Annotated in this window: 88 protein-coding genes, 5 tRNA genes and 2 pseudogenes (1 of these 95 cut by a window edge); 48 read left to right on the top strand and 47 right to left on the bottom strand. The window is 73.7% G+C overall.

The features are described 5' to 3' along the window. Window positions 1–378: 378 nt before the first annotated feature. On the top strand, window positions 379–2598 hold the full coding sequence (locus ACZ6S5_RS02600; RefSeq protein ID WP_465996990.1) for a HelD family protein: 2220 nt from the start codon (window positions 379–381) through the stop codon (window positions 2596–2598). A 73-nt stretch (window positions 2599–2671) separates the two neighbouring features. Here ACZ6S5_RS02600 and ACZ6S5_RS02595 read toward each other — a convergent pair whose 3' ends face one another. Further along, a complete protein-coding gene (locus ACZ6S5_RS02595; protein WP_465996965.1) occupies window positions 2672–3094 on the bottom strand; it encodes a hypothetical protein in 423 nt (140 codons plus the stop codon). 291 nt (window positions 3095–3385) lie between these two features. Here ACZ6S5_RS02595 and ACZ6S5_RS02590 point away from each other — a divergent pair, with 291 nt between their 5' ends. Next, window positions 3386–3763 (top strand): hypothetical protein, encoded by a 378-nt coding sequence (locus ACZ6S5_RS02590; protein ID WP_465996963.1) that lies wholly within the window; start codon window positions 3386–3388, stop codon window positions 3761–3763. 69 nt (window positions 3764–3832) lie between these two features. On the opposite strand, the gene ACZ6S5_RS02585 is transcribed toward ACZ6S5_RS02590, so the two are convergent. The 3 genes from ACZ6S5_RS02585 to ACZ6S5_RS02575 all read right to left on the bottom strand — a co-directional run bounded on the left by ACZ6S5_RS02585 (window position 3833) and on the right by ACZ6S5_RS02575 (window position 7656). After that, the gene (locus tag ACZ6S5_RS02585; RefSeq protein ID WP_465996961.1) at window positions 3833–4786 is read right to left on the bottom strand and encodes a sporulation protein; all 954 of its coding nucleotides are present in this window, start codon (window positions 4784–4786) and stop codon (window positions 3833–3835) included. A gap of 99 nt (window positions 4787–4885) precedes the next feature. Then, window positions 4886–5662 carry a DeoR/GlpR family DNA-binding transcription regulator gene (locus ACZ6S5_RS02580; RefSeq protein ID WP_465996959.1) on the bottom strand — a complete coding sequence of 259 codons (777 nt, stop codon included), beginning with the start codon at window positions 5660–5662 and terminating at the stop codon, window positions 4886–4888. Further along, complete coding sequence (locus ACZ6S5_RS02575; protein WP_465996957.1) at window positions 5662–7656, bottom strand: beta-galactosidase; 1995 nt, start codon at window positions 7654–7656, stop codon at window positions 5662–5664. The genes ACZ6S5_RS02580 and ACZ6S5_RS02575 overlap by 1 nt, the downstream gene beginning before the upstream one ends. A 280-nt stretch (window positions 7657–7936) precedes the next feature. On the opposite strand from ACZ6S5_RS02575, the gene ACZ6S5_RS02570 reads away from it, so the two are divergent. From ACZ6S5_RS02570 to ACZ6S5_RS02555, 4 genes are read left to right on the top strand one after another with little or no spacing between them, the layout of a single operon-like run. After that, on the top strand, window positions 7937–9265 hold the full coding sequence (locus ACZ6S5_RS02570; RefSeq protein ID WP_465996955.1) for an ABC transporter substrate-binding protein: 1329 nt from the start codon (window positions 7937–7939) through the stop codon (window positions 9263–9265). Between the two features lie 22 nt (window positions 9266–9287). Then, a complete protein-coding gene (locus tag ACZ6S5_RS02565; RefSeq protein ID WP_465996953.1) occupies window positions 9288–10244 on the top strand; it encodes a carbohydrate ABC transporter permease in 957 nt (318 codons plus the stop codon). After that, window positions 10241–11152, top strand: coding sequence for a carbohydrate ABC transporter permease (locus tag ACZ6S5_RS02560; protein WP_465996951.1), 912 nt, complete (start codon window positions 10241–10243; stop codon window positions 11150–11152). The genes ACZ6S5_RS02565 and ACZ6S5_RS02560 overlap by 4 nt, the downstream gene beginning before the upstream one ends. Next, the gene (locus tag ACZ6S5_RS02555; RefSeq protein ID WP_465996949.1) at window positions 11149–13344 is read left to right on the top strand and encodes an alpha-galactosidase; all 2196 of its coding nucleotides are present in this window, start codon (window positions 11149–11151) and stop codon (window positions 13342–13344) included. Before ACZ6S5_RS02560 ends, ACZ6S5_RS02555 begins: the two co-directional genes overlap by 4 nt. Before the next feature lie 77 nt (window positions 13345–13421). Here the strand turns inward: ACZ6S5_RS02555 and ACZ6S5_RS02550 are convergent, their stop codons facing one another. Further along, window positions 13422–14354 (bottom strand): CU044_5270 family protein, encoded by a 933-nt coding sequence (locus tag ACZ6S5_RS02550; RefSeq protein WP_465996947.1) that lies wholly within the window; start codon window positions 14352–14354, stop codon window positions 13422–13424. Continuing rightward, on the bottom strand, window positions 14351–14992 hold the full coding sequence (locus ACZ6S5_RS02545) for an RNA polymerase sigma factor (protein ID WP_465996945.1): 642 nt from the start codon (window positions 14990–14992) through the stop codon (window positions 14351–14353). The genes ACZ6S5_RS02550 and ACZ6S5_RS02545 overlap by 4 nt, the downstream gene beginning before the upstream one ends. 178 nt (window positions 14993–15170) lie before the next feature. Here ACZ6S5_RS02545 and ACZ6S5_RS02540 point away from each other — a divergent pair, with 178 nt between their 5' ends. Then, window positions 15171–15563 carry a YciI family protein gene (locus ACZ6S5_RS02540; protein WP_465996988.1) on the top strand — a complete coding sequence of 131 codons (393 nt, stop codon included), beginning with the start codon at window positions 15171–15173 and terminating at the stop codon, window positions 15561–15563. 3 nt (window positions 15564–15566) lie between these two features. Further along, window positions 15567–16823: an RNA polymerase sigma factor gene (locus tag ACZ6S5_RS02535; RefSeq protein ID WP_465996986.1), complete on the top strand. Its 1257-nt coding sequence runs from the start codon at window positions 15567–15569 to the stop codon at window positions 16821–16823. Window positions 16824–16903: 80 nt separating this feature from the next. Here ACZ6S5_RS02535 and ACZ6S5_RS02530 read toward each other — a convergent pair whose 3' ends face one another. Next, complete coding sequence (locus ACZ6S5_RS02530; protein WP_465996943.1) at window positions 16904–18310, bottom strand: cellulase family glycosylhydrolase; 1407 nt, start codon at window positions 18308–18310, stop codon at window positions 16904–16906. A 379-nt stretch (window positions 18311–18689) separates the two neighbouring features. Between ACZ6S5_RS02530 and ACZ6S5_RS02525 the strand changes: the two genes are divergently transcribed. Together ACZ6S5_RS02525 and ACZ6S5_RS02520 are read left to right on the top strand one after the other, a co-directional pair. Next, a complete protein-coding gene (locus tag ACZ6S5_RS02525) occupies window positions 18690–19652 on the top strand; it encodes a TIGR03557 family F420-dependent LLM class oxidoreductase (RefSeq protein WP_465996941.1) in 963 nt (320 codons plus the stop codon). Window positions 19653–19935: 283 nt separating this feature from the next. Next, entirely contained in the window at window positions 19936–20523 is a 588-nt protein-coding gene (locus tag ACZ6S5_RS02520) for an alpha/beta fold hydrolase (RefSeq protein WP_465996939.1), read from the top strand. 378 nt (window positions 20524–20901) lie between these two features. Here the strand turns inward: ACZ6S5_RS02520 and ACZ6S5_RS02515 are convergent, their stop codons facing one another. The 7 genes and pseudogenes from ACZ6S5_RS02515 to ACZ6S5_RS02485 all read right to left on the bottom strand — a co-directional run bounded on the left by ACZ6S5_RS02515 (window position 20902) and on the right by ACZ6S5_RS02485 (window position 26212). Beyond that, complete coding sequence (locus ACZ6S5_RS02515) at window positions 20902–21705, bottom strand: endonuclease/exonuclease/phosphatase family protein (protein WP_465996937.1); 804 nt, start codon at window positions 21703–21705, stop codon at window positions 20902–20904. A gap of 9 nt (window positions 21706–21714) precedes the next feature. Further along, entirely contained in the window at window positions 21715–23205 is a 1491-nt protein-coding gene (locus ACZ6S5_RS02510; protein ID WP_465996936.1) for a phosphatase PAP2 family protein, read from the bottom strand. A 76-nt stretch (window positions 23206–23281) separates the two neighbouring features. Beyond that, a complete protein-coding gene (locus tag ACZ6S5_RS02505; protein ID WP_465996934.1) occupies window positions 23282–24283 on the bottom strand; it encodes a YihY/virulence factor BrkB family protein in 1002 nt (333 codons plus the stop codon). Next, window positions 24276–25277 (bottom strand): diacylglycerol/lipid kinase family protein, encoded by a 1002-nt coding sequence (locus tag ACZ6S5_RS02500; protein WP_465996932.1) that lies wholly within the window; start codon window positions 25275–25277, stop codon window positions 24276–24278. The genes ACZ6S5_RS02505 and ACZ6S5_RS02500 overlap by 8 nt, the downstream gene beginning before the upstream one ends. 144 nt (window positions 25278–25421) lie before the next feature. Continuing rightward, window positions 25422–25598 (bottom strand): annotated as a pseudogene (locus tag ACZ6S5_RS02495) (Clp protease N-terminal domain-containing protein); the annotation flags it as partial. A 186-nt stretch (window positions 25599–25784) separates the two neighbouring features. Then, a pseudogene (locus ACZ6S5_RS02490) lies at window positions 25785–25976 on the bottom strand (Clp protease N-terminal domain-containing protein); the annotation flags it as partial. Continuing rightward, complete coding sequence (locus ACZ6S5_RS02485) at window positions 25976–26212, bottom strand: HTH domain-containing protein (RefSeq protein WP_089010418.1); 237 nt, start codon at window positions 26210–26212, stop codon at window positions 25976–25978. The gene ACZ6S5_RS02485 and the pseudogene ACZ6S5_RS02490, both read right to left, overlap by 1 nt. 102 nt (window positions 26213–26314) lie before the next feature. On the opposite strand from ACZ6S5_RS02485, the gene ACZ6S5_RS02480 reads away from it, so the two are divergent. From ACZ6S5_RS02480 to ACZ6S5_RS02455, 6 genes are all read left to right on the top strand, one after another. Next, complete coding sequence (locus ACZ6S5_RS02480) at window positions 26315–27115, top strand: PP2C family protein-serine/threonine phosphatase (RefSeq protein ID WP_465996930.1); 801 nt, start codon at window positions 26315–26317, stop codon at window positions 27113–27115. An 81-nt stretch (window positions 27116–27196) separates the two neighbouring features. Then, window positions 27197–27760 carry a TetR/AcrR family transcriptional regulator gene (locus ACZ6S5_RS02475; protein ID WP_465996928.1) on the top strand — a complete coding sequence of 188 codons (564 nt, stop codon included), beginning with the start codon at window positions 27197–27199 and terminating at the stop codon, window positions 27758–27760. Further along, window positions 27757–28581, top strand: a complete 825-nt coding sequence (locus ACZ6S5_RS02470; protein ID WP_465996926.1) for an oxidoreductase — start codon at window positions 27757–27759, stop codon at window positions 28579–28581. Before ACZ6S5_RS02475 ends, ACZ6S5_RS02470 begins: the two co-directional genes overlap by 4 nt. A 68-nt stretch (window positions 28582–28649) precedes the next feature. Then, on the top strand, window positions 28650–29477 hold the full coding sequence (locus ACZ6S5_RS02465; RefSeq protein ID WP_465996924.1) for a universal stress protein: 828 nt from the start codon (window positions 28650–28652) through the stop codon (window positions 29475–29477). Between the two features lie 127 nt (window positions 29478–29604). Continuing rightward, window positions 29605–32007: a phosphoketolase family protein gene (locus tag ACZ6S5_RS02460; RefSeq protein ID WP_465996922.1), complete on the top strand. Its 2403-nt coding sequence runs from the start codon at window positions 29605–29607 to the stop codon at window positions 32005–32007. After that, complete coding sequence (locus ACZ6S5_RS02455) at window positions 32004–32870, top strand: universal stress protein (RefSeq protein ID WP_465996920.1); 867 nt, start codon at window positions 32004–32006, stop codon at window positions 32868–32870. Before ACZ6S5_RS02460 ends, ACZ6S5_RS02455 begins: the two co-directional genes overlap by 4 nt. A gap of 85 nt (window positions 32871–32955) precedes the next feature. Here the strand turns inward: ACZ6S5_RS02455 and ACZ6S5_RS02450 are convergent, their stop codons facing one another. Next, entirely contained in the window at window positions 32956–35304 is a 2349-nt protein-coding gene (locus ACZ6S5_RS02450) for a heavy metal translocating P-type ATPase (RefSeq protein WP_465996918.1), read from the bottom strand. 192 nt (window positions 35305–35496) lie between these two features. Between ACZ6S5_RS02450 and ACZ6S5_RS02445 the strand changes: the two genes are divergently transcribed. Both ACZ6S5_RS02445 and ACZ6S5_RS02440 read left to right on the top strand, forming a co-directional pair. Further along, window positions 35497–36507 (top strand): Acg family FMN-binding oxidoreductase, encoded by a 1011-nt coding sequence (locus ACZ6S5_RS02445; protein WP_465996916.1) that lies wholly within the window; start codon window positions 35497–35499, stop codon window positions 36505–36507. A gap of 93 nt (window positions 36508–36600) precedes the next feature. Then, window positions 36601–38271: a GAF domain-containing sensor histidine kinase gene (locus ACZ6S5_RS02440; protein ID WP_465996984.1), complete on the top strand. Its 1671-nt coding sequence runs from the start codon at window positions 36601–36603 to the stop codon at window positions 38269–38271. 27 nt (window positions 38272–38298) lie between these two features. Here the strand turns inward: ACZ6S5_RS02440 and ACZ6S5_RS02435 are convergent, their stop codons facing one another. Continuing rightward, window positions 38299–38937: a response regulator gene (locus tag ACZ6S5_RS02435; protein WP_046565573.1), complete on the bottom strand. Its 639-nt coding sequence runs from the start codon at window positions 38935–38937 to the stop codon at window positions 38299–38301. A 186-nt stretch (window positions 38938–39123) separates the two neighbouring features. Between ACZ6S5_RS02435 and ACZ6S5_RS02430 the strand changes: the two genes are divergently transcribed. After that, the gene (locus tag ACZ6S5_RS02430) at window positions 39124–40098 is read left to right on the top strand and encodes an Acg family FMN-binding oxidoreductase (protein WP_465996914.1); all 975 of its coding nucleotides are present in this window, start codon (window positions 39124–39126) and stop codon (window positions 40096–40098) included. A gap of 76 nt (window positions 40099–40174) precedes the next feature. Here ACZ6S5_RS02430 and ACZ6S5_RS02425 read toward each other — a convergent pair whose 3' ends face one another. Next, the gene (locus ACZ6S5_RS02425; protein ID WP_465996912.1) at window positions 40175–41182 is read right to left on the bottom strand and encodes an NAD-dependent epimerase/dehydratase family protein; all 1008 of its coding nucleotides are present in this window, start codon (window positions 41180–41182) and stop codon (window positions 40175–40177) included. A gap of 453 nt (window positions 41183–41635) precedes the next feature. Between ACZ6S5_RS02425 and ACZ6S5_RS02420 the strand changes: the two genes are divergently transcribed. Continuing rightward, window positions 41636–42223, top strand: a complete 588-nt coding sequence (locus ACZ6S5_RS02420) for a hypothetical protein (RefSeq protein ID WP_465996910.1) — start codon at window positions 41636–41638, stop codon at window positions 42221–42223. A 66-nt stretch (window positions 42224–42289) separates the two neighbouring features. Here the strand turns inward: ACZ6S5_RS02420 and ACZ6S5_RS02415 are convergent. Beyond that, window positions 42290–42364 (bottom strand) — tRNA-Val (locus ACZ6S5_RS02415). A gap of 15 nt (window positions 42365–42379) precedes the next feature. Further along, window positions 42380–42452, bottom strand: a tRNA-Gly gene (locus tag ACZ6S5_RS02410). Window positions 42453–42625: 173 nt separating this feature from the next. Here ACZ6S5_RS02410 and ACZ6S5_RS02405 point away from each other — a divergent pair. Next, window positions 42626–42865: a DUF6458 family protein gene (locus ACZ6S5_RS02405; protein WP_465996908.1), complete on the top strand. Its 240-nt coding sequence runs from the start codon at window positions 42626–42628 to the stop codon at window positions 42863–42865. Between the two features lie 85 nt (window positions 42866–42950). Here the strand turns inward: ACZ6S5_RS02405 and ACZ6S5_RS02400 are convergent, their stop codons facing one another. Next, window positions 42951–43769, bottom strand: coding sequence for an isocitrate lyase/PEP mutase family protein (locus ACZ6S5_RS02400; RefSeq protein ID WP_465996906.1), 819 nt, complete (start codon window positions 43767–43769; stop codon window positions 42951–42953). Window positions 43770–43838: 69 nt separating this feature from the next. Between ACZ6S5_RS02400 and ACZ6S5_RS02395 the strand changes: the two genes are divergently transcribed. Continuing rightward, window positions 43839–44819, top strand: a complete 981-nt coding sequence (locus ACZ6S5_RS02395; protein ID WP_465996904.1) for an ArsR/SmtB family transcription factor — start codon at window positions 43839–43841, stop codon at window positions 44817–44819. A gap of 52 nt (window positions 44820–44871) precedes the next feature. Here the strand turns inward: ACZ6S5_RS02395 and ACZ6S5_RS02390 are convergent. The 3 genes from ACZ6S5_RS02390 to ACZ6S5_RS02380 form a co-directional block, all read right to left on the bottom strand. After that, a tRNA-Val gene (locus tag ACZ6S5_RS02390) sits at window positions 44872–44946 on the bottom strand. Between the two features lie 13 nt (window positions 44947–44959). Continuing rightward, window positions 44960–45030, bottom strand: a tRNA-Cys gene (locus ACZ6S5_RS02385). Between the two features lie 34 nt (window positions 45031–45064). Next, window positions 45065–45137 (bottom strand) — tRNA-Gly (locus ACZ6S5_RS02380). Between the two features lie 258 nt (window positions 45138–45395). On the opposite strand from ACZ6S5_RS02380, the gene ACZ6S5_RS02375 reads away from it, so the two are divergent. After that, complete coding sequence (locus tag ACZ6S5_RS02375) at window positions 45396–45998, top strand: TetR/AcrR family transcriptional regulator (protein WP_123243296.1); 603 nt, start codon at window positions 45396–45398, stop codon at window positions 45996–45998. On the opposite strand, the gene ACZ6S5_RS02370 is transcribed toward ACZ6S5_RS02375, so the two are convergent. Then, window positions 45919–47145, bottom strand: a complete 1227-nt coding sequence (locus tag ACZ6S5_RS02370; protein ID WP_465996902.1) for an alkane 1-monooxygenase — start codon at window positions 47143–47145, stop codon at window positions 45919–45921. The genes ACZ6S5_RS02375 and ACZ6S5_RS02370 overlap by 80 nt on opposite strands. A gap of 85 nt (window positions 47146–47230) precedes the next feature. After that, the gene (locus ACZ6S5_RS02365; RefSeq protein WP_465996900.1) at window positions 47231–48013 is read right to left on the bottom strand and encodes a hypothetical protein; all 783 of its coding nucleotides are present in this window, start codon (window positions 48011–48013) and stop codon (window positions 47231–47233) included. A 198-nt stretch (window positions 48014–48211) separates the two neighbouring features. Here ACZ6S5_RS02365 and ACZ6S5_RS02360 point away from each other — a divergent pair, with 198 nt between their 5' ends. From ACZ6S5_RS02360 to ACZ6S5_RS02345, 4 genes are all read left to right on the top strand, one after another. Further along, window positions 48212–48880, top strand: a complete 669-nt coding sequence (locus tag ACZ6S5_RS02360; RefSeq protein ID WP_465996898.1) for a class I SAM-dependent methyltransferase — start codon at window positions 48212–48214, stop codon at window positions 48878–48880. 9 nt (window positions 48881–48889) lie between these two features. Further along, window positions 48890–50053: a cytochrome P450 gene (locus tag ACZ6S5_RS02355; protein WP_465996896.1), complete on the top strand. Its 1164-nt coding sequence runs from the start codon at window positions 48890–48892 to the stop codon at window positions 50051–50053. A gap of 155 nt (window positions 50054–50208) precedes the next feature. After that, window positions 50209–51141: an ABC transporter ATP-binding protein gene (locus ACZ6S5_RS02350; RefSeq protein ID WP_465996894.1), complete on the top strand. Its 933-nt coding sequence runs from the start codon at window positions 50209–50211 to the stop codon at window positions 51139–51141. Next, window positions 51138–51938 carry an ABC transporter permease gene (locus ACZ6S5_RS02345; RefSeq protein WP_465996892.1) on the top strand — a complete coding sequence of 267 codons (801 nt, stop codon included), beginning with the start codon at window positions 51138–51140 and terminating at the stop codon, window positions 51936–51938. Before ACZ6S5_RS02350 ends, ACZ6S5_RS02345 begins: the two co-directional genes overlap by 4 nt. 16 nt (window positions 51939–51954) lie before the next feature. Here ACZ6S5_RS02345 and ACZ6S5_RS02340 read toward each other — a convergent pair whose 3' ends face one another. Genes ACZ6S5_RS02340 through ACZ6S5_RS02325 form a run of 4 tightly spaced genes read right to left on the bottom strand, consistent with a single transcriptional unit; the run spans window position 51955 to window position 56164 of the window. Further along, window positions 51955–52632, bottom strand: coding sequence for a response regulator transcription factor (locus tag ACZ6S5_RS02340; protein ID WP_465996890.1), 678 nt, complete (start codon window positions 52630–52632; stop codon window positions 51955–51957). Further along, complete coding sequence (locus ACZ6S5_RS02335; RefSeq protein ID WP_465996888.1) at window positions 52629–54242, bottom strand: sensor histidine kinase; 1614 nt, start codon at window positions 54240–54242, stop codon at window positions 52629–52631. Before ACZ6S5_RS02335 ends, ACZ6S5_RS02340 begins: the two co-directional genes overlap by 4 nt. Before the next feature lie 54 nt (window positions 54243–54296). Next, window positions 54297–55031 carry a dethiobiotin synthase gene (gene bioD, locus ACZ6S5_RS02330; RefSeq protein ID WP_465996886.1) on the bottom strand — a complete coding sequence of 245 codons (735 nt, stop codon included), beginning with the start codon at window positions 55029–55031 and terminating at the stop codon, window positions 54297–54299. Further along, window positions 55028–56164 carry an 8-amino-7-oxononanoate synthase gene (locus ACZ6S5_RS02325; RefSeq protein WP_465996884.1) on the bottom strand — a complete coding sequence of 379 codons (1137 nt, stop codon included), beginning with the start codon at window positions 56162–56164 and terminating at the stop codon, window positions 55028–55030. The genes bioD and ACZ6S5_RS02325 overlap by 4 nt, the downstream gene beginning before the upstream one ends. Before the next feature lie 189 nt (window positions 56165–56353). On the opposite strand from ACZ6S5_RS02325, the gene bioB reads away from it, so the two are divergent. The 3 genes from bioB to ACZ6S5_RS02310 are packed head-to-tail and all read left to right on the top strand — an operon-like array spanning window position 56354 to window position 58055. After that, window positions 56354–57349, top strand: a complete 996-nt coding sequence (bioB, locus tag ACZ6S5_RS02320; RefSeq protein WP_465996883.1) for a biotin synthase BioB — start codon at window positions 56354–56356, stop codon at window positions 57347–57349. A 7-nt stretch (window positions 57350–57356) separates the two neighbouring features. Next, the gene (bsaP, locus tag ACZ6S5_RS02315) at window positions 57357–57545 is read left to right on the top strand and encodes a biotin synthase auxiliary protein BsaP (protein WP_465996881.1); all 189 of its coding nucleotides are present in this window, start codon (window positions 57357–57359) and stop codon (window positions 57543–57545) included. A 3-nt stretch (window positions 57546–57548) separates the two neighbouring features. Further along, entirely contained in the window at window positions 57549–58055 is a 507-nt protein-coding gene (locus ACZ6S5_RS02310) for a GNAT family N-acetyltransferase (protein ID WP_465996879.1), read from the top strand. A gap of 1 nt (window position 58056) precedes the next feature. On the opposite strand, the gene ACZ6S5_RS02305 is transcribed toward ACZ6S5_RS02310, so the two are convergent. The 6 genes from ACZ6S5_RS02305 to ACZ6S5_RS02280 form a co-directional block, all read right to left on the bottom strand. Beyond that, window positions 58057–58584, bottom strand: coding sequence for a GNAT family N-acetyltransferase (locus tag ACZ6S5_RS02305; protein ID WP_465996877.1), 528 nt, complete (start codon window positions 58582–58584; stop codon window positions 58057–58059). Between the two features lie 50 nt (window positions 58585–58634). Next, entirely contained in the window at window positions 58635–59165 is a 531-nt protein-coding gene (locus tag ACZ6S5_RS02300) for a DUF488 domain-containing protein (protein WP_465996875.1), read from the bottom strand. A gap of 172 nt (window positions 59166–59337) precedes the next feature. Beyond that, window positions 59338–59646 carry a hypothetical protein gene (locus tag ACZ6S5_RS02295; RefSeq protein WP_465996873.1) on the bottom strand — a complete coding sequence of 103 codons (309 nt, stop codon included), beginning with the start codon at window positions 59644–59646 and terminating at the stop codon, window positions 59338–59340. A 336-nt stretch (window positions 59647–59982) separates the two neighbouring features. Continuing rightward, window positions 59983–60444 carry a barstar family protein gene (locus ACZ6S5_RS02290; protein ID WP_465996871.1) on the bottom strand — a complete coding sequence of 154 codons (462 nt, stop codon included), beginning with the start codon at window positions 60442–60444 and terminating at the stop codon, window positions 59983–59985. A gap of 1 nt (window position 60445) precedes the next feature. Then, complete coding sequence (locus tag ACZ6S5_RS02285; RefSeq protein WP_465996869.1) at window positions 60446–61123, bottom strand: hypothetical protein; 678 nt, start codon at window positions 61121–61123, stop codon at window positions 60446–60448. Between the two features lie 301 nt (window positions 61124–61424). Next, window positions 61425–61580, bottom strand: a complete 156-nt coding sequence (locus ACZ6S5_RS02280; protein WP_465996867.1) for a hypothetical protein — start codon at window positions 61578–61580, stop codon at window positions 61425–61427. Between the two features lie 418 nt (window positions 61581–61998). On the opposite strand from ACZ6S5_RS02280, the gene ACZ6S5_RS02275 reads away from it, so the two are divergent. The 4 genes from ACZ6S5_RS02275 (at window position 61999) to ACZ6S5_RS02260 (ending at window position 66207) form a co-directional block, all read left to right on the top strand. Then, window positions 61999–62751 (top strand): LPXTG cell wall anchor domain-containing protein, encoded by a 753-nt coding sequence (locus tag ACZ6S5_RS02275; RefSeq protein ID WP_465996865.1) that lies wholly within the window; start codon window positions 61999–62001, stop codon window positions 62749–62751. A gap of 196 nt (window positions 62752–62947) precedes the next feature. Then, the gene (locus ACZ6S5_RS02270; protein ID WP_465996863.1) at window positions 62948–63691 is read left to right on the top strand and encodes an LPXTG cell wall anchor domain-containing protein; all 744 of its coding nucleotides are present in this window, start codon (window positions 62948–62950) and stop codon (window positions 63689–63691) included. Between the two features lie 146 nt (window positions 63692–63837). After that, the gene (locus ACZ6S5_RS02265) at window positions 63838–64362 is read left to right on the top strand and encodes an isochorismatase family protein (protein ID WP_465996861.1); all 525 of its coding nucleotides are present in this window, start codon (window positions 63838–63840) and stop codon (window positions 64360–64362) included. A 279-nt stretch (window positions 64363–64641) separates the two neighbouring features. Then, window positions 64642–66207, top strand: a complete 1566-nt coding sequence (locus ACZ6S5_RS02260) for an aldehyde dehydrogenase family protein (protein ID WP_465996859.1) — start codon at window positions 64642–64644, stop codon at window positions 66205–66207. A gap of 198 nt (window positions 66208–66405) precedes the next feature. Here ACZ6S5_RS02260 and ACZ6S5_RS02255 read toward each other — a convergent pair whose 3' ends face one another. Together ACZ6S5_RS02255 and ACZ6S5_RS02250 are read right to left on the bottom strand one after the other, a co-directional pair. Continuing rightward, the gene (locus ACZ6S5_RS02255) at window positions 66406–67491 is read right to left on the bottom strand and encodes a GNAT family N-acetyltransferase (RefSeq protein WP_465996857.1); all 1086 of its coding nucleotides are present in this window, start codon (window positions 67489–67491) and stop codon (window positions 66406–66408) included. Between the two features lie 80 nt (window positions 67492–67571). Then, entirely contained in the window at window positions 67572–68276 is a 705-nt protein-coding gene (locus ACZ6S5_RS02250) for an ACT domain-containing protein (RefSeq protein WP_465996855.1), read from the bottom strand. Window positions 68277–68426: 150 nt separating this feature from the next. Between ACZ6S5_RS02250 and ACZ6S5_RS02245 the strand changes: the two genes are divergently transcribed. Together ACZ6S5_RS02245 and ACZ6S5_RS02240 are read left to right on the top strand one after the other, a co-directional pair. After that, complete coding sequence (locus ACZ6S5_RS02245; RefSeq protein WP_465996853.1) at window positions 68427–69500, top strand: phosphotransferase family protein; 1074 nt, start codon at window positions 68427–68429, stop codon at window positions 69498–69500. Continuing rightward, entirely contained in the window at window positions 69501–70712 is a 1212-nt protein-coding gene (locus tag ACZ6S5_RS02240) for an acyl-CoA dehydrogenase family protein (protein WP_465996851.1), read from the top strand. A 114-nt stretch (window positions 70713–70826) separates the two neighbouring features. Here the strand turns inward: ACZ6S5_RS02240 and ACZ6S5_RS02235 are convergent, their stop codons facing one another. From ACZ6S5_RS02235 to ACZ6S5_RS02210, 6 genes are all read right to left on the bottom strand, one after another. Beyond that, the gene (locus ACZ6S5_RS02235) at window positions 70827–71873 is read right to left on the bottom strand and encodes a LacI family DNA-binding transcriptional regulator (protein ID WP_465996849.1); all 1047 of its coding nucleotides are present in this window, start codon (window positions 71871–71873) and stop codon (window positions 70827–70829) included. Between the two features lie 80 nt (window positions 71874–71953). Then, window positions 71954–73387 (bottom strand): GH1 family beta-glucosidase, encoded by a 1434-nt coding sequence (locus ACZ6S5_RS02230; RefSeq protein ID WP_465996847.1) that lies wholly within the window; start codon window positions 73385–73387, stop codon window positions 71954–71956. Beyond that, the gene (locus ACZ6S5_RS02225) at window positions 73384–74247 is read right to left on the bottom strand and encodes a carbohydrate ABC transporter permease (RefSeq protein ID WP_465996982.1); all 864 of its coding nucleotides are present in this window, start codon (window positions 74245–74247) and stop codon (window positions 73384–73386) included. The genes ACZ6S5_RS02230 and ACZ6S5_RS02225 overlap by 4 nt, the downstream gene beginning before the upstream one ends. A gap of 41 nt (window positions 74248–74288) precedes the next feature. Continuing rightward, on the bottom strand, window positions 74289–75272 hold the full coding sequence (locus ACZ6S5_RS02220) for a carbohydrate ABC transporter permease (protein ID WP_465996845.1): 984 nt from the start codon (window positions 75270–75272) through the stop codon (window positions 74289–74291). 127 nt (window positions 75273–75399) lie between these two features. Next, a complete protein-coding gene (locus ACZ6S5_RS02215) occupies window positions 75400–76710 on the bottom strand; it encodes an extracellular solute-binding protein (protein ID WP_465996843.1) in 1311 nt (436 codons plus the stop codon). Window positions 76711–76957: 247 nt separating this feature from the next. Further along, window positions 76958–77503: a plasmid pRiA4b ORF-3 family protein gene (locus ACZ6S5_RS02210; protein ID WP_465996841.1), complete on the bottom strand. Its 546-nt coding sequence runs from the start codon at window positions 77501–77503 to the stop codon at window positions 76958–76960. 150 nt (window positions 77504–77653) lie between these two features. Here ACZ6S5_RS02210 and ACZ6S5_RS02205 point away from each other — a divergent pair, with 150 nt between their 5' ends. After that, entirely contained in the window at window positions 77654–78439 is a 786-nt protein-coding gene (locus tag ACZ6S5_RS02205) for a pyrimidine reductase family protein (protein WP_465996839.1), read from the top strand. On the opposite strand, the gene ACZ6S5_RS02200 is transcribed toward ACZ6S5_RS02205, so the two are convergent. Beyond that, on the bottom strand, window positions 78385–79473 hold the full coding sequence (locus tag ACZ6S5_RS02200; RefSeq protein ID WP_465996837.1) for a sigma-70 family RNA polymerase sigma factor: 1089 nt from the start codon (window positions 79471–79473) through the stop codon (window positions 78385–78387). The two genes, ACZ6S5_RS02205 and ACZ6S5_RS02200, sit on opposite strands and share 55 nt — an antisense overlap. Before the next feature lie 72 nt (window positions 79474–79545). On the opposite strand from ACZ6S5_RS02200, the gene ACZ6S5_RS02195 reads away from it, so the two are divergent. Beyond that, window positions 79546–80373, top strand: coding sequence for an alpha/beta fold hydrolase (locus ACZ6S5_RS02195; protein WP_465996835.1), 828 nt, complete (start codon window positions 79546–79548; stop codon window positions 80371–80373). Window positions 80374–80558: 185 nt separating this feature from the next. On the opposite strand, the gene ACZ6S5_RS02190 is transcribed toward ACZ6S5_RS02195, so the two are convergent. Then, entirely contained in the window at window positions 80559–82103 is a 1545-nt protein-coding gene (locus ACZ6S5_RS02190) for a M4 family metallopeptidase (RefSeq protein ID WP_465996833.1), read from the bottom strand. A 325-nt stretch (window positions 82104–82428) separates the two neighbouring features. Here ACZ6S5_RS02190 and ACZ6S5_RS02185 point away from each other — a divergent pair, with 325 nt between their 5' ends. Beyond that, window positions 82429–82839, top strand: coding sequence for a DUF7144 family membrane protein (locus tag ACZ6S5_RS02185; RefSeq protein ID WP_465996831.1), 411 nt, complete (start codon window positions 82429–82431; stop codon window positions 82837–82839). A 6-nt stretch (window positions 82840–82845) separates the two neighbouring features. Here ACZ6S5_RS02185 and ACZ6S5_RS02180 read toward each other — a convergent pair whose 3' ends face one another. Continuing rightward, window positions 82846–84483 (bottom strand): hypothetical protein, encoded by a 1638-nt coding sequence (locus ACZ6S5_RS02180; RefSeq protein ID WP_465996830.1) that lies wholly within the window; start codon window positions 84481–84483, stop codon window positions 82846–82848. 230 nt (window positions 84484–84713) lie between these two features. Here ACZ6S5_RS02180 and ACZ6S5_RS02175 point away from each other — a divergent pair, with 230 nt between their 5' ends. From ACZ6S5_RS02175 to ACZ6S5_RS02135, 9 genes are all read left to right on the top strand, one after another. After that, a complete protein-coding gene (locus tag ACZ6S5_RS02175; RefSeq protein ID WP_465996828.1) occupies window positions 84714–86462 on the top strand; it encodes an ATP-binding protein in 1749 nt (582 codons plus the stop codon). Between the two features lie 11 nt (window positions 86463–86473). Then, complete coding sequence (locus tag ACZ6S5_RS02170; RefSeq protein WP_465996980.1) at window positions 86474–87622, top strand: exonuclease SbcCD subunit D; 1149 nt, start codon at window positions 86474–86476, stop codon at window positions 87620–87622. Continuing rightward, complete coding sequence (locus ACZ6S5_RS02165; protein WP_465996826.1) at window positions 87622–90096, top strand: AAA family ATPase; 2475 nt, start codon at window positions 87622–87624, stop codon at window positions 90094–90096. The genes ACZ6S5_RS02170 and ACZ6S5_RS02165 overlap by 1 nt, the downstream gene beginning before the upstream one ends. Next, window positions 90093–91058, top strand: a complete 966-nt coding sequence (locus ACZ6S5_RS02160) for a hypothetical protein (RefSeq protein ID WP_465996824.1) — start codon at window positions 90093–90095, stop codon at window positions 91056–91058. Before ACZ6S5_RS02165 ends, ACZ6S5_RS02160 begins: the two co-directional genes overlap by 4 nt. Continuing rightward, the gene (locus ACZ6S5_RS02155; RefSeq protein ID WP_465996823.1) at window positions 91058–91915 is read left to right on the top strand and encodes a spermidine synthase; all 858 of its coding nucleotides are present in this window, start codon (window positions 91058–91060) and stop codon (window positions 91913–91915) included. Before ACZ6S5_RS02160 ends, ACZ6S5_RS02155 begins: the two co-directional genes overlap by 1 nt. Window positions 91916–91997: 82 nt before the next feature. Next, entirely contained in the window at window positions 91998–92693 is a 696-nt protein-coding gene (locus ACZ6S5_RS02150) for a sigma-70 family RNA polymerase sigma factor (RefSeq protein WP_465996821.1), read from the top strand. Then, complete coding sequence (locus ACZ6S5_RS02145) at window positions 92690–93469, top strand: anti-sigma factor family protein (protein ID WP_465996820.1); 780 nt, start codon at window positions 92690–92692, stop codon at window positions 93467–93469. Before ACZ6S5_RS02150 ends, ACZ6S5_RS02145 begins: the two co-directional genes overlap by 4 nt. A gap of 202 nt (window positions 93470–93671) precedes the next feature. Then, a complete protein-coding gene (locus tag ACZ6S5_RS02140; protein ID WP_465996819.1) occupies window positions 93672–94328 on the top strand; it encodes a hypothetical protein in 657 nt (218 codons plus the stop codon). Between the two features lie 128 nt (window positions 94329–94456). Beyond that, on the top strand, window positions 94457–95371 hold the full coding sequence (locus ACZ6S5_RS02135; protein WP_465996818.1) for a DNA-3-methyladenine glycosylase family protein: 915 nt from the start codon (window positions 94457–94459) through the stop codon (window positions 95369–95371). Here the strand turns inward: ACZ6S5_RS02135 and ACZ6S5_RS02130 are convergent. Next, on the bottom strand, window positions 95365–95772 hold the 3' portion of the coding sequence (locus ACZ6S5_RS02130; protein WP_465996816.1) for a DUF1990 family protein. The gene runs 93 nt beyond the window's last position; the window shows 408 of its 501 coding nt (coding positions 94–501); the start codon falls outside the window, past its right edge; it ends in the stop codon at window positions 95365–95367. The two genes, ACZ6S5_RS02135 and ACZ6S5_RS02130, sit on opposite strands and share 7 nt — an antisense overlap.

Below are 95772 nucleotides of genomic sequence, written 5' to 3'. Positions count from 1 at the left end.
GCGTGGGGGCCGGGAGCGCCCGGCGAGTCGGATGCTACGTGTGGGGCGGGGGGCCGTGGTGGCCGCGGGGTCCCCCCCCCCCCCCCCGGCCCCTCCCCCCCCCCCCCCCCCCCCCCCCCCCCCCCCCCCCCGTCCCCCCGATACTGTCGTGGGGCGCGCGGCGCGGCGGATGTGACGTGACGGCGGACGACCGGGCAAGCTTGGTCCAGCGGTGGGCCACGCGCTATCTTTCTCAGTTCAAACACAAAAAGGAATGGCGATAAAGGCCATTCCTGCGCTGATTTTAGCAATTGAGGAGCCGGCTTGTCAACGCACTCCGACGTATCGGGTGAGCTGCACCAGGACGACGAGATCGGTCGCGAGCAGGAGTACGTCTCGATGCTCTACGACCGGCTGGACGGCATGCGGGAGCAGGCCGCCCGCCGGCTCACCGAGGAGCTGCGCACCACCGGCGGCACGTTGCAGGCCCGCTCCCAGCGCGACTCGGCCGTCGGGATGTACGCCGAGCAGGTCGAGCGGTTCTCCGCGGTGGAGAGCGGGCTCTGCTTCGGCCGGCTCGACGGCGACGACGGCGCCCGCCGCTACATCGGCCGGATCGGCATCTTCGACACCGACGGCGACTACGACCCGCTGCTGATGGACTGGCGCGCGCCGGCCGCCCGGGCGTTCTACCTGGCCACCGCCGCCAACCCGCAGGGCGTACGCCGACGCCGGCACCTGCGTACCCGGGAGCGGAAGGTCGTCGGGCTCAACGACGAGGTGCTGGACATCGCCACCGCCTCCCCCACCGCCCACGAGGAGCTGACCGGCGAGGCGTCGCTGCTCGCCGCGCTGAACGCCGGGCGTACCGGCCGGATGCGGGACATCGTCGAGACCATCCAGGCCGAGCAGGACCGGATCATCCGGGCCGAGCTGCCGGGCGTCATGGTGGTGCAGGGCGGCCCCGGCACCGGCAAGACCGCGGTGGCGCTGCACCGGGCCGCGTACCTGCTCTACACCCACCGGGAGCAGCTCTCCACCCGGGGCGTGCTGCTGGTCGGCCCGAACGCCACCTTCCTGCGCTACATCTCCCAGGTGCTCCCGGCGCTGGCCGAGACCGGTGTGCTGCTGCGTACCCAGGCGGACCTCTTCCCCGGGGTGAGCGCCCGGCGCACCGAGCCGGCCGGGACCGCGGCGCTGAAGGGGCGCGCGGTCATGGCCGAGGTGCTGGCCAACGCCGTCCGGGACCGGCAGTGGGTGCCGGACGAGCCGCTGGAGATCGAGCTGCCGCAGCAGGAACTCCTCACCCTGGACCCGGAGGTGGTCCGGCAGGCCCGCGAGCGGGCCCGGCGCTCGCAGCGTCCGCACAACCTGGCCCGGGCGCTGTTCGACATCGAGATCGTGCACGCGCTCGCCGCCCAGGTCGCCGAGCGGATCGGCGCGGACCCGCTCGGCGGGGAGAACCTGCTCGCCGAGGCCGACGTCGCGGAGATCCGCCGGGAGCTGCGCGAGGAGCCCGAGGTCCGGGCCACGCTGGACGAGCTGTGGCCGGTGCTCACCCCGCAGCGCCTGCTCGCCGATCTGTACGCCGCGCCGGATCGGATCGCCGCCGCCGCGCCGATGCTCACCGCCGGCGAGCGGGCGTCGCTGCACCGGGAGCCGGGCGGCTGGACGCCGGCCGACGTGCCGCTGCTGGACGAGGCGGCGGAACTGCTCGGCGAGGACGAGCGGGCCGCCGTCGCCCGCCGCGAGCGGCTGCGCGCCCTGGAGCGCGAGTACGCCGAGGGCGTGCTGGAGATCTGGCGCGGTTCCCGCTCCATCGACGTGGAGGACGAGGCCGACGGCGGTGAGATCCTCGGCGTCACCGACCTGATCGACGCCGACCGGCTCTCGGAGCGGCAGGAGGACGCCGAGCGGCTGACCACCGCGCAGCGGGCCGCCGCCGACCGGAGCTGGGCGTTCGGGCACGTCATCGTCGACGAGGCGCAGGAGCTGTCGCCGATGGCGTGGCGGCTGCTGATGCGGCGCTGCCCGAGCCGGTCGATGACCATCGTCGGGGACGTGGCGCAGACCGGCGCGCTCTCCGGCACGCCGTCCTGGTCCGAGGCCCTGGAGCCGTACGTGGCGGACCGGTGGCGGCTGGAGGAGCTGACCGTCAGCTACCGCACCCCGGCCGAGATCATGGCGGTCGCCGCGGACGTGCTCACCGAGATCGACCCGGCGTTGCGCCCGCCCCGCTCGGTACGCGCCAGCGGCGTGCCGCCGTGGGACCGTACCGTCGCGGCGGACCGGCTCGACGCGGAGCTGGTCGAGACGACGGCGCGCGAGGCGGCCGGCCTGGCCGACGGGCGGCTCGGGGTGATCGTGCCCGGTGGACGGGTGGCCGAGCTGGGGGCGGCGGTCGTCACCGCGCTGCCCGAGGCCGCCGTCGGCGAGCAGCCCGAGCTGGCGAACCGGGTGGTGGTGCTCACCACCGAGCAGGCCAAGGGTCTGGAGTTCGACTCGGTGCTGGTGGTCGAGCCCGACCGGATCGTCGCGGAGTCCCCGCGCGGCCACAGCGACCTCTACGTCGCCCTCACCCGCGCCACCCAGCGCCTCGGCATCCTCCGCACCGCCTGACCCCGCCCGCAGTTGCGGTCGATCATGAGGTTGACGGCGATCTCGATCTCCACGAGTGCCGCCAACCTCATGATCAACCCGGGTTCGGCTCCTCGTCGGTGAAGTTGCCGACCTGGCTGCCGCTCGCCGAGGCGTCGCTGGTCGAGCCGCCGGCCGGGGTGCTCAGGCCGCCGGTGGTGGCGTCGCCGGTGGTGGTCGGCGCCACCTTGCCCGGGTGCCGTTCCGGCTGGCGGGCGATCCGGCGCGCGCTGGCCGGGCCGGCGGTCCCCCCGGTCGTGGTGACCGCGCCCTGACCGCGGGTCGGCCCCCCGTCGCGGAGGACGTTCGGGTCCACCCGGGTGTGCGCCGGGTCGTCCGGGTCCTCCTCCTGGATCACCCGCGTCACGTCGGTCTGCGGCACGGTGACCTCATCGAGCGCGCCCTCGCCGTACACCCCACCGGCGACCCGGTCCTCGGCCCGGCGGGCGGCGTCCTGCCGCATGTCGTCCTCACGCACGTCAACCACCTCGCAGCTGTCTCGGGATCTGCCATGCGTGCCCGACGGCCGGCGACCCAAACCGGACCCCGGCCGGCCGCCCGCCGGGCGTCCCGTCCGTGCCCGGCTGTCCGGTTCCCGCTCCCGGCCCGGCGCCGCTCCTATTCGGCCGAGGGTCGGCGTTACCTCGCCAGAGCCCCGGGGTAGACGGGGGGGTGCCCCCGCCATGAACGCGAACCGTGCCGTGGCCGAAACGCGGTAGCGGGGCGAGGGAGTGCAGGGAACGACTCATCAAATCCTGAGGAGGACCAGATGAGCACGCAGGCTGCATCCACCAGGCCGATGAACCGGCCGGCGCCCGACGTCCAGAACCGGGCGGCCATGCAGGAAGCCCCGACCCGTCCGATGCCGATGGCGTACGACGGACACCGGGAGGGCATGCCGGCGCCGGGCACCGAGACCAAGCAGGCGTTCCTCACCACCGAGTTCTGGGTGTACGCCGCCGCTGTCGTGATCGTGGCGATCGCCGCGTTCTGGCGCGGTCCGGCCGCCAACGGGCTGAACATCAACAACCCGAACATGGCGTGGTGGTACCTCACCGTCCTGACCGGCGCCTACCTGCTGAGCCGTGGCCTGTCCAAGGCCGGCACCGCCCGCCGTTCCGGAGCGGAGCGCCGGGCACGACGCTGACCCGGCCGGAGCACAAGCACGAACGGTGGCCCCGGGGTAGGTCCCGGGGCCACCGTCATCGTGCCGTGCCTACTCGAAGTCGCCGCCGAAGTCCCCGAAGTCGCCCTCGAACGCGTCCTCGATCAGCTCGCCGGCGACCAGGCCGCCGGCGACGCCCAGCGCGGCGCCGGCCACCATGCCGCCCATCCCCGAGCCGTGCCGGCCGTGATGGCCGTGCGGGGCGCCGAAGCCGTGGGCGCGCAGGTTGCCGTAGCGGGAGGTGGTCTCCCGCAGCCAGCCGTCCACCACCTGGACCCAGTCGGCGCGGTCGGCGTCGGTGTGCGGCACGGCGTAGCGGCCGAAGACGTCGTGGCCGGCGCTGAGGAAGCCGCCCCGCTTGTCGCACTCCAGGATCACGTCGACGCCCCGCTGGCTGGTCACGAAGGTCAGCTCGACCTCGTTGATGACCTGGGCGTACTGCGGCGCGGCGAAGAACTCGATCTCCTGGTAGAACGGCAGCGTCTGCTGCACCCCCTGAATGTGTCCGCGCTCCAGGTCGGCGTGCTTGAACCGGAAGCCGAGCGCCTGGAAGGCGTCGAGGATCCGCTCGTGGATCGGCAACGGGTGCACCGCCACCTGGTCCAGGTCGCTCTTGTCCACCGCCCGGGCCACCGCCAGCTCGGTGCGCAGCCCCATCGTCATGCCGTGCAGCCGCTGGCCGTACACGTCGGTCACCGGGGTCTCCCACGGCACCGGGAGCTGGAACGGGATGGACAACTGCTGCTTCGGGGCCAGCTCGAACGGCCCGCTGACCGGCATCCGGTGGAACTCCATGATGCCGGCGTACTCGGAGTCACCACCCTCGATCTCCACCCGAGTGACCAGGCCGACGGCGATGTGCTCGATGCTGGCCGGCGCGTCGCCGCCGATCAGGTTCACGTGCCCGTCGAGGGCCAGGCCGGGCCGGGTGTTGGGGTTGGTCAGGACCGTGTCGACGCTCGGGCCGCCCACGCCGAACGCGCTCAGCATCTTCTTGAAGACCATCGGCACTCCCGCTTCCACCGTCGGCACGCTCCACCGTGGAGCGCGCGGGGCCACAAAGGGGACCCTAACCTGGGCAGCTGTGAAGTGTCTGTGAGCGACTCAGTCGGTGTCGACGACGATGAGTTCGCCGACCTGTTCGCCGATCTGGCGGCGCCCCTCGGGTGGCAGGCCGCCGTCGGTGATCAGGACGTCCGCCTCCTCCAGCGGGGCGATGGTGGCGATGCCGATGGTCTCCCACTTGGTGTGGTCGGCGAGCACGACGAGCCGCCGGGCGGCGCCGATCAGCCGCTTGTTGACCGCCGCCTCCAGCAGGTTGGGGGTGGTGAAGCCGGTACGCGGGCTCATCCCGTGCACGCCGAGGAAGAGCAGGTCGACGTTGAGTGCGCCGATCGCCGCCTCGGCCACCGGCCCGGTCAGCGCATCCGACGGCGTACGGATGCCGCCGGTGAGCACGACCGTCTGGTCCGGGCGCGGGCTCTGGTAGAGCACGTCGGCCACCGGGATCGAGTTGGTGACCACGGTGAGGCCGCGGACGTCGGCCAGCCGGCCGGCGAGGGCGGCGGTGGTGGTGCCGGCGGAGAGCGCGATGGCCATGCCGGGCTCGACCAGCCCGGCGGCCCGCTCGGCGATGGCCCGCTTCTCGGCCTGCTGCCGGATCGACTTGGCGGCGAAGCCCGGCTCGTCGGCCGAGCCCGGGCCGGCCAGCGTCGCTCCCCCGTGGACCTTGTCGACCAGGCCGCGTTCGGCGAGCACCTCGAGGTCCCGTCGGATGGTCATGTCGGAGACGCCGAACCGGCTGACCAGGTGGCTGACCCGGACGCCGCCACGCTGGCGGATCAGCTCCAGGATGGCGCTCTGCCGTTGCTGGGCGAGCATCAGACCTCCTCCTCGCGGACCACCGCCACCTCGCCCGCCGGCACGACCAGCTCGCCCGCGCACCGGCCACCGCCGAGCAGTTCGGCGCCGGCGACGGCGAGGCGGGCCTCGGCGTCGGTGTGGTTGATGACGAAGAGCCAGGTGCGCCCGTCGTCGGCCCGGCGGCGGACCACCTCCACCCCGGCCGGTGCGGACACCGGCGGGCGTACGCCGGCCTCCGCGAGCAGCCGGGCGACCAGCCGGTCGGTGGCCGCGTCGTCGAGCCGGGTGCCGACGTACCAGGCGGCGCCGGCGCCGACCGGGTGCCGGGTCAGCGCGGGCACCCCGGGCAGCGGCCCGTCGGCGTACGAGGCGAGCACCTCCGCGCCCTCGGCGTGCAGCAACTCGGTCCACACGTCGGCACTCGCGCCGTCGTCGAGCCGGACCCGCTCACCCTGCCGCAGCGGGAAGAACTCCTCGGTGCGCACCCCGAGCAGCTCCCGGTACGCGCCCGGGTAGCCGCCGAGCCGGATGTGGTCGTGCTCGTCGACGATGCCGCTGAAGTACGTCACCAGCGCCGTTCCGCCGGTCGCCACGTACCGGCGCAGGGCGTCGGCATCGGCGTCGCGGGCCAGATAGAGGGTGGGCACCAGGACGAGCCGGTAACCGGACAGGTCGGTGGCCGGGTGCACCACGTCGGCGGTGACCCCGGCCCGCCAGAGCGCGCCGTGCAGGGCGGCGAGCCGGTCGAGGTAGGTGACGTCGACGCTCGGGTGGGAGTCGAGCTCCGCGCCCCACCAGGCCTCGTAGTCGAAGAGGATCGCCACCTCGGCGTCGACGCGGCTGCCGCGTACCTCGGCCAGGGCCTTGAGGTCGGCGCCGAGCCGGCAGACCTCGCGGTAGACCTTGGTCTCCGGTCCGGCGTGCGGGACCAGCGCGGAGTGGAACTTCTCCGCGCCGGCGCGGGAGGCCCGCCACTGGAAGAAGAGCACCCCGTCGGCGCCACGCGCCACGTGCGCGAGGCTGTTGCGGCGCAACTGGCCGGGGGTCTTGGCAACGTTGCGCGGCTGCCAGTTGACCGCGCTGGTGGAGTGCTCCATCAGCAGCCACGGCGCGCCGCCGGCCACGCCCCGGCTGTGGTCGGCCGCGAGGGCCAGGTTGACCTGCGGCCGCGGGTCGGCGGCGGTGAGGTAGTGGTCGTTGGCGACCAGGTCCACGTCGGCCGCCCACGAGTGGTAGTCGAGGTACTTGACGCCAGTGCCGATCATGAAGTTCGTGGTGACCGGCTGCGGGGCGAGCCGGGTCAGCAGCTCCCGCTCGGCGCGCAGTTGGGCGCGCTGCTCGTCCGAGGAGAAGCGTAGGAAGTCCAGCTGCTGGGTGGGGTTGGCGAAGGTCGGCGCGGTCCGCGGCGGGTTGATCTCGGCCCAGTCGTGGTAGCGCTGGCTCCAGAACGCGGTGCCCCAGGCGGCGTTGAGCGTGTCCAGGTCGCCGTAGCGGTCGCGCAGCCAGCGGCGGAACGCCTCGGCGCTGACGTCGCAGTAGCAGTGCACGTTGTGGCAGCCCAGTTCGTTGGAAACGTGCCACATCACCACGGCCGGGTGGTCGGCGTACCGGCCGGCGACGGCCTCGACCAGGGCCAGCGAGCGCTCCCGGAAGACGGGCGAGCTGGGGCAGTACGCCTGCCGCCCGCCGGGCCAGAGCACGGTCCCGTCGGCGCGGCGGGGCAGCGTCTCGGGGTGGCGGTGGGCCAGCCACGGTGGCGGGCTGGCGGTGGCGGTGGCCAGGTCGACGCTGATCCCGCCGTCGTGCAGCAGGTCCAGCGCCCGGTCCAGCCAGCCGAACTCGAAACGCGCGGGGGCGGGTTCCAGCAGGGCCCAGGAGAAGATCCCGACCGAGACCAGGTTGACCCCGGCCCGGCGCATCAGCGCGACGTCCTCGGCCCAGGTCTCCTCGGGCCACTGCTCCGGGTTGTAGTCGGCGCCGTACCAGATGCTCTCGCCGTGCCAGTTCCGCATGAGAGCAGAGCGTGCCCCCGAACGGCACTCAAGTCAACACTTTCCAACATCGACCGAGGTTCCAACGATTACCGCCGTCGAGCCAATGTCACAACTGGGTTATCGCTGTCCGTCCGCCCTCTTGACAGCACGGAACCAAGGGGTAGCTTCAACCGCCACCGGCTGTTTGTGTTCGGACATGTGGATTCACGGTGGATCTACCGCTGCCGGCACGAACACCGATCCCCGCCACCCATCACGGCCCTTGGGCGCAGCGCACCTCTTCCACGCAGGAGGCACAATGTCCCGTCCCCGCTCGCAAGCCGAGTACCTCGCCCGACTCGTACCCCCGTCCGTCGCCGGCCTGAACCGCCGCTCGCTGCTCGCCGGCGCGGCCGGCGCGGGCGCGCTGCTCGGCACGGGACTGCTCGCCGGCTGCGGCTCCGACTCCGGCTCCGGCGGCGACTCCAAGACCGTGTCGCTCGGCTCGAACCAGTCGGACCCGAAGCCGAAGGACGTCATCGCCAAGGTGATGGACGGCTTCAAGACGTCGTCCGGGGTCACGGTCAACATCAACACCGTCGACCACAACACGTTCCAGGAGAACATCAACAACTACCTGCAGGGCAAGCCGGACGACGTGTTCACCTGGTTCGCCGGCTACCGGATGCGGTTCTTCGCCGCCAAGGGCCTGGCCGGCGACGTCAGCGACGTCTGGGGCAAGCTCTCCGGCTACTCCGACGCGTTCAAGAAGGCGTCGACCGGCGACGACGGCAAGCAGTACTTCGTGCCGGCGTCCTACTACCCGTGGGCGGTCTTCTACCGCAAGTCGGTCTGGCAGCAGCACGGCTACCAGGTGCCGAAGACGCTCGACGACCTGAACACCCTCGGCGCGCAGATGAAGAAGGACGGCCTCACCCCGATCGCCTTCGGCGACAAGGACGGCTGGCCGGCGATGGGCACCTTCGACATCCTCAACCTGCGGATCAACGGCTACCAGTTCCACGTCGACCTGATGGCCGGCAAGGAGGCGTGGACCTCCGACAAGGTCAAGAAGGTCTTCGACACCTGGGCCGGACTGCTCCCCATCCACCAGCCCGACTCGCTCGGCCGGACCTGGCAGGAGGCCGCCCAGTCGCTCCAGCAGAAGAAGAGCGGCATGTACCTGCTCGGCCTCTTCGTCGCCCAGCAGTTCAACAACGACGAGCAGGACGACCTGGACTTCTTCACCTTCCCCGAGGTCGACTCGACGATCGGCGCGAAGGCGCTCGACGCCCCGATCGACGGCTACATGATGGCCCGCAAGCCGAAGTCCGCGGCCAACGCCAAGAAGCTGCTGGAATACCTCGGCTCCAAGGACGCCGCGAACATCACGGTCAAGAACGACCCGAGCACCCTGGTCGCCAACACCGGCGCGGACACCAGCGGCTACACGGCGCTGCAGAAGAAGGCCGCCGAGCTGGTCGGCTCGGCCACCGAGATCGCCCAGTTCCTCGACCGGGACACCCGGCCGGACTTCGCCTCCACGGTGATCATCCCGGCGCTGCAGCAGTTCATCAAGAACCCGAAGGACATCAGCGGGCTGCTGACCAGCGTCGAGAACCAGAAGAAGTCGATCTTCACCAGCTGACGGCGGAAAGGGGGAGGACATCATGTCCGACCTGCCCCTGATCCAAGCGGATCGCGCCGTACCGCCGCCGGCCTCGACCACCGTCACGGGTGGTCGTGGCCGCCGGCTGCGGCTTCTCTCCCGTACCGACCGCGTGGTGATCACGCTGATGGTGCTCGTACCCCTGCTGCTGGTGGTGGGCCTGGTCTGGCTGCCGGCGGTGGCGACCGTGCTGCTCTCCGGCACCAACTGGGACGGCATCGGCCCGCTCGGCGAGATCGACTGGGTCGGCCTCAAGAACTACGACGACGTGGTGAACATCTACCCGCCGTTCGTACCCGCGGTGCAGCACAACGTGCTCTGGCTGGCCGCGCTCTTCGTGGTGGCCACCCCGTTCGGCATGTTCCTCGCCGTGCTGCTGGACAAGGAGCTGCGCGGCAGCCGGTTCTACCAGACCGCGCTCTACCTGCCGGTGGTGCTCTCGCTCGCGCTGATCGGCTTCGTCTGGCAGCTCATCTACAGCCGCGACCAGGGCCTGCTCAACGCGCTGATCGGCGGCAACACCGACTGGTACGGCGACCCGCACGTGAACATCTGGGCGGTGCTGTTCGCCGCCGGGTGGCGACACGTCGGCTACATCATGCTGCTCTACCTGGCCGGCCTGAAGGGCGTCGACCCGTCGCTGCGCGAGGCCGCCGCGGTGGACGGCTCCTCGGAGACCAGCACCTTCTTCCGGGTCGTCTTCCCGGTGATGCGACCCATCAACATCATCGTGCTGGTGGTGACGGTGATCGAGTCGCTGCGCGCGTTCGACCTGGTCTGGGTCGTCAACAAGGGCCGCAACGGCCTGGAGCTGCTCTCCGCGCTGGTCACCCAGAACGTGGTCGGCGAGGCCAGCCGGATCGGGTTCGGCTCGGCCCTGGCGACGATCATGCTGATCGTCTCCCTGGTCTTCATCACCCTCTACCTGGCCACCGTGATGCGGGAGGACCGGCGATGACCACCGCGACCCTGACCCGCGAGCCCACGGCCGCCGCGCCGGCCGGGCGCCGCCGGCCACTGCGGCCCGCCCGGGTGGTCCTGCACCTGTTCCTGGGTACGGTGGCCGTCGGCTGGCTCTTCCCGATCCTCTGGGCGGTGCTGACCTCGCTCCGGTCGTACGAGTACACGGCCAGCCACGGCTACGTCTCGCTCGGCGGCTGGACCTTCGACAACTACGTCACCGCCTGGCAGACCGCCGAGTTCGGCAAGCACTTCCTCAACTCCGTCTACATCACGGTGCCGGCGGTGCTGCTGACGCTCTTCCTCGCCTCCTGTGTGGCGTTCGTGATCGCCCGGTTCAGCTGGAAGCTCAACATCGCCCTGCTCGGCCTCTTCACCGCGGCGAACCTGCTGCCGCAGCAGGCCCTGCTGATCCCGCTGTTCCGGATGTTCACCGAGATCCCGCTGCCCGCGTGGATGAGCGACTCGGAGCTGCTCTACGACAGCTACTGGGGGCTGATCCTGGTCAACGTCGCCTTCCAGTGCGGCTTCTGCGTCTTCGTGCTGAGCAACTACATGAAGGCCCTGCCGCACGAGCTGTACGAGGCGGCGATGGTGGACGGGGCGAGCGTCTGGCGGCAGTACTGGCAGGTCACCATGCCGCTGTGCCGGCCGGCCCTGGCCGCGCTGGCCACCCTGGAGGTGACCTGGATCTACAACGAGTTCTTCTGGGCCACCGTGCTCATGCGGACCGGCGACAAGTTCCCGGTCACCAGCTCGCTGAACAACCTGCGCGGCGAGTTCTTCACCGACAACAACCTGGTCTCGGCCGGTTCGGTGCTGGTCGCGATCCCCACCCTGGTGATCTTCTTCCTGTTGCAGAAGCAGTTCGTCCGGGGCCTGACCCTGGGGGCGTCGAAGGGATGACCATCGTCCACCTGCGCCGCGCGCGGACCAGCCTGGTGCTCGACGCGCGCGGCGCCGGCCTGCCCCGGGTCGTGCACTGGGGCGCCGACCTCGGCCCGCTCCACCCCGACGAGCTGCCCGCCCTGGTCGCCGCCACGATCCCGCCCGTGGTGCCGAGCAGCTTCGACGCGCCCACCGTGCTGTCGCTGCTGCCCGAGGCGAGCGCCGGCTGGAGCGGCCGGCCCGGCCTGGCCGGACACCGCGCCGGCCGGGACTGGTCCACCGCGTTCCGCCTCGACACCGTCGACGTCGACGACCCGCATGGCGCGGGCGGGGAGGCTGACCGCGTATCCGATGAGGAGCGGGACCACGACGGGGCCGGGGCCGCGCGGGTGACCGTGCGGGCGGCGGACCCGGGCGCCGGGTTGTCGCTCACCGTCGAGATCGCCCTCGACCCGGCCGGGTTGCTGACGTTGCGGCACCGGCTGCGCAACGACGGCGACGCCCCCTACGAGGTGCGGGAGCTGACCCCGGTGCTGCCGGTGCCGGCGGTCGCCACCGAACTGCTCGACCTGACCGGCCGCTGGTGCCGGGAACGGACGCCGCAGCGGCACCCGTGGCCGATGGGCGCCTGGGTCCGCGAGGGCCGGCACGGGCGCACCGGGCACGACGCCACGCTGCTGCTGGTCGCCGGCACGCCCGGCTTCGGCTTCGGGCACGGCGAGCTGTGGGCGGTGCACACCGCGTGGAGCGGCGACCACGTCACGGTGGCCGAGCGCCGCCCCACCGGCGAGGCCACCCTCGGCGGTGGTGAGCTGCTCACCCCGGGCGAGATCGTGCTCGGCCCCGGCGAGGAGTACGCCACTCCCCTGCTCTACGCGGTCCACTCGGACACCGGGCTGGACGGGCTCAGCGACGTGCTGCACACCCACCTGCGGGCCCGCCCGCAGCACCCGCGCGGCCCGCGACCGGTCACGCTGAACGTCTGGGAGGCGGTCTACTTCGACCACGACCTGGACCGGCTGACGGCCCTCGCCGACCGGGCCGCCGAGGTCGGGGTGGAACGCTTCGTGCTGGACGACGGCTGGTTCCGGGGCCGCCGGCACGACCGGGCCGGGCTCGGCGACTGGTGGGTCGACGACGACGTCTGGCCGGACGGGCTGCAACCGCTCATCGACCACGTCCGCAAGCAGGGAATGCAGTTCGGGCTCTGGGTCGAACCGGAGATGGTCAACCCGGACTCGGACCTGTTCCGGGCCCACCCGGACTGGGTGCTCCAGACCCCCGGCCGGCTGCCCCCCGAGTGGCGCCACCAGCAGGTGCTCGACCTGGCCCACCCCGACGCGTACGCCCACCTGCTGTCCCGGCTGGACGCGGTGCTGACCGGGCACGACGGGATCGCGTACCTGAAGTGGGACCACAACCGGGACCTCACCGAGGCCGGGCACGCCGGCCGGCCCGGAGTGCACGCACAGACCATGGCGGTCTACCGGCTCCTCGATGAGCTGCGCGCCCGGCATCCCGGCGTGGAGATCGAGAGCTGCTCCTCCGGCGGCGCCCGGGTCGACCTGGAGATCCTGCGGCGCACCGACCGGGTCTGGGCCAGCGACTGCAACGACGCGCTGGAGCGACTGTCGATCCAGCGCTGGACCGGCCTGATGCTGCCGCCCGAGCTGGTCGGCACCCACATCGGACCGGAGCGCTCGCACACCACCCACCGCGTGCACGACCTGGGCTTCCGGGCGGTCACCGCGCTCTTCGGCCACCACGGCATCGAGTGGGACATCAGCGGGATCACCGCCGCCGAGCGGGCCGAGCTCGCCGCCTGGGTGGCGCTGCACAAGCGGCTCCGCTCGCTGCTGCACGGCGGCCGGGTGGTCCGGGTGGACCACCCCGACCCGGCCGTCCAGGCGCACGGCGTGGTCGCCCACGACCGCTCCCACGCGGTGTACGCGATCTCCCGGCTGGCCACGTCGATGGCCCAGGTGCCGGGAATGGTGCGCCTGCCGGGGCTGGACCCGTCCCGGCGTTACGCCGTGCGCCCGCCCGCCGGGGTGCCGGAGCCGGCCTTGCTGGAACTGACCCCGCCGGGCTGGCTGGCGTCGGGCGACGGGGTGACACTGAGCGGGTCGGTGCTCGGCGCGGTGGGACTGCAACTGCCGGCGCTGCATCCGGAGCAGGCGCTGGTGCTGGAGGTCAGTTCGGTCGACTAGGGATCGGGTGCGTTTGTGGTCCCCGGGGCGACCACAAACGCACCCGAAGCCGAGCGCCGGACCGGCCGGCGGCTCGGTCAGGCGGGCTTCTGGTCAGTCCACTGCGCGGTGAGGGTGAACATGCGGTCCCCGGGAGCGGAGACCCGGGCGCCGTCCGCCGTGACGAAGAAGTTCGTCTTCCGGATCCGGGCGGTGGCCGGGTCGACGACCAGCCGAGCCGGCGACTCCGCACCCAGGCGGATCAGCAGGCCCTGGCCGCCCTCGGTCGCTCCGGTGCTCGTCACCCCGGGGTACGCCGCGATGGCCTGGAAGGCGGCGGCGCGGACCCTGGGCGGGGCGGGCAGCTGGGCGACCAGGGAGAACAGGCCGTCGAAGAGCATCTGCTCGCGCATGGCGGCGTCCGGCTTCCCAGCGCTCGTCCGGACGTCGCTGTTTCGCACCGAATCGGCGATCCACTCCTTCAGCGCGGCCGGCTCGGTCGGGAGCTTCTGGAGCTGGTCGAAGGTCACCTCCGGACCGCCCAGCCGGAACAGCATGGGCAGGGGAAGCTCGGTCACCTTGCCGCTGGTCTTGGCTCCGCGTACCCAGGTCCGGCTGTCGCGCCGAGTCCAGCTCTCCGACCGCCAGTCGGTGGACTCGGTCCGGAGGTACCAGTAGGAGCCGGACGCGGCGGGCGTCCGTTCCGCGGTCGTGGCGGCGGCGAGCAGGATCCGCTGGCCCGCGGGATCGGCCTGGGCCGTCGCGGAGCGGCCGCCCGCATCCCCGGGACCGCCGGCGCCGATCGCCAGCACGGCGGCGGTCGCCGCGGCGGCCGCGGTCAGCGCCGAGGCCAGGATCAGCCGCCGTGACACGCGCCGCGGCGCCTGCTCGGCCGGAGACTGGGCGGGGTGGATCTGGGTCATCACGAACTCCTGGATCAACCGGTGGCGGTCGCTCGGCAGGTCCCGCTCCGCCGGCTCCGGCAGCAGGCCGGCCAGGTCGGCACGTACGTCTCTCGGGTCGGCGGTCATCGGGCGTTCTCCTGAGCGAACCGGACCGCGATCGTGCGGTCGACTGGTACCTGTCCACGGCCGCCGGCCGGTTCCCGGCCTTCCCCGGCCGGCCGGAGTTTCCCGGCGGCGACGAGCATGTGCAGCTTGGTCCGCGCCCGGGACAGCCGCGAGCGCACCGTGCCGACCGGTACGCCGAGCGCGGCCGCCGCCTCGGCGTAGTCCAGCCCGGACCAGACGCACAGCGCCAGCACCTCGCGCTCCGGCTGACGCAGCGCGGCCAGGGCGGTACGCACCCGGGCGAGTTGCTCACGGTCCCCGAGGCGGGCAGCCACCTCCTCGGCGAAGTCCGGCACCACCTCGGGCCGGGGCAGCCGCGCCAGCGCCCCGGCGTGCCGTCGACCCGCCCGGCGCACGTTGCGGGCGACGTTGGTGGCGATGCCGAGCAGCCATGGACGCAGCGATCCGGCGTCGGTGTCGGCGTCGACCCGTTCCCGCAGCCGCCAGGCCTCCAGGAAGGTCAGCGACACCACGTCCTCCGCCACCGACCAGTCCCCGATCAGCCGGAAGCCGTGGTTGTACACCGTCCGGGCATGGTCGTCGAACAGGTCCCGGAACGCGTCGGGATCCCCGGCCCGGATCCGGGCCCGCGCAGTCATGTCCACATGCGGTACCTGTCCACTCGGTGGGGCGGGTTCCCGGCGCTTCGGGTGGGCATCAACGAGATTTTCTGAGATTCTTCCCCGGCGGATGTCGAGAGCCGGGGCGGCAGCTTCTACCGGAGGGTGGAAGCATCGAGAATCGGTGCTCGGACGTGAGGAGCCAACCGTGAAGTACATGCTGCTGATGCAGTTCAGCGCCGCCGGGGCCGACTTCCCGTCGATCGACACCTGGACGCCGGAGGAGATCCAGGCGCACATCGGTTTCATGCGGGAGGTCAACGCGAAGCTCGCCACCGACGGGGAGTGGGTCCAGGCGGAGGGCCTGGGCGGCCCGCAGCAGGCGCGGATCGTCCGGGCCGGGGAGAACGGCGCCCCGGTGGTCACCGAGGGCCCGTTCGCCGAGACCAAGGAGTTCCTTGCCGGCTGGTGGATCGTGGACTGCGAGACGCCGGAGCGGGCGGTCGAGATCGCCGCGCACATCTCCACCGCGCCCGGGCCGGGCGGGCGACCGCTGAACATGCCGATCGAGGTGCACCCGGTCATGTCGGCCCCACCGCAGGAGCTGTGACCGCTGGGCGTTCCGGACCACACCGTCGAGGACCTGCTGCGCGAGCTGGCGCCGCAGGTCCTCGGCGTGCTCGCCCGCCGGTTCGGTGACTTCGCCACCGCCGAGGACGCGGTGCAGGAGGCGCTGCTGGCCGCGGCCACCCAGTGGCCGACGCAGGGGCTGCCGGACAATCCGCGCGGTTGGCTCGTGCAGGTCGCGTACCGCCGGATGATCGAGCTGGTCCGGGCCGAGGCGGCCCGTCGCGACCGGGAGGACCGCGCCGCCCGGCGGGAGGGCGACGACCGGCGGACCGCGCCGGCCGCGGACGAGCCGCTGGCCGCGGACCGGGACGACACCCTGGTCCTGCTCTTCCTCTGCTGTCACCCGACGCTCTCCACGGGGTCGGCGATCACGCTGACCCTGCGCGCGGTGGGTGGCCTCAGCACGGCCGAGATCGCCCGCGCCTTCCTCGTTCCCGAGGCCACCATGGCGCAGCGGATCAGCCGGGCCAAGCAGCGCATCAAGAGCTCCGGGCTGCCGTTCCGGATGCCCGACGAGACGGAGCGGCAGGCCCGGCTGGGCACCGTGCTGCACGTGCTCTACCTGATCTTCACCGAGGGGCACACCGCCAGCCTCGGCGCCGACCTGCGCCGGGTGGACCTGGCCGAGGAGGCGATCCGGCTGGCCCGGGCGATGCACACGGTGCTGCCCGACGACAGCGAGGTCGCCGGCCTGCTCGCCCTGATGCTGCTCACCGAGGCGCGGGCCGCCGCCCGGACCGGCCCGTCGCGCGAGCTGATCCCCCTGGCCGACCAGGACCGCAGCCGGTGGGACGCGGCCGCGATCGCCGAGGGGACCGCCCTGGTCACCCGGGCGATGGCCCGCGGACCGGTCGGGCCCTACCAGCTCCAGGCGGCCATCGCCGCGCTGCACGACGAGGCGCCGAGCGCCGAGCGGACCGACTGGCCGCAGATCCTCGCGCTCTACCAGGTGCTGGAACGGATCTCCGGCAATCCGGTGGTCTCGCTCAACCGGGCGGTGGCCACCGCGATGGTGCGCGGCCCGGCCGCCGGGCTGGACGCCCTGGCCGGACTGGACGCCGACGCGCGGATGGTCGGGCACCACCGGCTCGACGCGGCCCGGGCGCACCTGCACGAGATGGCAGGCGACCGGGCCGTCGCGGCGGCGCACTACCGGGCCGCCGCCGCGCGGACCACCAGTCGGCCCGAGCAGGAATACCTGCTGATGCGGGCGGCCCGGCTGGCCACCACCGACCGCTGATCCACCAGGACGGCGAGGACCGGGCGCGCCAGGGGGTGGCCGGGTCCGCGCGGACCCGGCCACCGGTGGTACGACGGCGGTCAGCTCGCGGTGCAGGTCACCGTGGGCACCGCGTTGCTGCCGTTCCAGCTGGCGAGGAAGCCGAACGTGGTGCTGGCCCCGGCGCCGAGCCGGCCGTTGTAGTCCACATTCCGGGCGGTGTACGTCGAACCGCTGCTGCTGACCGTTGCGTTCCACGACTGGGTGATCGCCTGGCCGTTGCCGAACGTCCACCTCGTCGACCAGCCGTTGATCGCGGCTGCGCCGGCGGTCACCTTCACCTCGCCCTGGAAGCCGCCCTGCCAGGAGTTGACGATCGTGTAGCTCGCGGTGCAGCCCCCGGGCGGCGGGGTCGTCGGGCTCGGGCTGCTGGTCGGGCTCGGGCTGGTGGTGGGGCTGGTGGTGGGGCTGGTGGTCGGGCTCGGGCTGGTGGTGGGGCTGGTGGTCGGGCTCGGCGAGGTGCCGGCGTAGACGGACGCCTCCCTGGCGGTGGCCTTGATCCCGTTGGCGCCGTTGAAGATCCGCTGGCCCCAGCTGGTCAGCTGGTTCGGGTCGAAGTTGGTGGCCATGTCCAGGTACTCGACGCCGCCGCCGTTGCCGCTCCACGACCAGCCGAGGTAGCCGATCCCGTTGGCCTGGCTGTAGGCCATGATGGTGTCCTCGTCGGGGTTGCCGTCGGAGTGGTTGAAGCCGAACTCACCGACCACGATGGGCAGTCCGGCGGTGCGGAACCGGCCCAGGTATTCGGTGATCTCCGCGGCGGTGTCGAAGACGCCGTACATGTGGATGGAGAAGACGGTGTTCTTCTGCGGGTCGGCGTTGAAGACCGTGGCGGCGTTGTCCCGCATGGTGAAGGACCAGTCCTGACCCCAGTTCGGGCCGTCCACCATGATCGTGTGGGTGAGGCCGCCCGCGCGCAGCCGCTTGATCGCGTTGGCGGTGTCGGTGGCCCAGGTGCCGTAGCCCTGGTTGCCGTACGGCTCGTTGCCGATGTTGACGATGGCGTACTTCTCCTGGCCCTGCAGGGCGCTGGCGATGCTGAGCCAGTAGTCGACCGCGCGGTCCAGGGTGATCGCGCCGCTCTGCTCGCCATAGCCGGTGGTGTCGTGCACCTCCAGGACGCAGACCAGCTTGTTGGCCTTGCAGAGCGAGATGACGTTGGCGACGTCGGCGGTGTCGTTCCTGGCCCAGCGGTCGCCGCTGGCCAGCACCACCCGGACCGTGTTCGCGCCGAGCTTCTTGATGTTGGCGAACGAGCTGGTCTGCTGCGGGTACCAGGTATGCGCGTGGTTGACCCCACGCATGACGAACTCGGTGCCGTTGGCGTCGTAGAGCCGCCCGTTCGAGACGGAGAACCCGGTGGCGGCGTGCGCCGGCTGCCCGAAGGCGAAGACGGCGGCGAGAACCGTCAGCAGGGCGGCGCCCGCGACGGAGAGCAACTTCTTCATGGCTGTCCTCAGGGAGGAGGTCTCCCCCTGCCCAGGTGGGGGTGCGGTGGTGGTGACGAAGGCGGCTGAGCCCGACAGCCGCCGCCCGGCTCCCGGCGGACGCAGGCATCAGCGTAGGACGATGGAACGCGGAAGGCAACCGGTTAAGTTCGTCGATGCGCGGAGCAGTGTCCTGTGGCGGCCCGTGTCGCCACGGACCGCCACAGGGGCGGTCATCCCCACCACAGGATGTGGCGCCACCCCGGCCTGAACCGGTTAAGCCGGACTGTAGGCATCGTCCCCTCCGGCGTCAAGACGCGCGGCGGCCGGAAGCGGACACCAGGGTTGGCTCCCGCGGGTCGGGGTATCCGGTGACGATCCGCCCGGAGGGAGAAGCGCCATGGTCAACGTCGGCTACACCCTGATGTGCGAGCAGGCCGGCCCCAAGCAACTGGTCGACTACGCCGTCCGCGCCGAGGCCGCCGGCTTCGACCATCTGGTCATGTCCGACCACTACAACCCCTGGTTGGACACCCAGGGTCACTCCCCGTACGCCTGGTCGGTGCTCGGGGCGGTCGCGCACGCCACCACCCGGGCCGAGCTGCTCTCCTTCGTGACCTGCCCGATCCGGCGCTACCACCCGGCCGTGGTGGCGCAGAAGGCCAGCACGGTCGGGGTGCTCTCGGACGGCCGGTTCACCCTCGGCCTGGGCGCCGGGGAGAACCTCAACGAACACGTGATCGGCGGCTGGCCGCACGTGCAGCAGCGGCACGAGATGTTCGAGGAGGCGCTGCAGGTCATCCGGCCCCTGCTCAACGGCGAGACGCTGACCTTCTCCGGCAACCACTTCGACGTCCCCGACGCGTACGTCTGGGACCGGCCGGAGCGCCCGGTGCCGATGGCCGTCGCCGCCTCGGGCCGGCAGTCGGCCACCCTCGCCGCCGAGTACGGCGACGCGCTCATCGCCACCGACCCGCTGCCGCACCTGGTCGAGATGTACGAGGAGGCCGGCGGCGCGGGCCGCCCCCGCTACGGTCAGGTGGCCATCTGCTACGGCCCGGACGAGGCGGAGTGCCGCAAGATCGCCCACGACCAGTTCCGCTGGTTCGGCCTGGGCTGGAAGGTCAACGCGGACCTGCCCGACCCGGACGCCTTCGCGGCGGCCACCCAGTTCGTCGGGGAGGACGACGTGGCGCAGGGCATCTCCTGCGGGCCGGACGTGGACAAGCACGTCGAGGCGTTCAAGAAGTTCGTCGACGCCGGGTTCACCCACGTGGCGCTCGTGCAGATCGGCGGCGACAGCCAGCCGATGTTCCTGGACTGGGCGCAGGAGCAACTGCTGCCCCGGCTCCGCGAGCTGTGACGCTCCCCGCGACGCGACCGGTGGCCCCCGACCGCGGTCGCCGGCCGTCGCCACCGGGGCGCTTCGGGCTGGCGGACCTCCGCCTCGCCCTGGCCGCGCCCCGGCCGGCGGCCGGCCTGACCAGCGAGTTCCGGCTCGTCGCCGGGTTGCGCACGCACACCCGCCGCACGGCCGACCCGGGTGGGGGCGCGCCGGCCGTGGTGCTGGTGCACGGGCTCGCCGTCTCGCACCGCTACCTCAGAGCCCGCTGGCCATCGCCCTCTCCCCCACCCATCCGGTGTACGTGCCGGACCTGCCCGGCTTCGGGCTGACCGAGCGCCCCGGCACGGCGTACGACGTGCCCGGGCACGCCGCGCACCTGGCGGCCTGGCTGGACGCGTACCGGCTGCACCGGGTCTGCCTGGTCGGGCACTCGCTCGGCGCGGCGGTGGCCGCCGCCCTCGCCGCCCGCCACCCCGACCTGGTCCGTGCCCTGGTGCTGGCCGGCCCGACCACCGACCCGGCCGCCCGCTCCCGACGGAGACAGCTCGGGCGGTTGTTGGTGGACGCCCTGCGGGAGGCCAAGCTCCGGGCACCGATCCTGCTCCGCGACGTATGGGACGCCCGGCCCCGGCGGGTCCTCTCCACCCTGTCCCACTCGGTGCACAACGCGATCGAGGCGGACCTGGTCCGGGTCACCGCCCCGACGCTGGTGCTGGGCGGCGCCCGGGACACCCTCGTCCCGGCACGCTGGCGGGCGGAGGCGGCCCGGCTCGTACCCGACGGCCGGTCGGTCACCGTGCCCGCCGCCGCGCACAACGTCGCCACCACCGCGCCCGCGCAGGTCGCCGACGCGATCCGTACCCTGCTCGCGCCCGCCCTGCGAAGGTGAATTCATGCGCATCGGGAAGACCGAGATCCGGCCCGCCGGGGGCGGCCCCGGCTGCCTGCTGATGATTCTCTTCTCGATTCTGGCCTCGGTGGTGCTGACGGTCCTGCTGAACCTGATCCTCTGACAGCCCGCGGCTCAGGCGACCGCCGGCAGCCCGGCCGGCAGATCACGCGCCGGGCCTGCTGGCCGCTGCGGCTGACCGGCATCGGATCGGCCGGCCCCCGTAGTCAGCGGCGACAACACCCCGGTGATCGACTCCGGTGGCGCCTCGCCCCAAGATCCGCACAGTTTCAGGGAAAGAGTGGCCTCACGAGCAGGCAAGGCCACTCTTTCTCTGAAAATGGCCCTTCGTTGCCGCGAGGCGGGGGGCGGGGCGGGTCAGGCCGGGTCCAGTGCCAGGTCGGTGAGGACCGGGTAGTGGTCGGAGGCGACGTCGGCGTCGTCGCCGCGGACCACCTGGACGGTGCGGGTCAGGGCCGCGAGGTCCGGGGTGGCGAGCAGGTAGTCGAGCCGCATCGCGGCGAACTCCGCCCCGCCGTGCCGGGTCGGCACGGTCAACCCGTCCGGTTCGGTCCCGCCGAGGTACGGCCAGAGGTCGACCAGGCCGGCGCCGAGCAGCCGGGCCACCGCGCGGGTGTCGACGGTGCGGCCGTCGCGGCGCAGGTGCCGGCGGCGGTAGAGCTCGCCGAGGCCGGCCAGCCGGGCGGTGTGGTCGACCGCCGGTTCGAGGGTGTTCAGGTCCCCGGCGAGCAGGGCCAGCGGGCCCCCGGTACGCCGGACCGTCACCGCCAGCCAGTCGGCCTCCATCCGCCGCCGGCCACCGGAGTACGGGTCGAGATGGGTGCTGAGCACGGTCAGCGGGCCGTCCGAGGTGGACACCTCGACCCGGGCCGCGGCGTGGTGGAAGGGGCGGCGTATCCGGCCGGACCGGAGCACCCGAAGCGGCGCGCGGACCAGCACCGCCACCGGCTGCCCGAAGCAGGACCGGGCCAGGTGGGGCACCATCCCCACCCGGCCCGCCAGCTCCGTCAGCCGTCCGCCCCGGTCCAGGCCGCGCAGCTCCTGCAGGGCCAGCACGTCGGGACGCTGCCCGGCGACGACCGCGACGATCCGGTCCCACCGGTCGGTCCCGTCGCGGTCCCGCCCGCCGGTACGGATGTTCCAGGTCATCACCCGCAGCATCGCGCCCGGTCAGCCCTCCCGGCCGGCCTTGGCCAGCTCGTCGTCCAGCTCCTTCACCTCTTCGGACTCGATCGCCGGTTGGTTGCCCTTGTACACGTCGGCGTTCGGTCGGACCACCCAGTAGAGCAGCGGGATCCACAGCCCGGCGAGCAGGATCGCCCCCATGAAGTCGGTCGGGTGGTGCATGCCCCGGTACATCCGGGAGACGGCCACCCCGATCGGCATGATCACGGCCATCGCCACGAAGAGCCACCGCCACCAGCGGTCGGTACGGACGAACACGATGATCGCCATGGCGCTCCACAGGCAGATGGTGGCCGCGATGTGTCCCGACGGGAACGACGAGGTCGGCATGTGGCCGTCCAGGTTCTGCACCGGCGGGCGGGGCCGCTCGACCACCCGGGCGCTGGCCAGGAAGAGGCTGAGCTCGCCGAACATCGCCAGCACCACGAAGAGCACCGGGCGCCAGCGCTTCCAGATCGCCAGCACCAGCGGGCAGAAGACCAGCGAGACCAGCAGGATCGCGTGGGTGTCACCGAACTTGCTCCACCACCAGCTCAGCTCGGTGAGCTGGTCGGTACGCCGGGCGGCGAACCACTGCGGGACCGCGGTGTCCATGGTGTCGAGGAAGGTGCCCTTGGCGTGGTAGCTGACGTACATGCCGAAGCCGTAGAGGGCGCCGAACACGATCACCCAGCCGACCAGCAGCTCGGCGACCGACGAGCGGGGGTGGTCCAGCAGGTGCTCCTCGGCCGGCGCGGGCTTGATCTCCTCCCCCGCCTCCGGCTCCAGGCCCTCGCTGATCGGCGGCACGGGCCGGCCCCGCTCCCGCCGCCAGAGCCGGAAGGCGTACGCGCTGACGCCGAGCCAGAGGGCGCCGAGCAGCCAGCCGCCGAACACGTCGGAGACGAAGTGCACGCCCAGCGCGATCCGGGTCAGTCCGATCAGGAAGACCAGCACGGCGACGATCGCGATCGCCGGCTTGCGCCAGCGCGGCCGCATGGCCGGCAGGAAGACCAGCAGCAGCGCCCCGTACGCGACGAACGAGCCGAGCGCGTGTCCGCTCGGGAAGCTGTTTCCGGGGGCGTGGGTGATCGGCACGTCGACCACCGGGCGGAGCCGGCCGACCAGCGCCTTCAGCGACGGATCGAGGATCAGCCCGCCGACCCCGGTGATGATCAGGTACGCGGCCAGCCGGGACTGGCGACGGATCAGCAGGCTGATCACGGCGATGGAGACCAGCCAGATCAGCACCGGGCGGCCACCCAGGTCGGTGATCGCGGTGAGCACCGTGACCACGGGGTGGTGCGGGGCCACGAGCTTGTTGAACCACTCGGCCGCCTCGTGGTCGGCGTGGTAGAGCGGCCCCCAGTGGAACCGCACGAGCATCAGCAGCACGCCGAACGCGACTCCCGCGCCGGCGACGGCGAGCAGGCCCACGACGCTCCGCTCGGCGAAATGGCCGAGCGGCCGCCGGGCCGCCTCCTTGACCGCGGTCACCTCAGCACCTCCCTTTTCAGCTGCGAGGCGCGCTGTACCCGATTCCCGCCCCCGCTACACGCGGCCCGACCGATCGTCAGAGGGCGGTCATCTCGCCGGTGTCGAGAGCCTCCTCGCGCTCGGCCTCCGGCTCCCAGAGGTCGGGCTGGGCGGGCTCCTCCACGCCGATCCGCATCCCCTCCAGCTGGGCGGCGAAGGCCAGGCCACCGAAGAGCGCCATCCCGGTCAGATTGGCCCAGATCAGCAGGGCCATCATCCCGGTCAGCGCGCCGTAGGTCTGCCCGAAGCCGCCGCTGTACTTGACGTACGCGGCGAGCAGCAGGCTGGCCAGCCACCAGAGCGCCGTGGCGATCCCGGCGCCGAAGAAGAGCCAGGAGAGGCCGGGCTGCTTGCGCCGGGGCGCGTGCCGGAACAGCGCCGCCACGGCCAGCACGGTCAGGCCGAGGCTGAGCGGCCAGCGGATGACGTCCCAGGCGGCGTTGGCGAAGGTGCCCCACTCGTAGTGCCGCTGCACCGAGTCGCCCATCGCCCGACCGCCGACCAGGATGAGGAACCCGGTCAGCGCGGGCACGCCGGCGACCAGCGCGAGGACGGCGGCGCGGAGGTACTTGGCCAGGGCGGGCCGGTCCCGTTCGACGCCGTAGATCCGGTTGGCGCCCCGCTCGATCTGGGCCATCACGGTGGTGAGCGCCACCAGCCCGGTGAGCAGACCGAGGGTCAGCGCCAGCTCACCGGCCCGCTCGGTGTGGTCGGTGTCGGCGAGCAGCTCGTGCACCACGGATTCGCTCTGCCCGGGGGTGAGCGCCAGCACGGTGTCGGCGACCACCTTGCCGCCCTCGTCCGCCCCGAGATCGGTGATCAGCCCGGTGAGCGCGATCAGGAACGGCACCACGGCCAGGCAGAGCTGCAGGGCGAGCGCCCGGGAGTGGCTGAAGCCGTCGCCGTAGCGGAACCGGATGAAGGCGTCCCGGAGCAGGCACCAGCCGCCGTGCCGGCGCAGCGTGTGCCAGGCGTCGTCGGCGGAGAGTTCCTCCTTCGCCATCAGCCGGGTCTCGGGGACCAGCTTGGTGCTACTCACGGCGGCCCTCCTCGACCAACCGCTCACCGCGCTCGGCCGCCGCGTCGGCGTCCACCGACAGGTCGGGGTCCCGCTCGGGTCGCGGCACGCAGAGCCAGAGCGACTCGGGCCGGATCTGGGCCTTCAGCGACCGGCCCGGCTCGATCAGGTCGCCGTCGAGCTGCCGGGGCTGGCTCCGGTTGCTGGTGATCTCGACCTTGCGGGCCCGGAGCACCTCCATCCGGGGCACGCTGCCGCGGCGGCGGACCAGCGCCCAGCCCATCGCCAGCCAGTGCCCGAGCGTCCGCGGCGTGAGCACCGCCACGTCGAACCAGCCGTCGTCCGGCTCGGCGTCGGTGAGCAGGCGTACGCCGCCCTGGAGTCGGCCGACGTTGGCGACCAGGACCGAGCGGGCCCGGCGGCGCAGCGGCGGCCCGCCGTCGATCCGGATGGACACCCGCATCGGCCGGTCCCGCAGGTGCCGGGCGGCCCCCACGATGTACGCCGGCCAGCCGATCCGCTTCTTGGTGGTCTCGGAGGTGGAGTCGAGCATCTGGGCGTCGAAGCCCATGCCGGCCATCACCGCGAAGCAACTGTCGCCGACGACGCCGACGTCGAGCCGGCGCATGCCCCGCTCGATGGCGACCTCCAGCCCGGCGGCGAGGTCGTTGGAGAGGCCGAGGTTGGCGGCGAGCAGGTTGCCGGTGCCCTGCGGCAGCACGGCGAGCGCGACGTCGGTGCCGGCGAGGGCGGTGACGCAGGCCATCACGGTCCCGTCGCCGCCGCAGGCGAAGACCACCTCGGCGCCGGCCTTGACGGCGCCCTCGGTCTGCCCTCGGCCTGGGTCCTCGACCGTGGTCTCGTACCAGGTCGGCTCGGGCCAGCCGGCGGCGGCGAGGGCGCCGTTCACCGTCTCGCGGAAGTCGTCGAGATCGGTCACCTTGGCCGGGTTGACCACCACCGCGGAGCGGGGCGCGGGGTTGTCAGCGGTCACCGGGCGCTTGTCCTCGTCCACGGCGCAAGTGTGCAGCAGATCCGGCGGGTCAGCGAGCCGACGGGGACAGACGTTGCAAGGACCGCAAACAGGTTTGAGCGCGGCCCGGACCGGAAAGCACGACCGGTCCGCGAGGAGTCAGGCCGCCGTGCGCAGCGCAGCCTCCACCCGGCGGCGCAGGTCGTCGAGGTCGGCGCCGGCCTCGGTGAGCACCAGCGCGGCCAGGCCGTTCCCCTCCCGTAGCAGACCGAGCAGGATGTGCTCGGTGCCGATGTGGTGGTGCCGCAGCCGGAGCGCCTCGCGCAGGGACAGCTCCAGCACCTTCTTCGCCCGCGGCGAGAAGCGGCCGTCGTCGGGCCGGCGCCGGCCGCCCCACCAGCGGCGCGGGGCGGGTGGCGCCTCGCGCAGCGCGTCCGGGCCGAACGACTCCTCGATCCGCGCGACGATCGCGGCGAGGTCGATGCCGATCTCGCGCAGCGCGGCGGCGTCCGCCTCGCCGAGACCGTCGACGCCGCCGGCGGTGTGCCGGGCCACCGCGGCGCGCAGTTCCTCGGCCCGGATGCCGCCGGCCGAGAGCACCCGGACGGCCAGGTTGTCGCCGTCGGCGAGCACCCCGAGCAGCAGGTGCTCGGTGCCGACCGGGCGCCGGCCCTCGGCGCGGGCCTCGTCGACCGCGTGCCGGACCACGGCCCGGGCCCGGTCGGTGAACCGTTCGAACATCACGCCTCCCAGCTTCCTCGGACCGCCGGTCGCCCGGCGTGCTTCTTGTGGACCGCCTGCCGGCTGACCTCGAGCGCGTCGGCGATCTCCTGCCAGGACCAGCCCTGCCGTCGGGCGTTGTCCACCTGGACCACCTCGAGTCGCTCGAGCAGCCGGCGCAGGGCGAGCACGGCCCGGAGCCCGACCTTCGGGTCGGTGCTGCCGGCGGCCGCCGCGAGTTCCGTCGCCTGACTCATACTGTCAACATAGGTTGACAGCACGGGTCCTGTCAACCCTGGTTGACAAAACACGAACTCCGTGGCCCCCGGGCGCGCCCCGGCCGGTGCTACGGTCCGCTGGTGTTCCGCCGTCACCCCCCGGACCGACCCGTCGAGGCCACCCGCCGGCTGACCGTCGGGCGGCTCACCCTGGAGGTCGCCGGCGGCAGCGTGGTGGGGCACCGCTACCCGGAGAACTTCGACGTGCTGCACCTCGACCCGGAACTGCCGCTCGTGGCGCTCGCCGACGGGATGGGCGACGGCGAGGGCAGCCGGATCGCCGGCGCCACCGCGGTGAGCACCTTCGTCGCCCAGGTCCGCGGCGGCTGGCCCGCCGTCGACCCCGCCGGGCTGCGCGCCGCGACGGCCGAGACCCAACTCCGGGTACGTCGAGCCGGGGCGGCCGTCGCCGGGCTCACCGGCTGCACCCTGACGGCGCTGGTCGCCGAGCCCGAGAGCGGCCAGGGGTGGCTGGTCCAGCTCGGCGACTCACGGGCGTACCGGCTGCGGGACGGGCTGCTGGAGCTGATCACCGTCGACCACACCATGGCCTGGCTGGGAGTGGTGCACGGCTGGTGGCCGGCGGACTCCCCGGAGGCGGCCCGGGCGCGCTACCAGCTGCTGCGCTACGTGGGTCACCCGGACGAGCCGGAACCGGACCTGCTCGCCGTGCCGCTGCGCACCGGCGACACCTGGCTGCTCTGCACCGACGGGGTGAGCGACCAGCTCGGCTACCACCGGCTGCGGGACCTGCTGGCCGGCCGCCGGGACCCGGCGCGCACCGCCGAGGCCCTGCTCGCCGCCACGCTCGACGAGGGTGGCGACGACAACGCCACTGCGGTGATCGTCCGCGTGCACCCAGCGGTTCCGGCTCCCCGCTGACCGCGCGCTCCCCTACCTCGCCACGAGAGGGTGAGCGGCACCACCTGTGACGAGCTGACAATCTGTGCAATCATTGTCAGCATGTCGACCGACCGATTGGAAGCGATCCTCACCGCCGCGTACGAGTGCTTCACCCGGCACGGCGTGCGGCGGACGACGATGGACGACATCGCCGCGGCGGCCGAGATGTCCCGCCCCGCCGTCTACCAGTACGTCCGCAACAAGGACGACGCGTACCGGCGGCTGGCCGAGCGGCTCTTCGCCGACTCCCTCGCCGCCGCCGGACGGGGCGCCGCCGGCACCGGCCCGCTGGCGCAGCGGCTGCACGACGTGCTCGCCGCCAAGCTCGAACTCACCCTGCGGCTGCACCGGGAGAGCCGGCACGCCGCCGAGCTGCTCGACGCCAGCACGAAGCTCACCGGCGACCTCGTCGAGGCGTACACCCGGGAGCTGACCGACCTGGTGGCCGGCACGCTGGCCGACGCCGCGGGGCCGCGCGCCCGCGCGGTCGCCGATGTGCTGGTCGCGCTCACCCGCGGCCTGGAGGCCGACCTCACCGACCCCGACCTGCCCCGGCGGCGGCTGCGCGACGGCGTCGCGCTGATCGTCGCGGGCCTGCCACCGCACCCGGGAGACCACGCATGACCACCGTCCTGATCACCGGCACCTCCTCCGGCATCGGCCGGGCCACCGTCCGGCGGCTCGCCCGTCGCCCCGAGCTCACCGTCTACGCCACCGCCCGCAGGGTGGAGGCGATCGCCGACCTGGCCGACACCGGCGCCCGGCTGCTCCCCCTCGACGTCACCGACGAGGCGTCCATGCGCGCCGCCGTGGCCGCCGTCGAGACCGAGCACGGCCAGGTCGACGTGCTGGTCAACAACGCGGGCTACGGCGAGTACGGCCCGATCGAGGAGGCCCCGCTGGACCGGGTCCGCACCCAGTTCGAGACCAACGTCTTCGGGCTCAGCCGGCTCACCCAGCTGGTGCTGCCCGGCATGCGCCGGGCCGGGCGGGGCCGGATCGTCAACGTCAGCTCGATGGGCGGCCGGCTGGTCTTCCCCGGCGGTGGCTACTACCACGCCAGCAAGTACGCGGTGGAGGCGATCTCCGACGCGCTGCGCCAGGAGGTCCGCTCGTTCGGGGTGGACGTGTCGATCGTCGAGCCGGGGCTGATCCGGACCGGCTTCGGCGCGGTCGCCGCCTCCTCCCTCGGCGCCGGGGCCGCCCCCGACGGGCCGTACCGGAAGATGGTGACCACGGTCGACGCCGTGATGGCGCGGTCGTACCGGAACCGGCTGCTCGCCGCGACGCCGGAGACGGTGGCCCGGGTGATCGAACGGGCGGTGACCGCCCGCCGGCCACGCACCCGCTACCTGGTCACCGCCGCCGCCTGGGCGATGGTGCACAGCCGCCGGCTGCTCGGCGCCCGGTTCCTCGACGCGGTGAACCGGCTCCAGTTCCGCTGACCCGACCCGAGTCCCGCCACCGGCTGACTACCGTGGGTGAGGTGAACGCGGTCGGGAGGTGAGGCGGGATGGCCGCACCCACCCACGGCGCGGTGGTGGTCGGCGTCGGCCGGTCGGACGAGGACCTCCAGGTGGTCCGGACCGCCGTCGGCGAGGCCGCCGCCCACGGCCGTCCGCTGCACCTGCTGCACGCCTTCAACTGGGCGGCGGCCCTGGAGGCGCCCACCGTCGGCGCGCCGCGCGACGCCGCCGAGGAACTGCTGGAGCGGGCCGGGCAGGCGGCCTCCGCCGCCGAACCGGCCGTGCCGGTCAGCGGCGAGATCGTCGAAGGCTCCCCGGTCGAGGCGCTGGTCCGGGCCTCCGACTCGGCGTTCCTGGTGGCGCTCGGGGACGGCGGGATGTCCGACTGCCCGACCTGCGTGCCGGCCGACGCGCCCGCCGTGCAGCTCGCCGCCCGGGCCGGCTGCCCGGTGCTGATCGGCCGGGTCACGCCCCCACCGCAGGGGCCGCTGCTGGTCGGGTTCGACGGGTCGGAGAGCGGCCGGGCCGCGCTCGGCTACGCCTTCGACTGCGCCGAACGGCGGGCCACCCGGCTGCTCGCCATCCATGTCGTCGAGCACCAGCACCCCGAGGAAGACCACCTGCTGGACGAGGCGGTGGCCCGGTACGCACCACGGCACCCGACGGTGGCCGCCGAGTGCCACACCGTCCGCGGCGACCCGGCCACCGTCCTGGTCGAACAGTCCCGCTCGGCACAGCTGGCCCTGGTCGGGGCGCGCGGCGACGAGCCGTTGCGGGGCATGCTCGGCGAGGTCAGCCAGACCCTGCTCTACCACTCGCCCGCCCCGGTGATCGTCGTCCGTGGACTCGACCCGGATCGCGAGGAGGGGTCGTGACGCCCGCGGGTCCCGGGACCAACGGCCCTGATCGATTTCGGCCTGACCGACGAGGCTGGACCTGCCCGGGCGGAAAACCCGCCGCCCGGGTGGCAGAAGACCACGAGCCGCGAGAGGCTAATGCAGCATGGACACCGCTCTCGACCTGCACAGCCCACTGACCGAAGACGAGCTGCGCCGGCTTGACGCCTACTGGCGAGCGGCCAACTACCTCACCGTCGGGCAGATCTACCTGCTCGACAACCCGCTGCTCCGCGAGCCGCTCAAGCCCGAGCACGTCAAGCCGCGCCTGCTGGGACACTGGGGCACCAGCCCCGGCCTCAACCTCATCTACGCGCACCTCAACCGGGTCATCGTCGACCGGGACCTGTCCGCCATCTACGTCACCGGCCCGGGCCACGGCGGCCCCGCCCTGGTGGCCAACACCTGGCTGGAGGGCACCTACAGCGAGCTCTACCACCACGTCCCTCGGGACGAGACCGGCATGCAGCGGCTGTTCCGCCAGTTCTCCTTCCCCGGCGGCATTCCCAGCCACGTGGCGCCGGAGGTGCCGGGTTCGATCCACGAGGGCGGCGAGCTCGGGTACGCGCTGAGCCACGCGTACGGGGCCGCGTTCGACAACCCGGACCTGCTGGTGGCCTGCGTGATCGGCGACGGCGAGGCGGAGACCGGCCCGCTCGCGGGCAGCTGGCTGTCCAACGTCTTCCTCAACCCGGCCCGGGACGGGGCGGTGCTGCCCATCCTGCACCTCAACGGCTACAAGATCGCCAACCCGGCGGTGCTGGACCGGATCCCCAGCGAGGACCTGCTCGAGCTGATGCGCGGCTACGGCTACCAGCCGTACGTGGTCGAGGGCGACGACCCGGCGCGGGTGCACCAACTGCTGGCCGCGACCCTCGACCGGGCGGTCAAGGAGATCGCCGAGATCCAGCGCCTGGCCCGCTCCGGCGGCCAGGTCGAGCGCCCCCGCTGGCCCATGCTCATCCTGCGTACGCCGAAGGGCTGGACCGGGCCGAAGGACGTCGACGGCAAGCCGGTCGAGGGCACCTTCCGCGCCCACCAGGTGCCCATCGCCGAGGTACGCGACAACCCGGCGCACCTGGCCGAGCTGGAGCGTTGGCTGCGCAGCTACCGGCCGGAGGAACTCTTCGACGCCACCGGTGCCCCGGTCGCCGACCTTGCCTCCCTGCCGCCCCGGGGCGACCGGCGGATGAGCGCCAACCCGGTGGCCAACGGCGGCCGGCTGCTGCGCGACCTGGAGCTGCCCGACTTCCGCGACTACGCGGTGGACGTCAAGCAGCCGGGCGAGCCGATGGCCGGCGCGGCCGGCGCGCTCGGCCCCTGGGTGCGAGACGTGATCGCCCGCAACCCGCAGACCTTCCGCCTCTTCGGGCCGGACGAGGTCGCCTCCAACCGGCTCGGCGCCGCCTTCGAGGTCACCGACCGGGCCTTCGTCGGCCGCCAGGTCCCCGGCGACGACCACCTCTCCCCCGACGGTCGGGTGATGGAGGTGCTCTCGGAACACCTGTGCCAGGGCTGGCTGGAGGGCTACCTGCTGACCGGCCGACACGGCATCTTCACCAGCTACGAGGCGTTCATCCACATCGTCGACTCGATGGTCAACCAGCACGCCAAGTGGTTGAAGGTGACCCGGCGCATCCCCTGGCGGGAGCCGGTGGCGTCGCTGAACTACCTGCTCTCCAGCCACGTCTGGCGGCAGGACCACAACGGCTTCTCGCACCAGGACCCGGGCTTCATCGACCACGTGGTCAACAAGAAGGCCGAGGTGGTCCGGGTCTACCTGCCGCCGGACGGCAACACCCTGCTCTCCACCATGGACCACTGCCTGCGCAGCCGGCACTACATCAACGTGGTGGTGGCCGGGAAGCAGCCGGCGCCGAACTGGCTGACCATGGACGAAGCGGTCCAGCACGCCCGCCGCGGCCTGGGCATCTGGGACTGGGCCAGCTCCGACGAGGGCAGCGAGCCGGACGTGGTGCTCGCCTGCGCCGGCGACGTGCCGACGTTGGAGACCCTGGCCGCGGCCGACCTGCTCCGCAAGCACCTGCCGGAGCTGCGGGTGCGGGTGGTCAACGTGGTCGACCTGATGCGCCTGCAGCCGCCGTCGGAGCACCCGCACGGCCTGCCGGACAACGAGTTCGACACCATCTTCACCCGCGACAAGCCGGTCATCTTCGCCTACCACGGCTACCCGTGGCTGATCCACCGGCTCACCTACCGGCGGACCAACCACGACAACCTGCACGTGCGCGGCTACAAGGAGGAGGGCACCACCACCACGCCGTTCGACATGGTGATGCTGAACGACCTGGACCGCTTCCACCTGGTCATCGACGTCATCGACCGGGTGCCGGGGCTCGCCGCCCGCGCCGCCCACCTACGTCAGGAGATGGTCGACGCCCGTCAGGCCTGCCGCGACTACACCCGCCGGTACGGCGAGGACGATCCCCGGGTCGCCGAGTGGCGGTGGATCCGGGAGACCGAGCAGGGCCTGCGGAGCGGGCAATGAGCTCCGACGAGATCCTGGTCGGCTACGACGGCTCCACCGACGCGTCGGTCGCCCTCGACTGGGCCATGGACGAGGCGGGCCGCTCGGGCCGGCCGGTCCGGCTGGCGTACGTCTTCGAGTGGCTGACCGTGGCCGGCTGGGTCGGTCCCGGCGTGGCGCCCGGCATCTGGCCGGACGAGACCGCACGCCGGCAGGTGGAGGACCTGGTCCGCAAGGCGGCGGCGGAGGCCGCCGCCGAGCGGCCCGGCCTCACCGTGCAGGGGGAGGTCTTCGACGGCCCGCCCGCCCTGGTGCTCCAGGAGCGCTCCACCGAGGCCGGCATGCTGGTGCTCGGCAGCCGGGGGCACGGCGGGTTCGGCGGCCTGCTCGCCGGCTCCACCGCCGTCTCCGTCACCGCCCACGCGCACTGCCCGGTGGTGGTGGTCCGGGACGGCCAGGCCGCCACCTCCGGTCCGGTGGTGGTCGGCGTGGACGGCTCCGAGACCTCGCTGCGGGCGCTCGGCTTCGCCGTCGAGCGGGCCGCGCAGCGGGACGTGCCGCTGCGGGTGCTGCGGATCTGGGAGCCGGCCGGCGAGCGGTGGGTGCCGCCGGACTTCGACCCGGAGCAGGTCACCGCCACCGAACGGGCGGCCGCCGAGGCAGACCTCGCCCAGTGGCGGGAGACCTTCCCCGACGTGCCGGTCGAGATCCAGGTGACTCCGGGCAACCCGGCCGCGCTGCTGGTCGAGACGAGCCGGGAGGCCCAGCTCGTGGTGGTCGGCACCCGGGGCCGGGGCGGGTTGCGGGGCATGCTGCTCGGCTCGGTCAGCCAGCAGCTCATCCACCACGCGCACTGCCCGGTCGCGGTGGTCCGGGAACGCTGATCCCGCGGGCCGGTCGGCGCCCGCCCGGGTAGCCGGCCGGCCCGCACCACCGAGCGCCGACCGCGCAACACGCCGAGCTGACGAGTCACCGGCCGGCCGCGGCCTGCCCCTCCTCCGGGTTGAGCGAGAAGTAGTCCTCCTCCTCCTGCGCCAGGTGCAGGCGCAACACGGCGTCCAGGCCGTACAGGGCGGCGAGCAGGTCCGGGACCTCGTCGCGGCGCAGCCGACCGTCCGGATGCTGGGCCAGGTGGCCGCCGATCCGGTCCACCAGGCGGCTGATCTCCACGTGCGCCCGGCTCATCGTCGAGGTCGCCTCGTCACTGCCGAGCGGGCCGGCCAGCGCCGGGTAGAGCTGTCTCTCCTCGGCCGCCTCGTGCGGCAGCACGTCGTCGACCAGCCGCCGGTGCACCTCCCGCAGGGCCGGTACGCACTCCACCGCCTCCGGGTCCGTCGCCACCAGGTCGGCGGTGTCCCGCAGCCGGTCCAGCACGTCGCGCACCCCGCCGTGCTCGCCCGCGTACCGGTCGAGGAGGGCGCGGGTCTCCGGCGGGACGTCCCGGCGGCGCAGCCCGCCCCCGAGGGCCCGCAGCGCGTTGAGGATCACCAGCACGTCGATGCCCTCCTGGAGGAAGGCGCCGGCCACCGGGGGCAGCCCACCGGCCGCCGCCACCACCATCGCCACCACGGCGAGTCCCATCCCGACGGTGGCGCTCTGCACCGCGATGCGGCGGGCGTACCGGGCGATCTCGACGGCGTCGGCGAGCCGGTCCAGCCGGTCCACGGTGAGCACCGCGTCGGCCACGTCGGCGGAGGCGGTCGCCCCGGTCGCCCCCATCGCCACCCCGACGTGCGCCTCGGCCAGCGCCGGGGCGTCGTTGACCCCGTCGCCGACCATCACGGTGACCGCGTGGCCCGACTCCTCCTTCACCCGGTCGACCTTCTCCCGGGGCGAGCACTGCGCCCAGACGTCGTCCACACCGACCGCCTGCGCCACCTGCCGGGCGGTCCGCGGCCGGTCCCCGGTGACCATCACCAGGCGGGTCAGCCCGGCCTCGCGCAGCCGCCGTACGGTGCGCCGGGCGTCGGGGCGTACCGGGTCCTCGAGCAGGATCGCGCCGAGCGGGGCCCGGTCGTCGCTGACCCAGACGGTGGAGCGGCCGGCCAGCTCCGCGCGCTCGCGGGCCCGGTGGGCCCACTCGGGCGGCTCGCCGGGCAGCTGGCCGACCCGGACCAGGCGGCCGTCCACCCGGCCGGTCACCCCGCGCCCCGGCTCCTCCGTGACGTCGGTCGGGTCGGCCAGCGGCAGCCCCTGCTCGCGAGCCTGTCGGACCAGCGCGGCGGCCAGCACGTGCGGGGAGAGCTGCTCGACGGAGGCGGCCAGCCGCAGCACCTCGTCCCGGTCGCCGCCGGGCGCGATCACCGTCTCGGCGGCGCGCGGTCGGCCGGCGGTCAGCGTGCCGGTCTTGTCCATCAGCAGGGTGCGGGCCCGGCCCAGCAGCTCCAGCGAACCACCGTCGCGGACCAGCACGCCGCGCCGGGCCACCCGGGACAGGCCGGAGACGATGGCGATCGGGGTCGCCAGCAGCAGCGGGCAGGGGGTGGCCACCACCAGCACCGCCACCGCCCGGATGAACTGGCCGGTGAGCAGCCAGGCCGCACCGGCCAGCAGCAGGGTGAACGGCACGAAGGCGGCCGCGTACCGGTCGGCCAGCCGGACCATCGGGGCCTTGCGCGCGGTGGCCTCCTCGGCCAGCCGGACGATCCCGGCGTACGTGCTCTCCGCCGCGTTCTTGCGGGCCCGCAGCCCGAAGCCCGCGCCGGCGTTCACCACGCCGCTGGCCACCTGCTCTCCCGCGGCCCGGGTGACGAGCTGCGACTCGCCGGTGACCACCGACTCGTCCAGCGTCGCGGCCTCCTCGACGGTGCCGTCCACCGGCACGACGTCGCCGGGACCGACCACCAGCCGGTCCCCCACGGCGACCCGGTCCAGCGGCACCACCTCGATCCTCCCGTCCGGGGTCCGACGCCGGGCCTGCCGGGGCGCGCGTTCCAGCAGCGCCCGCAGGTCCCGGGTGGCCCGGCGCTGGGCGTAGTTCTCCAGCGCCTGCCCGGTGGCCACCATCACCGCGATCACCGCGCCGGCCAGGTACTCCCGGACCAGCAGCGCGCCGACCAGGGCCAGCACGGCGATCACGTCCACCCCGAACTGGCGGCGCCAGAGCTGCTTGAGGGTGGTCCAGACCGCCGGCCCCAGGGCGACCAGGGTCACCGCCGCCCACACCAGCTGGGCCACCCCGCGCAGCCCGGCGAACCACAACCCGGCGCCGACCAGCACGGCCAGGGTGAGCAGGGTCAGCGGTGCCCACTCCCGCCAGTCCACCCGGTGCCGTCGCACGGGGTGCTCCGGCAGGCACTCGCGCGGTTCCGCTTCCACGTGCGGATCGTCTCAGCGGCCGGGTGGGGCAGGTAGGGCAAACCCGGGTAATCCGAGGGGTCGAAGGGCCCGGACTCGCGGGACGGACGGGGCGTGCGGGCCGTCCGGCGATGCCCGAGGATGGAGCGGCAACCCCGCCCGGTCGGGCTCCGGCGTGGGGCACGATGGGGAGAAACAGGAAAGGTCGTGACGATGAGCCACGAGACGCCGGCTACGGACCGTCCGCTGACCACCGCCCTGGCGGAGGCAGCCGGGATGGCCGGCCACGCCCCCTCCGTGCACAACACCCAGCCGTGGCACTGGACGGTGCTGCCCGAGGGGCTGGAGCTGCGGGTGGTCCGGGAGCGTCACCTCAGCGCCATGGACCCGGAGGGACGGCTGCTGATCGTCAGCTGCGGCGCCGCGCTGCACCACGCGCGGGTGGCGCTGGCCGCCGAGGGCTGGACGCCGGTGGTGGAGCGGCTGCCCGACCCGGACCAGCCGGACCTGCTGGCCCGCCTCACCGGGCTCAAGCACACCGGCGCGAACCCGGACGCGATGCACATGGTGCAGTGCATGCAGGTCCGCCACACCGACCGCCGGCCGGTCAGCGACGAGCCGATCTCCTGCGCCGCTCTCGGCGAGATCGACCGGGCGGCCACCGGCGAGGGCGTCAACCTCCAGGTGCTGGACGCCACCCAGAAGATCCAACTGGCCAGCGCGGCCCAGCAGGCGGCCGCGGTCGAGGCCGACGAGCCGCAACTGCAGGAAGAGCTCGCCTACTGGACCAGCCGGGCCGGCACCGGCACCGGGCTGCCGCCGGAGGTGCTGCCGCAGGAGGCCCCGCAGACCACCGTCCCGGCGCGGGACTTCGGCCGGCACGGCACCCTGCCGGTGGGTCCCGGGCACGACCGGACCGCCGTCTACGGCATCCTCTGGGGCACCGAGGACGAGCCGGACAGCTGGCTGCGGGCCGGCGAGGCGCTCTCCGCCGCCTGGCTCACCGCCACCCGCCTCGGGGTGTCCCTGGTCCCGCTCAGCGGGGTGGTGGAGGTCGAGGCCACCCGGAACGCGCTCCGGCACATGCTCTCCGACCTCGGCTACCCGTACATCTCAATGCGGCTGGGCCTCGCGGACCCGACGCACGCCGGGCCCCCGCACACCCCCCGGCTGGACACCGCCCAGATCGTCGACACCTCGGCGGTGCGCGACTACCTCGCGTAACGGGACTCGTCCGGTCCGGCCACCGGGCGATAACATCGCCCGGTGGCCAGCGCACCGAATCCCCGGCACGAACACGTCACCCCGTCGCTGGGCCTGACCCCACTGTCCCGGGTCCGGCTCGACGAACTGCTGCAGGAGATGCTCGACCGGGTCGGCGAGGTGGTCACCAGCCGGGAGCGGCTGCGGGCCCTGCTCGACGCCGTGGTGGGCATCGGCTCCGACCTCGACCTGCGCAGCACCCTGCAACGGATCGTGCAGTCCGCGTGCGAGCTGGTCGGCGCCGAGTACGGCGCGCTCGGGGTGATCGGCCCCGACCGGCTGCTGCACGACTTCATCATCCACGGGATCAGCGAGGAGCTGCACGCCAAGATCGGCGAGCTGCCGCACGGTCGGGGCGTGCTCGGCCTGCTCATCGACGAGCCGAAGCCGCTGCGCATGCCGGACATCACCCAGCACCCCAGGTCGTACGGCTTCCCGAAGCACCACCCGCCGATGCACAGCTTCCTCGGCGTGCCGGTCCGCATCCGCGACCACGTCTTCGGCAACCTCTACCTGGCCGAGAAGCAGGGCGCGGCCGAGTTCACCGAGGACGACGAGGAGATCGTGGTCGCGCTGGCCGCGGCGGCCGGCGTGGCGATCGAGAACGCCCGCCTCTACGCCCTCGCCCACCGGCGGGAACGCTGGCTGGCCGCCACCGCCGAGATCACCGCCGTGCTGCTCGGCGAGGTACGCCGCACCGACGCCCTGAGCCTGGTGGCCCGGCGGGCCCGCGAGGTCGCCGAGGCGGAGCTGGCCCTGGTGCTGCTCTACGACGAGGACGAGGGCCAGTTCACCGTCGAGGTGGTCGACGGCGCCGACGAGGCCGCCCGGGACCTGGTCGGCGCCGTGCTGCCGGCCAACGAGACCACCTTCGCCGGCTCGGTCACCGAACGCCGCCACGAGCTGGTGGAGAACCTCGCCGAGGCGGCACCCTGGCCCCACCCGGTGATCGCCGGATCGGCGGTGGTGTCGCCGCTGGCCGCGGCGGACGTCCTGCACGGCGTCCTGGTGATCGCCCACGGGCCCGACCACGGGCCCGCGGCCGAGGACGACGTTGCCCTGCTGGGCAGCTTCGCCGGCCAGGCCGCGCTCGCCATGGAGCGGGCCCGCGGCCAGGAGGAGCGGGAGCTGCTGGTGGTCCTGGAGGACCGCGAGCGGATCGCCCGGGACCTGCACGACGTGGTGATCCAGCGGTTGTTCGCCACCGGCCTGCAGTTGCAGAGCGGGGCGATGAACACCCGCCCCGAGGTGGCCAAGCGGATCAACCAGGCCGTCGACGACCTCGACGCCACCATCCGGGACATCCGCCGGACCATTTTCGAGCTGCGCACCCCGATGAGCGCCGCGCTGCGTACCGAGATCCGCGAGGCGATCGAGGTGGCCGCCGAGTCGCTGGGCTACCGCCCCGGCCTGGAACTGATCGGCCCGATCGACAGCGCCGTCCCGGACACGCTCCGCCCCGAACTCACCGCCGTGCTCCGCGAGGCGCTGTCCAACGCCGTACGCCACGCGCACGCCAACCGGGTGGCGGTGACGGTGCAGGCCGACGCCGGCTGGGTCACGGTCACGGTCACCGACGACGGGGTGGGCTGCGACCCGGAGGCGGCCCGCAGCGGCCTGGTCAACCTGCGCGAGCGGGCCGAACGGCTCGGCGGCGACTTCCAGCTCAGCCGGGTGATCCCGCACGGCACCGAGGTGCGCTGGAGCGTCCCGCTGCGCGACTGAGCGGGCGGGGCGGCTCGCCCCGCCGCCTCAGTGGCTCTTGCCGAGCAACCGGGTGGCGAGCACCGCCGCCTGGGTACGCCGCTCCAGACCCAGCTTCGCCAGCACGCTGGAGACGTAGTTCTTCACGGTCTTCTCGGCCAGGAACATCTTGCCGGCGATCTCCCGGTTGGTGAGGCCCTCGGCCACGTACTCCAGGATCCGCCGCTCCTGCTCGGTGAGGCTCTTCAGCTCGCGCGGCTGCTCCACCCCGCTGCGAATGCGCTCCAGCACCCGGGTGGTGATCGCCGGGTCGAGCAGGGACTGCCCGGCCGCGACCCGCCGGACCGCGTCCACCAGGTCGGTGCCACGGATCTGCTTGAGCACGTAGCCGGCGGCGCCGGCCATGATCGCCGCGAAGAGCGCCTCGTCGTCCTCGTACGAGGTGAGGATCAGGCCCTTGATCGAGGAGTCCACGGCACGGATGTCCCGGCACACGTCGATGCCGTTTCCGTCGGGCAGCCGGGCGTCGAGGATGGCCACGTCGGGGCGGAGCGCGGGGATGCGCCGGGCCGCCTCCTGGGCGGAGCCGGACTCGCCGACCACCTCGATGTCGCCGCTGCTGGTGAGCAGGTCGGCAAGGCCACGACGGACGACCTCGTGGTCGTCGAGCAGGAACACCCGGATCATCCGTCCTTTCTACCCCCTGCCGGCCGCGCCGTGCACGGGTCGAAGGTCCCTACCGCGACGCGCCGCCCGGGGCAGACGGGCCCGCCGAGGTGGGGACCTCCGGCCCTGCTCGCAAAGCGCCTGGTTGACGCACCGTGGGGGTACACCAACCGGGGGGCGGCACGGCCCGCACGGAAGGAGCAGCACATGACCACCGGCTTCACCGTCGAGCAGCTGAAGGCCGTCGCCGTCGACGCCGTCCGAGCGCCGTCCCTGCACAACACGCAGCCGTGGCGGTTCCGGCTGCGCGACGGCGGGATCGAGCTCTCGGTCGACCCGCGGCGCCGGCTGGCGGCCACCGATCCCAGCGGCTGGGGCGCCCGGATCGCCTGCGGGGCGGCGCTGTTCAACCTGCGGCTGGCGCTCGCCGTCGCGGGCACCCCGGCCAGCGTCCGGCTCCGCCCGTACCCGGCCGACCCGGACGTGGTGGCCCGGCTGGTCCCGGACCTCCCGCGCCGTCCCACCCCGACCGAACAGAGCCTGTACGCGGCCATCGGCCGCCGGTTCAGCAACCGCGCCCCGTTCTGGCCCGACCCGGTCCCCGCCGACGCCCGCTGGCGGCTGGGCGAGGCCGCCCGGGCCGAGCAGTGCTGGCTGGAGCTGCTGATCGGAACCAGCGCGGTGAACGCCTTCGCGGAGATCGCCCGCAGCGCCCACCGAGTGCTGGAACGCGACCCCGCGTACGTGGCCGAACGGACCACCTGGATCCGCTCCGAGCCCTCGCCCGACGGGGTGCCGGCGGCGGCCGGTGGGCCGCAGAGCGAACCGCAGGACCTGCTGCCGCAGCGCGGCTTCGGCGGACGCAACCGGGCCCCGGGCCGCGACTTCGAGCCGGAGCCGCTGGTGGCGGTGCTCGGGTCGGCGGGCAACACCGCGACCGACCAGATCATGGCCGGCCAGGCCCTGCAGCGGGTGCTGCTCACCGCCACCGACGCCGGGCTGGCCGCGTCGATGATCTCCCAGCCGATCGAGGTGCCGGGGGCCCGGGAGGCGCTGCGGCTGTCGCTGGGCCGGTTCGGCACGCCGCAGATGGTCATGCGGATCGGGTACGGCCAGCCGGGCAGCGCCACCCCGCGCCGGCCGGTGAACGAGGTGCTCGACCTGCCGGTGGTGCCGGCCTGACCGCCGGCCGGCGGTGGCGACTTCCCGGCCCTGGTCGATGCCACCACCGGCCGGCGTGGCCCGTCTCCCCGTCCGGTCAGGACCGGGCCGTGGTGGTGGCGAGCAACGCCGCCTCCCGCGCCGGGTCCAGGCCCACCGCCGCCCGGGCGGGTCGGCCCGCGCGCTGCGGCACCCGGCCGACGTCGCGCAGCCAGCGCCAGGTGTCCTCGACCGTCTCGGTCACCGGCCGGCAGACCAGCCCCGCCGCGTACGCCCGATCGACGCCCCGCTCCTGCAGCCAGCGGTACGGGTGCCCCGGCGGGATCCAGATCGGCAGGTCGTTCCAGGGCTCCACCCCGGCGGCCAGGATCGGCTCCGGGTCCGTCCAGCGCAGCGTCGCGGCCGACCCGGTCGCCGCCACCGCCGCGTCGAGCAACTCACCCATCGTCGCGTGCCCGGTCCGGCCGATCACGTTGTACGCCCCACCGACGCCCTCGCTCCCTCGGTCCAGCAACCAGCTCGCCAGGTCCCGGACGTCGATGTACTGCACCGGCAGGTCCCGCGGCCCGGGGGCGAGCACCTCGCCGCCCCGGGCGACGCGGTGCAACCACCAGGGCAACCGGCCGATGTCCTCCCCCGGCCCGAGGATCAGGCCGGCCCGAGCCAGCAACGCGCGACCGCCGTAGACCTCCACCGCGGCCCGTTCCGCGCCCGCCTTGTTCCGCGGGTAGTCGCCGTCGCCCGCGTCCGCCTCGGCGTCGACGGTCGCGGCCTCCTCGCCCACCCCGTCCGGCACCGGCTCGGCGTACACGGACCCGCTGGAGACGTACACGTAGTGCGGCACGGTGTCGACGAGGGCCCGCGCCGCGTCCCGCACCGCCCGGGGCGCCCCGTCCCAGGTGTCCACCACCATGTCCCACCGGCCGCCGGCGAGCGCCGCCAGCCCGTCCGGCGCCGTCCGGTCCCCCCGCAACCGGTGTACGCCCGTCGGCACCTCCCCGTGCAACCCCCGGTTGAACACGGTCACCGACCAGCCGCGGCCCACCGCCTCCCGCACGATCGCCCCACCGACGAATCCCGTCCCACCCAGCATCAGCAGCCTCATGCGTCCCACCCTGCCCGCTGTCGGGCCCGCCGCCGACCCGTGTTCACCGGCAGCGGATCTGCCCTGGGCAGAAGCGCCGCCGGAGCTGGTGGTCGACTCGTTCTGCGGCAGGTTTTGTCCGGTTGTGGGCGGGCTGGGTGCGGTGGGTGTGGTGTCCGGTTTCGGGGTGTGACCGGCGGCATCCTGGGGCCGGAATGGTGGCCGGGCGAAGGTCGTTGTATCCCCGTGAACGGCCGAGGAAGACGACGCCCCGCGACAGTGGGGGCGGGCCCCCGGGAATGGTGGTGGGCCGCCGGTCGTTACACATGGTCCCGGCGCCGCGAAGCGGCCAAGCCCCGCGAGCGTCGGATCCCCCCAAAAAGACTTTCCCCCTGTTTGAGCGCCTGACGGTGCTTGCGCACCCGCCGACCCCCTATCGGTGTGCGTGCGCCAACCCCCGAATGGAGCTTTCCCATGAACACGATGCTGCGTAAGAGCGTTCTTGGTGTTGCTGGTCTGGCGTTCGCCGGTGGTCTGGCCGCCGGTCCGCTGAACCACCACGAGGCCACCCCGGCCACCGCGCTGACCCCGGTCGCCGCCGTGCAGGCGGACAAGCCGGACACCGGCAAGCTGATCCCGCATGGTGTGCAGGGCGCGCAGTCGAAGATCACCCTGAACGGCGAGCAGGTGGCGAATGTGAAGGCGATCATCGCCGCGACGAAGAAGGCGGGTCTGCCGGAGCGGGCCGCGGTCATCTCGATCGCCACCAGCCTGCAGGAGTCGAAGCTGGAGAACCTGGGTCACCTCGGCGACGCCAACGACCATGACTCGCTGGGCCTGTTCCAGCAGCGCCCCTCCAGTGGTTGGGGTACGCCGGAGCAGATCACCAACCCCGAGTACTCGACCCTCGCGTTCGAGAAGGGCCTCAAGCAGGTCGACGGCTGGCAGGACATGCCGCTGACCCAGGCCGCGCAGACCGTGCAGGTGTCGGCCTACCCGGACGCCTACGCCCAGTGGGAGCAGCAGGCCGCCGACCTGGTCGCCCAGCACTGGAACAGCTGACACAAGAACGAACGACGGCAAAGGCCCGGCTCTGTTGAGCCGGGCCTTTGCCGTCGACAACTGTCCTGGTGGGCGATACTGGGTTTGAACCAGTGACCTCTTCCGTGTCAAGGAAGCGCGCTCCCACTGCGCCAATCGCCCGAGCGCTGGATCGCGAGCGGACGACGGGATTCGAACCCGCGACCCTCACCTTGGCAAGGTGATGCGCTACCAGCTGCGCTACGTCCGCGTTGCCCCCACCTCGCGGCGGCGACGGGGAGAACTGTACCCGATGACAAGATCGCCGGTCGAACCGACCCGCCGACCGCCCGCCCGGCCCGGCCCGACCAGCGATTGGGCCGGCGACCGGCTGGGTACTGACTCCCATCGACAGCACACCACCATCCCCTGAAGGAGGCTGTCGTGGGAATCGGTACCAGCATCTTCCTGATCGCGGTCGGCGCGATCCTCACCTTCGCGCTCGACGCCAGCATCGGCGGGGTCAACCTGGACGTCATCGGCTGGATCCTGATGGCTGCCGGCGTGCTCGGCCTGATCATGACCACGCTGGTCTGGGGCCGTCGCCGCGAGGTGGTCACCACCTCCGAGCCGGTGGAGTACCGGCGGGTCGAGGAGCGGCGGGACATCGCCCCGCCGCTGTGACACGCGCGTGTCCGGGGCCGACGGAGCTGAGCGGTCCCGCCGGTACGTGACGGGGGCGCCGGCCGGCGCCCCCGTCACGTACCGGTCAGCGGCGCATCAGCTCGTTGAGCGTGCCGTAGTCGAGGGCGTCGGCCAGCGCGCCGTACGTCCCGGCGCCGAAGGCCTCCTCGGCTGCCCGGCGGGCCACCGCGTACGCGGCCTCGGCGACCGAGGAGCCGAGGCTGACCCGGGCCACCCCGAGCTTCGCCAGCTCCGCCACGGTCGGGGCGCCGGGCCCGGCCAGGATGTTCAGCGGGGCCGGGATCGCCGCCACCAGGGCGGCCACCGTCTCTGGATCGACCGTTCCCGGCACGAACACCCCGTCTGCGCCGGCGGCCAGGTATGCCTCGGCCCGCGCCACCGTCTCCCGCACCCCGCCCACGCCCCGCAGGAACGTGTCGATGCGGGCGTTGACGTAGAGCGGGATCCCCGTCCGGTTCGCCGCGGACCGGACAGCGGCCAGCCGGGCGCACTGCTCGTCGACCGGGCGTAGCGGCGTCTCCCCGGTGTGGCCGGCGTCCTCGACGTTCACCCCGACGGCCCCCGCCGCCAGCACGGCGGCGACCGTGGTGGCCACCTCGTCGGGGGTGTCACCGTACCCGGACTCGATGTCGGCGGTGACCGGCAGCGACACCGCGGCGGCCACCCGGCGGACCAGCTCGACGGCGGCCTCGCGGCCGAGCGCGTCGCCGTCCGGGGCGCCCAGGCTCCAGGCGACACCCGCGCTGGTCGTGGCGACCGCCCGGGCGCCGGCGGCGGCGACGACCCGGGCGCTCGCCGAGTCCCAGGCGTTGACCAGGACCAGCGGCTCGCCGGGCACGTGCAGGGAACGGAAGTGCAGGGCTCGATTGTGGTGATCGTTCACCCGGCCAGTCTGGGTCGGCGCGTCCGGCCGCCGTATTGTTTCAGTCCCAGCTGAAACGAAGGGGGCGGGATGGTCGCGATCGGCCTGTCGGCGGGCGCCGTGGCGCGGGTCCGCTTCGCGCTCTCCTGCCTCTGGGAGGTGGTCGCCGGGGTGCGGGTGCTGCGCGACCCGGGCCAGCACGCGATCCACCTGCCCTGGGTGAACCGGGTACGACCGCGCCTCGCCGCGGCCGGACTGCTCGACCCGGACCACGGCCTGCTCTGTCAGCTCGTCCCGCCCGCGCCGGGCTACGTGGTCGACTTCCTCACCCCACCCCCCGCCGGCCTGAACCCCGACCTGGGCGAGGAGTTGGCCGCGCTGCGCGCCACCTCGCTCGGGACGGTCCGCGCCCACCTCGACCTCTGTCCCGGTCCCCGGCCACCGGCGCTGGCCGCCCTGTACGCCGACCCCGAGGCGGGACTGCGCCGGCTCGCCGGGGAGATCGAGACGTACTGGCGGCTGGCGCTGGCCGGCGACTGGCCGAGGATCCGGGCGGTGCTCGACGCGGAGGTGTTCCACCGGGCCCGGCGGCTGGCCGCGGACGGCGCGGCCGGGCTCCTCAACGACCTGCACGAACGGGTCCGCTGGGAGGGCGACGCCCTGTTGATCAACCAGCGTCACTGCGCGGCCCCGGACGTGCCGGACGGCGGCGGACTGGTCCTGGTGCCGTCGGTCTTCGTCTGGCCGTCGGTGCTCAGCATCGCGGCCGGGGACGTGTCGCAGCTGGCCTACCCGGCCCGCGGCGCCGGCGCGCTGTGGGAGTGCCCGACGAGCGTGCCGGACGCGCTGGGCGCGGTGCTCGGCCGGGGCCGGGCGCGGCTGCTCGCCGAGCTGGACGCGCCCCGCTCCACCACCGAACTGGCCCGCCGGACCGGGCTGTCCCCGGCCGGGGTGTCGCAGCACCTCACCACGCTACGCGCGGCCGGCCTGGTGGTCACCCACCGGCAGGGCCGGTCGCTGCTGAGCAGCCGGACGGCGGTCGCCGAGGCGCTGCTGACGGCCGCGACCTGACCGGCCGGCCATGACAAAGAGGCCGTGTCGATGATCGACACGGCCTCTGTGCTGGTGGGCGATACTGGGTTTGAACCAGTGACCTCTTCCGTGTCAAGGAAGCGCGCTCCCACTGCGCCAATCGCCCTCGTCTACTGCCGAGGTGGAGACGGGATTTGAACCCGTGTACACGGCTTTGCAGGCCGTTGCCTCGCCTCTCGGCCACTCCACCGAGGTTGCCCCCGACATCCATGGCGGCATCTCCGAGCGGACGACGGGATTCGAACCCGCGACCCTCACCTTGGCAAGGTGATGCGCTACCAGCTGCGCTACGTCCGCATGCCCCCGGTGTTTCCCGGTGACGGATGAGAACTTTAGCCGAGCCCGGGAACGGTTGCCAAATCGGGGTCCCTTTCGGGCGCGTCCGGGTGACGCCCGACCCGCCAGCCGGGGCTTACTAGGAGCCTGAGTGGCTGGCTGCGGCGGCGGACCCGACGGGCCCTGGCCAGGGAACTGTCCGGGATCCGACCGCCGGCCGTCCGACCGGGCTGGATTGGTGACTCCTCGTGGTCAAGTGGATGGGCTACGGTAACGGGCGTGACGAGACGCGCCGCCGAGATCCGCCTCGATGCCCTGCTTCGCACGGCCTGTGACGTGATCGCGGAGCGGGGACTCGCCAACACCCGGACGGCCGACGTGGCGGAGGCCGCCGGCGTCAGCCAGGCCCTCGTGTTCTACCACTTCGCCACCAAGGACCGGATGCTCGCGCAGGCCTTCGCGTACGCCGTCGAGCAGGACCTGGCCAAGCTCGACGCGGTGGTGCACTCCTCCGCCCCGCCGCTGACCAAGCTGCGCCGGATGCTCCGGTTGTACGCCCCGACCGGCCGCTCGACCTCCTGGTCCATGTGGATCGACGGTTGGGCCGAGTCGCTGCGCACCCCCGAGCTGGAGAAGGTCTCCCGCCGGCTCGACCTGCGCTGGCGGCAGGACCTCGCCGCGGTGATCAGCGCCGGGGTGGCCGACGGCACCTTCGACTGCCCCGACCCGGCCGGTGCGGCGTGGCGGATCAGCGCGGTGATGGACGGCCTCGCGGTGCAGCTCTCGGTGCACGAGCGGGTGATCACCCGGCGGCAGATCGCCGAGTGGATCCGCCTGGTGGCGGCCCGGGAGCTGGGTCTGGAGCCGGCCGCGCTGGACTGACCGCCGGAGGGCAGCCCTCCCGCAGCCGGTCCCGGGCCGGCGGGTGGACGTTGGCCAGGTCGAGGTCGCCGCCGTAGTGGGCGATCACCCGGTGGTCCATCACCCGCCGCCACAGCGGCGGCACCAACGCGGTGACCACCATGGTGGCGTAGCCGGCGGGCAGCTGCGGCGAGGCGTCGAAGCTGCGCAGCGTCTGGTAGCGGCGCAGCGGGTTGGCGTGGTGGTCGCTGTGCCGCTGGAGCTGGAAGAGGAAGACGTTGGTGACCGTCCGGTCGCTGTTCCAGCTGTGCCGGGGATCGACCTTCTCGTAGCGGCCGGCGGCGGTGCGCTGCCGGGCCAGGCCGTAGTGCTCCAGGTAGTTGACCACCTCGAGCAGGGAGAAGCCGACCACCGCCTGGAGGGCGAGGAACACCAGCACGCCGGGGCCGAAGGCGACCGCGAGGACCGCGTAGAGCAGCCCGGTCATCGCCCAGGCGTTGAGCACATCGTTGCGCCACGTCCACGGCGTACGGCCGCGCAGCCGGAACCGGCTGCTCTCCAGCCGCCAGGCGGAGCGCAGGCTGCCGAGGACCGTACGCGGCCAGAACGCCCAGAAGCTCTCCCCGAGCCGGGAGCTGGCCGGGTCCTCCGGGGTGGCGACGCGGGTGTGGTGGCCCCGGTTGTGCTCGACATAGAAGTGCCCGTACCCGGTCGGCGCGAGGGCGATCTTGGACAGCCAGCGCTCCGCCGTCTCGCGCTTGTGCCCCAGGTCGTGGGCGGTGTTGATGGCGATGCCGTCGACCACCCCGGCGGTGGCGACCAGCCCGGCGGCGGCCAACCAGGACAGCTCGTGCCGGGTCCACACCACGCAGCAGAGCACCAGGGCCGCGTACTGGGCGGGCAGCCAGAGGTAGGTGAGCCAGCGGTAGTAGCCGTCCGCCTGGAGCGCGGGCACCGCCTCCTCCGGCGGGTTCTCCCGGTTGTCCCCGATGAGCAGGTCGACCGCCGGGATCAGGCCGAAGACCACCACCGGGGTGAGCCACCACGTCCACGCGGCGCCGGTGCCGTGCCAGGCCGTCCAGGCGAGGAAGGGCAGCACCGGAACGAGCAGGGCGAGCGGCCAGAGCGGCTTGCGGGTGTCCCGCCAGGGGGTCGAAGCGGTGTCCATCGGCAGCCTCCGATCGGTGGGCTCGTGCCCCGACTGTGGCAGCCGTCACGCCGTTTTACAAGGGGCGAGTTTTTGTAAAGCGATCTCAATCGCCGCGCAGCAGCCGCCGCATCCGCAGGAGCAGCCCGGCGCCGAGGAAGAGCAGCAGGCCGCCGAGGAGGAAGGCGGCCTGGACCACGCCGAACCCGCCCGAGCCGGAGACCGGCCGGCCCGCCGCACCCGGCGGCGGCTCGACCACCGCCTCGTCGCTGGGCGTGACTTCCGCCGGATCCTGCGTCGCCGGATCCTGCGTCGCCGGTTCGGTCGGCTCGGCGGTGGTCGCGGTCGGCTCCGGCGGCGTCCCGGTCGGCTCGGCCCCGGCGCCCTCCCCCACCACCTGCCGGGCGGCGGTCTGCCGGGCCAGCAGGCGCAGGCTCTGGTCGTACGCCTCGGCGGCGAAGCTCACCCGACCCCCGGTGACGTCCCCGGCGAAGGCCACCCGGTAGCGGGCGGTGACCGTACGGTCCGGGCAGAGCAGGCCCGGGTCCAGTTCCCGGTCGGTCAGTCGGGCCACGTCCCCGTCGGTCCGGATCTCCAGTGGGAAGGAGCCGCTCTCCTCCACCCGGTCCACCTTCACCTGGTCCAGCCGCAGGCCCCGTACCTCCAGCAGCATCGACCAGCGCACCTTGACGCAGCCGCCGCCATCGGACCGGGACACCACCGCCGACAGGGTCTCCACCCGGTCACCGGCGGTGAACTCGTCCGGCAGCCCCCGCAACTCGGTGGAGAAGGCGGCCGCCGCCCGGGCCGGCACGGCCGCGCCGAGGCCCGCCCCGGACAGGCAGGTCAGCACCACCCCGGCCCGCAGCACGTACCGCCACACGCTCACCACCGCCTCGCCCTCCCGTCGGTCGCGTCCACCGGGAACGCTATGAGCGCCACCGGCGGGCCGGTAGACGGGCGTGTTGGCACGGACCGCCAACCGCGGGGGCCGTTATCGCGGACAGTGGTGAACCGGTCACGCCCGTCCCGCGACACGCCCGGGAGCGCCGGCCGGCCATGTCCCGGAGTACGACAGAATCACCGGGTGTCCGACCTGTCCGCGGCCTTCGTCCGGCTGCACGCCCGGCTCGCCCCGGTCGCCTTCGTTCCCGAGGTGCGGCTGCACCAGGCCGACGAGCCGATCGGCCTGTGGGAACTGACCGAGGGCGAGTTCCGTAGCGCGCAGCCGCCACCGTTCTGGGCCTTCGCCTGGGCCGGCGGGCAGGCGCTCGCCCGTTACGTCACCGACCACCCCGAGCTGGTCGCCGGCCGCCAGGTGCTCGACCTCGCCTCGGGCTCCGGACTGGTCGCCATCGCGGCCGCCCGGGCGGGCGCGGCCGCCGTCCGGGCCGTCGAGGTGGACGAGCGGGCCGTCGCGGCCGTCGCGCTCAACGCCGAGGCCAACGGGGTACGCGTCGACGCCGAACTCGGCGACATCCTGGACGGCGACGCCGGGCAGGCCGAGGTGGTGCTCGCCGGCGACGTCTTCTACAGCGAGGCGATGGCGCGGCGGATGCTGCGTTTCCTGCTCCGGGCCGCCCGGTCCGGGGCCCGGGTGCTGGTCGGCGACCCTGGCCGGGCGTTCCTGCCCCGCGAGCGCTTCCACGAGCTGGCCGCGTACGACGTGCCGGTGACCGAGGCGCTGGAGAGCGTACGGGTGAAGCACACCACCGTGTGGGAGCTGGACCCGGCTCCACCGGGCGCCCCCCGCTAGCGTGTCGCCGTGCTGTTCCGGGGCTGGGGGGAGTCCGTCGACGGTCCGTGGCCGGACACGGCGACGGTGGTCGACCACGTCGGCGTGCCGCACCTGGTGGTGACCCGGCACGCGCTGGTCCGGCGGCTGCTCACCGACCCGGCGACGTTCCGCCCGGACAACGCCCTCGACGCGGTGACCCCGATCCCGGTGGCCGCCCTGCGGGTCCTGGCCGGGCACCGGTTCCGGCTGCCACCGACGCTGGCCAACAACTCGTCGGCCGGCCACCCGGAGATCCGGGGCATCGTCGCCGACGCCCTGCACCCGGACCGGGTGGCCGCGCAGCAGCCCTGGCTGACCGACCTGGTCCGGCAGCGGGTGGCCGGGCTCGCCGTCGCCCTCGACGCGGGCCGGCCGGTCGACCTGTACGCCGAGCTCGCCGCCGACCTGCCGCTGCTGGTGCTGGCCCGGCTGGTCGAGCTGCCGGAGGCCCCGGTCGGCGCGGTCAAGGACTTCGCCCGGGCCGCGCTGGAACTGTTCTGGGCCCCGCTCGACGAGGCGCGGCAGGTCGCCCTCGCCGCCGAGGTCGGCCGGTTCCACACCGTGCTACGCGCCTTCGCGGCCTCCGGCGGCGGGCTGGCCGCCCGGCTGCGCGCCGCCGGGCACTCCCCCGACGTGGTGGTCGGCGCGCTCTTCTTCCTGCTGGTCGCCGGCCAGGAGACCACCTCCCAGTTCCTCACCCTGCTGCTGCACCGGCTGGTCGGCGAACCGGAGGTCCGGGCCGGGCTGCGGCGCGGCGAGGTCGCGATCGCCGACGTCGTCGAGGAGGGGCTGCGGCTGGAGCCGCCGATCGTCACCTGGCGTCGGGTCGCCGCCGTCGACACCACCCTCGGCGACGCCGCCGTACCGGCCGGCACCAGCATCGTGGCGTGGCTCGCCCGGGCCGGCCGGGACGCGGCGGTGGTCGCCGCGCCGGACGAGTTCCGGCCCGGACAGCGCGGCTCCCGCCGGCACCTGGCCTTCGGCGCCGGGGCGCACCGGTGTGTGGGCGCGCAACTGGCCCGGATGGAGGCGGCGGTGGTGGTCGCCGAGGCGGCCGCGCTGCTCGACGGGGTGACGGTGGTCCGCGCGCCCTGGTGCCCGGACAACCTGACCTTCCGGATGCCGGACGCGTTCGTGATCCGCCGGACCTGACCCGAGCCCGCGCCGCGGCCCGACCGGGTGGTCCGACTCAGCTCGACAGCGCGGTCAGGGTGATGTGCCGGCGGCGGCCGACCTGACGAAAGTCAGGGCGAGGCGGTCCCGATCGGCGGCGGTGCGGACACCCGCCCGCTCCCTACCGTCGACGCATGATCACACTTCGTGGGTTGACGAAACGGTTCGGGACGGCGACCGCGGTCGACGACCTCACCGTCGACATCGGACCGGGGCAGGTCACCGGTTTCCTCGGCCCCAACGGCGCCGGCAAGTCCACCACCCTGCGGATGGTGCTCGGCCTGGACCGGCCGACCGCCGGTCAGGCCCTGGTCAACGGCCGGTCCTACCGGGCGCTGCGACACCCGCTGTACGAGGTGGGCGCGCTGCTCGACGCCACCGGGATCCACCCGACCCGTTCCGGCCGGGCCCACCTGCGGGCGATGGCCCGCAGCAACGGGATCCCGGCGCGCCGGGTGGACGAGGTGCTCGACCTGGTCGGCCTGGACGGCCGGGCCGCCGACAAGCCGGGACGCGCGCTGTCGCTGGGCATGGGCCAGCGGCTCGGCATCGCCGGCGCGCTGCTCGGCGACCCGTCGGTGCTGCTTCTCGACGAGCCGGTCAACGGCCTCGACCCGGACGGGGTGCGCTGGATCCGGCGGTTCACCCACACCCTCGCCGACGAGGGCCGGACCGTGCTGCTCTCCAGCCACCTGATGAGCGAGATGCAGCAGACCGCCGACCGGGTGGTGGTGCTCGGCCGGGGCCGGCTGATCGCCGACGCGCCGCTGGCCGAGCTGATCGCCGCCCGCCCCGCCGCGGCGGTCCGGGTCCGCGGCCCCGAGCCGGCCGGTCTGTCCGCGCTGGCCGCACGGCTGGCCGCCGACGGGGCGGGCGTCACCGTCGACGGCGACGGGCTGACCGTCACCGGCGTCTCCGCCGCCCGGGTCGGCGACCTCGTGTACGAGCTGGGGGTGCGGGTGCACGAGCTGACGCCGGTGGCCGCCTCACTGGAGGAGGCGTTCCTGGAACTCACCGCCGACAGCGTCGAGTACGCCGCCGGCCCGACCGGAAGTGGCACCCGATGATCCGCACCAGCCCCGCCCGACCCGCACCCGCCGGCAGCCCCTTCGCCGGGGCGGTGGCCGCCGAGTGGACCAAGCTCTGGTCGGTCCGGTCCACCTGGTGGACCGTCCTGGCGGCCGTGCTCACCATGGTCGCCACCGCCGCCCAGCTCGCCATCTACGCCGTCAACGCGAACACCGACGACGACCCGACGGTCGGCCCGGGCATCGTCGCGGCGGGCGGGATCGTCGCCGGCTCACTGGAACTCACCCAGTACGTCGTCCTCGCCCTCGGCCTGTTCGCCATCACCAGCGAGTACGCCACCGGCACCATCCGCACCACGCTGCGCTGCACGCCGTCGCGCGGCCGGGTGCTGCTGGCCAAGGCGGTCGTGGTCGGCGTGGTGACGTTCCTCGTCGGCCTGCTGCTCGGCGGGATCGGCACGGCGGTCGCCCGGCCGGTGCTGGGCGAGTGGGGGCGTGCCCCGCTGGGCGGGACGGTGGGCGACGTGGTCGCCTCGGCCGCGTACCTGGCCCTGGTCGGGGTGCTGGCGCTGGGCCTGGCGGCGGCGCTGCGCGGCGCGGTGCTCACCCTGACCGTGCTCTTCGCCCTGCTGATGATCGTGCCGCTGTCGTTGCAGGAGCCGGGGATCACCGTGCTCACCCGGATCGCCGACGGGTTCCCCGGGGTCGCCGGCAACCACTTCCTGGCCGGGGACACCGACCCGTACCCGGCGGCGGTGGGGCTGCTGGTGCTCGCCGGCTGGGCGGCCGCCGCGCTGGCCCTCGGCCGCCGGTCGCTGTCCCGACGCGACGCGTGACCGTGGGCGGGGCTGGTCAATCGGCCGGCGGCACCAGCCCCGCCTCGTACGCGAGGATCGCCGCCTGCACCCGGTTACGCACCTCCAGCCGGGTGAAGATGCTGGTCAGGTAGCTCTTCACGGTGCCCTCGACGAGGTGCAGCCGGCGGCCGATCTCGGCGTTGGACAGTCCCGCCCCGACCAGCGCCAGCACCTCCCGCTCCCGCTCGGTCAGGCCGGCCAGCCGGTCCCGGGCGTACGGGGTCCGGGCCATCCGCCCGCCGCTCAGCTCGATCACCCGGCGCGCCACCCGGGGTGACAGGTACGCCCCGCCGTCGGCCACCGCCCGGATCCCGGCGAGCAGTTCCCGGGGATCGCCCGACTTGAGCAGGAAGCCGCTCGCCCCGTGGCCGAGCGCCCGGGCGATCAGCTCGTCCTCGCCGAACGTGGTGAGCATGATCGTGGCGGTCTCCGGGACCAGCCGCCGGATCTCCGCCGCCGCGCTCAGCCCGTCCCACCGGGGCATCCGGATGTCCAGCAGCGCCACCCGGGGCCGGTGGGCGCGGACGAGTTCGACGGCGGCCCGGCCGTCGCCGGCCTCGCCCACCACCTCGATCCCCTGATCGGCGGCCAGGATCGCCCGTACCCCGGCGCGCACCATCGCCTCGTCGTCGGCGAGCACCACCCGCAGGGGGTGCCCGTGGTCGTCGGTCACCGCGTGATCCGCTCCTTGCTGGCCAGTCGGCCGTCGGAGAAACAGAGCCGCCAGATCGGCTCCGCGAAGGGAAAGTTGCCGTCGGTGTAGAACTCGCAGCCCGCCGGGACGTCGGCGGTCGGCGGGTCCGCCTGCCGCTCGGGCAGGCCGAGGCGGTCCCGGGGGTCGCCGACGCGCAGCCGCTCGTACCCGGACCGGTCGAGCACCGCGCCCGCGGTCGCGAGCGGGTAGTGGACCAGGGCGAGCACCAGCCCGAGGACGGCCGGGGCGCCGAACGCCACCAGCAGGCTGCGCCGGACCCGCCTGCGGGCGTCCCGCAGTCGCCGCGCCGCCTCGGCGGGCCGGTCGTCGGACGTCCCGGCCGCCCGGCGGGTACCTGCCGCGCCAGCTGACGCCGCCGGGCCGAGGTCGACGACGCCCCCCACCGGGCCGGGCCCCGTCAGGTCGGGCGGCGCCCCCGCCGCAATCGGCCCGGCGGCGGCCAGCGGGAGTCGCGCGGACACGGCGAAGCCGCCGGACCGGGGGCCCGCGTCGAGCACGCCGCCGGCGAGCCGGACCCGCTCGCGCAGGGCGAGCAGCCCGGAGCCGTGCGACGCCGGCCCCGGCAGCGGGCCGGCCGGCGGCGGGCCGTTCACCACGCTGACCGCCATCTCGCCGTCGGCCCGGTCGACGGTGACCGTCACCGGGGCGCCGGGGGCGTACCGGGCGGCGTTGGTCAGCGCCTCCCGAACCACCCGGTGCGCGGCGTGCACGGCGCGCGGGGGCAGCGCGACGTCGGCCGGGCCGGCCCGCAGCACCACCGCCATCCCGGCGTCCCGGGCCCCGTCGACCAGCTCGGCCACGGTCTCGTCGGCCGGTCGCAGCGAGCCGGACCGTTCCTCGCGGAGCACGCCGATGATCTCGTGCAGCCGTTCCGTGGCCGCGGCCACGCTGGCCCGCAGCTCGCCGGCCGCGGCCCGATGCGCGGGCGCCAGGCCGGCGGCCAGCTCGAGGGCGGCGGTCCGCAACGCGATCAGGCTCAGGTCGTGGCCCAGCGAGTCGTGCATCTCCTGGGCGATCCGGGCCCGCTCGCGCAGCCGCACCCGGTCCACCGCCGCCCGCCGCTCCCGCTCCTCCGCCTCGGCGTGCCGCCGCCCGGCCTCCGCCAGGGCCCGTTGCTGCCGGCGGAGCCGGCCGAGCAGCCAGGGGAACACCCCGGCGAAGAGCAGCACCGAGGCGAGCAGGAACCAGGTCGCCGGCCCGGTGCCGAGCAGGCCGAGGTTGAGCGCGGTCCCGGCGACCGCGATCACGCCGAAGAGCACCGCCACCCGGCCGGCGCCGGCGCTGCGCCGCCCCGCGAGGTAGCTGAACACCGGGATGGCGAAGACGAAGTTGCCGTCGAGCAGCGAGCCGAGCACCACCGCCGCCAGCGCGGCGAGGGGCAGCCGGCGGCCGACCGCCACCGCGAGGGCGAGCAGCGCCAGCGAGCCGACCAGCACCGGCGCCGCGTACCGGGGCCAGGGCGGGGTGAGCCCGGCGTACGCCACCGGCGCGGAGACGGCGGCCCAGAGCAGCAGGTCGCCGAGGGGTCGCCGGCGGGTCGACGGGCGGTCCGCGTCGCGGGTTTCCACGGCGGCCACGCTACCGACGGCGGTCCGGGCCGGGCACCGACGAAAGTCAGGTGCTCAGCCGGCGTCCTCGGCCCAGGCCCGCCAGTCGTCCAGCACCCCGTACAGGGCCGGGGTGAGCCAGCCTGGCGCGGACCGGCGGAAGACCCCCGGGTCCATCGCGCCGGCACCCGCCGGCACCGCGCCGAGCAGGTTCGGCACCAGGTCGGACAGGTTGAGCCAGTGCACCAGCTCCGGCTCCCCCGGCCAGGCGCCGATGACCACGCCCGCCGGGATCGCCCGGCGTTCCAGGGCCTCGAGGGTGAGCGCGGTGTGGTTGAGCGTGCCGAGACCCGCCCGGGCCACCACCACCGCCGGCGCGCCCAGCGACACCGCCAGGTCGGCCACCGTCCAGGGCTCGCCCGACGGCCGCAGCCCCATCGGTACGAGCAGCCCGCCGGCCCCCTCGACGAGCACCAGGTCGTGCTTGTCGGTCTCCTCGCGGATCGCGTCGACGGCGGTGTAGAGCTCCAGCGGCTCCAGCTCGGCGACCCGGGCCGCGGCGAGCGGGGCGAGCGGGTCCGGGTAGCTGGCCAGGGTCCGGCCGGTGAGCGGGGCGGCCAGCCGGGTGACCGAATCGACGTCGCCGGGCTCGCCGGTGGCCGTACCGGTCTGGCCAGGCTTGACCACCGCGACCCGCAGCCCGGCGGCCTGTGCCGCCGCCGCGATCGCCGCGGTCACCACGGTCTTGCCCACCTCGGTGTCCGTGCCGGTCACCAGCACCGGCCCGGTCCAGCCGTTGCCGTTGCTCATGGCGCACACTCCAGGATCACATCCAGGGCCCGTTCGAAGTCCGCCCGGGCCACCCCGGCACTGATGGTCAGCCGGAGCCGGGAGCGGCTGTCCGGGGTGGACGGCGGCCGGAAGCAGCCCACCGCGACACCCCGGTCCCGGCAGTCGGCCGCCCAGGCGGTCGCCGCCTCCGGCCCGGGCGCGGTCACTGAGACCACCGCCGCATCGGGCGCGGAGACCTCCAGGCCGGCCGCGCCGAGCCGGCGGACCGTGCGGGCGGCCCGCTCGGCCAGCTCGGCGCGGAGCGCGTCGCCGGCCCGGGCCAGCCGCACCGCCGCCAGCACGCCGGCCGCCACCGCCGGGGGCGGAGCCGTGTCGAAGATGAACGTCCGTCCGGTCTCCACCAGGTGCCGGACGAACTCGGCCGGGCCGGCCACCACGCCGCCGGCGCCGCCGAGCGCCTTGGAGAGGGTGGCGGTGACCACCACGTCCGGCTCGCCGGCCAGCCCGGCGGCGGCCACCCCGCCGGCGCCGGCCGGGCCGGTGACGCCGAGCGCGTGCGCGTCGTCGACCAGCAGCAGCGCGCCGTGCCGGCGGGCCACCGCGTGCAGCTCCGTGAGGGGGGCGAGGTCGCCGTCGACGGAGAAGACTGACTCGGTGACCACCACCGCGGGCCGGCCGGGCGCGGCGGTGAGCGCCGCCGCGACCGCGGCGACGTCGGCGTGCGGGGTGACCACGGTCTCCGCGCCGGAGATCCGGCAGCCGTCGATCAGCGAGGCGTGGTTGTGCGCGTCGGAGACGAGCAGGGTACGCGGCCGCACCAGGCCCCGGACGGCGGCGAGGTTGGCCAGGTAACCGGAGGAGAAGACCAGCGCCCGGTCGGCGCCGAGCCAGTCGGCGAGGGCGTCCTCCAGCGCGTGGTGCGCGTCGGTGGAGCCGCGCACCAGCCGCGACCCGGTCGCGCCCAGCCCGTACGCGGACAGCGCCCGCGCGGCGGCGGCGGTGACCTCCGGGTGGGTGGCCAGGCCGAGGTAGTCGTTGCCGGCCAGGTCGACCACGGCGTCACCGGCGGCCCGCGGGCGCAGCGTGCGGGTGAGCCCCGCCTTCGCCCGCAGCTCGGCGCGGCGGTCCAGGGCCGCCAGCCAGTCCGCCACCGTCACGTTCCTTCCGCCGATCGTCGCCCCACCGGGCACTGCCGCGGGGCGAAGTTACCACCCGCCGAACCCGCCCCGGCGTGGCGCGGGCCGGCTCGCCGAGGCCGCCCGAGGAGCTGGTCGCGGCCCGATCGGGGCGCCGCACGCGGCCGTTTCCCGGCCCCTGGGCGGCCTTGTAGGGTACGAGCCATGCCAGAGATCCTCGACCAGGCCCGAACCCAGGTACTGGAGAACGGCGTCGGTCTCGACGAGGCCGGTGTCCTCGCCGTGCTGAACCTGCCCGACGAAGACGTGCCCGCCGCGCTGCAGCTCGCCCACGAGGTACGGATGCGCTGGTGCGGCCCGGAGGTCGAGGTCGAGGGCATCGTCTCGCTGAAGACCGGCGGCTGCCCGGAGGACTGCCACTTCTGCTCGCAGTCCGGCCTGTTCACCTCGCCGGTCCGCTCGGTCTGGCTGGACATCCCGGCGCTGGTCGAGGCGGCCAAGCAGACCGCGGCCACCGGGGCGACCGAGTTCTGCATCGTGGCCGCCGTGCGTGGCCCGGACGCCCGGCTGATGAAGCAGATGCGTGAGGGTGTGGCGGCCATCAAGGCGGAGGTCGACATCCAGGTCGCCGCGTCGCTGGGCATGCTCACCCAGGAGCAGGTCGACGAGCTGGTCGAGATGGGCGTGCACCGCTACAACCACAACCTGGAGACCTGCCGCTCCTACTTCCCGAACGTGGTCACCACGCACTCCTGGGAGGAGCGCTGGGAGACCTTGAAGATGGTCCGCGAGTCGGGCATGGAGGTCTGCTGCGGCGGCATCCTGGGCCTGGGCGAGACGGTGGAGCAGCGCGCCGAGTTCGCCGCGCAGCTCGCCGAGTTGGACCCGCACGAGGTCCCGCTGAACTTCCTCAACCCGCGGCCGGGCACCCCGCTCGCCGACCGTCCGGTGGTCGAGGGCAAGGACGCGCTGCGGGCCATCGCCGCGTTCCGGCTGGCCATGCCGCGCACCATCCTCCGGTACGCGGGCGGCCGGGAGCTCACCCTCGGCGACCTGGGCACCCGGGACGGCCTGCTCGGTGGCATCAACGCGGTCATCGTCGGCAACTACCTGACCACGCTGGGCCGGCCGGCCACCGACGACCTGAAGCTCCTCGACGACCTGAAGATGCCGGTGAAGGCGCTGTCGGCGACCCTGTGAGGCGGAGATGACGGTGACCGAGCTGTGGTGCGACCGCTGCGGTGCGGAGGCTTCCGTGCCGCACGAGGCGTGCGCGGCCGCGCGGGCGCTGGAGCCACCGCGCTACTGCGCGCACTGCCGACGCCGGATGAAGGTGCAGGTGGTGCCGACCGGCTGGTCGGCGGTCTGCGTCGAGCACGGCGAGACCCGGGGCTGACCCGTGCTGCGCGGGCGGGCGGTGACCTTGCGGCCGGTGACGGACGACGACGTGGCCGCCCTCGCGGCCATCCGGGCCACCCCGGAGGTGCGCCGCTGGTGGCGCGGCGACGACGACCTGGCCGCGGCGGTCCGCGCCGACCTGGCCGACGACCAGCTCACCGTGTATGCCATCGAGCACGAGGGGCGGCTGGTCGGTGCGATCCAGTGGTACGCCGAGACCGACCCGGACTACCGCCACGCCAGCCTGGACATCTTTCTCGACCCGGCGGTACGCGGCGCCGGCCTCGGCGGGGACGCCATCCGCACGCTGGCCCGCCACCTGGTCGACGAGTACGGCCACCACCGGTTCACCATCGACCCGGCGGCGGCGAACACCGCAGCGATCCGGGCGTACGCGAAGGTGGGCTTCCGCCCGGTGGGCATCATGCGCCGCTACGAGCGCGGCGCGGACGGCCGCTGGCACGACGGCCTGCTGATGGACCTGCTCGCCGAGGACCTGCGCGACTGACTCAGCGGGTACGGATCCAGTAGCGGCGGGTGCGGCCCAGCTCGGTGTCCCGCACGTCCTCCAGCATCCCGCCGTGCCGCTCGATGGTGCGGGCGGACGGGACGTTGCCGTCGTCGCAGGTGACCAGGACCGGGTCGACGCCCCGCCGGGCCGCCTCGGCGAGCGCCGCGCCCAGGGCGAAGGTCGCCACGCCCCGCCGCCGGGCCGAGGGGCGGACACCGTATCCGATGTGGCCGCCGGCGTTCAGCAGGAAGTCGTTGAGCCGCAGCCTCAGCGAGATGGCGCCGAGCACCTCGTCCCCCTCGGCGATCCACCAGTAGATCGCGGGGACCAGGCCGTCGGGCAGCGGCCGGGACTCGTCGGCACCGTCACGCAGCCGGCTCACCCAGTCCGCGAAGCCCTCCGGCGAGTCCACGTCGTCGCTCGGTCGCAGCCCGCTGCCGTCCTGGTGGACGCCCCGCTCCCACTCGTCCCTCGCGGCCAACCAGGACCGGTGCAGGCGGGTGGTCGGGGTGATCAGTTCCGGCATGTGGGGAGGCTAGCGGGGTGATCCCTGGCGCTGCCATCCGGTTCCGGCGGTCAGCCGGCCCAGATCAGGTGGCCGTCGGGGAGGCGGCGGGCGCCTTCGGCCGGGCGGTGCGGGCTGAGCCGGCCGTCCGGCATGAGGTGCCGCACCGGCATCCCCCGGCCGAGCACCGCCACGTCGGCGATCAGCCGTCGGTGGCAGCGCCACCACACGCTCTCGCTGCACATCACCGTGGTGCTCCGCCGTCCCGCGTCCGCGAGCAGTTCGTCCAGCGCCGCGTCGAACTCGGGCGTCCGGGTGTACCCGGCGTAAGCCCGGAAGGCCGGGACGGTCCACCAGGTGTCCGGCTCCGGCTCGCCGGCGCGGACGTGCCGGAGGCCGCCGAGGCGCGGCTCCCAGCGGTAGCCGATCCCCCGCTCGGGGAGCCAGCGCTCGAGCGCCTCGCGCCGGACGTCCGGGTTGGTCCGGCTGGCCGGGTAGCGCCGCACGTCCACGACGAGCGCGATGCCCGCGCCGGCCAGCAGCTCCGCGAGCCGGTCCCGGTCGGCGGCCCCGTGCCCGACGGTCAGCAACTCCCGGTCCATCGGGTCAGCCTGCCTTAGCGCCCCCCGGACCCGGTACGCAACGTGTACACCCGCATGCCCTGCGCGCGGGCGATCGCCGTGGCGGCCTCGATCTCCGAGGCCACCATGGCGCTCATGGCTGGACGAAACTCCACGCTCCTGCCCGGCCCGCCGCTACGCGACTCCCGCGAAACTACAACGGAAAGTCGTTATTCCACGGCGCATCCAGCTGCTCCGGGTCCGCGCCAGCTTCCAGAACTGCCGCATCCACCTCGCCAACTTCATCCACAATCCTCAGAAAAGGAGTCTTCATGTCCTCTTCAAAGAAGCAGACATCATCATCGACAAGCTGTTTTGGCACCTCGATCGCCGCGACTCTGAACCTGCCATCCGGAAGTGGCAGCACCCAAACCCACGAATAGCTGTCGGCAGAGCCGCCCGACCGTCGCGCCGAGTCGAGCGCCGTGGTCATCAGCAAGCGGTTCTTGGCCTGAGTCCTCACTCAACCACCCCAGAAGATCCGGACGATTGGGCCCTCAAAAGTATGGATCTGCAGATGCGGCAATGCTCCGTCGGCATTACCCGGGCCATGCCCGAACATGTGGCATCGGACGGGAGCAGGCCGGCTTAGCGGCCGCCTGTCCGCCCACCGCCGATCCCAACGGACAAAGGCGCATGCCGCAGCGCCGCCCGGACAGCGTCGAAGACGGCGTCGTGCCCGCCGCCGGCCCCGGTGGGCAGGACGAACACCGGGATGCCCTGGGCGCGGGCGGGCGCCGTGGCGGCCTCAATCTCCGAGGCCGCCACGGCCTGCACGCCGCCGGCGGTCACCCCGCCGTCACCGCTTCGATGCCGCCGCGACCTCCTGCCGCAGCGACTCGGCCTCACCCTCCTCGCAGAGAAGTACGGCGTGGAAGCGCGGCCCCTTGCCGTAGTCCTGAGCGTCGTAGGAATTCGCCCAGTACCGGCCGGTGTCGGTGAGGATCCTGAAGAGGACCTCTCTCCTACCTTCGTTCTCGCGGAGGACCGAGGACGTGTTCGCGATGACGACCAGGTAGCGGCGGCCCGCCAACCAGTGGAGATCTTGGAGGCAGTCCGCGAGGGCCGGCCAGTTCCACCCGAAGTAGCTCGGGAACCGCAACGCATCGCTGAACTGCCCGAACACGCCGTCGACGTCCGTCATCTCGGCACCGTCCAGGCGGGCCACTGCGACCTCACCCGTCGGTGGTACGACGTCGTCCAGGGAGAGCAGGGTGGTACGGACGAGCACCTGGACGGGAGCTTCCGAGTTCTTCCACATGTCACGACCCCGGTACGGCGACGATGAAGTACTGGTAATGAGCGGGAGAGTCGTACACGGAGCCGTCCGAGCCGGTGACGATCCGCTCGCCACCCGGTTTGGGATTGCTCGCGGACTGCACCGTGCCCCACTCCCGGTATTCAGCGAACCTCGCGTAGTCGACGGTCAGCGCCGCACTGCCCGCGCTCCTGACTCCGTCGGTCCGGCCCACCCGGAGCAGGACGCCGCGGACGCCCGCCCGTTCGGTGGCGGCCCGGTCCAGCACCTCCACCCGTAGCCGGGAGGGGGTGACGGCGGGGGCGAGCGCCCGCCCGGCCGCGGAGACCGCGCCCGTGCCCGCAGCCCCGACTCGCACCGGGAGCGCACCCGCCCTGACCGGCGCCGCCGCGCGGGCGGCGAGGTCCACCTCGGCGGCTCCCGCCGCCGGCCAGGCCGGCGCCGGCTTGCGCGTCGCGTCGGGCATCACGGCCCGTGCTCCTGGCGTGCCCGGCACCACCGGGGACACCGGCACGGTGGGCACCTTCTGCGGGGCCGGCGGCTTGTACTGCGCCGCGGCCGACGCCGATGGCGGCGCGCCGAGCAGGGACGTGACCATGAGGGCCGCGCCGGTGGCGGCGATCAGCAGCCGGGGTCGGCCGCGACGCGGAGGTGGTGGCAAGGGCGGGCGGACGGTATGCATGTGTGCTCCCCCGCGGCATGCGTGATTACCGGGTTCCGGTGAATTCCGCCGCCGTCGATCGATGTGACAGAGGTTTGGACCACTCCCGGCGCGTCCCACTCGCCAGGGTCCCGGTGAGGCTCTCGTCGGCCCCGACTTCGCGCACTGCCGCCGTCCGCCCCCGGTGGGCCGGGACACGTGACGTCGACGGGCAGGCAGGAGGGCCGGTCCGGACCTGGGGTCAGGACCGGTGGGCGGATGAGGAGATCGGGGCGATGGGCCTACGGCCGGTACCGGACCGCGCCGGGCGGCTTCGGCAGGGTCACCGAAGCGCGGTGCCGGGCGGGTGCCCGCCGCGCACTGCGACGATGAACGCGCAGCTCAGAGCCCGGCCCGTGATGGTGCGCACGCGCAACTTCGCGTCCGGCACCCAGACGTCGTACAGCCATCGGTTGCCCCCCGCGGAATCGATGATCATTGAAATGTGGGAGCAGTATAGAGATCACGGAAGCGCGGGCCACAAGACCGTCTATATGTGGCTCCGTGGATGGGCCCGGCGAGCCGGCCGCCGATCGCGGCGCGGAGGCCGCGGAGGCGCTGCCGGCCGTGTCGGCGGAAGCACTGCCATTGACGGCCGACAATGCATGGTGAGCGTCACCGGCTTGTGAAGACGAGCCCGCCGCTCGGCACGCGCCGCCAGCAGCGTCGGAAGTTCCCTGCGCGTTACATCGACACGCCGCGAATTCGGCTCAACCCTCCCTCATTCTCCCCTTCGACACGCCACGTCGACGCAGCTCAGGCCGAACGTCCGATGTCGCCGGTCGGGTACCTCCGTGCGATCATGTGCCGTCACCTCTCCCCATCTCGGAGGAATCCTCATGCCACAGCGTCGGCACGTGGCGCGCGCGGCTGTGACCGCTTCCGCGGCTGCGGCCTGCCTCGCACTCGCCACCCCGGCTTGGGCGTCGGCCACCGTCACCAACCCCACTCTGCGTCAGGCCGGCCAGCAAATCGTGGCGTCGGACGCGGGCTTCGACCAGGGCTTCGGCAAGTGCGCCGGCGCGGAGCAGCAGGCCGGCCAGGACATCTGGGTGTTCATCTGGCCGGGCAACGACGTCGAGAGCGTCGACGCGGTGAACATCGGCTGGGACACCGACAACGACGGCACCGCCGACACCTTCAAGACGCTCGCCGACGGCCACTTCACGACCGACAGCGGCGCCAAGAAGGTCTGGTTCGCGACGCCGGCCGGCTGGAAGCTGGAGAGCGGCGAGTCGACCATCCACGGGCAGGTGCCGCAGGACAAGTTCAACCTGACCCACACCTGCGCCGCCGCGCCGTCGGAGTCCCCGTCGCCGTCGCCCTCCCCGTCCGGGTCGCCGACCCCGTCCGAGTCGCCGTCCGCGTCCGAGTCGCCGTCGGCCTCTGAGTCGCCGTCCGGTTCCGCGTCGGAGACCCCCACCGGCGACACCTCGGCCACGCCGAGCTCCTCGGTGGGTGGCGTCGCCGGTGGCGGCACCGAGGGCGGCCTGCCGCTCACCGGCGTGGCCGCGACCAGCATCGCGCTCACCGGCCTCATCCTGATCGGTGGCGGCGTCGTGCTGATGACGCTGCGCCGCCGTCGCGACAAGATCACCTTCACCAGCTGACCCACCCGCAGCCGCGATCGGCCGCCGGACACGTCCGGCGGCCGATCCGCGTTACGGCGACTCGCCGAGGATCGTCCGCGACTTTCCGCGCCAATCGCCAAACGGCTCCGGCCGACGCCGGCGGTCCGATGTCGTCATCGGTGCCGGTTTATGCGATCATTTCACGTCCGCCCTACCCAATCCCGGAGGATTCCACATGGCACAGCGCCGGCACCTGGCGCGCGCGGCCCTCGCTGCGGCCGCGGCCACGGCCTGCCTCGCTCTCGGATCTCCCGCCCTGGCCACCGACCCGGCTGGCAACAACGGGACCGTCAAGATCGACAACTTCGACGTCGACAACCACAACGACCCGAACATCGCCAACCGTCCGCACGTCGGCTGCGATTTCCAGGTCCGGTTCTTCAACTTCGACGAGGGCCAGACGGCGAAGATCATCTTCACCATCCACCCACCGTCCGGGTCCGGCGAAGAGGTGACCCCCTCGGAGACCAGGACGATCAGCACGACCCCGGCCGGCGGGGGCAGCAAGGACGAGGACGCGGTCTTCACGTACCACGTGTCCGACTGGGATCTGACGAATTACAAGGAGCAGCCGAAGCAGGGCTACCACGTCAAGCTGACCATCGAGTCGGCGGGCGTGCCGGGCGGCGTCAAGCACAAGGTCTTCTGGGTCCCGAAGTGCACGACCCCGACGACGCCGACCACCCCGCCCGGGACCCCGACCACCACCCCGCCGACCGAGAGCACGCCGCCTGGCGGCTCCGTCTCGCCGGGCACGGGCGGCGGCAACGGCGGCGGCAACGGCGACAACGGCGGCAGCCTGCCGATCACCGGCGTGGCCGCGACCAGCATCGCGCTCGCCGGCATCGTGCTGATCGGCGGCGGCGTCGTGCTGATGACGCTGCGTCGCCGTCGCGACAAGATCACCTTCACCAGCTGACGTACCCGCAGGCAGAACCGGCCGTCGGACTCGCTCCGGCGGCCGGTTCCGCGTATCGGGGCGGGATCGGCGCAGCCGCCGGCAGAGGTGGGGCCCGCTCCGGCAGCGGCCACGAACGGCCGCATCCCCCGGATACGATCTTGAGCGTGGACACCCTCGACCCGCACCGCACCGCCGTCGTCCTGATCGACCTCCAGCGTCGCATCGTGGACCTGCCCACCGCCCCGCACACCGGCCCCGAGGTGGTCGAGCGCTGCCTCGCGCTCGCCGACGCGGCCCGCGCCGCCGGCGCCACCGTGGTGGTGGTCCGCGTCGACCGGCCGGGCCCCGACCCGCAGCCGACCGGGAGCGAACTGCTGCCCGAGGTCGCCCCGCGCGACGGCGACGTCGCGATCGTCAAGCACAGCTGGGGCGCGTTCCACCAGACCGGTCTGGACGCCGCACTGCGCGAGCGGGGCGTGGACACGCTGGTCGTCGCCGGCCTGGTCACCAACTTCGGGGTCGAGCAGACCGTCCGGATCGGCGACGAGGTCGGGTACCGGATGGTGCTGCCGCACGACGCCATGTCCGGACTGGACGCGTATGCCCACGAGTTCGCCGTGGACTATGTCTTCCGCCGGCTCGGCACGGTCTGCACCACTGCGGAGGCGGTCGCGGCGCTGCGCGGTTGAACCGCGGGGCGGCCTGCTCCGTACTGACGGGTAACCCCGGCCGACGGCGCCCGGAGCTGGATCACATAATCGATTCACTTCGATTGCTTTACCGCGTACTCCCAGGTCAACACCGGTGACGGACGGCCCTGACGTGACACGTCCGGCGCCAACCGGTGGGCCGGTCGTCCTGGCATACGAGCGTACGGTTGCCCGCGCGTTCGGCGGCGCGGGACAGTACCCGACACCAGCGGTGCCATCGACGCCGCCGCTCCCCCGGACAACCCTGAGGAGATCGCGATGGCTCTCAGACTCGCCGACGGCACCTCCTGGTCCGAGACACTCGCCCGCGCGGTGGCCGCCACACCGGAGGCCTTCGGCACCGCGCCCGACGGTGGCGCCACCCTGCACAACCTGGTCGAGGGTGAGTGGCACGCGGTCGGCGCGCCGGCCCCGGTGCGCACCCCGGTCGACAACACCGTCCTGGTCAACCTGGCCCGGCTCGACGCGGACACGGCGCGCGCCGCCGTCGCGCACGCCGCCGCCAGCCACCGGGACTGGGCGCAGACCCCGCTGGCCGAGCGCAAGGCCCGGGTCACCGAGGCGCTCGACGCGCTCGCCGCCCACCGCGACCTGCTCGCCATGCTGCTGCTCTGGGAGATCGGCAAGCCGTGGCGGCTGGCCTGCGCCGATGTCGACCGCGCCCTGGACGGCGTGCGCTGGTACGTGCAGGAGATCGACCGGATGCTCGCCGACGGCCGCGAGCCGCTGCCCGGCCCGGTCAGCAACATCGCCTCCTGGAACTACCCGATGAGCGTGCTGGTCCACGCCGAGCTGGTGCAGCTGCTCGCCGGCAACGCGGTCATCGCCAAGACCCCGTCGCAGGGCGGCGCGGTCTGCCTCACCGTCGCGCACGCGCTGATGCGCCGCGCCGGCCTGCCCGCCACGCTGGTCTCCGGCAGCGGCGAGGAACTCTCCGAGGTGCTGGTCCGCGCCCCGGAGATCGGCGCGGTGGCGTTCGTCGGCGGCCGCTCCAACGGCGGCAAGGTGGCCGCCGCGCTGCTCGACTCCGACAAGCGGCACTTCATCGAGCAGGAGGGCCTCAACGCCTGGGGCATCTGGAACTTCTCCCAGTGGGACCTGCTCGCCGCGCACCTCAAGAAGGGCTTCGAGTACGGCAAGCAGCGCTGCACCGCGTACCCCCGGTTCGTGGTCCAGCGGGATCTGGTCGACCAGTTCCTCGACATGTACCTGCCGGTGGTTCGATCGATCCACTTCGGCCATCCACTTGCGGTCGACGAGACGTGGCGGCCCGGCGACCCGCTGCCCGAGCTGGACTTCGGCCCGCTGATCAGTGCGGCCAAGGCCGAGGAGCTGCGCCGCAAGGTCGACGAGGCGGTCCGTGGCGGCGCGGTGCCGCTGCACCGGGGCAAGCTCGACGGCGCGCCCTTCCTCGACGGGCAGGACACCTCCGCGTACGTGGCGCCGGCGGTGCTGCTCGCCCCGCCCGGCCGGTCCCGGCTGATGCACGCCGAACCGTTCGGTCCGGTCGACACCATCGTCGTGGTGGACACCACCGACGAGCTGCTGGCCCAGATGAACGCCTCCAACGGCTCGCTGGTCGCCTCCCTCGCCTGTGACGACGAGGAGCTGGCCGGCAAGCTGGCGGTGGACCTCCAGGCGTTCAAGGTGGGCATCAACAAGCCGCGGTCCCGGGGCGACCGGGAGGAGCCGTTCGGCGGTCGGGGCGCCTCCTGGAAGGGCGCGTTCGTCGGCGGCGACCTGCTGGTGCAGGCGGTCACGGTGGGCGGCGACGGCCGGCTGTACGGCAACTTCCCCGACTACAGCAGCTACCCGGCGACCTGAGCCGGCCGATTTCCGGGCGGGCCCGGACACGGACAGGGCCCCCGCATCGGGGGCCCTGTCGGTGTCACCGTCCCCCGCATCGGAGGTCGGCCAGGGTGGCACCGGTTCGGCACCGGTGCCGGTACGGGTCACCCGCCGGTCGTCGTCCCGGACCGCGCCGTTGCGGCACGGGACGCGTCGCGGCGGGCGACCCTCGGGTCAGTGCGCCCGACGGGACGGGGCGGTCGCGTCGACCTGTCGGGGCAGCGGGGCCCGGCGGGCCACCAACGGCACCGTAACGGTCAGCACGCTGCCGTCCCGCTCCACCGACGTCGGCCGGTCCAGCCGGCGTACCGCGCGCAGCATCGGGGTGTTCTCCGCCTGCACGTGCAGCAGCAGGGCGGCGTAGCCGGTCCGCTCGGCGTGCCCGAGCAGCCGCCGCAGCAGGGCCGTACCCAGCCCGCGCCGCTGCCAGTCGTCCCGCACCAGCAGCGCCACCTCCGCCTCGTCCCCCTCGCCGAGGAGGTTGGCCATCGCCACGACCGGCGCCGCCTCCCCACCGGAGCCGGTCGCGGCGACCAGGGTGAGCCCCTGGGCCGGCTCCAGCAGCCGGCGCAGCCGGGCCGGGGACGGCCAGCCGGCGCCGCTGAGGTAGCGCCGCTGCCGGCTCCGCGCCGAGCAGCTCTCGTGCAGCTCCACCACGCCGGTCACGTCCTCGGCGGTGGCCGGCCGGACCAGCACCTCCGCCGCGTCCGGCAGCACCAGGGTGACCCGGTCGGCGTCCCGGCGGGCGACGGTCGCGGCCAGCTCGGCCAGCGCCTGGGCCCGCGCGTACTCGGCCGGAGTGAAGCTGGGCTCCCGCCGGCGCAGCTCGTACGAGCCGCCGGACGGGTCGGCCAGCACCATCGTCGTGGCGCCCACCCCGCCGAGCGGGCCGGCCGGCACGGGGCGCCAGGTCACCTCGTCCGCGCCGAGCAGGGTGCGCAGCGCCTCGCCGGCCCCGTCCGGCTCCCGGACCAGCCGGGTGGCCAGGCCGAGCACCCGGGTGGGCTGGTCGGCCAGTCCGCGCGCCTCGCTGCGCGCGACCCAGCAGTCCCGGCCCCGGCCCCGCTCGACGGCCGCCCGCAGGTCGGCCTCGGTCAGCTGGTCGGGCGCGTCGACGAGGAAGTCGTCGACCGCACCCACCTCGGTGGTGTGCACCTGCACGGTGAGGATGTTGACCCCGCGCAACGCGAGGCTCGCCGTGAGGACCGACAGGTAGCCCGGCCGATCGTCCACGGTGGCTCGGATCCGCCACAGCGCCATGGTTCGCTCCCTTCGCCGGTGACCACCCTGCCGGCTGCCTGTTGCGCGGCCGTTGCCCACGGGTGAAACGGCGGGACAGGTCAGGTGATGGTGGTCACCGGCGGGGCGCCGACCAGGTCCAGCCGGTCGCCCAGTATCACCGCGCTGGCCCGGACCAGCTGGGCCAGCCGGTCCACCTCGGTGGCGTGGAACGCGGCGGCGGCCAGCGGCTCGGTGTGGTCCCGCGCCACCACCAGCACCAGCCCGGCCCGGCCGAACGGCGCGACCGCGTAGTGGTGCCCCTCGGGGCTGGTCATCGCCCGGGCCCGCAGCGGGGTGACCTCCGGCAGCCGGGGCGGGACCGGCGCCCGCCAGCTCGCATGCCCGACGGTCGCCCCACCCGGGCCGCCGCTGCGCGAGGCCCAGTCCAGGGGTACGACCGCGGCCACCGCCCAGTCCGCGGCGAGCAGCCCGGGCACCGCGTCGACCAGGGTGGCGACCCCGTCGGTCGGGTTCGCCGCGACCTGGGCGAGCAGTTCGGCGTCCTGGCCCCCGGTGGTCGGCGCGCCGATCGCCCGCCACACCCCGTCCACCCGTACGCCGGGGATCGCGGCCAGGCCGGCGAGCAGGCGTTCCACCCGCGCCGCGCCCGGCCACACCACGGTGAAGTCGTCCACCGCCCGCCCGCCGAGCCGCTCCAGCACGACCACCTGGACGATGTCGGCGCCGGAGACGCCGAGTGTGCGGGCCACCTGGCCGAGCGTGCCGGGTCGGTCCGGCAGGGTCACCCGAACTCTCAGCAGCATGTCTGGTCCCTCCGCTCGGCGGGCCGGCCGTGGCGGCCGGCAGGCTGGGCCCCAGCCTGCCGGTTGACCATTTCGTCCCTGTTGCAGTGCCATGTCCCGCCAGGAAAATCCGACCTTGACAACAAAGCTGAGCTGCCATCAACTAACCGGATGACCGATCCGGCCGTCGACGCGGTGCAGCCCCCGACCGGCTCGGCCCCGCGCGGGCTCGACCTCGACCGGCTCGGCGCGTACCTGGCCGCGCACCGGCCCGAGCTGGCCGGGCCGTTGTCGGCGCGGCTGATCGCCGGAGGCAAGTCCAACCTCACGTATCTGCTGCGCGCGGGCGACCGCGAGGTGGTGCTGCGCCGGCCGCCGCTCGGGCACGTGCTGGCCACCGCCCACGACATGGCCCGGGAGCACCGGGTGATCTCCGCGCTGGCCCCCACCGGCGTGCCGGTCCCCGCCGCGCTGCTGCTCTGCCCCGACGAGGACGTGATCGGCGCCCCGTTCTACCTGATGGAGAAGGTCGACGGCGAGGTCTACCGCAGCCGTGCGCAGACCGACCCGCTCACCGCCGGGCAACGGCGCGAGCTGGCCATGGCGATGATGGACACCCTCGCCGCGCTGCACCTGGTCGACCCGGCCGAGGTGGGCCTGGCCGACTTCGGCCGCCCCGAGGGCTACCTGGCCCGGCAGGTCCGCCGCTGGGCCGGCCAGCTCGACCGCTCCCGCAGCCGCCCGCTGCCCGGCATCGACGAGCTGCGCGACGCGCTCGCCGGCAGCGTGCCGGAGGGCGCGAACGCCGGCCGGATCGTGCACGGCGACTACCGGCTGGACAACCTGCTCGCCGCGGTCGAGCCGGTCGCCGTCCGGGCGGTGCTCGACTGGGAGATGGCCACCCTCGGCGACCCCCTCGCCGACCTGGGGCTGCTGCTGACGTACTGGAGCGTGCTCGGGGACAGCGAGCTCGCCGAGGGCAACCCGGTGGCCGACGGCATCGGCCCCCGGGCCGGCTTTCCGAGCGGCGCCGAGCTGATCGACCGGTACGCCGGGCGCAGCGACGTCGACGTCGGGCCGCTGCACTGGCACGTGGCGCTCGGCTGCTTCAAGCTCGCGGTGATCTGTGAGGGGATCCACTACCGGCACACCCTCGGGCAGACGCTCGGCGAAGGCTTCGACCGGATCGGCGAGATGGTGGCGCCGCTGGTCGAGCACGGTCTGCACGCGGTGAGGGAGAAGTAGATGGAGTTCGCGTACGACGCCCGGACGGTCGAGCTGCGGGACCGGCTCGAGGCGTTCCTCACCGAGTGCGTGTACCCGGCCGAGCCGGTGCACCACGAGCAGGTCACCGCGGCCGGTGACCCGTGGGCCCGCCCGCCGGTCATGGACGAGCTGAAGGCCGAGGCCCGCGAGCGCGGCCTGTGGAACCTGTTCCTCCCCGACCCCCGGTACGGCGCCGGCCTGACCAACCTCCAGTACGCCCCGCTCGCCGAGCTGACCGGGCGAAGCCCGCACCTGGCCCCGGAGGCGCTGAACTGCGCCGCCCCGGACACCGGCAACATGGAGCTGCTCGCCGAGTTCGGCTCCGAGGCGCAGCGGGACCGCTGGCTCAAGCCGCTGCTGGAGGGAGAGATCCGCTCCGCCTTCTGCATGACCGAGCCGGAGGTCGCCTCCTCCGACGCCACCAACATCGCCACCCGGATCACCCGGGACGGCGACTCGTACGTGATCAACGGCCGCAAGTGGTGGTCGTCCGGGGCGATGGACCCGCGCTGCGAGATCTTCATCGTGATGGGCAAGACCGACCCGGACGCCGAGCGGCACCGCCAGCAGAGCATGATCCTGGTCCCCCGGGACACCCCCGGCGTCACGGTCCGCCGCGGCATGACCGTCTTCGGCTACAGCGACGCTCCGCACGGTGGGCACGCCGAGATCGACTTCACCGACGTCCGGGTCCCGGCGGAGAACCTGGTCGGTGCCGAGGGGGCCGGCTTCGCGATCGCCCAGGCCCGGCTCGGCCCGGGGCGGATCCACCACTGCATGCGGCTGATCGGCATGGCCGAGCGGGCCCTGGAGCTGCTCTGCCGGCGGGCCCTGGACCGGGTCGCCTTCGGCCGGCCCCTCGCCGAGCAGGGCGTGGTCCGGGAGTGGATCGCGGAGTCCCGGGTCCGGATCGAGCAGGCCCGGCTGCTGGTGCTGAAGACCGCCTGGCTGATGGACACCGTCGGCAACAGGGGCGCGCACACCGAGATCCAGGCCATCAAGATCGCCACACCGGCGATGGCCGAGTGGGTGATCGACAAGGCCATCCAGGGGTACGGCGGCGCCGGCGTCAGCCAGGACACGCCGCTGGCCGCCCTCTGGGCCCAGACCCGTACCCTCCGCCTCGCCGACGGTCCCGACGAGGTCCACAAGGCGTCCCTCGCCAAGCGCGAACTCCGCCGCTGGTCCTGACCCGCGGCCACAACCCTTGCCGGCAACCCCCTGATTCACGGAAAGAGTGGCCATTCCGCGCGCGATGGCCACTCTTTCCGTGAATCAGCGCCGATCTTGGAGGTGGGCTGGGGATCAGGCGGAGGCGCGGTGGATGAGCTTGGTGTCGAGGAGAACGTGCGGGGACGGGACCTCCTCGCCGCGGATGCGGGAGACCAGCAGGCGAGCCATCTGCCGGCCCATCTCCTCCACCGGCTGGAAGACCGTGGTGAGCGGCGGCTCGGCCTGCCGGGCGATCGGGGCGTCGTCGAAGCCGATCACCGCCACGTCCTCGGGCACCCGGCGGCCGGCCTCGCGCAGCGCCCGGAGCGCGCCGAAGGCCATCAGGTCGGAGGCGACGAAGACCGCGTCGAGGTCCGGGCGGACCTCCAGCAGCCGGCGCATGCAGGCGGTGCCGCTGCCCTCGCTGAAGTCCCCGTACGCGATCAGGTCGGGGTCGACGCTGCCGCCCGCGGCCCGGACGGCCTCCTTGTAGCCGGACAGCCGGGCCAGGCCGGCGCCCATGTCCTGCGGGCCGGCGATGGTGGCGACCCGGCGCCGGCCGCGCGCGAAGAGGTGCTCCACCGCCTGGCGGGCGCCGCCGACGTTGTCCACGTCAACGAACCAGGCCGGCTGGGCCTTCGGGTGCAGCATCCGGGCCGGCCGGCCGCCGAGCACGGTGGGCAGGCCGCGCTCCTCCAGCAGGGTCGGCAGCGGGTCGGCGTCGTGCAGTGAGAGCAGCAGGACCCCGTCCACGTGCTGGTTGGTCAGGTGGTGCTCGACCCGCTCCCGCTCGATCTGGGACTGCGCCATGGCCAGCCAGAGCTGCATCGGGGTCTCCAGCAGCGCCGAGCTGACGCCCCGCACGATGCCGGCGAAGAACGGCTCGGTGAAGACCCGCTCCCCCGACTCGGAGACCACCAGCGCCACCGAGTCGGTCCGCTGGGTCACCAGCGCCCGGGCGGCGCGGTTGGGCACGTACCCCAGCTCGGCGATCGCCTGCTGCACGGCGGCCCGGGCCTCGGGGCTGACCTGCGGCGAGCCGTTGACCACGCGGGAGACCGTGCCGCGCCCGACGCCGGCGCGGGCGGCGACCGCGTCGAGGGTCGGGCGCCCGAGCGACCGCGTGCGCTGCGTTGTCATCGTCTGCTCCTCCGACGTCGGGCGGACCCGGCACCTGTTGAGGCGTCGGCGCCGGGCCGCCCGTTACTGGCTGGCCCAGCCTATTGTGCGGCCAGGCCGTTGCGTCGGATCACCTCGGCGTACCAGCGGGCGCTGGACTTGGGAATCCGCGCCTGGCTGTCGTAGTCGACGTAGACCATGCCGAAGCGCTTGGTGTAGCCCCAGGCCCACTCGAAGTTGTCCATCAGCGACCAGGCGAAGTAGCCCTTGAGCGGCACCCCGGCGTTGCTCGCGGCGTGCGCGGTGCGCAGGTGCGCGTCGAAGTACGCCAGCCGGTCCGGGTCGTCGACCCGGCCGTCGACCACCGTGTCGACGAAGGCGGAGCCGTTCTCGGTGACGTAGAGCGGCAGGTCGGTGTACTCCCGGTGGACCCGCTCCAGGGTCTCCAGCAGGCCGGGGGCGTCGATCTCCCAGTCCATGTCGGTCACCGGGACCCCCCGGGTGACGAACCGGACGTCCTGGCTGCCCGGCCAGCACGAGGGTGCCCGCCAGTACGCCTCCGCCTCGGCGCTCTCCACCGGCGCGGCGACCACGTACCGGCTGTAGTAGTTGACGCCCACCATGTCCAGCGGGGTCGAGATGACCGCCAGGTCGCCGTCCCGGACGTGCCCGAAGTCGGTGACCTTGCGCAGGTCGGCCTGGAGATCCGCCGGGTACGCCCCGCGCAGCACCGGGTCGAGGAAGAACCGGTTGGCCAGGCCGTCGATGCGCCGGGCGGCGTCGGCGTCGGCGGGCGAGTCGCCGGCCGGGGTGACCGGGTAGAGGTTGACCGTGATGCCGAGCTGCGCCTCCGGCCGGGCCGCCCGGACCGCCTGCACCGCCAGCCCGTGCCCGAGCAGCAGGTGGTGCCCGGCCCGGACCGCGTCGGCGCCGTCCGACCGGCCCGGCGCGTGCACACCCGAGCCGTAGCCGAGGAAGGCCGAGCACCACGGCTCGTTCAGGGTGGTGAAGTACTTCACCCGGTCGCCGAGGGCGTCCGCGACGAGCTGGGCGTAGTCGGCGAACCGGGCGGCGGTGTCCCGGGCCGGCCAGCCGCCGGCGTCCTCCAGCGGCTGCGGCAGGTCCCAGTGGTAGAGCGTGAGCCAGGGCTCGATGCCGTGGGTCAGCAGCTCGTCGGCCAGCCGCCGGTAGAAGTCCAGCCCCTCCTGGTTGGCGAGACCACTGCCGCCGGGCTGCACCCGGGGCCAGGAGACCGAGAAGCGGTACGACTTCAGCCCCAGGTCCGCCATCAGCCGCACGTCCTCGGGCATCCGGTGGTAGTGGTCGCAGGCCACGTCCCCGGTGTGTCCGGCCACCGTCCGGCCCTCGCTGTGGCTGAAGGTGTCCCAGATCGACGGGGTGCGGCCGCCCTCGGCCGCCGCGCCCTCGATCTGGTACGCGGCGGTGGCCGCGCCCCAGAGGAAGCCGGGCGGGAAGGTCAGTTCCCGGCCCTGGTCGAGGACGCCGACCGGGGGCGGGCTGGCTGGGTTGGTCACGACTTGACGGCGCCTTCCATGATGCCGCCGATGATCTGACGGCCGAAGATGATGAACACGATCAACAGTGGCAGGGTCGCCAGTGCGGTGCCCGCGAACAGTGCCACGTAGTCCGTCTGGTACAGCCCGGACGAGAGGATCTTCAGGGAGTACTGCACCGTCGGGGTGTCCGGGGTGAGCACGATGAACGGCCAGAGGAACTCGTTCCAGGTCTGCATGAAGGTCAGCAGGCCGAGCACCGCCGCCGCCGGCCGCAGCGCGGGCAGCACGACATTCCAGTAGATCCGCCAGGTGGAGCAGCCGTCGAGCCGGGCCGCCTCGATCAGCTCGTCGCTGATCGCGGACATCGCGTACTGGCGCATCATGAACACGCCGAAGCCCTGCACCAGGAACGGCACGATGACCGCCTGCAGGGTGCCCGTCCAGCCGAGTTCCACCATCATGAGGTAGAGCGGGATGACACCGAGTTGGGTCGGCACCATCATGGTCATGATGATGATCAGCAGCAGCGCGTTGCTGCCCCGGAACCTGAGCTTGGCGAAGGCGAAGCCGGCCAGGCTGGAGAAGAAGATCACCGAGATGGTGACGACGGTCGACACAACGGCCGAGTTGACCAGACCGTAGACGAACGCGGCGTCCTCGTTGGCGAGCATCCGGTCGATGTTGCTGAACAGTTGGTCGCCGGGGGTCGGCGGCATCTCGTAGACCGCACCGTTGTCCCGCGAGGCGATGATGAACGACCAGATGATCGGGAAGATCGACAGCACGCCGCCGAGGATCAGCGCGAGGTAGGTCAGCGGACTGGCCTGCCAGAGCTGGGCGCCGGGCAGCCGACCGCGGCCGCGGCGGCGGGACGGCACCGGAGGCGGGGTGACCGAGCGGGGCAGGGTCTGCGTGGTGGTCACTTCTTGTCCCCCTTCACCGACCGGCGCACCAGCGCGAAGTTGATCAGCGCGAAGATGATGATCATCATGAAGAGCAACCAGGACATCGCGGAGCCGTACCCGTACTCGGAGTTCCCGGTGAAGGTCTTTTCGTAGATGTACATGGCCAGGGTCTGGAACTGGTGGTCCACCCCGCCGCGCACCAGCCCGTTCCCGTACATCAGAGGCTCGGTGAATATCTGGAAGCCACCGATGGTGGAGATGATGACCGTGAAGAGGATCGTCGGCCGGATCAGCGGCACGGTGATCGTCCAGAACTGCCGCCAGGTCGAGGCGCCGTCCAGCGACGCCGACTCGTACAGGTCCTTCGGGATGGCCTGCATGGCGCCGAGGTAGATCAGCGCGTTGTAGCCGGTCCACCGCCAGTCAACCATGAAGGCGATGGCGAACCAGGAGGCGAAGCGGTTGTCCCGCCAGGCGATGGGGTCGAAACCCACGGTGCCGAGCAGCCAGTTGATGAGGCCGTACCGGTCCGCGAAGATCAGCGCGAAGATGATGCCGACCGCGGCCACCGAGGTGATGTTGGGGATGACCACACCCATCCGCAGCAGCGTGCGGGCCTTCATCTGCCGGTTCAGCAGGTTGGCGAGCATCAGCGCCACGATGAGCTGCGGCACGGTGCTGAGCACGAAGATGCCGAGGGTGTTGTAGGCCGCGTTCCAGAACTGGGCGTCCTGGATCAGGAGGCGGTAGTTCTCCAGCCCCGCGAACTCCTTGGTTCCGCTCAGCAGTTCGTAGTCGAAGAGCGAGACGTAGACCGTGTAGAGAACCGGAAAGAGACCGAAGACCCCGAAGAGGACGAAGAACGGGGCGATGTAGAGGTACGGGGAGTACTTGAGATCCCAGCGGCCGAGCCGGTACGACCGGCGCCGGTGCAGCGGGGCGGACGGGGGCGGCGAGGCGGCGCGCGACGGTGGCGCCGCGCCGACAGTCGAACTCATTGCAGGTCCTTCCGGGAGGTGGGGCGGCGGCGACCTCGCCGCGGCGCCCACACCCACGGCGGGTGTGGGCGCCGCCGCCGAGCCCACGGGCAGCGATCCCCGTGGGCCCGGCCGGGTCACCGGCGACTCAGCTGGTCGCCTTCTTGGCCTCGTCCACCGCCTTCTTCCAGGCGGCGTCCGAACTGAGCCGGCCACGCTCGGCCGCCTGCATCTGCGGCTCGAAGATGGTCTCCCAGACCTGCTGGTGCTTGGCGCCGAGGAAGACCGGCTTCATGTTCTTGACGCTCTCACCGAAGATCTTGCCGGTGGGCGCACCGCTGAAGTACTCGCTCGTCTTGTCCTTGAACGCCGGATCGTCGAGGCCGGCGATGTCGGACGGCATGGCGCCCGCCTCCTTGAACGCCGCCAGGTGGCCCTCCTTGCCGGTCAGGTACTTGGCCAGCTCGTACGCCTCCTTCGGGTGCTTGGTCTGCGCCGGGACGGCCAGGTAGGAACCACCCCAGTTGCCGCCGCCGCCGGGGATGTTGGCGATGTCCCACTTGCCGGAGTTCGCCGGGCCGGACTTCGGGGCGATGACACCCTCGGTCATCCAGGCCGGGCAGGGCAGGGTGGCGAACGCGGAGTTCTTGAAAGCCCCGTCCCAGTCGGCGCTCCACCGCTGCGTCTTGGCGGTCAGCCCGTCCTTGGCCATCTGCAGGCCCATGTCCCAGGTCTGCTTGATGACCGGGTTGGTGTCGCCGATGAACTTGTTGTCCTTGTCGAAGAAGAAGGTCTCCGAGTTCTGCATGACGTACGGCTGCATCAGGCTGGTCGCACTGTCCAGCCAGGCGGCCTTGACCTTGCCGCTGGCCTTGAACTCCTTGCCCAGCGCGATGTAGTCCTGCCAGGTGCTCATCCGCTTCGAGACCTCGTCCCGGTCGGTGGGCAGACCGGCCTGCTGGAACAGGTCCTTGCGGTAGCACATGGCCAGGCCACCGACGTCGGTGCCGAGCCCGATCAGCTTCTTGCCGTCCGGCGTCAGGGCGTTGTTCCACTTCCACTCGGGGAAGTTGGCCTTCAGCTCACCGGCGCCCAGGTCGAGCAGGTTGGTGAACTTGTCGGGGTTCTGGACGTACCCGAGCAGGACGCCCTCCTCCAGACCGACCACGTCGCCGGCGCCGCTGCCCGCGGCGAGCCACTGCACCAGCTTCGGCTGGAAGTCGCGCAGCTCGCCCATCTTCTGGTGCTCGACCTTGATGTTCGGGTGCGCCGCCTCGAAGTCCTTGATGGCCTGGTCGTAGCCGAAGTTCTGGAAGGTCTGCAGGACCAGCTTGACCTGGCCGCCCTCGCTGGTCGAGCCCGCATCGTCCTTCTTGCTGCATGCCGCGCTGCCGAGAGCAACGCCCGCGGCGAGCACTGCGACCGCGACAGTGCGGAGCCGGCGCCTGATGACGCTCATCCCTGACCCCTCTCAGGTGGGTATGTCATGTGGTGGTTTTTGACCTGCGCCCGCCCGCCGGCCGGGCAGGTCACGTGGTGAGGCTTTGCTTCTGGGACGCTGCCGCGACGGGCGATGTGGCTTGAGACGCCGCTGTGCGGGAGCGCTCCCATGAGATTGCCGGCAGGTGTCAGGGGTGTCAATAGGCCTATGGGAGCGTTCCCAGATCGTTACCGCGCCGCCCCGGGGCAAGCCGTCGAGGCGAGGATCAGCAGAAGCGGCGCAGCAGGGTGGTGGCCCGGGCGGCATCGAAGGCGGCCGGGTCGAAGCCGGTGCCGGCCCAGTCGCGCATGGTCCGGCGCTCCGGGTGCTCCGGGTCGGCGAGGGCGGCCAGCAGGACCGCGTGCCCGGTCGGGCCGCCGACCCCCTCCGGTGGGCAGGCCCGCTCCCCGGCCAGGCAGACCGGGTAACGCTCGTCCGGTTCGGCGGCGCAGACGTCCTCCACCAGCAGGTCGTGCTCCCACCAGTCGCCGAAGTCGTAGAGGTACCGGAAGCGGTCGCCCTTGCCGACCACGGCGTCCAGCCGGACGTCCAGCTCGTCGCGGACCGCCAGCTCGCCGTCCGGGTCGGGCTCGCCGTACTGGCGCCCGTCGATATCGAACGAGTGCAGGTGGCAGTCCCGCCAGCCCATCGCGTGCTGCACCACCCGGTGCACGCGGTCCAGCGTGTAGCCGCCGGGGACCAGCACCCGCCGCCACACCGGGGGCCGCACCCCGACGAGCGACACGTTCAGCTGGAAGATCTGCCGCGACATGCTGTCCCATCCTTCCTCGGCATAGGCTGCCCACATGATCTGCCGAGCGTGCCGGGAGCGGCGGCACGACGACTGTCCGGGCCGGAAGTGGTGCGACTGTCAGCACCGTACCCCCGAACCCACCCCTCCGGTCACCGGTCCGGCCGGCGAATGATCGCCGGCACCTCCATCTCGCGGGTCTGGCCGGCGCCCGCGACCGGTCCGCTGACCGACCCCGAGTTGGCCGCGCTCTACGGCCGCCCCGACCGGCCCCACCTGCGGGTGAACTTCGTGGCCAGCGCCGACGGCGCGGTCACTGTGGACGGCTACTCGGCCGGCCTCTCCGGCGAGCCGGACAAGCGCGTCTTCGGCCTGCTCCGGATGCTCTGCGACGGCTTGGTCGTGGCCGCCGGCACGCTGCGCCACGAGGGCTACCGGGCGGTCCGGCTGAGCGCGGACCGCCGGGCCTGGCGACGGGAGCACGGCCTGGCCGAGTACCCCACCCTGGTGGTGGTCTCCGGCTCGCTCGACCTGGACCCGGCCCAGGCGTGCTTCGCCGACGCGCCGGTCCGGCCGCTGGTGCTCACCCGCGCCGGGGCCGAGCCACCACCCGGGCTGACCGACGTGGCCGACCTCGTCCGCTGCGGCGCGGAGCGGGTCGACCTCGCCGCCGGCCTCGCCGAGCTGCGCCGCCGCGGGCTGGACCAGTTGCTCTGCGAGGGCGGCCCGCACCTGTTCGGGGCGCTGACCGCCGCCGACCTGGTGGACGAGCTCTGCCTGACCGTGGCGCCGCTGCTCGCCGGCGCCGGACCGGGTCGGATCACCGCCGGGGACGGCAGCCCGTCCCGCCGGCTGCCGCTGCGCCACGTGCTGGCCGCCGACGACGGTGTGCTGATGCTCCGCTACGCCCGCGACCCGGACGCCGCGCCGTCCGCCGGCGCCGCCCCCGCCGCCTGACCGGACGCCGGTGCCGGCGGCAGCGCGGCCGGCAGCCTGAACGCCGCGAACTGGGCGACGTCCAGGAACGAGGTGATCTCGGCGATCCGCCCGTCCCGCAGCGTCAACACGTCGATCGACCACGGCAGGTACGGACCGCTCCCGCCCCGGCGCAGGTAGGAGGCGAGCGCGGGCTGGCCGTTCGCGCCGACCGGCAGATGTCGCCAGCCTCCGCAGGGGCCGAGCGGCGCCGCCCGGGCGAAGTCCATGACCGCCCCGATGCCTCGGTACCAGTGCGGCATCGGCGGCATCGACCAGGTGACGTCCTCGGTGAGCAGGGCGATCAGGGCGTCGCCGTCGCCATCCTCCAGGGCCGTGGCGTACCGGACGACGATCTCGCGCAGCCGGGCGTCGTCGAGCGCGCGCAGGGCCCGTTGCTGCGTGACGGCCGGGACGCGCTCGGCGAGCACCCGGCGGGCCCGCGCGAGGGCGGAGTTCACCGAGGTGGTCGAGGTGCTCATCATGGCCGCGATCTCGGCGGCGGAGTAGCCGAGGACGTCGAAGAGCAGCAGCGCGGCCCGCTGGTTGCCCGGTAGGTGTTGCAGCGCGGCAACGAAGGCCAGCTCGACCGCCTCGCGCTGCTCGTACCGTGCGTCCGGGGCGGCCGGTACTGCGGCGAGGCCGAGGTCCGGGTAGGGGCCGAGCCAGGCGACGCCCTCGTCCGCGCGGTTGTCCGGGACGGCTCGGTCACTCGCCGGGCCGAGGTCGACCGGCAGCGCCCGGCGGCCCCGGCTGGCGATGGCGTCCAGGCAGACGCGGGTCGCGACGGTGTACAGCCAGGAGCGCAGTGAGCCGCGTCCGGCGAAGCCGGGCAGGCCGCGCCAGGCCCGCAGCAGGGTGTCCTGGAGGGCGTCGTCGGCGTCGTGGGTCGAGCCGAGCATGCGGTAGCAGTGGGCGTGCAGTTCCCGGCGCAGCGGTGCGACGAGCGTGGTGAAGGCGGCCTCGTCGATCGCACCCGGCTCCCCGGGCCCGGCGGCCGTGGAAATGACGCTCACGAGCGACGATTCTGCCGCACCGGCGGAGTCTGGAAGGTGAACGGCTCACTCACCACGAACCCGGAGGATCCGATGAGCAGCACGTCCACTACCCACGTCACGACCGACATCCTGGAGGTCCCCGACGGGCGGCTCCACTACGAGGTACGCGGACAGGGCCCCCTCGTCGCCCTGGTCGCCGCCCCGATGGACGCCGGGGCCTTCGCGCCGCTCGCCGACCTGCTGGCCGCGGAGCACACCGTGCTGACCACCGACCCGCGCGGCATCGGCCGCAGCGCCCTGCACGACCCCCACCAGGACTCCACGCCCGAGCTGCGCGCCGACGACGTGTCCCGGCTCCTCACCCACCTCGACGCCGGACCGGCCGCCGTGCTCGGGTCCAGCGGCGGCGCGGTGACCGTCCTCGCCCTCGCCCAGGCCCATCCCGAGCAGGTGCACACGGTCGTCGCGCACGAGCCGCCGCTGCTCGGGCTGCTCGAGGACCGGACGGAGCTGCTGGCCCGGGAGGACGACATGGTCGCCACCTACCTCGCCGGAGACCGGCTCGCCGCCGGGCGCAAGTTCCTCGCCAACGCGAGCATCCAGCTGCCGGAGGAGCTGGTGCTGGCCATGTACGGCGGCGAGCCCGACCCGCAGGCGGCCGCCGACGAGCACTTCCAGTACGTGCACATGATTCGCGGGACGACCCGGTTCCGGCCCGACGTCGCCGCGCTGCGCGACGGCCCGACCCGGGTGGTCGTCGGTCTCGGGGAGACGTCGACCGGCCAGGTCTGCGACCGCACCTCGCGCGCGCTCGCCGCAGCGCTGGGGACGGCTCCGACGATGTTCCCCGGCGGGCACATCGGCTTCGTGGAGGATCCGGCGGCGTTCGCCACCCGGCTGCGGGAGGTGCTCGCCTAAGGCTGAGCCACCCCACGGCGAGGTGCTCGCCGAGGGCTGAGCCGCACCCGGGTCCGGCCGGGGGCCGCACCCGTGCCTCGACGACGGCGGGCGCGGGGTGCCGGGTGGCACTCCGCGCCCGCGATCGGAAGGCGTTACCTCCCGGCGCCGACGGTGGAGGAGTCCGCCGACGCCGGATCAGGCGATCAGTTGACCGAGACGGCCGACCAGGCGGCGGCCACGGTGTTGTACTCGGCGCTGCCGGCGCCGTACAGGTCGGCGGCGGCCGACAGGGTGGCGGTGCGGGCGCCCGAGTAGCCGGTCCGCGAGGTCATGTAGGTGGTGAGCGCGCGGTACCAGATCGCGCCGGCCTTGGCGTTGCCGATGCCGGTCACGGTGCTGCCGTTGCAGGTCGGGCTGTTGCCGTAGGACGACGAGCCGCTGCCGACGGCGAGCAGGTAGAAGAAGTGGTTCGCCACGCCCGAGGAGTAGTGCACGTCCAGGCTCTTCACCATGTTGCTGTAGCAGTCGGCCGACGCGCCGTCCTTGGACGGCTTGTCCATCCAGCGCAGCGGGGTGCCGTTGGTGCGCAGCTCCTCGCCGATCAGGTAGTCGCCCGGGTCGTTGCTGTTGGCGGCGTAGAACTCGACCAGGGTGCCGAAGATGTCGCTGGTGGCCTCGTTGAGGCCGCCCGACTCGCCGCTGTAGCGCAGGCCCGCGGTGTTGCTGGTGACGCCGTGGCTCATCTCGTGCCCGGCGACGTCCAGCGAGGTGAGCGGCGTCCAGCCCTGGGAGGCGTCACCGTCACCGTAGGTCATGCAGAAGCAGGAGTCGCTCCAGAACGCGTTGACGTAGTTGGCGCTGTAGTGCACCCGGCTGTACGCGGCGACCCCGTCGTTGCGGATACCGTTGCGGCCGAACGTGTTCTTGTAGTAGTCCCAGGTCTCGGCCGCGCCGTAGGCCGCGTCCGCGGCGGTGGTCTGCCGGTTGGCCAGCGTGCCGTCACCGAAGACGTTCGAGGCGCTGGTGACCAGGGTGCCGGTGCCGCTGGTGCCACCGTTCAGGTCGTAGGTCTTGTGGCCGCCCCGGGCGCCGTCGTTGAGCTGGTAGGTGCCGCCGGAGAGGGTGGTGCCCACCGCGACCGAGCCGGAGTGGAAGGTGTTGCCGGTGCCGTCGGTCTGGATGGCGTCCCACGAGTCGCGGACCTTGCCGGTGGTGGCGTCGACCAGCACGTTGAGCTGGCTCGGGGTGCCGTCGGCGCGCACGCCGCTGACCACGACCTGGTACGCCAGGGCGGTGCCGGTCGCGTCGGCGTCGTAGACGAGCTGGCTGCCGTCGACCCGGGCGCCGGCGGCGGTGGCGGTGGCCAGCGCGGCGCGGCCGGCGGCCGCCTCGCTGATCTTCGCCTTCGCGCCCCGGGTCGGGGCCACGGACAGGGTCTGGCTGGCGCCGCGCCAGGTGTTGCCCTTGCCCAGGTGGACGACCGTGTCACCGCCCAGGACCGGCCGGCCGTCCTGGTAGCGGTGCAGCCGGACGTGCTCGGTGCCGTCGGCGTCGGTCAGCACGTTCTGCAGGGTGAACGACTGGCCGTCGGCGACGAGTGCGCTGCCCGAGTGGGCCTTGAGCTGGGCCACCGCGCGGGTGAACGCGTCACCGGACACGGGGGCGGCGGAGGCGGTGGTCGGCAGGCTGCCGGCGGCGGCCAGCAGCGCGGCCGTGGCCAGGCCGCCCAGGAGAGTGGTACGACGCATGGAGCTCCTACCTTCACTAGGACTGCCGGTCGGGGGGGTACCGACCGACGGGACCCGCCGGTGCTGGGCGGCGGGTCGGCCACGTCCCCGCAGGTGACAGGGCGTGACGACGCACACGGGATCGACGGAGGAAAGATCCTCGATGCGTTGTTGCACATTCTTGCGCCACGAGGCCCATGTCTGTCACGCCTTGCGGCCAAGATTTTTTCCACTACTTTTCGCGACCCGTTCATAACGGCGAGGCCGAGAGGGGGACCCGCCGGCCGGTCCGCCGCACCTCGAACGCCCGGCCCCGCCGCCGCGCCGATGGCCTTAACCAGGGGAAATGCGTTCACCTCGGGTGGCCGGGACGGATCCGGCCGACGCCGACCGGCCACTGCTCGCCGGGGGACTGCTGGTCGCCTCGGGCCTGGTCGACGTGGTGGCCGCCTACGCCCACACGGCGGCGGACCCCTTCATGGCGGTGACCCCGGGCGGCGTCTACCAGCTCGACATCACCGGCTGGGCCTGGCTGCACGTGGCGATCGCGGCGGCCGTGGCGCTCGCCGGGCTGCTGGCCGTCACCGGGCGGCGCGGCACCGCCGGGACGGCGATCTGGTGCGCCGCGCTGGCGATCGCCGTGGACGTGCTGCTCTTCCCGTACGCGCCGGTCCAGGCGGTCTTCGTGGTCGGGTTCAACGGCGCGGCCGTCCGGCTGCTGATCCGGCGCCGCCACGCTGTCCGGGCCGGCGGCTGAGGCGGTTCAGCGGGGTTCGCAGATCCGGCCGGTGAACGCCGGGTCGGCCTCCCGGTTGGCCGCCCACACCGGGTTGATCACCAGGGCGAGCGGCGGCGCCTGCCAGGCGGAGCCCAGCCGCTGGAACAGGTCGTACTCCCGCCGGGGCTGGTGGATCCGGCCGCCGGCCAGGAAGTCGATCACCCGGTCCTCGGCGGCCCGTCGGCCGACCAGCCCCCCGTGGAAGGCGGGCAACTGGAACACCGGCACCCGGCTGTACTCGCCGGGCGGCGCCTCGGCCGCGCTGACGGTCGGCAGGAAGGCGACCATGCGGACGCCCGGCACCGGGCAGAGCGTGCGGTTGCGATAGAACGGCGCGTCGGCCAGCACCGACCGCACGAACGGCTCGTCCGGTCCGCTCCTCACCTCGCGGCCGAGGTTCGCCAGCCAGAAGATCCCGCGCAACTCCCACCCGGTGGCCACGCCCCAGCCGCTGTGGCCCGGCGGTGGATAGTAGGCCCGCCCGGGCCGGATCAGCGGACTGAACAGCATCGCCGCCTCCACCGGCGTCGGCTTCGACCACTTGTCCAGGTAGGTCCGCGCCACCATCGCGCCCTCGCTGGACCCGAGCAGGGCGACCGGCCGGCCGGTACGCCGGTGCAGCGCCTCGACCTGCGCGGCCAGCAGGACCGCGCTGGAGTCCAGCGAGCGGTGGGTGGCTTCCGGGGCGTACGGCAGCGGACGTCCCTGCTGGTCGAGCCCGGCGTAGGAGAAGCGCTCCACCCGTGGGTCCACCGGCGGACGCCCGTTCCACTCCGAGTCGTGCCCGGCGATGGCGATCACCGCGTGCGGCACCCGGTCCGGCAACCGCTCGCTCACCACGGGTGGCGTCCACTCGCCCGGCTTGCCCACCGCGAGGCCGATGAGCGACTGCGCCGCCACCGCGCCGGCCATGGTCAGGACGATGGCCACCGGTGCCACCGGAACCCGCGGCCAGCGGATCCGCGCGGGCAGCGCAGCCGCCGTCACGGTCTGCCGCCAGAGCAGGCCGTTCGCCACCCCGGCCAGACCGGCCACCACGATGCCCCACCAACCACGGGTGCTGGAGATCAGCGCACCCGCGAAGGTGAGCACCACGAAGCTGAGCACCGACCAGCCGAGCAGCTCGATCGTGGGCAGCCCGCGCCACCAGGTCCCGATTACCCCGGCGCGTTGCAGGAACGGGGCGAGCACCAGCATCGGGATCAGCGAGGCGAGCAGGTACCAGGAGAGCGCGACCACCGAGAACGCGACCGAGAGCGCGGCCCACGGGGAGATGATCACCGCGGCGAGGGCGGCGACCTCCAGGTTCCGCCGGACCAGCCAGCGGAACGGGGGGCGCTGCACCTGCGCGGGCCAGGCCAGCGCGGTCAGCCCCGCGGACAGCAGCCCGCGCAGGGCGGTGAGGCCCACCAGCCCGAGGAGGAAATGCCACCACGAGTTGTGGTAGACGAGCAGCCAGCGCAGGTCGTGGTACGAGTCGTACGGCCAGACGCCCGTGGCCTGGGGGGCGAGGGCGCGCGCCCCGCCATAGCCGATGCCGACCAGGATCGCCTCCTCGACCACCGCCGGCAGCACGGCGAGCAGGAGCAACCCGACCGTCCGCCTCCGCCGCAGCGACTCCACGCCCCGCCCCCGCTCCCTCGCCCCTTGCAGGATCTCGCGCCGCCGGGCCGGGCCGGGTGGGAATCGGCGGGCCGGCCCGCGTACGGACGGTCGCCGGTCGACCGCGCGGAGCGAGGCGGGCTCGACACCTGCGTGGTGTCCGCCGCGTCGCGTGGCAACCTGTCGCATCCCTCGGGCAGGATGCAGGTCGTGCGCCGCGACCCAGACGACCAGCCGACCGGAGACCGCCGATGACCGACGACCTGATCGACGGCCCCGGCGACGGGGTCGGCCGGGTGCTGGGCACCGCCGACGCCACCCCGCTCACCTTCTGGACCGCCGTCTCCCCCGGCAGCTACCTGCAACTCGACGACGTGGTGGTCACCCGCCGCGAGCTGCCCGACCGCGAGCCGGTGACCATCGCCGGGGTGGTCACCCAGGTGCGCGCCCGGCACGAGGGGGCGCAGTTCGACTCGGACGTCTTCGCCATCGCCGACGGCACGCTGCCGGCCCAGGTGCAGGAGGCCGCCGAGATCACCACCACCCGGGTCGACCCGGAGTTCTACGTGCCGCCCACCCCGGGCGCGGTGGTGCACCGGGCCGAGGGCGACGCCCGGGCCCGGGCGCTGCACTTCGACCGGATGGAGCGGCGCATCCCGATGGGCATGGGCCGCGACGGCGTCCCGGTCTACCTCAACGCCGACTTCCTCGACGGCACCCGGGGCGCGCACGTCTCCATCTCCGGCATCTCCGGGGTGGCGACCAAGACCAGCTTCGCCACGTTCCTGCTCTACTCGGTCTTCCGGTCCGGGGTGCTGGGCGGCGACGCGGTCAACGCCAAGGCGCTCATCTTCAACGTCAAGGGTGAGGACCTGCTCTTCCTCGACCACCCCAACGCCCGGCTCGACGACGCCACCCGGGCCGGCTACGCGAAGCTCGGCCTGACCGCCGGGGCCTTCCCCGACGTCCGGGTCCACGCGCCGCCCCGCGTCGGCGACTCGTCCGGCACGCCGGACGTGAGCAGCCGGCTCACCGGGGTCGACAGCTTCTACTGGACGCTCACCGAGTTCTGCGCCGACCGCCTGCTGCCCTACGTCTTCGCCGACGCCGACGACGAGCGGCAGCAGTACACGATGGTGGTCCACTCGGTCGCCGCCCACCTGGCCCGGTACGCCCAGCCCGCGGACGGCGGGGTGAGCATCGACGGGGTGCGGCTGGGGTCCTACACCGACCTGGTCGACCACATCGTCGAGCAGCTCAACGACGACGAGACCCGGGGCGACTGGGCCGGCAGCGCGGTTGGCCTGGGCACGGTCAACGCGTTCGCCCGCCGGCTGATCGGCAGCAAGAAGGACCTGGGCCGGCTGATCCGGGGCGACCTGGCCACCCGCCGCCCGCACTCGATCAACACGTCGGAGAGCGCCCAGGTCACCGTGGTCGACCTGCACAACCTGCCGGACCGGGCGCAGCGTTTCGTGGTCGGCGTGACGCTCAAGAGCGAGTTCGAGCGCAAGGAGAAGGCCGGCACCGCCAAGCCGCTGCTCTTCGTGGTGCTCGACGAGCTCAACAAGTACGCCCCGCGCGAGGGCTCCTCCCCGATCAAGGAGGTGCTGCTCGACATCGCCGAGCGGGGCCGCTCGCTCGGGGTGATCCTGGTCGGCGCGCAGCAGACCGCCAGCGAGGTGGAGCGGCGGATCGTCACCAACTCGGCGATCCGGGTGGTCGGCCGGCTCGACCCGGCCGAGGCGTCCCGCCCGGAGTACGGCTTCCTCCCGCCCGCCCAGCGCCAGCGGGCGCTGCTGGCCAAGCCGGGCACCATGTTCGTCAACCAGCCGGACATCCCGGTGCCGCTCTGCCTGGAGTTCCCCTTCCCGGCCTGGGCGACCCGGGTCTCCGAGGCCGGCCGGGCGCCCTCGGAGACGCTCCGCTCGATCACCCAGGCGGCCGACCCGTTCGCGGTGGTCGGCTCCGGCGCCTCCGACGACGACATCCCGTTCTAGGGCTGGTGAGCGTGAAGATCCTGCACACGTCCGACTGGCACGTCGGCAAGGTGCTCAAGGGGCAGTCCCGCGCCGAGGAGCACAAGCAGGTCCTCGCCCAGGTGATCGAGATCGCCCGGACCGAGCGACCCGACCTGGTCATCGTGGCCGGCGACCTGTACGACACCGCCGCCCCCACCCCGGAGGCGACCCGGCTGGTCACCCGCGCGCTGACCGCGCTGCGCCGGACCGGGGCGGACGTGGTGGCGATCGGCGGCAACCACGACAACGGGCAGGCCCTCGACGCGCTGCGCCCGTGGGCCGAGGCGGCCGGCATCACGCTGCGCGGCAGCGTGCGGGACAACCCGGCCGAGCACGTCATCGACGGGGTCACCGCCGGCGGCGAGCGCTGGCAGCTCGCCGCGCTGCCCTTCCTCTCCCAGCGGTACGCGGTCCGCGCCGTGGAGATGTACGAGCTGACCCCCGCCGAGGCCAACCAGACGTACGCCGACCATCTCGGCCGGGTCCTCGCCCGGCTCGCCGAGGGCTTCGCCGAGCCGGACCGGGTGCACCTGGTCACCGCCCACCTCACCGTGGTCGGGGCGAGCACCGGCGGCGGCGAGCGGGACGCGCACACCGTGCTGGGCTACGCGGTCCCCGCCACCGTCTTCCCCGGCACCGCGCACTACGTGGCGCTGGGCCACCTGCACCGCTCCCAGCGGGTGATCGGCCCCTGCCCGATCCGCTACAGCGGCAGCCCCCTCGCGGTCGACTTCGGCGAGCAGGAGAACGTCGGCTCGGTGACGATCGTCGAGGTCACCGCGACGACCGCCGCGCAGGTCCGGGAGGTGCCGGTGCCGGGCGCGGTGCCGCTGCGCACCGTCCGGGGCACGCTGGCCCAGCTCGCCGAGCTCGACGCCCCCGAGGGCTGGCTGCGGGTCTACGTCCGCGAGCAGCCCCGCGCCGGGCTGCGCGAGGAGGTGCAGGAGCTGCTGCCCCGCGCGTTGGAGATCCGGATCGACCCGGAGCTGCTGCCCGCCCCTGGCAGCGGCACCCGCACCGCGCAGCGGGCCGGCCGCTCGCCGCGCGAGCTCTTCGCCGACTACCTGGGCAGCCGGGGGCACGCCGACGAGGGCGTCCAGGAACTCTTCGACGAGCTGCTCGAGGAGGTGGATCACTGATGCGGCCGATGCGGCTGGATATGGCGGGCTTCACCGTCTTCCGCGAGGAGACCACTGTCGACTTCACCGACGCGGACTTCTTCGCCCTGATCGGGCCGACCGGCTCCGGCAAGTCGACGGTGCTCGACGCGATCTGCTTCGCGCTCTACGGCACGGTCCCCCGCTGGGGCGGCACCCGGGGGCTGGCCAACGCGCTCGCCCCCTCGGCCACCGAGGCCCGGGTGCGGCTGGTCTTCGAATCCGCCGGCGACCGGTACGTGGCCACCCGGGTGGTCCGCCGGGACGGCCGGGGCACGGTGAAGACCGCCAACGCCGGGTTGCAGCTGATGCCGCCCGGCTTCGACGTGACCAAGCTCGACACCGGGCTCAGCCCGGAGGACCTCGGCGAGGTGGTGGCCGGCACCCCCGCCGAGATGGAACAGGCGGTGCTGGACGCGGTCGGCCTGCCGTACGAGCAGTTCACCAGCTGCGTGGTGCTGCCGCAGGGGCAGTTCGCCGACTTCCTGCACGCCAAGCCGGCCACCCGGCAGCAGATTCTGGTCAACCTGCTCGGCCTCGGCGTCTACGAGGAGGTGCAGAAGAAGGCCACCGAGCGCGCCGGCCAGGCCGAGGCGAAGCTGGAGACGGTCGACAAGATGCTCGGCGGGCTCGCCGACGTCGACGACGAGACCCTCGCCGGGGTTCGGCAGCGGGTCGACCGGATGCGCGAGCTGGCCGGGGCGGTCGCGGCCGCCGTACCGGAGCGGGACCGGGCCCGGGCGACGGCGCGGGAGCAGGCGGCGGCGCTCGCCGCGCTCGACGCGGAGCTGGCCGTGCTGGCCGGGGTCCGGCCGCCGGACGGGACCACCGAGCTGGCCCGGGCGGTGGCCACCGCCCGCACGGCGGCGGACGACGCCGCGGCGGCGGTCGGGCTGGCGGAGGACCGCGAGGAGAAGCTGCGCGGCGAGCTGGCCGCGGCCGGCGACGAGAGCGCGCTGCGCCTGCTGCTCAAGGCGCACGCCGACCGGGAGCGGCTGACCGGCGAGGTGGCGACCGTACACACGGCGGTGACCGCGGCGCAGGCCGAGCACGACGCGGCGGCCGGCGCGCTCGCCGACGCCCGGGCCGCCGCCGAGCGGGCCGTGGCACAGCTGGAGGCGGCGTTCCGGGCGCACGAGGAGGCCAAGGCCACCGACCAGGCGGTGGCGCTACGGGCGCACCTGGTCGACGGCGGCGCGTGCCCGGTCTGCGAGCAGGTGGTCCTCCGGGTGCCGGCGGTGCCCGCGGAGTCGGCGGTGGCCCGGGCGATCCAGGCCGGCAAGGTGGCCCGGACGGCCAGCGAGGCGGCGAAGCGGGTGGTGCAGGAGCGCGACGCCGCCGCCCGCGAGCTGGACCGGGCGCTGCTGCGCGCCCGTGCCGAGCACGACCAGCTCCGGGCCCGGCTCACGGAGCTGGACACGCAGCTCGCCGACGCCGCCGCGCCGGAGACGCTGCGGGAGGCCCTGGCCGAGCACGCCCGGCTGCGCCGCGCGCTGGAGGAGGCGGCCGGCGCGGTCCGGACCGGCCGGGACGCCGCCCGCCGGGCCCGGGGCGCGCTCGACGGGGCGGAGGAGCGGCTGCGCCGCGCGTGGCGGGACTTCGACGCCACCCGGGACGGGCTGGCCCGGTTCGGCCCGCCCGCCGCCGATCGCGACGACGTGGCCGCCGCCTGGACCGCCCTCGCCGGCTGGGCCGGCGACCAGGCCGGGCGGCGGCGGGCGGACCGGGACGGGCTGGTCGCCGCGGTCGACGCGGCGCAGGCCGCGGCCGGCGAGGTCGAGGAGCGGATCGCCGGGCTGTTCACCGCCGCCGGGCTGGACGGGGCGGGCGACCCGCTGCGGGACGCGGCGGTGGCGGTGGAGCGGGCCGAGGCGGAGCTGCGCCGGCTGGAGGAGCGCCGCGAGCAGGCCGCCGAGCTGCACGAGCAGCGGGCCGGGCACGAGCGGGAGGCCCGGGTCGCCCGGGCCCTGGCCGGGCACCTGCGGGCCAACAACTTCGAGCGCTGGCTGCTGGCCGAGGCGCTGGACCTGCTGGTCGACGGCGCGTCGCGGATCCTGCGCGAACTCTCCAACGGCCAGTACGACCTGGTGCACGACAAGGGCGAGTTCTTCGTCGTCGACCACCACGACGCCGGGCTGCGCCGGGGCGTGCGCACGCTGTCGGGCGGGGAGACGTTCCAGGCCTCGCTGGCGCTGGCCCTCGCGCTCTCCGAGCAGCTCGCCGGCATGTCCACCACCGCGGCCAGCCTGGAGTCGATCGTCCTCGACGAGGGCTTCGGCACCCTGGACGCGGCCACCCTGGACACCGTCGCGGCGACCCTGGAAAATCTGGCCGCCCGGGGCGACCGGATGGTCGGCGTGGTCACCCACGTGCCGGCGCTCGCCGAGCGGATCCCGGTCCGCTTCGAGGTCCGCAAGGACGCGCGTACCGCCCGGGTGGAACGGACCGGCCTGTGAGTCAGCCTCGGTTCTTCGTCGACGCGTGGGACCCGGCGTACGGGGCGTCGTTCGAGGCGGCCGGCGGGGGCGGGCCGGCGGCGCCGAGCAGCGCCCAGGTCGACGCCGACGTCGAGCTGCCGGCCACCGACTGGCGGGCCGTCGGGGCCCGGCCGGACCTGGCCGCGCCGGACGTGGTGCTGCTGGTCGACGGGGTGCGCCGGATCGACGCCAGCGTCTGGACGGCCGAGGACGACGGCGGCTCGTACCCGGGCATCGCCGCCTCGTACGCCGCCGGGGTGGTCCGCTGCGACCTGGACCGCGGCGCGGCGGAGCTGGCCGGGGCGAAGGTGGGTCGAGGGCTGTTCACCGCCAGCCCGTCCATGCAGGACGTGCTGGCCGGCTCGATCCGCTACCCGGTGCACCGGGTCGGCGGCACCGGTGAGCTGAGCAAGCTGCCGGCCGCGGTGCAGGCGCCGCTGACCGCGCTGGAGGTGGCCGTCTCCGACGCGGTACGCACCGACGGTGACCTGCTGGTGGTGGACGGGCCGCTGCGCAGCCGCCGCAACCTGCCCCGCACCCTCGGCTACATCAAGACCCAGCACAGCCAGTACCTGGACGCCCGGCTGACGGCGGTGGTCACCGGGCTCGCGCCGGGCCAGCGCTGCCCGGTCTTCCGGCTGGGCACCGCGTGGGGCGGCTACTCCTGGTACCTGCGGCTGCCGGTCGCCGGCGGCGCGCCCTGGGCGGGCATCGTCCGGATGGAGTGCTCGGCCGAGTTGACCGAGGCCGAGGCGATCGAGCTGGCGGACCTCTCCCTGGTCACCCTCCCCCGGTTCGCCTCCAGCCCGTACAAGGACCCGCGCGCCCCGCAGAACCTGATCCCGATCGCCGGCCTGGAACGCCGGCTGCGCGGGCTGCTCGGCGACGCCCGCCTGCTGCACCGGGTGCTGACCGGGGCGGCCCGGGGGATCCGCCGCTGATGGGCCGCCGGCGCGGCGCCGACCGGGTGGTCGAGCAGGTCGACACCGGGCGGGCCGAGCTGGCGCCGGACCCGGACCGGGCGGGCTCCTGGACGCTGCTGCTCGACGGCGCCCCGCAGTCGCACGTGGACCTGACCGACCCGACGCACCTGGAGTTCGAGTACGTGCGCCGGCTGGCCGCCGCAATCGACCTGGTCGCCCCGCCCGGCGCCCCGCTGCGGGTGCTGCACCTGGGCGGCGGCGCGCTGACCCTGCCACGCTACGTGACCGCGACCCGGCCCGGTTCCACCCAGCGGGTGTCCGAGGTGGACGGCGCGCTGGTGGACCTGGTCCGCCGGGCGCTGCCCTGGCCGAACGACCCGCGGCTGCGGGTCCGGGTGGCCGACGCCCGGGCCACGCTGACGTCGAGCCGGGACGCCAGCTACGACGTGGTGGTGGCCGATGTCTTCGCGGGCGCCCGCACCCCGGCCCACCTGACCTCGGTGGAGTACGCGGCCGAGGTGGCCCGGGTGCTCCGGCCGGACGGGTCCTACCTGGCCAACATCGCCGACGGCCCGCCGCTGCGGCACGCCCGCGCCCAGGTCGCCACGGTGCGCACGGTGCTGCCCCGGGCCTGCCTGATAGGCGACGCGGCGGTGCTGCGCGGCCGGCGCTACGGCAACCTGGTGCTGGTCGCGTCCCGGGTCGAGCCGCCGGTGCCGGAGCTGACCCGGCGGGCCGCCGGGGACTGGTTCCCCGGCCGGGTGCTGGCCGGCGGTGAGCTGGACCGGTTCGCCGGGGGCGCCCCGGTGGTCGGGGACGCGGACGCCACCGACTCCACCCCGCCGCCGCCCGGAACTTTTTCCGTGCGTCGTTGATCCGCTCGGCTGACCGCTCCGTATCACCGGGCGGCCACGCCCGTGGGGGCCGGCTGATGTCATCGGACACCCGGAGGTCTGCATGCATGCGGTGGCGGCCGGCTGGCACGGCGATGCGGCGAGGCCCGAGTGGATGTTCGCCCGGGCGGAGCCCCAGTCGCGCGCGTCCAGGTCGGGCCGCGGGGTCGACGCCCGGTCCGGGGATCGCCAGAATGACCCGGTGACGCCGCGACCGGCGCCCGGGCGCCACGCGGCGTCCACCGAGGCCAGTCACTCCGACCAGCTGATCCGGCTGCTCTACGCGGAGCACGCGGGGCCGCTGCTGATGTTCGTGATGCGGCTGACCGGCGGTGACCGCCAGCGCGCCGAGGACATCGTGCAGGAGACGCTGCTGCGGGCCTGGCGCAACGCGCACCGGCTGGGCGTCCAGGGCCAGGGCTCGCTGCGCCCGTGGCTGGTCACGGTGGCCCGGCGGATCGCCATCGACGAGCACCGCAGCGAGCAGGCCCGCCCGGCGGAGACGTACGACCGGGACCTGACCGCGTTCGCCGAGGCGGACAGCACCGACCGGGTGCTGCGCACGATGACGGTGGCCGACGCGCTGCGTACCCTGAGCCAGTCCCACCGGGAGATCCTGGTGGCGACGTACTTCCGGGGGCGTACCGTGCCCGAGGCGGCCGAGGAGCTGGGCCTTCCGCTCGGCACCGCGAAGTCGCGCGTCTACTACGCGCTGCGCGCCCTGCGCACGGCTCTGCAGGAGAGGGGGGTGACCGAATGAGCCGGGCAGACCACATGGACGTCGCCGCGTACGCGCTCGGCGTGCTGGATCCGCAGGACGCGGAGCGGTTCGAGGAGCACCTCGCCACCTGTTGGGCGTGCGCCGCGGAGCTGGAGACGATGGTCCCCGTGGTGGGGCTGCTCTCCGGCATCGACGGCGAGACGATGACGGCGCTGGAGCAGACCCACACGGACCCCGCCCTGCTGGACCGGACGCTGATGGCGGTCCGCCGGGACCGGCGGCGGACCCGGCTGCGGCAGCTCCTGGTGGCGGCGGCGGCCGTGGTGGCCTTCGGCGCGTTGACCGGGGTCGGCTTCGCCACGGTCTTCCACGACGACCGGCAGTTCCAGCAGGCCGACCCGGCACCGACAGTGCCCACCGCCGCCCCCTCACCCGAGCCGAGCGGCACGGGTATCGGGATCGGCGGTCCCGAGCCGATTCCGGGCGAGCAGCACGACGCCACCGACCCGGGCACCGGCGTGGAGACCACCATGTTCCTGGTCACCAAGGAGTACGGCACCGAGGTCAACGTGCGGCTCACCAAGCTGCCCGGCCCGCGTACCTGCCGGCTGGTGGTGGTCCGGAAGAACAACACCAGCGAGGTGGTCTCCACCTGGTCGGTGCCCGGCGGCGGCTACGGGACGAGCACCAACCAACTGCCCCTCGAGCTGACCGCGTCCACCGCCGCCACCCGGGACGACATCGCGAAGATCCAGGTGCAGTCGGTCGACGCGAACGGCGTCGCCACCCCACTGGTGACGGTGGCCGACCTCTGATCCGCCGCACCGCCGGCGCCGGGCAGCGACACCCCGGCGCCGTTCCGGCATGTCCGGACGGGATGGCCCGACGTGCACCCGCACGTGCCGGCGGCCGGAACGGTTCAACCAGTCCACTGTGAAATGGGTCACCCTTCTCCCTTCAACCTTGACAGCGCGCTGCCCGTACTACTCGACGAACTGCCAAGACTGAGGAGGGCACGTGGCACACCTGAAGCGGACGACCGTCATCGTCGCGAGCGCGATGGTCGCACTAACGGCCTGCGCCCCCGCGGGCTACGACGGGGCGAACTCGAGCGCGGCCGAGCCGGTCGCCGTCGCCGCGGCCGAACCCACCGCGACGGCCGAGCCGGAGGCCTCCGCGACCGCGGACGCCCCGAGCACCGACCAGGGCGCACCCTCGGCCGACGTACAGCTCACCGACCAGTTGATCGGCAAGAAGGTCCCCCGGATGGGCAACGTCGTCACCGACCAGGACGGCTGGGTCCTCTACCGCTTCGACAAGGACTCGGCCGACCCGCCGCAGTCCAACTGCGTGGACAAGTGCGCCCAGGTCTGGCCGCCCGCGCTGACCGACGGCAACCCTCAGCTGCAGGGCATCTCCGACGACAAGGTCGGCACGGTCACCCGCCAGGACGGCACCCGGCAGCTCACCATCGCGGGCTGGCCGGTCTACCGCTACATCGGTGACAAGAAGCCCGGCCAGTGGAAGGGCCAGGGGGTCGGCGGCACCTGGTGGGTGATCGACCAGAACGGCAAGAAGAACCTGACCTGCGTGCCCACCGGCACCCCGAAGCCGGTCGCCCCGCCGGCCAGCGGTGACTCGGGCGGCTCGGACGGCGGCGGCTACTCCTACTGACGCCGCAGGGACACGGTGGCCGGTCGCAGCCGGGGAGGGCGCGGCCGGCCACCGTCGTGAACCCGGACGCCGGGCGCACCGGCAGCGCCCGGCGTCCGGCGCGCGCCGCCTCGTGGCAGAGTGTCCGGGTGACCTCCCCCGCCGCCCGCCGGACGGTGCGCCCTCCGGCCGGCTACCGACTGGCCGCGTCGGTACGCGGGCTCACCTTCAGCCCGTACGATCCGTGCGCCCGGGTCGCCGCCGGCACCTTCTGGTGGGCCAGCCGCACCCCTGCCGGGCCGGCCACCCTCGCGCTGCGGCCCGAGGCGGGCGAACTGGTCGCCGAGGGGTACGGGCCCGGCGCGGACTGGGTGGTCGACCGGGCCGACGCGGTGGCCGGGCTGCGCGACGACCTCACCGGCTTCACCGAGCTCGCGGCCGCGCATCCCCTCGTCGCCCGGCTGGCCCGCGAGCACCACGGCCTGCGGATGCCGGCCACCGGGCTGGTCTTCCCCCGGGTGCTGCGGGCCGTCTTCGAGCAGAAGGTCACCGGCAAGGAGGCCTACCGGGCGTATGCGGCGACCGTCCGGCACTTCCGGGAGCCGGCACCCGGTCCGCTGCAACCGCTGCTGCTCCCGCCCACGGCGGCGGCCGTGGCGGCCACCCCGTACTGGGTCTTCCACCCGTTCGGCGTGGAGCAGCGGCGGGCCGACACGCTGCGCCGCGCGGCCGCCGTCGCGGACCGGCTGGAACGCTGCGCCGACGCCGCGGAGGCCACCCGCCGGCTCACCGCGATCCCCGGCATCGGGCCGTGGACCGCCGCCGAGGTGGTCCGCGTCGCGTACGGCGACCCGGACGCGGTCAGCGTCGGCGACTACCACATCCCCAACACGGTGGCCTGGGCGCTCGCCGGGGAACCGCGCGGCGACGACGCCCGGATGCTGACCCTGCTGGAGCCGTTCCGGGGCCACCGGGGGCGGGTCTGCCTCCTGCTGGAGGCCGCCGGCATCCAGGCGCCCCGGTACGGCCCCCGGGCGAGTATCCGCTCCTTCGCCGCCTACTGACCGGCGCAGATCCGGCGCAGCGTACGCCCCAGCCACCAGGCGTAGCCGGCCTGGACGACCCGGGTGAGCGGCCCGGCGGCGCGGGTGTACCAGCGGGCCGGCCGACTGAACGCGGTCACCTCGAAGAAGATCCCGTCCGCCGACCGGCGGACCAGGAACGCCTCCTCGCCGATCTCCGGGTGCCCGGGCAACGTGCCGTACCCGAAGCCGGCACGGTCCGGCTCGTCCAGTGCCCAGACCACCTCGGTGGGCCCCCAGATCCGCAGCGGCCCGAGCCCGAGGCCCGGGGTGACCCGCACGCCCGCGTCGGCGCGCGGCGCGTCGGTGCGCATCACCACCCCGGCCGCCCGGTGCAGCCGCCAGCCGAGCACCGCGTCCGCCGCGTCCGGGAAGCAGCCGTC

The sequence above is a fragment of the Micromonospora sp. NPDC051924 genome (assembly GCF_055586005.1).
This window is presented reverse-complemented; position numbering and strand designations above follow the sequence as displayed.

Coding starts and splice junctions, on each gene's coding strand:
- ACZ6S5_RS02185 (WP_465996831.1), top strand. CDS start 82,429: ATGCGTTCACCTCGGGTGGCCGGGACGGATCCGGCCGACGCCGACCGG.
- ACZ6S5_RS02175 (WP_465996828.1), top strand. CDS start 84,714: ATGACCGACGACCTGATCGACGGCCCCGGCGACGGGGTCGGCCGGGTG.
- ACZ6S5_RS02220 (WP_465996845.1), bottom strand. CDS start 75,272: ATGAGTTCGACTGTCGGCGCGGCGCCACCGTCGCGCGCCGCCTCGCCG.
- ACZ6S5_RS02435 (WP_046565573.1), bottom strand. CDS start 38,937: ATGATCCGGGTGTTCCTGCTCGACGACCACGAGGTCGTCCGTCGTGGC.
- ACZ6S5_RS02470 (WP_465996926.1), top strand. CDS start 27,757: ATGACCACCGTCCTGATCACCGGCACCTCCTCCGGCATCGGCCGGGCC.
- ACZ6S5_RS02445 (WP_465996916.1), top strand. CDS start 35,497: ATGAGCCACGAGACGCCGGCTACGGACCGTCCGCTGACCACCGCCCTG.
- ACZ6S5_RS02290 (WP_465996871.1), bottom strand. CDS start 60,444: ATGTGGAAGAACTCGGAAGCTCCCGTCCAGGTGCTCGTCCGTACCACC.
- ACZ6S5_RS02555 (WP_465996949.1), top strand. CDS start 11,149: ATGACCATCGTCCACCTGCGCCGCGCGCGGACCAGCCTGGTGCTCGAC.
- ACZ6S5_RS02540 (WP_465996988.1), top strand. CDS start 15,171: ATGCTGCTGATGCAGTTCAGCGCCGCCGGGGCCGACTTCCCGTCGATC.
- ACZ6S5_RS02585 (WP_465996961.1), bottom strand. CDS start 4,786: ATGGTCTTCAAGAAGATGCTGAGCGCGTTCGGCGTGGGCGGCCCGAGC.
- ACZ6S5_RS02455 (WP_465996920.1), top strand. CDS start 32,004: ATGAGCTCCGACGAGATCCTGGTCGGCTACGACGGCTCCACCGACGCG.
- ACZ6S5_RS02240 (WP_465996851.1), top strand. CDS start 69,501: ATGGAGTTCGCGTACGACGCCCGGACGGTCGAGCTGCGGGACCGGCTC.
- ACZ6S5_RS02300 (WP_465996875.1), bottom strand. CDS start 59,165: ATGGACCGGGAGTTGCTGACCGTCGGGCACGGGGCCGCCGACCGGGAC.
- ACZ6S5_RS02425 (WP_465996912.1), bottom strand. CDS start 41,182: ATGAGGCTGCTGATGCTGGGTGGGACGGGATTCGTCGGTGGGGCGATC.
- ACZ6S5_RS02190 (WP_465996833.1), bottom strand. CDS start 82,103: ATGCGTCGTACCACTCTCCTGGGCGGCCTGGCCACGGCCGCGCTGCTG.
- ACZ6S5_RS02150 (WP_465996821.1), top strand. CDS start 91,998: ATGCATGCGGTGGCGGCCGGCTGGCACGGCGATGCGGCGAGGCCCGAG.
- bioB (WP_465996883.1), top strand. CDS start 56,354: ATGCCAGAGATCCTCGACCAGGCCCGAACCCAGGTACTGGAGAACGGC.
- ACZ6S5_RS02560 (WP_465996951.1), top strand. CDS start 10,241: ATGACCACCGCGACCCTGACCCGCGAGCCCACGGCCGCCGCGCCGGCC.
- ACZ6S5_RS02245 (WP_465996853.1), top strand. CDS start 68,427: ATGACCGATCCGGCCGTCGACGCGGTGCAGCCCCCGACCGGCTCGGCC.
- ACZ6S5_RS02420 (WP_465996910.1), top strand. CDS start 41,636: ATGAACACGATGCTGCGTAAGAGCGTTCTTGGTGTTGCTGGTCTGGCG.
- ACZ6S5_RS02285 (WP_465996869.1), bottom strand. CDS start 61,123: ATGCATACCGTCCGCCCGCCCTTGCCACCACCTCCGCGTCGCGGCCGA.
- ACZ6S5_RS02255 (WP_465996857.1), bottom strand. CDS start 67,491: ATGGCGCTGTGGCGGATCCGAGCCACCGTGGACGATCGGCCGGGCTAC.
- ACZ6S5_RS02370 (WP_465996902.1), bottom strand. CDS start 47,145: ATGGACACCGCTTCGACCCCCTGGCGGGACACCCGCAAGCCGCTCTGG.
- ACZ6S5_RS02590 (WP_465996963.1), top strand. CDS start 3,386: ATGAGCACGCAGGCTGCATCCACCAGGCCGATGAACCGGCCGGCGCCC.
- ACZ6S5_RS02525 (WP_465996941.1), top strand. CDS start 18,690: ATGGTCAACGTCGGCTACACCCTGATGTGCGAGCAGGCCGGCCCCAAG.
- ACZ6S5_RS02260 (WP_465996859.1), top strand. CDS start 64,642: ATGGCTCTCAGACTCGCCGACGGCACCTCCTGGTCCGAGACACTCGCC.
- ACZ6S5_RS02280 (WP_465996867.1), bottom strand. CDS start 61,580: ATGATCATCGATTCCGCGGGGGGCAACCGATGGCTGTACGACGTCTGG.
- ACZ6S5_RS02345 (WP_465996892.1), top strand. CDS start 51,138: ATGATCCGCACCAGCCCCGCCCGACCCGCACCCGCCGGCAGCCCCTTC.
- ACZ6S5_RS02250 (WP_465996855.1), bottom strand. CDS start 68,276: ATGCTGCTGAGAGTTCGGGTGACCCTGCCGGACCGACCCGGCACGCTC.
- ACZ6S5_RS02550 (WP_465996947.1), bottom strand. CDS start 14,354: ATGACCGCCGACCCGAGAGACGTACGTGCCGACCTGGCCGGCCTGCTG.
- ACZ6S5_RS02145 (WP_465996820.1), top strand. CDS start 92,690: ATGAGCCGGGCAGACCACATGGACGTCGCCGCGTACGCGCTCGGCGTG.
- ACZ6S5_RS02545 (WP_465996945.1), bottom strand. CDS start 14,992: ATGACTGCGCGGGCCCGGATCCGGGCCGGGGATCCCGACGCGTTCCGG.
- ACZ6S5_RS02475 (WP_465996928.1), top strand. CDS start 27,197: ATGTCGACCGACCGATTGGAAGCGATCCTCACCGCCGCGTACGAGTGC.
- ACZ6S5_RS02565 (WP_465996953.1), top strand. CDS start 9,288: ATGTCCGACCTGCCCCTGATCCAAGCGGATCGCGCCGTACCGCCGCCG.
- ACZ6S5_RS02205 (WP_465996839.1), top strand. CDS start 77,654: ATGATCGCCGGCACCTCCATCTCGCGGGTCTGGCCGGCGCCCGCGACC.
- ACZ6S5_RS02460 (WP_465996922.1), top strand. CDS start 29,605: ATGGACACCGCTCTCGACCTGCACAGCCCACTGACCGAAGACGAGCTG.
- ACZ6S5_RS02195 (WP_465996835.1), top strand. CDS start 79,546: ATGAGCAGCACGTCCACTACCCACGTCACGACCGACATCCTGGAGGTC.
- ACZ6S5_RS02235 (WP_465996849.1), bottom strand. CDS start 71,873: ATGACAACGCAGCGCACGCGGTCGCTCGGGCGCCCGACCCTCGACGCG.
- ACZ6S5_RS02350 (WP_465996894.1), top strand. CDS start 50,209: ATGATCACACTTCGTGGGTTGACGAAACGGTTCGGGACGGCGACCGCG.
- ACZ6S5_RS02465 (WP_465996924.1), top strand. CDS start 28,650: ATGGCCGCACCCACCCACGGCGCGGTGGTGGTCGGCGTCGGCCGGTCG.
- ACZ6S5_RS02395 (WP_465996904.1), top strand. CDS start 43,839: ATGGTCGCGATCGGCCTGTCGGCGGGCGCCGTGGCGCGGGTCCGCTTC.
- ACZ6S5_RS02515 (WP_465996937.1), bottom strand. CDS start 21,705: ATGCTGCGGGTGATGACCTGGAACATCCGTACCGGCGGGCGGGACCGC.
- ACZ6S5_RS02575 (WP_465996957.1), bottom strand. CDS start 7,656: ATGCGGAACTGGCACGGCGAGAGCATCTGGTACGGCGCCGACTACAAC.
- ACZ6S5_RS02530 (WP_465996943.1), bottom strand. CDS start 18,310: ATGAAGAAGTTGCTCTCCGTCGCGGGCGCCGCCCTGCTGACGGTTCTC.
- ACZ6S5_RS02430 (WP_465996914.1), top strand. CDS start 39,124: ATGACCACCGGCTTCACCGTCGAGCAGCTGAAGGCCGTCGCCGTCGAC.
- ACZ6S5_RS02570 (WP_465996955.1), top strand. CDS start 7,937: ATGTCCCGTCCCCGCTCGCAAGCCGAGTACCTCGCCCGACTCGTACCC.
- ACZ6S5_RS02305 (WP_465996877.1), bottom strand. CDS start 58,584: ATGCCGGAACTGATCACCCCGACCACCCGCCTGCACCGGTCCTGGTTG.
- ACZ6S5_RS02155 (WP_465996823.1), top strand. CDS start 91,058: ATGGGCCGCCGGCGCGGCGCCGACCGGGTGGTCGAGCAGGTCGACACC.
- ACZ6S5_RS02600 (WP_465996990.1), top strand. CDS start 379: ATGCTCTACGACCGGCTGGACGGCATGCGGGAGCAGGCCGCCCGCCGG.
- ACZ6S5_RS02165 (WP_465996826.1), top strand. CDS start 87,622: ATGCGGCCGATGCGGCTGGATATGGCGGGCTTCACCGTCTTCCGCGAG.
- ACZ6S5_RS02270 (WP_465996863.1), top strand. CDS start 62,948: ATGGCACAGCGCCGGCACCTGGCGCGCGCGGCCCTCGCTGCGGCCGCG.
- bioD (WP_465996886.1), bottom strand. CDS start 55,031: ATGAGCAACGGCAACGGCTGGACCGGGCCGGTGCTGGTGACCGGCACG.
- ACZ6S5_RS02580 (WP_465996959.1), bottom strand. CDS start 5,662: ATGCTCGCCCAGCAACGGCAGAGCGCCATCCTGGAGCTGATCCGCCAG.
- ACZ6S5_RS02485 (WP_089010418.1), bottom strand. CDS start 26,212: ATGAGTCAGGCGACGGAACTCGCGGCGGCCGCCGGCAGCACCGACCCG.
- ACZ6S5_RS02210 (WP_465996841.1), bottom strand. CDS start 77,503: ATGTCGCGGCAGATCTTCCAGCTGAACGTGTCGCTCGTCGGGGTGCGG.
- ACZ6S5_RS02215 (WP_465996843.1), bottom strand. CDS start 76,710: ATGAGCGTCATCAGGCGCCGGCTCCGCACTGTCGCGGTCGCAGTGCTC.
- bsaP (WP_465996881.1), top strand. CDS start 57,357: ATGACGGTGACCGAGCTGTGGTGCGACCGCTGCGGTGCGGAGGCTTCC.